The 102,203-nt window shown below is 70.9% G+C and carries 82 protein-coding genes and 1 pseudogene (1 of these 83 cut by a window edge); 35 read left to right on the top strand and 48 right to left on the bottom strand.

Annotated elements, in window-relative coordinates:
• The coding region (locus RCO28_RS22025) for an electron transfer flavoprotein subunit alpha/FixB family protein (protein ID WP_308942907.1) at positions 1–611 on the top strand (611 nt) is incomplete at its 5' end.
• Positions 612–868: 257 nt separating this feature from the next.
• Positions 869–1,759, top strand: a complete 891-nt coding sequence (locus RCO28_RS22020; RefSeq protein WP_308942906.1) for an LLM class flavin-dependent oxidoreductase — start codon at positions 869–871, stop codon at positions 1,757–1,759.
• 56 nt (positions 1,760–1,815) lie between these two features.
• Here the strand turns inward: RCO28_RS22020 and RCO28_RS22015 are convergent, their stop codons facing one another.
• Positions 1,816–2,799: an EamA family transporter gene (locus tag RCO28_RS22015; RefSeq protein WP_308942905.1), complete on the bottom strand. Its 984-nt coding sequence runs from the start codon at positions 2,797–2,799 to the stop codon at positions 1,816–1,818.
• Positions 2,800–2,901: 102 nt separating this feature from the next.
• A complete protein-coding gene (locus RCO28_RS22010) occupies positions 2,902–3,879 on the bottom strand; it encodes a zinc-binding dehydrogenase (RefSeq protein WP_308942904.1) in 978 nt (325 codons plus the stop codon).
• Positions 3,880–3,985: 106 nt separating this feature from the next.
• On the opposite strand from RCO28_RS22010, the gene RCO28_RS22005 reads away from it, so the two are divergent.
• Entirely contained in the window at positions 3,986–4,330 is a 345-nt protein-coding gene (locus tag RCO28_RS22005) for a helix-turn-helix transcriptional regulator (RefSeq protein ID WP_308942903.1), read from the top strand.
• A 24-nt stretch (positions 4,331–4,354) separates the two neighbouring features.
• On the opposite strand, the gene RCO28_RS22000 is transcribed toward RCO28_RS22005, so the two are convergent.
• Complete coding sequence (locus RCO28_RS22000) at positions 4,355–6,016, bottom strand: choline dehydrogenase (protein ID WP_308942902.1); 1,662 nt, start codon at positions 6,014–6,016, stop codon at positions 4,355–4,357.
• A gap of 196 nt (positions 6,017–6,212) precedes the next feature.
• The gene (locus RCO28_RS21995; RefSeq protein ID WP_308942901.1) at positions 6,213–7,241 is read right to left on the bottom strand and encodes a helix-turn-helix domain-containing protein; all 1,029 of its coding nucleotides are present in this window, start codon (positions 7,239–7,241) and stop codon (positions 6,213–6,215) included.
• 224 nt (positions 7,242–7,465) lie between these two features.
• On the opposite strand from RCO28_RS21995, the gene pruA reads away from it, so the two are divergent.
• Entirely contained in the window at positions 7,466–9,049 is a 1,584-nt protein-coding gene (gene pruA, locus RCO28_RS21990) for an L-glutamate gamma-semialdehyde dehydrogenase (protein WP_308942900.1), read from the top strand.
• A gap of 68 nt (positions 9,050–9,117) precedes the next feature.
• Here the strand turns inward: pruA and RCO28_RS21985 are convergent, their stop codons facing one another.
• A complete protein-coding gene (locus tag RCO28_RS21985; RefSeq protein ID WP_308942899.1) occupies positions 9,118–11,013 on the bottom strand; it encodes an APC family permease in 1,896 nt (631 codons plus the stop codon).
• Between the two features lie 206 nt (positions 11,014–11,219).
• The gene (locus tag RCO28_RS21980) at positions 11,220–12,941 is read right to left on the bottom strand and encodes a GntR family transcriptional regulator (RefSeq protein WP_308942898.1); all 1,722 of its coding nucleotides are present in this window, start codon (positions 12,939–12,941) and stop codon (positions 11,220–11,222) included.
• A 229-nt stretch (positions 12,942–13,170) separates the two neighbouring features.
• Here RCO28_RS21980 and RCO28_RS21975 point away from each other — a divergent pair, with 229 nt between their 5' ends.
• The 4 genes from RCO28_RS21975 to RCO28_RS21960 all read left to right on the top strand — a co-directional run bounded on the left by RCO28_RS21975 (position 13,171) and on the right by RCO28_RS21960 (position 18,460).
• Positions 13,171–15,222, top strand: coding sequence for an FAD-dependent oxidoreductase (locus RCO28_RS21975; protein ID WP_308942897.1), 2,052 nt, complete (start codon positions 13,171–13,173; stop codon positions 15,220–15,222).
• 51 nt (positions 15,223–15,273) lie between these two features.
• The gene (locus RCO28_RS21970; RefSeq protein WP_308942896.1) at positions 15,274–16,629 is read left to right on the top strand and encodes an MFS transporter; all 1,356 of its coding nucleotides are present in this window, start codon (positions 15,274–15,276) and stop codon (positions 16,627–16,629) included.
• Positions 16,630–16,742: 113 nt separating this feature from the next.
• Positions 16,743–17,831 (top strand): S-(hydroxymethyl)mycothiol dehydrogenase, encoded by a 1,089-nt coding sequence (locus RCO28_RS21965; protein ID WP_308942895.1) that lies wholly within the window; start codon positions 16,743–16,745, stop codon positions 17,829–17,831.
• An 11-nt stretch (positions 17,832–17,842) separates the two neighbouring features.
• Positions 17,843–18,460 carry an MBL fold metallo-hydrolase gene (locus RCO28_RS21960; protein ID WP_308942894.1) on the top strand — a complete coding sequence of 206 codons (618 nt, stop codon included), beginning with the start codon at positions 17,843–17,845 and terminating at the stop codon, positions 18,458–18,460.
• A gap of 48 nt (positions 18,461–18,508) precedes the next feature.
• Here RCO28_RS21960 and RCO28_RS21955 read toward each other — a convergent pair whose 3' ends face one another.
• Positions 18,509–19,498: a LysR family transcriptional regulator gene (locus tag RCO28_RS21955; protein ID WP_308942893.1), complete on the bottom strand. Its 990-nt coding sequence runs from the start codon at positions 19,496–19,498 to the stop codon at positions 18,509–18,511.
• A gap of 127 nt (positions 19,499–19,625) precedes the next feature.
• Between RCO28_RS21955 and RCO28_RS21950 the strand changes: the two genes are divergently transcribed.
• Together RCO28_RS21950 and RCO28_RS21945 are read left to right on the top strand one after the other, a co-directional pair.
• On the top strand, positions 19,626–20,768 hold the full coding sequence (locus RCO28_RS21950; protein ID WP_308942892.1) for a PrpF domain-containing protein: 1,143 nt from the start codon (positions 19,626–19,628) through the stop codon (positions 20,766–20,768).
• Between the two features lie 152 nt (positions 20,769–20,920).
• Positions 20,921–22,177 (top strand): SLC13 family permease, encoded by a 1,257-nt coding sequence (locus RCO28_RS21945; protein ID WP_308942891.1) that lies wholly within the window; start codon positions 20,921–20,923, stop codon positions 22,175–22,177.
• An 87-nt stretch (positions 22,178–22,264) separates the two neighbouring features.
• On the opposite strand, the gene RCO28_RS21940 is transcribed toward RCO28_RS21945, so the two are convergent.
• Together RCO28_RS21940 and RCO28_RS21935 are read right to left on the bottom strand one after the other, a co-directional pair.
• Positions 22,265–22,996, bottom strand: a complete 732-nt coding sequence (locus tag RCO28_RS21940; RefSeq protein ID WP_374991215.1) for an MFS transporter — start codon at positions 22,994–22,996, stop codon at positions 22,265–22,267.
• Positions 22,993–23,616: an MFS transporter gene (locus tag RCO28_RS21935; RefSeq protein WP_308942890.1), complete on the bottom strand. Its 624-nt coding sequence runs from the start codon at positions 23,614–23,616 to the stop codon at positions 22,993–22,995. Before RCO28_RS21935 ends, RCO28_RS21940 begins: the two co-directional genes overlap by 4 nt.
• Before the next feature lie 210 nt (positions 23,617–23,826).
• Between RCO28_RS21935 and RCO28_RS21930 the strand changes: the two genes are divergently transcribed.
• From RCO28_RS21930 to RCO28_RS21920, 3 genes are all read left to right on the top strand, one after another.
• Positions 23,827–24,777, top strand: a complete 951-nt coding sequence (locus tag RCO28_RS21930) for an ornithine cyclodeaminase family protein (RefSeq protein WP_308942889.1) — start codon at positions 23,827–23,829, stop codon at positions 24,775–24,777.
• A 743-nt stretch (positions 24,778–25,520) separates the two neighbouring features.
• Positions 25,521–27,350: a hypothetical protein gene (locus RCO28_RS21925; RefSeq protein ID WP_308942888.1), complete on the top strand. Its 1,830-nt coding sequence runs from the start codon at positions 25,521–25,523 to the stop codon at positions 27,348–27,350.
• The gene (locus RCO28_RS21920; protein ID WP_308942887.1) at positions 27,347–28,180 is read left to right on the top strand and encodes a hypothetical protein; all 834 of its coding nucleotides are present in this window, start codon (positions 27,347–27,349) and stop codon (positions 28,178–28,180) included. The genes RCO28_RS21925 and RCO28_RS21920 overlap by 4 nt, the downstream gene beginning before the upstream one ends.
• A gap of 1,237 nt (positions 28,181–29,417) precedes the next feature.
• Here RCO28_RS21920 and RCO28_RS21915 read toward each other — a convergent pair.
• The 10 genes from RCO28_RS21915 to RCO28_RS21870 form a co-directional block, all read right to left on the bottom strand.
• Entirely contained in the window at positions 29,418–30,383 is a 966-nt protein-coding gene (locus tag RCO28_RS21915) for a pirin family protein (protein WP_308942886.1), read from the bottom strand.
• A 115-nt stretch (positions 30,384–30,498) separates the two neighbouring features.
• On the bottom strand, positions 30,499–31,713 hold the full coding sequence (locus tag RCO28_RS21910) for a DUF418 domain-containing protein (RefSeq protein WP_308942885.1): 1,215 nt from the start codon (positions 31,711–31,713) through the stop codon (positions 30,499–30,501).
• 208 nt (positions 31,714–31,921) lie between these two features.
• Positions 31,922–32,725, bottom strand: a complete 804-nt coding sequence (locus RCO28_RS21905) for a VOC family protein (protein ID WP_308942884.1) — start codon at positions 32,723–32,725, stop codon at positions 31,922–31,924.
• A gap of 250 nt (positions 32,726–32,975) precedes the next feature.
• Positions 32,976–33,473 (bottom strand): nucleoside deaminase, encoded by a 498-nt coding sequence (locus tag RCO28_RS21900; RefSeq protein ID WP_308942883.1) that lies wholly within the window; start codon positions 33,471–33,473, stop codon positions 32,976–32,978.
• Between the two features lie 59 nt (positions 33,474–33,532).
• Positions 33,533–34,423, bottom strand: a complete 891-nt coding sequence (locus RCO28_RS21895; RefSeq protein ID WP_308942882.1) for an ATP-binding cassette domain-containing protein — start codon at positions 34,421–34,423, stop codon at positions 33,533–33,535.
• The gene (locus tag RCO28_RS21890; protein WP_308942881.1) at positions 34,420–35,469 is read right to left on the bottom strand and encodes an ABC transporter ATP-binding protein; all 1,050 of its coding nucleotides are present in this window, start codon (positions 35,467–35,469) and stop codon (positions 34,420–34,422) included. The genes RCO28_RS21895 and RCO28_RS21890 overlap by 4 nt, the downstream gene beginning before the upstream one ends.
• Complete coding sequence (locus RCO28_RS21885) at positions 35,469–36,311, bottom strand: ABC transporter permease (RefSeq protein WP_308942880.1); 843 nt, start codon at positions 36,309–36,311, stop codon at positions 35,469–35,471. The genes RCO28_RS21890 and RCO28_RS21885 overlap by 1 nt, the downstream gene beginning before the upstream one ends.
• Positions 36,308–37,288, bottom strand: a complete 981-nt coding sequence (locus RCO28_RS21880) for an ABC transporter permease (protein ID WP_308942879.1) — start codon at positions 37,286–37,288, stop codon at positions 36,308–36,310. The genes RCO28_RS21885 and RCO28_RS21880 overlap by 4 nt, the downstream gene beginning before the upstream one ends.
• Positions 37,285–38,928, bottom strand: coding sequence for an ABC transporter substrate-binding protein (locus RCO28_RS21875; protein ID WP_308942878.1), 1,644 nt, complete (start codon positions 38,926–38,928; stop codon positions 37,285–37,287). Before RCO28_RS21875 ends, RCO28_RS21880 begins: the two co-directional genes overlap by 4 nt.
• Positions 38,925–40,088: a C45 family peptidase gene (locus RCO28_RS21870; protein WP_308942877.1), complete on the bottom strand. Its 1,164-nt coding sequence runs from the start codon at positions 40,086–40,088 to the stop codon at positions 38,925–38,927. Before RCO28_RS21870 ends, RCO28_RS21875 begins: the two co-directional genes overlap by 4 nt.
• A gap of 130 nt (positions 40,089–40,218) precedes the next feature.
• Between RCO28_RS21870 and RCO28_RS21865 the strand changes: the two genes are divergently transcribed.
• Positions 40,219–41,196, top strand: a complete 978-nt coding sequence (locus RCO28_RS21865; RefSeq protein WP_308942876.1) for a MurR/RpiR family transcriptional regulator — start codon at positions 40,219–40,221, stop codon at positions 41,194–41,196.
• 117 nt (positions 41,197–41,313) lie between these two features.
• Positions 41,314–41,883 carry a hypothetical protein gene (locus RCO28_RS21860; RefSeq protein WP_308942875.1) on the top strand — a complete coding sequence of 190 codons (570 nt, stop codon included), beginning with the start codon at positions 41,314–41,316 and terminating at the stop codon, positions 41,881–41,883.
• 86 nt (positions 41,884–41,969) lie between these two features.
• On the opposite strand, the gene RCO28_RS21855 is transcribed toward RCO28_RS21860, so the two are convergent.
• The 4 genes from RCO28_RS21855 to RCO28_RS21840 form a co-directional block, all read right to left on the bottom strand.
• A complete protein-coding gene (locus RCO28_RS21855; RefSeq protein ID WP_308942874.1) occupies positions 41,970–42,377 on the bottom strand; it encodes a VOC family protein in 408 nt (135 codons plus the stop codon).
• 134 nt (positions 42,378–42,511) lie between these two features.
• Positions 42,512–43,921: a CapA family protein gene (locus RCO28_RS21850; RefSeq protein ID WP_308942873.1), complete on the bottom strand. Its 1,410-nt coding sequence runs from the start codon at positions 43,919–43,921 to the stop codon at positions 42,512–42,514.
• A gap of 58 nt (positions 43,922–43,979) precedes the next feature.
• Entirely contained in the window at positions 43,980–45,266 is a 1,287-nt protein-coding gene (locus RCO28_RS21845; RefSeq protein ID WP_308942872.1) for an amidohydrolase, read from the bottom strand.
• Complete coding sequence (locus tag RCO28_RS21840; RefSeq protein ID WP_308942871.1) at positions 45,263–46,567, bottom strand: MFS transporter; 1,305 nt, start codon at positions 46,565–46,567, stop codon at positions 45,263–45,265. The genes RCO28_RS21845 and RCO28_RS21840 overlap by 4 nt, the downstream gene beginning before the upstream one ends.
• A 160-nt stretch (positions 46,568–46,727) precedes the next feature.
• Here RCO28_RS21840 and RCO28_RS21835 point away from each other — a divergent pair, with 160 nt between their 5' ends.
• From RCO28_RS21835 to lysA, 4 genes are all read left to right on the top strand, one after another.
• A complete protein-coding gene (locus RCO28_RS21835) occupies positions 46,728–47,789 on the top strand; it encodes an AsnC family transcriptional regulator (RefSeq protein ID WP_308942870.1) in 1,062 nt (353 codons plus the stop codon).
• 282 nt (positions 47,790–48,071) lie between these two features.
• A complete protein-coding gene (locus RCO28_RS21830) occupies positions 48,072–48,548 on the top strand; it encodes a hypothetical protein (protein WP_308942869.1) in 477 nt (158 codons plus the stop codon).
• A 173-nt stretch (positions 48,549–48,721) separates the two neighbouring features.
• Positions 48,722–49,138, top strand: coding sequence for an SAV_915 family protein (locus tag RCO28_RS21825; protein WP_308942868.1), 417 nt, complete (start codon positions 48,722–48,724; stop codon positions 49,136–49,138).
• Positions 49,139–49,151: 13 nt separating this feature from the next.
• Positions 49,152–50,489, top strand: a complete 1,338-nt coding sequence (lysA, locus tag RCO28_RS21820) for a diaminopimelate decarboxylase (RefSeq protein WP_308942867.1) — start codon at positions 49,152–49,154, stop codon at positions 50,487–50,489.
• A gap of 75 nt (positions 50,490–50,564) precedes the next feature.
• Here the strand turns inward: lysA and RCO28_RS21815 are convergent, their stop codons facing one another.
• From RCO28_RS21815 to RCO28_RS21780, 8 genes are all read right to left on the bottom strand, one after another.
• Positions 50,565–53,111: a sensor histidine kinase KdpD gene (locus RCO28_RS21815; protein WP_308942866.1), complete on the bottom strand. Its 2,547-nt coding sequence runs from the start codon at positions 53,109–53,111 to the stop codon at positions 50,565–50,567.
• A gap of 54 nt (positions 53,112–53,165) precedes the next feature.
• A complete protein-coding gene (locus RCO28_RS21810) occupies positions 53,166–53,831 on the bottom strand; it encodes a response regulator (protein WP_308942865.1) in 666 nt (221 codons plus the stop codon).
• Between the two features lie 323 nt (positions 53,832–54,154).
• Entirely contained in the window at positions 54,155–54,826 is a 672-nt protein-coding gene (locus RCO28_RS21805) for a potassium-transporting ATPase subunit C (RefSeq protein ID WP_308942864.1), read from the bottom strand.
• A 7-nt stretch (positions 54,827–54,833) separates the two neighbouring features.
• Entirely contained in the window at positions 54,834–56,942 is a 2,109-nt protein-coding gene (kdpB, locus tag RCO28_RS21800) for a potassium-transporting ATPase subunit KdpB (protein ID WP_308942922.1), read from the bottom strand.
• Positions 56,943–57,082: 140 nt separating this feature from the next.
• Positions 57,083–58,747 carry a potassium-transporting ATPase subunit KdpA gene (kdpA, locus tag RCO28_RS21795; protein ID WP_308942863.1) on the bottom strand — a complete coding sequence of 555 codons (1,665 nt, stop codon included), beginning with the start codon at positions 58,745–58,747 and terminating at the stop codon, positions 57,083–57,085.
• Positions 58,748–58,755: 8 nt separating this feature from the next.
• Positions 58,756–58,845 (bottom strand): K(+)-transporting ATPase subunit F, encoded by a 90-nt coding sequence (gene kdpF, locus RCO28_RS21790; protein ID WP_308942862.1) that lies wholly within the window; start codon positions 58,843–58,845, stop codon positions 58,756–58,758.
• Positions 58,842–59,081, bottom strand: a complete 240-nt coding sequence (locus tag RCO28_RS21785; RefSeq protein WP_308942861.1) for a hypothetical protein — start codon at positions 59,079–59,081, stop codon at positions 58,842–58,844. The genes kdpF and RCO28_RS21785 overlap by 4 nt, the downstream gene beginning before the upstream one ends.
• A 176-nt stretch (positions 59,082–59,257) precedes the next feature.
• Positions 59,258–61,087, bottom strand: a complete 1,830-nt coding sequence (locus RCO28_RS21780) for an APC family permease (protein WP_308942860.1) — start codon at positions 61,085–61,087, stop codon at positions 59,258–59,260.
• Between the two features lie 231 nt (positions 61,088–61,318).
• Here RCO28_RS21780 and RCO28_RS21775 point away from each other — a divergent pair, with 231 nt between their 5' ends.
• Positions 61,319–61,864 carry a hypothetical protein gene (locus RCO28_RS21775; protein WP_308942859.1) on the top strand — a complete coding sequence of 182 codons (546 nt, stop codon included), beginning with the start codon at positions 61,319–61,321 and terminating at the stop codon, positions 61,862–61,864.
• A gap of 102 nt (positions 61,865–61,966) precedes the next feature.
• On the opposite strand, the gene RCO28_RS21770 is transcribed toward RCO28_RS21775, so the two are convergent.
• From RCO28_RS21770 to RCO28_RS21745, 6 genes are all read right to left on the bottom strand, one after another.
• Positions 61,967–63,427, bottom strand: coding sequence for an amino acid permease (locus RCO28_RS21770; RefSeq protein WP_308942858.1), 1,461 nt, complete (start codon positions 63,425–63,427; stop codon positions 61,967–61,969).
• Between the two features lie 534 nt (positions 63,428–63,961).
• Entirely contained in the window at positions 63,962–64,894 is a 933-nt protein-coding gene (locus RCO28_RS21765) for an amino acid ABC transporter permease (protein WP_308942857.1), read from the bottom strand.
• Positions 64,891–65,556 (bottom strand): amino acid ABC transporter permease, encoded by a 666-nt coding sequence (locus tag RCO28_RS21760; protein ID WP_308942856.1) that lies wholly within the window; start codon positions 65,554–65,556, stop codon positions 64,891–64,893. Before RCO28_RS21760 ends, RCO28_RS21765 begins: the two co-directional genes overlap by 4 nt.
• 70 nt (positions 65,557–65,626) lie before the next feature.
• The gene (locus RCO28_RS21755; protein WP_308942855.1) at positions 65,627–66,463 is read right to left on the bottom strand and encodes a glutamate ABC transporter substrate-binding protein; all 837 of its coding nucleotides are present in this window, start codon (positions 66,461–66,463) and stop codon (positions 65,627–65,629) included.
• A 32-nt stretch (positions 66,464–66,495) separates the two neighbouring features.
• Positions 66,496–67,275, bottom strand: coding sequence for an amino acid ABC transporter ATP-binding protein (locus RCO28_RS21750; protein ID WP_308942921.1), 780 nt, complete (start codon positions 67,273–67,275; stop codon positions 66,496–66,498).
• Positions 67,276–67,364: 89 nt separating this feature from the next.
• Positions 67,365–68,804 carry an NAD(P)/FAD-dependent oxidoreductase gene (locus RCO28_RS21745; protein ID WP_308942854.1) on the bottom strand — a complete coding sequence of 480 codons (1,440 nt, stop codon included), beginning with the start codon at positions 68,802–68,804 and terminating at the stop codon, positions 67,365–67,367.
• Between the two features lie 156 nt (positions 68,805–68,960).
• Between RCO28_RS21745 and RCO28_RS21740 the strand changes: the two genes are divergently transcribed.
• Positions 68,961–69,365, top strand: coding sequence for a thioredoxin family protein (locus tag RCO28_RS21740; protein ID WP_308942853.1), 405 nt, complete (start codon positions 68,961–68,963; stop codon positions 69,363–69,365).
• Positions 69,366–69,468: 103 nt separating this feature from the next.
• Here RCO28_RS21740 and RCO28_RS21735 read toward each other — a convergent pair whose 3' ends face one another.
• From RCO28_RS21735 to RCO28_RS21725, 3 genes are all read right to left on the bottom strand, one after another.
• Complete coding sequence (locus tag RCO28_RS21735; protein WP_308942852.1) at positions 69,469–70,905, bottom strand: benzaldehyde dehydrogenase; 1,437 nt, start codon at positions 70,903–70,905, stop codon at positions 69,469–69,471.
• Between the two features lie 208 nt (positions 70,906–71,113).
• On the bottom strand, positions 71,114–72,310 hold the full coding sequence (locus tag RCO28_RS21730; protein ID WP_308942851.1) for a thiolase family protein: 1,197 nt from the start codon (positions 72,308–72,310) through the stop codon (positions 71,114–71,116).
• Positions 72,311–72,374: 64 nt separating this feature from the next.
• Positions 72,375–73,460: a LacI family DNA-binding transcriptional regulator gene (locus RCO28_RS21725; protein ID WP_308942850.1), complete on the bottom strand. Its 1,086-nt coding sequence runs from the start codon at positions 73,458–73,460 to the stop codon at positions 72,375–72,377.
• A gap of 235 nt (positions 73,461–73,695) precedes the next feature.
• On the opposite strand from RCO28_RS21725, the gene RCO28_RS21720 reads away from it, so the two are divergent.
• The gene (locus RCO28_RS21720; RefSeq protein ID WP_308942849.1) at positions 73,696–75,111 is read left to right on the top strand and encodes an amidase; all 1,416 of its coding nucleotides are present in this window, start codon (positions 73,696–73,698) and stop codon (positions 75,109–75,111) included.
• Between the two features lie 236 nt (positions 75,112–75,347).
• Here RCO28_RS21720 and RCO28_RS21715 read toward each other — a convergent pair whose 3' ends face one another.
• Positions 75,348–77,732 carry an excinuclease ABC subunit UvrA gene (locus RCO28_RS21715; RefSeq protein ID WP_308942848.1) on the bottom strand — a complete coding sequence of 795 codons (2,385 nt, stop codon included), beginning with the start codon at positions 77,730–77,732 and terminating at the stop codon, positions 75,348–75,350.
• A 138-nt stretch (positions 77,733–77,870) separates the two neighbouring features.
• On the opposite strand from RCO28_RS21715, the pseudogene RCO28_RS21710 reads away from it, so the two are divergent.
• Positions 77,871–78,050, top strand: a pseudogene (locus RCO28_RS21710) (type II toxin-antitoxin system PemK/MazF family toxin); the annotation flags it as partial.
• Positions 78,051–78,088: 38 nt separating this feature from the next.
• Here RCO28_RS21710 and RCO28_RS21705 read toward each other — a convergent pair.
• On the bottom strand, positions 78,089–79,711 hold the full coding sequence (locus tag RCO28_RS21705; RefSeq protein ID WP_308942920.1) for a PQQ-binding-like beta-propeller repeat protein: 1,623 nt from the start codon (positions 79,709–79,711) through the stop codon (positions 78,089–78,091).
• Positions 79,699–80,820: a hypothetical protein gene (locus RCO28_RS21700; protein WP_308942847.1), complete on the bottom strand. Its 1,122-nt coding sequence runs from the start codon at positions 80,818–80,820 to the stop codon at positions 79,699–79,701. The genes RCO28_RS21705 and RCO28_RS21700 overlap by 13 nt, the downstream gene beginning before the upstream one ends.
• A 245-nt stretch (positions 80,821–81,065) precedes the next feature.
• Here RCO28_RS21700 and RCO28_RS21695 point away from each other — a divergent pair, with 245 nt between their 5' ends.
• Positions 81,066–82,934, top strand: coding sequence for a protein kinase (locus RCO28_RS21695; protein WP_308942846.1), 1,869 nt, complete (start codon positions 81,066–81,068; stop codon positions 82,932–82,934).
• A 77-nt stretch (positions 82,935–83,011) separates the two neighbouring features.
• Here the strand turns inward: RCO28_RS21695 and RCO28_RS21690 are convergent, their stop codons facing one another.
• Positions 83,012–86,041, bottom strand: coding sequence for a family 16 glycoside hydrolase (locus RCO28_RS21690; protein WP_308942845.1), 3,030 nt, complete (start codon positions 86,039–86,041; stop codon positions 83,012–83,014).
• 359 nt (positions 86,042–86,400) lie between these two features.
• Here RCO28_RS21690 and egtA point away from each other — a divergent pair, with 359 nt between their 5' ends.
• Genes egtA through RCO28_RS21665 form a run of 5 tightly spaced genes read left to right on the top strand, consistent with a single transcriptional unit; the run spans position 86,401 to position 91,150 of the window.
• A complete protein-coding gene (egtA, locus tag RCO28_RS21685) occupies positions 86,401–87,690 on the top strand; it encodes an ergothioneine biosynthesis glutamate--cysteine ligase EgtA (protein WP_308942844.1) in 1,290 nt (429 codons plus the stop codon).
• Positions 87,687–89,039, top strand: a complete 1,353-nt coding sequence (gene egtB, locus RCO28_RS21680) for an ergothioneine biosynthesis protein EgtB (protein WP_308942843.1) — start codon at positions 87,687–87,689, stop codon at positions 89,037–89,039. The genes egtA and egtB overlap by 4 nt, the downstream gene beginning before the upstream one ends.
• Positions 89,039–89,806: an ergothioneine biosynthesis protein EgtC gene (gene egtC, locus RCO28_RS21675; protein ID WP_308942842.1), complete on the top strand. Its 768-nt coding sequence runs from the start codon at positions 89,039–89,041 to the stop codon at positions 89,804–89,806. Before egtB ends, egtC begins: the two co-directional genes overlap by 1 nt.
• Positions 89,803–90,765 (top strand): L-histidine N(alpha)-methyltransferase, encoded by a 963-nt coding sequence (egtD, locus tag RCO28_RS21670; RefSeq protein WP_308942841.1) that lies wholly within the window; start codon positions 89,803–89,805, stop codon positions 90,763–90,765. Before egtC ends, egtD begins: the two co-directional genes overlap by 4 nt.
• Before the next feature lie 37 nt (positions 90,766–90,802).
• Positions 90,803–91,150: a PAS domain S-box protein gene (locus RCO28_RS21665; protein ID WP_308942840.1), complete on the top strand. Its 348-nt coding sequence runs from the start codon at positions 90,803–90,805 to the stop codon at positions 91,148–91,150.
• Positions 91,151–91,177: 27 nt separating this feature from the next.
• Here RCO28_RS21665 and RCO28_RS21660 read toward each other — a convergent pair whose 3' ends face one another.
• Entirely contained in the window at positions 91,178–92,431 is a 1,254-nt protein-coding gene (locus RCO28_RS21660; RefSeq protein ID WP_374991211.1) for an extracellular solute-binding protein, read from the bottom strand.
• 240 nt (positions 92,432–92,671) lie between these two features.
• Here RCO28_RS21660 and RCO28_RS21655 point away from each other — a divergent pair, with 240 nt between their 5' ends.
• Complete coding sequence (locus RCO28_RS21655; RefSeq protein ID WP_308942839.1) at positions 92,672–92,890, top strand: dodecin; 219 nt, start codon at positions 92,672–92,674, stop codon at positions 92,888–92,890.
• Between the two features lie 271 nt (positions 92,891–93,161).
• Here the strand turns inward: RCO28_RS21655 and RCO28_RS21650 are convergent, their stop codons facing one another.
• A complete protein-coding gene (locus RCO28_RS21650; RefSeq protein WP_308942838.1) occupies positions 93,162–93,650 on the bottom strand; it encodes a hypothetical protein in 489 nt (162 codons plus the stop codon).
• Positions 93,651–93,707: 57 nt separating this feature from the next.
• Between RCO28_RS21650 and RCO28_RS21645 the strand changes: the two genes are divergently transcribed.
• The 4 genes from RCO28_RS21645 to RCO28_RS21630 all read left to right on the top strand — a co-directional run bounded on the left by RCO28_RS21645 (position 93,708) and on the right by RCO28_RS21630 (position 100,405).
• A complete protein-coding gene (locus RCO28_RS21645) occupies positions 93,708–94,775 on the top strand; it encodes an LLM class flavin-dependent oxidoreductase (protein ID WP_308942837.1) in 1,068 nt (355 codons plus the stop codon).
• A 184-nt stretch (positions 94,776–94,959) separates the two neighbouring features.
• Entirely contained in the window at positions 94,960–96,627 is a 1,668-nt protein-coding gene (locus tag RCO28_RS21640; protein WP_308942836.1) for an SPFH domain-containing protein, read from the top strand.
• Positions 96,624–97,955: an SPFH domain-containing protein gene (locus RCO28_RS21635; RefSeq protein ID WP_308942835.1), complete on the top strand. Its 1,332-nt coding sequence runs from the start codon at positions 96,624–96,626 to the stop codon at positions 97,953–97,955. Before RCO28_RS21640 ends, RCO28_RS21635 begins: the two co-directional genes overlap by 4 nt.
• 83 nt (positions 97,956–98,038) lie before the next feature.
• A complete protein-coding gene (locus RCO28_RS21630; RefSeq protein WP_308942834.1) occupies positions 98,039–100,405 on the top strand; it encodes an excinuclease ABC subunit UvrA in 2,367 nt (788 codons plus the stop codon).
• On the opposite strand, the gene RCO28_RS21625 is transcribed toward RCO28_RS21630, so the two are convergent.
• Positions 100,372–100,953: a YceI family protein gene (locus RCO28_RS21625; protein ID WP_308942833.1), complete on the bottom strand. Its 582-nt coding sequence runs from the start codon at positions 100,951–100,953 to the stop codon at positions 100,372–100,374. The two genes, RCO28_RS21630 and RCO28_RS21625, sit on opposite strands and share 34 nt — an antisense overlap.
• Positions 100,954–101,069: 116 nt before the next feature.
• Here RCO28_RS21625 and RCO28_RS21620 point away from each other — a divergent pair, with 116 nt between their 5' ends.
• Positions 101,070–101,927 (top strand): helix-turn-helix transcriptional regulator, encoded by an 858-nt coding sequence (locus RCO28_RS21620; protein WP_308942832.1) that lies wholly within the window; start codon positions 101,070–101,072, stop codon positions 101,925–101,927.
• Between the two features lie 22 nt (positions 101,928–101,949).
• Here the strand turns inward: RCO28_RS21620 and RCO28_RS21615 are convergent, their stop codons facing one another.
• Positions 101,950–102,203, bottom strand: the 3' portion of a protein-coding gene (locus RCO28_RS21615; RefSeq protein WP_308942831.1) for a protease inhibitor I42 family protein. 223 nt of this gene lie beyond the right edge of the window; 254 of the gene's 477 nt are visible here — the last part of the coding sequence; its start codon lies beyond the right edge, outside the window — the gene reads right to left on this strand; it ends in the stop codon at positions 101,950–101,952.

Here is a 102,203-nt window from a genome sequence, read left to right as displayed (position 1 = left end):
AACTCTCCGAGACGGGGCCGGTCGCCACGCAGTCGGTGTTCGCCGCCTCGTACACCACCAAGTCCCGTGTCACCCACGGCATTCCGGTGGTCACGGTCAAGCCCAACGCCGTGCCGGCCGCGACAGCACCGGTCCCCGCGCTGGCCGTCGTCGAACTGGCGGTGCACTTCTCGGAGCTCACCACGGGCACGCAAGTGGTCTCCCGTACGCCTCGGCAGTCCAGCGGCAGGCCCGAGCTGACCGAGGCGGCGGTCGTCGTCGCGGGCGGCCGGGGCGTGGGCGGCGCGGACGAGTTCGCGCTCGTCGAATCGCTGGCGGACGTGCTCGGCGGGGCAGTGGGTGCCTCGAGGGCGGCGGTGGACGCGGGCTGGTACCCGCACTCCCACCAGGTCGGCCAGACCGGCAAGAGCGTCTCGCCGCAGCTGTACATCGCGGCGGGCATCTCCGGCGCGATCCAGCACCGGGCCGGCATGCAGAGCGCGAAGACGATCGTGGCAGTCAACAAGGACGAGGAGGCACCGATCTTCGAACTCGCCGACTACGGCCTCGTCGGCGACCTCTTCGAGGTACTTCCCCAGCTCATCGACGAGATCAAGGCCGGCAAGGGCTGATCTCTCCTGATGCGCAGCGGGCCTTTGATCCGGCCCGGCCGGTGCGCGGCGGCCCCACTGTCGACGACACCCGCTCGGTTCCAAGCGCCGTTGCCCGAGCGGGCACCCGCCCCGGTCGCCCACCATCCCAAGGCCGACCGGGGTGCAGCCGTGTCCGTACGAACTCAGCGGTTGGGCTCCCGGCTTGCGCTGCGCGACTGACACATCCGACCAACTCCCCCTGGCCCCGCCGCCTTTCTTGAGGAGCTGACGACTCGATGATCCGTATTGGCGTCATCATCCTGCCCGAGCAGGACTGGGACACCGACCGCGAGCGCTGGGAACGAGCCGATGCCTACGGGTTCGACCACGCGTGGACGTACGACCACCTGGCCTGGCGGACCCTCGCCGACGGGCCGTGGCATGCGACGATACCCACGCTTGTCGCCGCGGCTCTCACCACCAGCCGCATCCGTCTGGGCACCTTGGTGACCACGCCGAACTTCCGGCATCCGGTGCCGCTGGCGAAGGACTTGATGACCGTGGACGTGATGTCCCACGGCCGGCTCACCATCGCGCTCGGTGCGGGGGCACCGGGATTCGACTCTGCAGTGCTCGGCGGGGAGGAGTTGTCCCCGGCGCAACGGTTCGATCGGTTCGTCGAGTTCCGCGATGTTCTCGACAGGCTGCTCTCCGAGAGGGTGACCGACTGGTCCGGTGAGTGGTACTCGGCGGTGGACGCACGGATGATCCCCGGTCCGGCGCAGCGGCCCCGGCCTCCGTTCCTCATCGCCGCCGACGGGCCGCGCGGCATGCGGCTCGCCGCTTCCACCGCCCGTCGACCTGGTGACGGCTGGGTGACGATGGGCACGCGTAGGCGCGGGCTCGACGAGGACACCTGGTGGGCAGAAGTCGCCCGGACGGTACGGAGGATGGACGAAACGCTCGACGGCCCCTGGCCGCAGGTGCGGATGCTGAACATGGAGTCCGGCACCGCCCACGTCTCCTCGGTGGAACACCTGCGAGACCGCCTGGGCCGTGCCTCCGAACTGGGCTTCACCGATGTCACGATCGCGTGGCCGCGCAGGGACGAACCGTTCCGCGGCGACGAAGCAACCCTCGACGCCATCGCAGCCGACCTGTCCGCGCTGCGGCGCGTCAACGACTGAGCCGGACGTGTGCCAGAGGCAGTCCTGCTGCCTCTGGCACCGTCCGGCTCCCGAGCTCACTGTCGGATCGTGACCGGCTCGGCCTCGACGGCGTCCCGGGCGCCGTCCTGCGCAGCCGATGTGCTGTTCGTTGCATGGACACGCGACTTCCGTCGCTCGCCGGGCCGCAGGCTTGTGGCGGCGACGGATGCGCAGGCGACCGCTGCGATGCCGATCCACTGGGATACACCGAGGTGCTGCCCCAGGATGAGCAGGCCGAAGAGCGCGCCGGCCGCCGGTTCGAGGCTCGTTAGAACGCCGAAGACGCGGGGCGGGATTCGGCGCAGCGCCTCCAGGTTGAGCGAGTACGGCAGCACGCTGGAGGCCACCGCAACGACGGCCGCCACACCCAGCACCTGCGGGTCGAGCAGTGCGCCGCCGGCGTAGCCGATGCCGTACGGGGCGCTCAGTACCGCGGCCCAGATGATGGCCAGGGTGAGTCCCTGGCCACCGCCGAAGCGGGTGGCCATCCGGGCCGAAACGAGGATGTAGCCGGCCCAGCAGCATGCCGCGACGGCGGCCAGGGCGAGTCCACCCGGATGCAAGGGCGCCCCGCCCGGGTCGCTCAACAGCAGAACGCCGCTGACGGCCAGGAACGCGGGCAGCAGGTCGATGACCCGGCGGGAGCCCAGCAGGGCGATGGTGAACGGGCCGAGGAACTCGATCGTGGCGACGATGCCGAGTGGGACGTGGTTGACCGCTTCGAAGAACGCGATGTGGTGCCCGGCCAGCAGGGTCCCTGCTCCGAGCAGCGTCGCCCAGGAGGACTTAAGGCCCGCGAATGCCTTCCGTCCAGGGCGCCAGAGCGCGTACAGCAGTACGCCCGCGATTAGCAGCCGGAGGAACACGACGCCCGCGGCGCCCACTTGAGCGTAGGCACTGGCGGCGAAGGCGGCACCGAACTGCATGCCGCACACACCGGCCAGGACGAGCCCCGGCGCGGGCACCCTATCGGTGACGGTGGCAAGCCCTCGGGCCATGGCGTTCTGCTGCATTCTCATCCGTGCTTCTCAGGCCCTGGGCACGCGGATACCGCGGCCCGGGCGGGATTCGTCAAGTGGCCCATGGCGACGGCGAGTTACCCGCCGTGCCCGTCGGCGTGGTCAGTCGGCCACGCGCAGCAGGAGCTTGCCCGTGGACGAGCGCCCGCCCATGAGCCGATGGGCCTCGGCCACTTCCGCCAAGGGGAATTCAGCGGTGACGGGAAGGGTCACAGTCCCTTCGGACACCGCGAGCAGGGCGCGTTCGGTCAGTTCACGCACGGCCTGAGGTGCGGTCTGGGCGAACGCCAGGATGGAGAAGCCTCCGACGGTGCGACCCTGTGCGTACAGCTCCGGCTGCCCGACCTGCCACGGCTCGGCGCCGCTCGCGTTGCCGAAGGAGACCAGGCGCCCGAAGACCGCGAGTGTGTCGAGGCCCCGGCGCAGCGTGTCGCCGCCGACCGGGTCGAGGACCAGGTCGACGCCCCTTCGGCCAGTGGCCTGGAGGACATCCTCGGTGAAGCGGTCGGGCCGGAACACTGCGTCGTAGCCGTGCTCAAGGGCGTAGGCGGCCTTCGCGTCGGTGGAGGCCACGCCGTACACGACGCCGGCGCCGGCGGCCCGCGCGAGCTGCACTGCCACGGTCCCGATCCCTCCTGCCGCACCGTGCACCAGTACGCTCTCGCCGGCCCGCAGCCGCCCGACCTCGTGGATCAGAGCGTGGGCGGTCGGGAGCACAGTGGGCAGGGTGGCTGCCGTCCGCAGGTCGAGGCCGGCGGGGAGGGGGAAGACGGTGGCCGCCCGGGCGAGCGCCACCTCGGCGTATCCGCCGCTGTCGACGAGCGCGGCAACCTCCTGGCCGGGGCTGAGTCCGTCGACTCCCGCGCCGACGGCCCGGACCCGTCCGGAGACTTCGAGGCCCGGCCGGTGCGGCAGTGCGTCGACCCGGTAGCCCTCGGCGCGCGCCTTGACGTCCGCGAAGTTCACGCCCGCCCAGGCGACGTCGATCGTCACCTGGCCGGGTCCCGGCTCGGGCGTCTCAGCCTGCACCAGCCGCAGGACCGCGGGATCACCGTACTCATGGAACTCGACGGCCTGCATACGCGACCACCTCCCTAAGTGTTCAATCGATGTCGAACACTAGCACTGTACGATGACAGGCGAACACTACGGCGGCAGCAGTGTCTCGACGAAGGGCTGAAGAGCGATGTCAGATCAGGCCGAAGGATCGGGCCACCGTGCGGCACCCGTGCACACGGACCCCGAGCAGGTGGCCCTGTTGACCGCCCTGTCCGCGCTCGCGGACCCCGTGCGCATCCAGCTGATCCGCGAGCTGGCAGCGCACCCCGACTGGACGCTGAGCTGCAGCAACTTCGACGTTCCTGTCGGCAGGGCGGCCAAGAGCCATCACTTCACCGTCCTGCGCGCTGCCGGTCTCGTCGAGCAGCGCGACCAGGGACCCAAGCGGCTGAACCGCCTGCGCCGCGAGGAGTTCGACGCCCGCTTCCCCGGTCTGCTCGACCTGACCCTCCGCCTCGACGACGTCCACTGATCGCGGCCGGCGCGCGGCCAGGCCTCATCCAGCGGCCGCGGCCGACCCCGCCGAAAGCCGCCGGTAGTAGCCCGCGTCGGATGGCGCCAGCGACTCCCGGCCGCGGATCCGGTCGGCGAGCTTCTCGGCCATCATCATGACCGGCGCGTTGAGGTTGCCGGTGATGACCTTCGGCATGATCGACGCATCGACGATCCGCAGGTCGCGTACGGCGTTCATACGCCCCTCGGCGTCGACCACGGCCTCCGCGTCCACGCCCATCCGGCAGGTGCCCGAGGGGTGGTAGGAGGTGCCGGTTGCCCTGCGAACGAAGGCTTCGAGGTCGGCGTCGGAGGTGATCTCCGGTCCCGGGGTGATGAGTTGGGGCCGGTAGCGCTGCCAGGCGGACTGCCGGACCATCTCCTGCGTCATGCGGACGCCGTCGATCATGTCCTGGAGGTCCTGGCGTTCGGCGTACGTGTTGAAGACGACGGACGGCGGCGCGGACGGGTCGGCCGAGTTCAGCGTGACCTCGCCTCGGCTGAGCGGGCGGGAGAGGTCCATCCAGAACTGGAAGCCGGGCACCGGCACCAGCTTGTTGCCCCTCAACTGCCGGGTGATCGGCAGGAATTCCCACTGCATGTTGGGGAAGTCGACGTCGTAGCGGGTACGCAGGAAGGCGCCCGCCTCGAAGAAGTTGGTGGTGCCTAGGCCCTTGCGGCGCAGCATCCAGTCCGCGCCCAGTTTCGCCCGTCCCACAAGGCCGATCTGCGAGGTGAGGGAGTCCTCGTGGCGGGTGCCGAACTGCAGGTCCACTCCCGGGTGGTTCTGCAGGTTGCGGCCCACCTCGCGGGCCTCGGCGACGACGTCGATGCCGTGTCGGCGCAGTTCGTCGCCGGGGCCGATGCCGGAGAGCATGAGCAGCTTGGGGGTGTTCATGGCACCTGCGGCGAGGATCACCTCGCGCTCGCAGCGCACTCGGCGCGGACCGTCGGGGCCCTGCACCTCGATGCCGACGGCGGCGCCGTCCTCGACGAGTACGCGGTTGACGACCGTCTTGGGCAGCACCTTCAGGTTCGGCCGCTCAAAGGCAGGGCGCAGATAGGCCTTGGTGGCGCTCCAGCGGACCCCGTCGTGGATGAAGGACTGCGCGATGTGCAGGCCTTCCTGCCGCTGCCCGTTGTGGTCCGGCGTGATCTCGAAGCCTGCCTGTTCCCCGGCGCGCAGGAACGTCTCGTACATCTTGTGCTGGGCGCGGGCGCGGCTGATGCGCAGCGGGCCGCTGCCGCCGCGCCAGGCGTCGGGGCCATCCTCGAAGCTCTCCATCTTCCGGAAGTACGGCAGGCAGTGGGCGAAGTCCCAGTCCTTGAGGCCGCCTTCGGCCCAGCCGTCGTAGTCCATCGGGTTGCCCCGGTTGAAGATCATGGCGTTGATGGACGAGCCGCCGCCGAGGACCTTTCCGGCCTTCTCGTCGATGGTCCTGCCGTGCAGATGCGGCTCCGGGCCCGACTGGATGCCCCAGCCGATCTTCTTGTTCTGGTAGACGAACGGCAGGCCGCCGGGCATGGCGATGAACATGTTGGTGCGGTCCGTGCGCCCGGCCTCGACGAGGAGCACCCGCACATCGGGGTCCTCGGTGAGCCGGGTGGCGACGATGCATCCGGACGAGCCGGCTCCGACGACGATGTAGTCGAATTTCTGGGCCATCGGACGACTCCTTCAAATGTTCCGGGTACGTGGATGACTCGTTCCGAGTGCGTGGGTGACTCGTGCTGCGAGTACGTAAGTGACTCGAACGTAGGGTCAGTCGCCTACGCCGGACATCAGCGCCGGGAAGGAGAGTTGGGCCGCGCTTTCAACAACTGTCGAAGGGTGTCCGCGCAGCAGGTGAGAGGACGTGTTTTCAGCGCTCGGCGGCCGCGCGGTACGCCGCCAGCCACAGGGCGAGCTGCAGGTTGGTGCGGGACGGGCCGGAGCGCAGGTCGACACCGGTGAGTTCGGTGATGCGGTCCAGGCGGTAGTAGAGCGTGGTGCGGTGGACGTGCAACTCCTTGGCCGCCGTCGCCACTTCGCCGCCGTGGTCGAGGACGACGCGCGCCGTCGTCATCAGCGTGTCGTTGGACCCCTCGGCCAAGATCACCGCTCCTGCATGTAGGTCCCCCGGTTCGAGGGACTCGGGCGCCTCGACAATCAGCCGCCAGGCGCCGAGCGCGTCCCAGTTCTCGGGATCAAGCTGGGCCCCGGCGGCGACCGCCCTGCGAACGGCGGATGCTCGCCGTACCGCCTCGGTCAGTTGCACCACTGGCAGGGGTGCGCCGCTTGTCGCAGGGCGCGCGCCCACCCGCGCGACGTGCACGCTCATCCCGTCGGCAAGGGCCCAGCCACCGGGTCGGGCCGGGACCTCCACCTGTACGCGGGCGTCGAGGGGCAGGTTTTCCAGCTGAGAGAGTTCGCGGGCCGCTTCCTCGTCGGGACCGAGGAGGAGTCGCTCCAGGAGGGCCTCGCGCCTCCGGTGCCGGCGTTCCTCGGACTCCTCGCTGCCCGCCAGGGCCTCGGCGGCGAGCTCCGCGCACTCCAGGAGCCGTGGCAGCGCGGCCTCGTCCAGGTCACCGTCCGGGTCGAGCACCCACAGCAGGCCGAGGGTGCGGTCGCCACAGCGCACGGGCATGCACCAGCGCGCCCACATGGATGCCTCGGGCACGGCCGGTACGCGGACGGGTTCGGTCGCCTCCAGGAGGTGGAAGCGCTGGACAACCGAGGCCACGACCGGGGTCACGTGCCGGTCGAGGATGGTCTGGGCGCGGGCGCCGTCCACCGCGCCCTGGGTGTTCCACCACACCGGTCGCTGTGCGCGGTCCTCGATCAGGACCGACAGTCCGATCTCCGCAGCGAGGCTGTCGACCTCCGCCTGTACGTCCACCTGATCCACCACGAGGTGTGTTCCTCCGTACCTCTGGACCGCTCTCGCCTGCTCCGGGCCGTGGCACTGGATGGGGCGTCGTCTTGCGGCCATGCTGCCTCTACCGGGCGTTTTCGACAAGTGTCGGATGCCCGGGGGAACTTTCCGTCCGCGCTCCGAAGCGCCGGCTCCGGCCCGCCGCCTAGCGTCGGAGCGAACGCACCGTACCTCTTTCTCCTCTGCCACGGAGCCGCCCCATGACCGCATCGTCCGTACCCCACCCGCCGGGTCTCGCCGCCGGGCTCGCCGAGGTCCGCGCCGGCGACTACGACATCCCGCTCGTGATCGGCGGCCGGGAGGTGCGCACCGGGAAAACCCGGACCGTCGTGACACCGCACGCCCACGCAGTCCGCCTCGGACAGGCCCATCACGCCGGTGCCGCCGAGGTGTTGCAGGCCGTCGACGCCGCCCGGAATGCATCCCGCGACTGGGGCACGGCGACTCCGCAGGAGCGTGCGAAGCCCTTCCTGCGGGCGGCCGAGTTGCTGGAGTCCGGGCCGTGGCGGGAGCGGATGAACGCGGCAGCGATGCTGGAGCTGTCCAAGACGCGCGACCAGGCCGAGGGCGACGCCTCGGGCGAGACCGTCGAGTTCATCCGCGCCAACGTGGCGAACATGGCGGCGATGGCCGAGATGCAGCCGTACTCCCCCGAGGGGGTGCGCAACCACGTCGAGTACCGCCCCCTGGAAGGCTTCGTCTTCGCGGTCTCCCCGTTCAACTTCGTCTCGACGAACAACCTCGCCTTTGCGCCCGCGTTGCTCGGCAACACCGTTCTGTGGAAGCCGCATCAGAGCTCCTCGCTGGTCGCCCACCTGTCGATGCAGCTCCTGCGGGAGGCTGGGCTGCCCGACGGGGTCATCAACCTGGTGCACGGCAGCGGCGCCGAGATCGGTGAAACCGCCCTTATCCACCGGGAGTTGGCGGCCGTGCACTTCACCGGCTCCACCGGCACCTTCCAGCACATCTGGAACACGGTGGGCCGGAACATCGGCGGCTACCGGGACTTCCCGCGCCTGGTCGGCGAGACCGGCGGCAAGGACTTCATCGTCGCCCACCCGTCGGCCGACATCGAAGCCCTCGCGGTGGCCTGCGTGCGCGGAGCATACGAGTACCAGGGACAGAAGTGTGCGGCCCCGTCCCGGATCTACATTCCGCGCAGCATCTGGCAGGCGCTCAAGGAGCGGCTGGTCGAGCTGACCCGCTCGGTCACCATGGGCGACCCGACCGCCCCCGGCACGCACATCGGCGCCGTCATCAGCGCCCGCCAACACGCCAAGCACGCCGAGGCTCTGGCCAAGGCGCGCGCCGAGGGCGTCGTGGTGACGGGCGGCGGCACGGACGACTCCACCGGCTGGTTTGTCGAGCCCACCCTGCTCGAAGTCACCGACCCGCACTCGGCGTTCATGACCGAGGAGCTGTTCGCGCCGGTCGTCGCGGCGTACGTCTACGAAGACGATGGGCATGCAGCCTGGCAGGAAACGCTGCGTCTGGTCGACGAGTCCACCGTGTACGCCCTGACCGGCGCCGTGTTCGCCGAGGACGAGGCAGCGATCACCGAGGCGTCCTCAGTGCTGCGGTACACGGCGGGCAACTTCTACATCAACGACAAGCCGAGCGGCGCGGTCGTCGGGCAGCAGCCGTTCGGCGGTGCCCGCGCCTCGGGCACCAACGACAAGGTGGGGACGGTCTGGAACCTGATCCGCTTCGCCAGCCCGCTCAGCGTGAAGCGCAACGAGAACCCTCCTCGCACGTCGGGCAACGACGCTTGGGCAGCCCAGTAGCCGCACAGGGCAAAGGCCGAGGCCGTCCGGGTATGAGCACACTCCCCGGACGGCCTCTCGCGTTGCTGCTACTTCGCCGCAGTGACGGCCGTTCCCTCGCCCGCCGTTGCCTGCTGCGCCTCCACTTCCGCGCGATGGATCTCCAGCGCGACGGCCTCCTTGAGCTCCTCGGTGGCGAAGCCGACGGCCACGGCCCAGTAGTAGACCGCCAGGGCGAGGGCCGTCTCCAGGAGCGTGCCGACGGGGAACGCCCACGCCGCGCCGGGGCCGAACTCCCCGTAGTACGACAGTGGGAGCGTGCCGAGCAGCAGCACGACCAGCCAGAGTCCGCTGCCCAGGTGCCTGCGGCCCTCGCCGTTGCTGAGCAGCCAGAGCACTCCGTAGTACGCGACGATCAGGACACTGCTCACCGCGCAGTACAAAGGGAAGGTCCAACTACCCTCAGCCGCCTGGTCGTTAGTCGCGAGGAACCAGCCGCCGCGCGCGGTCACCCAGCACCAGGCCACGAAGTAGACGAGGCTGACGCCGACCCCGGCCCCGCGACCGGTCCAGCCACGGAACGGGCCGTAGTGCGCGCCGTACACGACCAGGCCGCCGAAGACCAGGACAGTGATGTTGACCAGCGTCTCGAAGCCCGCCCAGTAGATCAGCGCGGCAGCAGCGCAGAAGCCCGCCGGCGCCCAGAACCCGGCCTGCCGCAGCACGAACGGGCGCTGCAGGTCGGGAGCGTACCGCCGCATGACCGGCAGACACACCGCAGCCATCAGGGCGCTCAACACCATGGCCGTGCTGATGAACCCGGCGAGCCGCGCCCAACTCGGGGAAGGTGCGAAGAACAGGCAGCCCATGACGAACGAGACGACGGTGGAGACCCACGGCACGCCGTGCTTGTTGGTCTTCTGGAAGGCCTTGGGAAAGTAGCCGTGGATGCTCAGGCCGAAACCGACCCGGGCCGTGACGCCGAGGAACACATAGCCGGACGCGCCGGGCGAGACGACCGCGTCGATCAGCAGGACAGTAGCGAAGGCGCCGAGCGCCCCGATCGACGCGGCCCGCAGGGCGTGGACCAGCGGCCCGTCCGCCCAGGAACTACCGGCGAGCGCCGCCCAGTCACCGACACCGACACCGGCGTCCGACCAGCTCACAGCGCCGATGAAGGCGACCTGAAGCAGTACGTAGATGGCGAGCGGGATGAGGATGCAGCCGATCGTGCCGAGCGGGATCGTGCGCTTCGGGTTGACGACCTCACCGCTGAAGTCGAGCACGCCGCGGAAGCTGGTGAGGGTGAACGCGATGCCGGAAATGGCGACCGTCTCGAAGACGGAGCCGCCGCCCATCGGGAAGAGGCCCGTCGCGGTGAAGTTGGACGAGTTGAACGTGAAGAACAGCAGCAGGAACGTGGCGATCGGCACGAGGATCTTCCACCAGGTCACCCACCGGTTGGCCTCGCTCAGGAGCCGTACGCCGAAGATGTTCACGAGGTAGAAGAACGCCATCAGTGCGATGCCCGCGAGGATGCCGTTCGGCCAGGCGAGGACGGATACGCCGTCCTTGACCTCCAGGAGCCCCAACTCCGGGAACGAGCCGCTGAGATAGGTGAGGACGGCAAGCGCCTCGATCGCGGGCAGGGAAAGATTCGCGATCCAGTAGGTGAAGCCCATGATCCAGCCGGTCAGGCCGCCGTGGGTGAGGTACGGGTAGCGCACGATGGCCCCCGAGCGCGGCAGCGCCGCCCCGACCTCCATCCACGCGAGCGCGATCAGGGTGATGATCGCGCCGCCGATCACCCAGGACAGGATCGCAGCTGGCCCCGACACACCAGCAGCGGTCAGCACTGCGAAGAGCCAGCCCGAGCCGATCTGGCCACTGATGGCCAGGAACAGGACCTGCTGCAGGGTCATGGTGCGGCGCAGTTTGCCGTCCGCGCCCTCGTCGGGCAGCGCCGGCTTGAGCGGCTGCGTCATGAGGTGGTGCTCCTTCTTTCGGGCGCGGGCCCGAGTGCTGGAAGGAGTGGCCACCGGTGTGCATTTTTCCCTCGCCGTCAGGCCCGGCTGTGTGGTTCCGACCATGTTGGGGCAGGTCACGGCGCGTTGTGCCGCCACTGTTGTCGGAGATACGGAGCGGGATTCCGGCAGTTGTAGGAGATCGCGAAGCGACCGGTCTGGGCCCGCTACTGCCCCGGCCCGGGGCGGTGCCCGGCGATGGTCAGCCAGAGCCGGGCGTCGAAGTCCTCCTGCGGCAGCTGGGCTGCCATGTACCGCACCATGTACTCGATCTTCGCCCGCCAGTGCCGTACGGCGTCGTTCCCAGAGCGGTTGTGCAGCGCGTCCAGGATCGCCGCGTCCTGACGTACGACCCGCTCGCCGGCGTCCGCGTAGTCGAGGCCCAGGATCGAGACGAACATCCTCAGCTGCATGCTGAGATTGCGGAAGTGCAGGGCGGTGCGCGGCAGTTGGGCGGCGTCCGCGAACGCGTCCTGGAACACGGTGTCCGCCTCGACCATGACCTGCGCGTCCCCCAGCCGCACGGCCGTTCTCGCCTCGTCGAGCGCGGCGCTGACAGGTTTCAGGGCCGCAGGCTCCAAGGTCACCAGGCGCCGTAGCAGTACGTCGCCGAGGGCAGCGCGCGATGCATAGGTCTCCAGGACGTCGGCGGCGTGGATGGTGGGGATCAGTGCGCCCTTGTTCGGTAGAAGTTCGAGCAGTCCGGCCTCGGCGAGGGTGCGCAGCGCGTCCCGGACCGGACCACGGCTGACGCCGAGGCGGGCGGCCAGCGGGGCTTCGGTGATCCGCTCACCCGCCGCGAACTGTCCGGCGGCAATCGCCTCCTTCAGCGCGTAGACGACCTGGTCGGCAAGGCGTGGTGTGCCGTCCGACGCCCCGGCCGCGCCACCTCGGAACGCGACCTGCCCGACCACGGGTGTTGTATGTGCTCGTGAGTCGTTTTTCATTCCGCTTTTGGCCGGAGAGGGCGCGGGGAGGTCCTCGCGGACCCAGGTGAACTCCCGCTCGTTTGCCGCAGGCCATCTGTGGACCTGCTCCGCGACCTCCGCCAGGCCGATCACATTGCGGGCGCGGGCCTGCCAGGCAGCGCGCGTCGAGGTGTACTCCACGGAGAAGCGGTGCTGTCGGCGCCACCCGGCGAGCGGGCCCGCTCCGAGACCCGCTCCCCTACCCAACTCCTCTGCATCGACAATGAGTTGGACATCCACCGGCGCGGGCACCTTGCCGTCGAGGAGGGCCAGGAACGCACGCAGAGAGGCAGCGGCCGCTGCAATGTCGACTCTGATCGCGTTCCCCTCCGCCTCCCCGGCGGGGGCAGCTCGGCGGCAGTGTTCAGCCGCGGCGAGGACGGTGGGCAACCCGTTGCGGGGCGCCCGGGCGACAGAGTCGACCGGCCGGCGCAGGGCGAGGACACGCAGAGCGGGGCCGAAGTGGACACCGAGCAATTCGTGCGCCGGTGAGTCGGCGGCCGTCGGGCTCGGCCACCAGGTGCGCCAGATCCTGCTGACGGTCGTCTGGCTCAGACCGGTGGCCGCGGCCACCGAGCGTGTGGACCAGGAGGCGCGGCCATGGAGCGGGCGCTGCAGCATCGTATGCAGGATCTCGTCGGCGGCGGTCTCCGGAACGGCCTTCGGCCTGCCCGGACGCGGCTGGTCGCACAGCCCGTCGAGCCGCTCGGCGAGGAACCTGGACCGCCACAGGGCGACCGTGTCCCTAGAGACGCCCAGCTCCGCTGCGACGCCGATGCTGGTGGGCAGTCGCTCGCAGGCGAGCACGATGCGGGCCCGTAGCGCCTGCGCCTGGGTGGAGCTGGGGCTCTCGGCCCAGCGCCGGAGCGTGCCCCGCTCGGTGTCGGTGAGTGTCAGGGAATCGCGCGGACGGCCGACCATCACACCATCGTAGGTGAACTTCCGACTCAGGGAGAGAGAGATGCCCCAGTTGGGTCTCCTGCTCTTGTCAACAACATGACCAGGCTCACATACTCCCTCGCAATTAGCTCGAAGGACGTACGAGGGCCGCTCCGCCCGCCGGGTCCGGCGTCCGCACCGCCGCCCACCTCGGACGACGAGCACATCAGAACCGTACGGAGATGATCCGACCCACCGAGAGGGTGCGCAGATGACATCCGCCAACGTCGACCCGCTGCTCCAGCCGTTCCAGCTCGGGAGCCTGCGGTTGCGCAACCGCATCGTCAGCACCAGCCATGAGCCGGCGTACGCCGAGGACGGCATGCCCAAGCTCCGCTACCAGCGCTACCACGAGGAGAAGGCCAAGGGCGGCCTGGCGCTCACCATGATCGGCGGCTCCGCGAACGTCGCGATCGACTCCCCGTCCACGTTCGGCCAGCTCGACCTGGGCACCGACGAGATCGTGCCGTACCTGCGCGAGACCGCAGACCGTGTGCACGCCCACGGCGCCGCCATCATGTGCCAGATCACGCACATGGGCCGCCGCATCGACTGGGACACCGCCGACTGGCTGCCCGCGCTCTCCTCGTCCCCACTGCGCGAACCGGCGCACCGCAGCTTCCCCAAGGAGATGGAGGACTTCGACATCCGCCGGGTCGTACGGGCCTTCGGCGCGGCCGCGCTGCGCTGCAAGGAGGCCGGGCTCGACGGTGTCGAGGTGAGCGGGCACGGCGGTCACCTCATCGAGCAGTTCTGGTCGCCGCGGATGAACCAGCGCACCGACCTCTACGGCGGCAGCTTCGAGAACCTGCTGCGGTTCGTCCTCGAAGTGCTGGAAGAGGTCCGGGCGCAGGTCGGCAAGGAGTACGTGGTCGGGATCCGGATGAGCGCCACCGAGCTGGCCGAGGGTGGGCTCACCCCGGAGGACTCGATCGCCATCGGGCAGCGCCTCGCGGAGTCAGGGCTCGTCGACTTCATCTCCCTGACGGCGGGTTCCGCCACGACCGACGCCGAACTCGCCCAGATGATCGCGCCGTTGGGTGCTCCGCTCGGCGGGCACCTGGGCCTCGTCAAGGCGTTCAAGGACAAGGTCGACCTCCCGCTGATCCACGCCGGCCGCATCGCCGACCTGCCCACGGCACGGCACGCCCTGAAGGAGGCGGGCGTCGACCTGGTGGGCATGGTGCGCGCCCACATGGCCGACCCGCACATCGTGAAGAAGCTGGAGGCCGGCGAGGAGGACCGGATCCGCCCGTGCGTGGGCGCCTCGTACTGTCTCAACCGGATCTACGTCGGGCTCGACGCGCTCTGCGTGCACAACCCGGCGACGGGGCGCGAGCACCTGATCCCGCAGATCGCCCCCGCTGCTCCGCGCCGCAAACACCTGGTCGTCGTCGGCGGCGGCCCCGCCGGCCTTGAGGCGGCACGGGCAGGCGCCGAGCGCGGACACAAGGTCACCCTCCTTGAGGCTGCGAGCAAGCTCGGCGGCCAGATCCAGCTCGCCACCCGCGCCAACGAACGCCAGAAGGAACTGCTCAGCATCGTCAACTGGCTGGAGGCGGAGGCCCGGAGGCTCGGCGTCACCGTACGGCTCAACACCTACGCCGAGGCGAAGGACGTCCTGGCGCTCGATCCGGACATCGTGGTGGTCGCCACGGGTGGTCTGCCCGCCTCGCCGCAGCACGTCACGGGCGTGGACCATGCGGTCACCACCTGGGACATCCTGAGCTGCGACGTGGCACCCGGGCGCCGCGTCCTGGTCTTCGACGACCACGGCGGCGACCAGGCGCTCTCCACCGCGGAGCGGCTCGCCGAGGCGGGCTCGGAGGTCGAGATCGTCTCTCCCGACCGCATGGTGGGCCACGACGTGCAGGGCACCCTGTATCCGGCGTACCTGGAGAACTTCTACCGGGCGGGCGTCCGGCTCACCCCCGACCACCACCTGCGGGAGATCCGCAAGGCCGACGGAGCTCTCGTGGCCGTCCTGCGGAACGCGTACACCGGCAGCGAGGAGGAGCGGGCCGTCGACCAGGTCGTGGTCGAGCACGGCACGGTGCCGAACGACGACCTGTACCTGGAGCTCAAGGACGCCTCCGCCAACCTCGGCGAGCTCGACCTCGACGCGTTCGCCTCCGTCGCGCCGCAGAACCTCACCACCAACCCCAAAGGGCGATTCGCGCTGTACCGCATCGGCGATGCCGTGGCCTCCCGCAACATCCACGCCGCGATGTACGACGCGCGCCGACTCGCCCTGTCCGTGTAAACCGCCCCTGCCCGTGTGAAGCATCCCCTCTCCCTCATCCCGGAGGCCGCAATGACGGCACACGTCCTGGACGACGCACCCCTCTCCCGTTTCCACAAGAAGCTCGCGCTGTACTCGGCGGGCGGCCCGTTCCTCGACGGCTACGTCCTCAGCGTCATCGGCGTCGCCATGGTGCAGATCACGCCGCAGCAAAACCTGTCCGACTCAGCCCAGGGCCTGATCGGCGCATCCGCGCTGATCGGCATCTTTCTCGGCGCCTTCGCCGGCGGCTGGCTCACCGACAAGTTCGGCCGCCAGACCCTCTACACCATCGACTTGATCGCCCTCATCGTCTGCTCCGTCGCCCAGTTCTGGGCCACCGACCCGGTCTGGCTGTTCGTCCTGCGACTGCTCATCGGCATGGCCGTCGGCGCGGACTATCCCATCGCCACGTCCCTGCTCGCCGAGTTCACCCCGCGCCGCTACCGCGGGCCGATGCTCGGCGGTCTGACCGTGATGTGGTTCGTCGGCGCCGCCGCGGCCTACATCGTCGGCGAGATGCTGCTGAACGTCGGCGACGACGGCTGGCGCTGGATGCTCGCGAGCGCCGCGCTCCCCGCCACGATCATCGTGATGCTGCGGCTCGGTACGCCGGAAAGCCCACGCTGGCTGGTCAAGAAGGGCCGCGTGCAGGAGGCCGAGGCGGTGCTGAAGCAGGTGTACGGCCCTACCGCGAGCATCGCGGACCTGCCGGAGGAGGAGAGCGAGAACATCGACTTCAAGGCCATCCTGCGGTCCGGATACGGCAAGCGGATGCTCTACATCTCGGTGTTCTGGACCTGTTCCGTCGTACCGCTCTTCGCGATCTACGCCTTCGGCCCGACCATCATGGACGCGCTCAACCTGGAGGACGGACTCGCCAACATCGGCGAGGCGCTGATCACCGTGATGTTCCTGCTTGGCTGCGTGGTCGCTCTGCTGACCGTGAACCGCATGGGCCGCCGCCCTCTGGTCATTCACAGCTTCGTCTGGTCCGGCCTGGCGCTGCTCGTCCTCGGCATCTTCCCCGACGCCCCGGACGCCGTGATCATGACGCTGTTCGCCGCGTACGCGATCATCATCGGCGGCACGCAGATCCTGCAGTGGATCTACCCGAACGAACTGTTCCCGACGGAAGTACGCGGTTCGGCGGTCGGCGTCGCCTCGTCCCTCAGCCGGATCGGGGCCGCGGTCGGTACGTATCTCGTGCCGGTGGCCCTCAGCAGCTGGGGCATCGGCGGCACCATGCTGGCCGCCGCCGCCATCAGCCTGATCGGCGCCGTCGTCTCCGTCGTCTGGGCCCCGGAGACCCGCGGCATGGCCCTGCACGAGAGCGCGTCGCTCGACGCCACTCCCCCGCAGACGAAGCCGATACCCAGCGAGGCCTGACTTCCGCTCACGCCCCATTGGGCACAAGAAGCCTTCAACATCCACTGACCACATTCCAGTTGACCGGAGTCGGCGCACCCCGCCACTCGCACCCCACGCAAGGAGCACCACAGATGTCGCAGGAAGTACGTGCCGTCGTCGCGCACTCCGTGAAGGAGCCCGTGAAGGTGGAACGCATTCTCGTACCCGATCCCGGTCCGGGCGAGGCCGTCGTGCAGGTACAGGCGTGCGGGGTGTGCCACACCGACCTGCACTATCGCGAGGGCGGCATCAACGACGAGTTCCCGTTCCTGCTCGGGCACGAGGCGGCGGGTGTCGTCGAGTCGGTCGGCGAGGGTGTCACCGAGGTCGCACCGGGCGACTACGTCGTCCTCAACTGGCGTGCGGTGTGCGGCCAGTGCCGTGCCTGTCGCCGGGGCAGGCCGCAGTACTGCTTCGATACGCACACGGCGACGCAGAAGATGACGCTACTCTCCGGGCAGGAGCTCACTCCGGCGCTCGGCATTGGGGCCTTCGCTGAGAAAACCCTGGTGGCCGCAGGCCAGTGCACCAAGGTCGACCCGGCGGTGTCCCCGCAGGTCGCCGGCCTGCTCGGCTGCGGTGTGATGGCCGGAATCGGCGCCGCGATCAACACCGGCAACGTCGGCCGCGGCGACTCGGTCGCAGTGATCGGCTGCGGTGGTGTGGGTGACGCGGCGATCGCAGGCGCTCAGCTCGCGGGAGCGGGGACGATCATCGCCGTGGACCGCGACCCCCGAAAGCTCGAACTGGCCAAGGAGTTCGGCGCCACCCGCACCGTCGACGCCACCGCGGTGGACCCGGTGGAGGCCATCCGTAAGGCCACGGGCGGCTTCGGCGCGGATGTGGTGATCGATGCGGTGGGCCGTCCCGAGACCTGGAAGCAGGCCTTCTACAGCCGTGACCTCGCCGGAACGGTCGTCCTCGTCGGCGTCCCCACTCCCGACATGGCCGCCCCGGAGATCCCTCTGCTCGACTACTTCGGCCGCGGCGGAGCCCTCAAGTCCTCCTGGTACGGGGACTGCCTGCCGTCCCGCGACTTCCCCACGCTGGTCGATCTGCACCTGCAGGGCCGCCTGCCGCTGGACAAGTTCGTCACCGAGGAGATTGGCATCGACGGCGTCGAAGAGGCCTTCGAGAAGATGCACCGCGGCGGCGTCCTGCGATCCGTGGTCGTGCTGTGACCGGCGAAGCGATGCACAGCGTGCGTATCGAGAACGTCGTCACCTCGGGCACGTTCAGCCTGGACGGCGGCAGTTGGGAGGTCGACAACAACGTCTGGCTCGTCGGCGACGACGAGGAGGTGATCGTGATCGACGCCGCCCACGACGCGGTGAAGATCACCGAGGCGGTCGCCGGGCGCCGGGTCACGGCCGTCGTGTGCACCCACGCCCACAACGACCACATCAACGCGGCCCCGGCCCTGGCCGACCGGACGGGCGCACCGATCCTCCTCCACCTCGACGACCACTTCCTGTGGCAGACGGTTCACAAGGACCGCAAGCCGGACGGCCATCTCTCCCACGGCCGCCAACTCGCAGTGGCAGGCACAGAGTTGAGAGTCCTTCACACCCCCGGACACACCCCGGGAGCGATCAGCCTGTACGCCCCCGGCCTGGGCACCGTCTTCACCGGTGACACCTTGTTCAAGGGCGGCCCCGGCGCCACGGGCCGGTCGTTCTCGGACTTCCCCACCATCATCCGCTCGATCCGCGACCGGCTCCTGGGCCTGCCCCCGGACACGGTCGTACGCCCGGGGCATGGGGAGTCCACGACGGTGCGGACCGAATCTGCGGACCTTCAGAAGCGGTGAGAAACGGAGTTGCGCGTTCCCTGATGGTCAAGTGGCGCTCATGATGCGTCAGCGCGCCCGCACCGCGCCCAGCTGAGAGCGGTCCAATCCAGGGTCGGTGAAGCCCCTTGCCACGGTGTGCAACACACGGGCCATCGCCTGCACCGCAGGCGTGGCGACGCGCTGGGCCGGCCTGGCCAGCAGAATGCGACGAATCGGGGCGACCTCACTGACCGTCTGCTCCTGCGCCGACTGCGCAGTGGGCTCAGGAGACACCGGAAGCAGGCGTACGTCGCTGCGCCGGTTGGTCAGGGCGAGGCGGGGAGCGAGGGCCAGGCCGAGGCCGGCGGCAACCATGGCCTGGGCCTCCTGGTAGTCGTGGGAGGCGTAGGCGATACGTGGCTCGAAGCCCGCCCGACGGCAGGCGCGGCGCAGCACGTCCGCGACCGGATGGTTCTCAGCGCGGATGATCCATTCCTGGTCGGCAAGGTCGGAAAGTCGTACGCGGCCGGAGGCGACCAACGGGGAACTGGCGGGCACGACCAGCACCGTCGGGTCCTCGAGGAGCGGCGTGAGGATCAACTGATCGTCGTCGACACGGTTCCAGTCGTAGTCCCACAGCAGTGACAGCTCCACCTCGCCGGTGTGCAGCATCTCGCGCAGCTGGGCAAGGACTCCGGCGCGTACGACCGTGCGCACCTGTGGGTGTGCCCGGCGAAAGCGGGTCAGAGCCAGCGGGAGCAGCGAGGCACTGGCTGTCGGGAAGGAGCCGAGCGTCACCACTCCGCGGTCCAGGTGCCCGAAGGCCTCCAAGTCGGCTTCCGCAGCCTGGAGTTCACGGCGGATGGCGTGGCCCCGCTCGGCCAGCGCAGCGCCCGCGGCGGTGGTGCGCACGCCACGAGGCAGCCGCTCGATCAGCGGCTGTCCGGCCTCGCGCTCAAGCTGAGACATCTGTTGGGAGGCAGCCGAGGTCGTCATGGACAGCACTTCGGCGGCGGCGGTCAGCGAGCCGCGATCGGCGACCTCGGCGAGCAGCAGCAGGCGGCGAACATTGAGCATGCTGCGAGTTTAGTTCAGCTAAAGCCCACTCAAGAAGAGAGACATTGTGCTCAAGCCAACGGCTCTGCGAGAGTCTGCGCAACGCAGCGGCCCCGCACCCGTTGTGCTGAGAGAAAGACACTCTGACATGCACGTTCCCGCAACCCTGGTACGAGGTGGAACCAGCAAGTGCTGGCTCTTCCCCCAGGTGCACATGCCAGCCGACCGCGACCGGATCGAGCGCGTACTTGTCGACGCCTATGGCGCAGCGGACCCCGTTCAGCTGGACGGCGTCGGAGGCGCCACCCCCACCACATCGAAGGCGGCTGTGGTCGGAGCAAGTGCTCACGACGGCGTCGCCATCGACTACCTCTTCGCCCAGGTCGGCATCGGAACCGGCACCGTCGAATGGGGCAGCAACTGCGGCAACTGCGCGACGGCCATTGCCCTTTACGCCGTGGCCGAGGGCCTGGTGCCGCTCAAGGGTGACCGCACCCCCGTGGTCATGCGCAACATCAACACGGGCGCCGTACTGGAGGCAGAGGTGGCCACTCCAGGCGGCCGGGTCCAGGAATTCGGGGACCGTACGGTCCCCGGCACCCTGGCCGGTGGCGTTCCGGTCGGACTCACCTTCCGCGACCCGGCGGGTGCGACAACCGGCCACCTGCTGCCCACGGGCCTGCCCGCCCAGGAACTGCGGCTCGGTGAGTTGGCGGGCGGCGCAAGCATCCCAGCCTCCACGGCGCCGCCGAAGGTGAGCATGGTGGACGCCGGAGCACCGGTCGTCCTGGTGGACGCTCTACGGGCCGGCCGGACCGGAGCCGAGACGCTGGACGAGATGCGCGTCGAAGTGCCCTGGTTGCGCGCGACGCGCCATACCGCCGCCGTCCTCATGGGGCTGGCCGAGGCGGGCGCCGAGCCCGGCGACGCGGTCCCCAAGGCGGGGCTCGTCGGCCCTCCCGTCGCCTACACGACGACCCTGGGCGAGCATGTGGCCGCGGACGAGTACGACGTGTCCGTACGCATGCTGTCCATGAACTCCCCCCACCCGGCCATCGGCCTCACCTCCGCGGTCGCCTTGGCCGCCGCCAACATCGTCGAGGGCACCGTGGTGGCCAACGCCTCCACCGCGCCCGGCCGCCGCGTCCTGCGCATCGGCACCCCTGCGGGCGTCCTGGCGGTCGAATCCTCGGGCGCCGGGCCCGACCGGGTCACCGTCGCCCGAGCCGCCCGTATCCTGTGCCGGGCCCGCATCCTCGTACGCGACCAGGCTCTCCCGGCAGCCGCCTGACCCCTGCCCCCCGGTGAGCCGCATACACCGGCGCCTGCAGTGTCCCTTCGGGACTGTTCTTCCCCTTGTTCGTCGTGCTTTCCTCTCTGGCACGCCTCCGGCCGATCCGGCCCCCTGCCCATCTCCCCCTCCGCAGGTTGAAGAGGACAATTATGTCTCCTGAGCTGGTATCCGTCGGCGCGCTTCTGGTGATGTTCGTCGTCGGCACCATCCTGCCGATCAACATCGGCATCCTGGCCTTCGTCGCATCGTTCGCGGTCGGGACGACCGCGCTGAACATGACCGAGGACCAGATATTCGAGGGCTTCCCCGTGGAGCTCTTCCTCACCATCGTCGGCGTCACCTATCTGTTCGCGGTGGCCCGCCGTAACGGCACGGTCGATCTGCTGGTCACCGCCGGAGTCCGCCTGGTGAGGGGCCGGACCGCGCTGATCCCCTGGGTGCTCTTCGCCTTGGCCGGGGTGCTGACCTCGTTGGGCACCTTCACCCCCGCCGCCGTGGCGATCCTCGTGCCCATCGCGATGAACTTCGCCTTCCGCTACCACATCAACCCGCTCATGACCGGGATGATGGTGATCAGCGGGGCCCATGCCGGGGCCTTCTCCCCCATGGCTGTCTCGGGCGCGCTGGTGCTCGGCATGGTCGAGGACACCGACCTGTCCGTCGCACCGGCGACCCTGTTCTTCGCCAGCTTCGCCGTCAACCTCTTGCTGTCCCTGCTCACCTTCGCGGCCCTGCGTCGCCGTACGACGGCGGCAGACCCGTCCGCGCAGACCGAGCAGAAGGCGATGGTCGGCGACGCAAGCACGGAGCGGGCCACCTGGCACCAGGGGGCCACGCTTGCCACCCTCGCCGCACTGGTGGTGTGTGCGCTCGGATTCCAGATGCAGATCGGTGTCCTCGCCCTGGCCGCCGGTGCGCTGTTGGCCCTCCTGGACATGAAGCGCCAGGAGAAGGCGGTGGACGGCATCAGCTGGCACACCCTGCTGCTGGTCGGCGGCATGATGACGTATATCGCGATGCTGGAGCACGCCGGGGTCATCGAGAAGATCTCCGAGCACGCAGCCGGTTTCGGGACCCCGCTCGTCGTGGCTCTCCTGCTCTGTTTCACGGTCTCCGTCACCTCCGCCTTCGCCTCCTCGACGGCGATCCTCACCGCCATCATCCCGATCGCCGTTCCCTTGCTGCTGTCCAGCCACCTCAGCTCGACCGGTCTGATAGCCGCGCTCGCCGTGTCCACCACGATCGTCGACGTCTCGCCGTTCTCCACCAACGGGGCGCTGGTGCTGAGCAACGCCCGGGGCGTGGAGCGGCGCGGCTTCTACCGTCAGGTCCTCGGCTACACCTGCGGCATCGTCGCCGCGGGGCCCGTTGTGGCCTGGGGGGCACTCGTCCTGCCCTGGTCCTGAGGCCAATAGCCCATTGGCACAAGCGAGTTGAGGCCACGGTCGGTCCGGGGAGCTTTACCCCGGACCGACCTCCGTGTTTCCGTGCGGCTACTCGGCGGCCGCGGGCACCTTGGCTCTGGGTTCGCCCACCGGCTCCTCCTTGTCGGCCAACCGGCCCGCGGCCGCAACACTGGCGATGGACACCACCGCGAGCAGCGCGAGGTAGAGCGCGATGGGCAGCCAGTGGTCGTCGAACTCCGCCATCAGGAACGTGGCCAGGAGCGGCGCCGTGCCACCAGCGAGTGCGGCGCCGATCTGATAGCCGAGGGTGATGCCGGTGTAGCGGACCCGGGTGGAGAAGATCTCCGAGGCCATGGTGGGCAGGGTCGCGGTGACCGCAGGCCACACCAGGCCTATGGAAAGGACGGCGGCCAGGACGAGCGCACCTCCTGTGTCGGCCTGCAGCAGCAGGAAGTAGGGGAATCCGACGGCGCCGAGGAGGACCGCTCCCACCACGAAGACCGGGCGTCTGCCGAGGCGGTCGGACAGCCAACCCATGACGGGGATCATCACGGTTCCGACTGCGGCGCCGATGCTCACCGCGATCAGTGCGGAGTTCTCGGGCCGGTCCAGGACATCGGTGGCGTAGCCGACGCTGAACGTCCCGAAGATGTAGAACGGCGCAGTCTCCACGACCTTGGCACCGATCGCGACGAGGACGGAGCGCCAGTGGCCGCGGACGGTCTCCACGAGCGGGAGCTTCGCGATCTCGTTCCGTTCCTGCGCGCGACGGAAGGCCGGCGTCTCGTCGAGGCGGCCGCGGATCCACAGACCGATCAGGACCAGGACGATGCTGGCGACGAAGGGGATCCGCCACCCCAGGACAGGAACTGCTCCTCGGGCAATTGGTTGACCGCGGACATCGCCGCCGTGGCCATCAGCAGACCGATGGTGGCACCCGTCGCGGGGACGCTGCCGAACAGCCCGCGGCGATGCTTCGGCGCGTACTCGTAGGCCAGCAGAATCGCTCCACCCCATTCCCCGCCGATGGCGACACCCTGGACCAGACGCATGGTGACCAGCAGAACGGGTGCCCAGATCCCGATCACTGCGTAGGTCGGGATGAGACCGATGGCGACGGTCGCGCCGCCCATCAGGGACAGGGTCAGGACGAGCGTCTTCTTCCGGCCGACGCGGTCGCCGATGTGCGCGAACAGGGCACCGCCCAAGGGGCGTACGAAGAAGGTGAGGGCGAGGGCGGCGTACGAGAGCATCAGCGAAACCGTCGCGTTGCTCGTGGGGAAGTAGAGCTTGTCGAAGACCAGGGGCGTGGTGGTCGCGTAGAGGAAGAAGTCGAACCACTCGATCGAGCTTCCGCTCATACTGCCGAGCAGAACCCGGATCTTGGTGGCTCTGTCGAGTTCGGGCACGGTGGCGCCGTCGGGCTGCGTGCTGGTCACGTGGGCTGCTCGCGGAGGACGAGCGATGGGAACCGGGGGGTGTTGTCGTCAGAGTGTTGGGGACACGGACGCCGGGGCTGTACGACACGAGTCGAAGATTCCCGGGTGCTGTCGCGACAGATGTGGGATGCGTCCTGCGTCGATATCGACGATGCTGGCGGCTCCGTGGGCCCCAACTGCGGGGCTCGGCACGCGAACAGGGAGCGCACGTTGGCACAGGTCATGGCCATCGACTACATCGGCGCCGAGGAGCTGCCGAAGCTGCTGCCGCCGCGGGAGGCGGTGGCCGCGATCCGGGCGGCGCTGGCCGGAGGGCTCGACCCGGCGGCGGATCCACCGCGCTCCATCCTTGAACTACCGCGTGGCAAGGGGCAGTTGCTGTCCATGCCGGCCGCATCAGAGTTCGGCGTGGGAGTGAAGGCGATCTCCGCCGTGCCCGGCAACACCGAACGCGGTCTGCCCCGTATCCAGGGCGTCCACTTGGTCTTCCGGCCCCCGTCACTCACTCCCGTCGCAGTCGTCGACGGTGCCGCGCTCACAACGCTGCGAACACCCGCGGTGACGGTCGCCGCAGTACTGCCGTTCCTGACCCGGCCGGGACACCGCTGGAACAGCGTCGTCTTCGGCGCTGGCCCCCAGGGCACGGGGCACGTGCGGACACTGCGGGACGTCGGCGTCGACCTCGCAGAGGTGACGTACATCGTACGCGACCCGGCACGAGTGGACCAGGCTCTGGTCGGGGACGACCAGGTGGTCGCGGCGGAGAACAGCGAGGCATTCCTGCGCCACGCCGACCTCATCGTGTGCGCGACGCCCGCCGCCGAACCGCTCTTCGACTCGACTCAACTCCCAGACGTAGGAGTTGTGTTGGCGGTGGGCTCACACGGTCCGGACGCCCGCGAGGTGGACTCGGCCTTCGCAGCTCGCGCCCAGGTCGTCGTGGAAGACCCCACTACGGCGCTGCGGGAATGCGGGGACATCGTCCTGCCAGTGGCGGAGGGCGTCCTGTCGGCCTCGCGGCTGCTGCCCATGGCCGAGGTGGTGCGCGGCGACCTCGAACTCGACGCCACACAGCCGGTGTTGTTCAAGGGGTCCGGGATGGCGTGGCAAGACGCGGTCGTTGCGGACGCCGCCGCCCGCAACGTTCACCGAGGTTCGTGATCGCCGCCTCCACTTGACCAACCAGTCAGGCAGCAGCACGCGAACTCCCTCTGGACCTCAGTCAGTTCACATGGTCCGGTGGGCGGATCCTTGCTGTAGCTGTCCGACCAGGTGGAAGCCCCTCACGGGACGCACAAGTGCTGCTGCAATGGGCCATTCGCGCCGAGTCTTGCCCTCCTGATCCAGCGTTCATCACGGTCGGGCAGACGGGCCCATCCGCAGGCTCCTGAACACCATGCGCTGCAGCACTTCGCCATCGGAACCCGCTGCCCGTGCTCGAGCTGGGCGGTTTCGCCGCTCCGCAGAACGCCGCGGAGGCGACCGTCGATGAGATCATGCGCCGCCGGATCAATGTCGAGCCTCCCCTCATGAGACCCAGCAGTTCGTCAAGCCGTGAAGTCGTTCGAGACATGTGCCGCTCGAGCATCTCCTGGCCAGCGGAGATGCACTGGCGTTCGTGTCAGAGTCCGTCCATCGCCGCTACCTGGGTGCATTCTGTATGAAGTCCAGTACGGAAGAGGACGTGCGCTCCCGGGAGGGGCGCCCGCTGGAGCCCAGCTGGCCTCGAACAGTCCCAGGCCACTGCCCTGAAGAAGCCGTCAATCACGACGTCAGCCCGGATCGCAAGGTCGTCGCTCGATGGATGGAAGGCCCAGGTCACCCAGCATCCCCGAACCCACGGTTGCGTTGAGGCGGTTCGACGGCCCCAGCAGGGGACGGCTCGCGTGAATGATGGGGATGGCATGCCCGGCACGTTCGTGTTCCTAAAGGAAGAGTTCCAGATCGACGGGGTCTGGGGCGGCATTGATCTGGATGCGTCCCTGAGGCAGCTGCGGGCCGGCATCGGGTCCGGGGGCAGCACGGCGTCGGAAGCGGCGTTCGCGGCGTTGGGTGCCACAACGGTGGAGCTGTCGCCGGTCATCGTGGAGCAGTGCGAGGCCGTCCGGACCGTCGTGCGGACCGACACCGGGGTGTGGACGGCGACCCTCGACCTCACCTCCCGGGAAGTGATCTTCCTCAACGAGGACACCGGGGAGTTCGAGACCCGGGCCGTGCGGCCAGAGGCCGGCGAGGAGCCTGCGGGCTCGTTCTCCCTGGAGCTGATGGGTATCCCGCCGGTGGAAACTCCGCGCGGCAACGTGACCATCGAAAGCGTGCTGGTGCTGCTGTACCTGCAGCAGCACCAGGCGGGCCGCGAGCTGTTCGGCTCGGTGAAAAACCAGGACCTACAGGTCACATTGGAGGTCTGCTTCGGTGTGCTCGATGAGGAAGCCGCCCGACTCAAGGCCGAGACGAAGGCTGCCGCAAGCAAGGAGACACGGACCAAGACCGCGCTGCGTAAGGCGATCGAGCAGCGCCTCGAATACGAGCTTCCCACCCCGTTCGACCTCGACATGCAGCAGGAGACGTACGCCAAGACCGCCGACCACTGGGCGGATGAGCGCCTGTACCTCGCCGACGCGATCAGCCACCACCGCGGGGTGCTGACGCTCCGCGAGAAGGAGGCTGCCGCCGGGAGGAAGACGGTAGCCGACGCCGGCGGCGCGGCGGACCGGGCCCAGCGGGCGCTCGCGCCGGTCTACGAGCGACGCGCGCTGGCCAACCGCGCTCAGGCCGAGGCCGAGGTGGCAGCCCGGGGCCGGACACACTGCCCAGACTGCGAGCAACTGCTGCGCGACTTGTCCGGGGCGGGCCCGCTGTGCCCGCTCTGCCGACAGCCGGATCCCGGCCTTCCCACCCGCCAGGCTGCGCGAGACGAGCAACTGAGGAAGGCCAAGGCCGCCTCGGTGGCCGCGGAGAAGGACCTGCGTGACCTGCAGGAGGCAGCGCAGAAGGGCATCGAGGCGCGGAGAAAGGCAGAGGGTGAGTCCGAGCGGCTGGCTGGCCGGGCCGAGGCGTACCGCGCGAAGGAGATCACTCCGCGTGAGAAGGCTCTGGCCCAGGCGGCCGCCGCCGAGACCGAGGCGCGCGCCCGGTTGGCCGAAGTGAAAGACCGGCGCAAGGAGCTGGTCCGGATCGGCGAACTCGAAAAGCTCGCCGGCTCCTTGTCGAAGCGGGCGGACGAGGCGGCAAAGGAGTGGGCGGCCGCGGAGGGAGATTCCCAGGAACACCGTCGGCAGACTGCGAAGTGGCTGTCGCAGATCTTCGCCGACCTGTTGATTCCGATGGCGCCCGACAAAATCCGCACTGCTGTGATCGAACCGAAGACCTTCGCCCCCAAGATCAATAACCGGTCGATGAAGCAACTCGCCCGTTCCGCGGGCCTGGTGAGTCTGGCCCACACGGCCTACCACCTCATGTGCCTCGAAGCCGCCCGTACCATGCCACTCGTCCGCCTGCCTGCCACCCAGTGGCTCGACGCCCCCTTCGACGGCCTCGGCGGCGGCCCCGAAGGCGATCGCCTCGCCAACGCCGCATTGAAGGTCTGCGCAGCAACCGCGGGTGACGACGCCCAGATCATCCTCACGACCCCCCAGGTGCTTCCGGCTTCCACGACCGGGCTGCTCGTCACCGAGCATGAGAGCACCCGGCCGCTGATCCCTCACGCTCGCCCTGAGAGCGAGGAGTCGTGAACGACGTCCGCATCCCGCCACCCGCCCAGGCTCCGCCGGCCGAGCACCAGGCCACCCCCTGCATGCGTGTGCAGGCGGTGGGCATCGACGACATCATCCTGAGCTACTCAAGCGAACACTGGCTCGGACCTTGGCACGACGACAGCGTCCAGCGCTGGGACATCGGCATGCACTTCAATGACGAAGGCCCCGGCCCCTGCTTCGGGACGATCGAGCTGTACGTCGTCGACCACTGGCGCTCGCCGAACATCGTCGAGAGCCTCGATGCCCTCAGCGTCGATCTCTGCGAGATCGGGACCGCCCTGTACGACCCCGAGCAGGGGCACCTCCGGAACGAGTTGTACGAGCACCTAGCGCTCCCGGGCAAGACCACGATCGTTGACCGCGTCAGGATGGACCGGCGCTTTCGTGGACAGGGGCTCGGCATTTACCTCACCGGACTGGCCCTGGACTACCTCAGCCACGGAGCTGGGGTGTTCGCCTTGTTCCCCGGCCCCCTGGAAGACGACGACGCACCTGTGCCCCCGCCGGGATCCTGGGAGAAAGCGGACGAGGCGGCCCTCACCACTGCTCGCACTCGCCTTGGCCTTGCGTGGTCACGTCTCGGGTTCAAGCACTACCGGAAAGGGACTTGGATCCTCGACCCTGGCATGCGGACGCTTCATGACGCGCTCCGCCGCGAACAGCAGCGTCTACACGGCCACAGTTGGAACGTGACCTTCAGCGATGTGGCAACCAGTGGGGCGGTCGTCTCTGCGGGGATCGAAAAGGTCACCATGGCGAAGTCAGCCCCGCATCCTCTTCGCTCTGGCGGAATCGAAGGCTCGTAGTGTCCTGAACGGTGCCGTCCGGGCATCCGAAGTGAGCCTCTCAGCCGTACAGCGAGGCCGCGGTCCGGAGCAAGGACGGCAGCCGCGCTGGGCTCCCCCGCTCCAACATCGACATCGTCCGCCTGGAGAACGAGCTGCAACCACTACTCGTCCCAGGGGTCGTCCGGGTCGGTGATGCGTACGTCCGCGGTGGTGTCGGGGCCGCCAACCTCCGCGCACAGAGACCAGCCGGCGGGGGCCTCAGCAACCATCACGTGTCAGGCGACTTTCACCAACACGGCCGACACACCTGGACCACGAAGGCCCCGCCTGCGTGAACGGCAGCGAGCCGGACCGCGTAGACGCCAGAAGACGATTTCTACGACATGTACCAAGTGGGGCCGTCAGCCTGGGGCGGGCGGCTAGGGCCAAACCGACAGAGCCGCCGCCTCAAGGCCTGGATCACTAAACATTCGGACCCTCCTGGGCCAGCAGTCCCTGCGATTCCTGGGGCAGTTCCTGGGGAGATCGGCCCTCGCCGGGGGAGGCTGTGGGGAGTTCCGGCCGCATAAAGGCGAACGACTGCGAAAGCTCCTGAAAGACGCATCGCTGCAGTTCAGGCGCCCGACTGCAGTCAGAACCGCAGCTCAGGGCGCCCGACCAGTGAACTTCATGACGTACGTCCCGATGTCGTTGTCGAGGACCGCTCCGGGGAACCAGTCCGCGTGGAACTCCGGCCAAGCTGAGGCTGGAACTGAGTCGCCAGCGCCACCGGAACCCGGCCACCGCAGTGCTGGCCTCGACGGGCGGACGACCGTACCGGATGCCACTGAGCGCAACGGCCGTGTGAAGCGGTGCAGTTGCGAAGGCGCAGCCATTTCCAGTTCTTGTTCACTCTCTACAACACCAAGATCACGGCTTCGATCGGCTCTCCCACCCCTTCACCCCCTCCCCTTCGCCCCCTCTCGGCGATCCGAACACCATCGGCAACGAAGCGCCGACAGCAATGGGGAGACCTCGCGCACACAGGGAGACGACATCCACACCGCACACTCGCAAGAGCTGATTACGTGTCAGTAGAGTCAGCATTGGGTCAGCATTAGGTTTGCCTTACCCGGTCATACAAGGGTTCACCTTGTCACGCCCGACCCTCCCCCGACCCAGCTCGAAACCATGATGGAGAAGCACGACGCGACCATCAATCTGCGCAGCTCGCACCATGGGCCAGAACTCGTCCCGCCCACGATGAAACCCCAGCTCAGCGCACACGCCCCCGCGGCTTAAGCGGCACAGCGGGCAGCTCAGGAGCAGGCAGCGGGTCCCCCTCGTACCCCTTCACCTCACCGAACCTGTCACCACTCATCCAGTCCGAACGGGCTTGTGCGATATCCTCGTTGGAGCGCCCGATGAAGTTCCACCACATCACGATCTCCTCCGCGAACGGCTCGCCGCCGAGGAGCATCAGGCCCGCGTTCGACTCCGCGCGCAGGGGGAGTTCCGTGCGGCCGCAGCCGAGGTAGAGCATCGAGCCGGGGAGGACCGGGACGTCGTCCACGTGGACCTCGCCGGACATCGACAGGATCGCGTACTCGAAGTCGGGTTCCAGGGGGAGTTGGACGTGCGCGCCTGCCGTGAGGGCGAGGTCGGCGCCGACGATCGGGGTGTACGTCGTGCCGGGGGACGTCGAGCCGTCGATCGAGCCGAGGATCACCGTGGCCGTGAGGCCGGGCGCCGTCGCCTGGGGCAGGGTGGCGTGGTGTTCGAAGTGGGCGTCGACGTGGCGGTGGGTGTCCGGCAGTGCGACCCAGAGCTGGGCGCCGTGCAGGTAGCGGGGGTGGGGCACCGGGGACTGTTCGGAGTGGCTGATGGCGCTGCCGGAGGTCATGAGGCCCAGCTCGCGCGGGCGCACCGTCGCGCGGCTGCCGAGGGAGTCCTGGTGCAGGACCTCGCCCTCGTGCAGCCAGCTGACGGTCTGCAGGCCCTGGTGCGGGTGGGGTGGGACCTGCATGCCGGGTTCGGAGGCGATGTCGTCGGGGCCGTAGTGGTCGACGAAGCACCAGGCGCCGACCATGCGGCGGCCCAAGTTGGGGAGCAGTCGGCGGACTTCGGTGGACTCGCCGAGCTGGACGTGGCGCGGGTTGAGGAGTTCACGTACCGGCTCGGCGACGACGAAGCCTCGCCCACCGCAGACGGACAGGGAGGCCTGACGGTCTAGGTTGCTCATGCCGGACAACCTAGCTGAGACGGGGACAACCAGACATGGCTCGACGGGGCCCCGTACCCCGCTCGGGGGTGCGTACGCCGACACCTGCGGCAGGCACGTACGGCACCTCGTGCGGTCAGCGGCTGAGGGCTCGCTTCTGGAGTGTCTCCAACGGGCCCTGCCGGAAGCGGCGCAGCCAGAGCGCCGCACCGGCCATGAGGGTGAGCGAGACCGCCGCCCACAGGCCCATCACCCACCAGGGGCCGGTATCCGCGAGGCGGGTGGCGAGGCCGAGGCCGAAGCCGTACGCGAGGAGGACGCAGAGGACGTTCTGCAGTACGTAGCCGGAGAGGGCGCAGCGGCCGAGGGCGGTGAGGCCGTGGGTGAGGGGGCCGGGGTGGCGGACGCGGTCGAAGAAGGCGCCGATCAGGCCGATGTAGCCGATCGCGACGACGGGGGCGGCGACGTAGCGGCCGATCAGGAACCAGTCCGGTCCCGCGAGGGACACGGCCGCGTTCAGGGGCAGTCCGATCGTCAGGCCCCAGGTGGCCATGCGGGTGCGCAGGGTCCGGCCGGTGGTGTTCTGGGCGAAGGCGCCGGCGCGGTGGAGGCGGGCGCCGAGGAGGAACAGGAACACCAACAGGCCGAAGGAGAGCACCGGTTCGATGCGCAGGGCGGCCATGTTGCGCAGGCGGAACAGGACTTGGTCGAGGTAGCTGCCGTCCGCGTAGAGGGCGATCGCGTCGTCGGCGCCGCTTCCGTCGGCCTCGGGGGCGGCGGCGAGGACGAACGTGAGCAGACCGATCACGGTGAGGTGGAGGCCGGCGGCCGTCCACATCACGCCGCGCCGGAAGCGGTCGCTTCGGTTCAGCAGCCGGGCTACGAGGAACGCGGTCACCGCGTACCCCATGAGTACGTCCCAGGCGAAGATGAGGATGAAGTGCAGCAGTCCCTCGGCGAAGAGGAACAGGGCTCGGCGGTCGTAGCGGCCCGGCCACTTCAGGCCCTTGCGCAACGCCGAGTCGTACTGGATGGCCAGGCCGACGCCGAAGAGGACGGTCAGCAGGGACAGGAATTTGCCGTCGGCCAGGAAGCGGAAGGCGCTCTCCGCGGCGTTGCCCGGTGTCGGGTCGTCGAGCAGGGTGTGCAGGCTCGCCCCGGCGGCCCCGTTGAGGAAGCCGACCTCGGCACCCGGACCGGTGAAGATCCAGACGTTGGTCATCAGGGTGCCGATGATCGCCACGCCGCGCAGCACGTCGAGGAGGGGGAGGCGGCCCCTTGCGGCGGGTGGCGGGGTGAGGGGCGTCGCCGCCGCCGACGGGCTCGTCGTGTCTTGCTGGACGTGCGGCATCAGCGTCTCCTCGACGGCTCGGTTTCCCTGCGGTTCTCCCATCGTGGCCGTTGGGGGCGGCGGGATCGTCGTGAGCAGTGAGGAGAGCTGGGGTGTGCGCGGTACATCCTTCGATGTAGCCGGGCCTGGCCCGAGGGGGGACGGCGGTCGGGGTGTCACTCACGGCTGTGTGAGTGACACCCCGATGTGCTGCCGGTTCAGTGAGACGTCAGCTCGGCGGCTCGGCCAGCTCCGGCATGTCGCCTTCCGTCGTCGTCGGGTCGATCACGGCGAAGGCCGCGCCCTGCTGGTCGGCGACCGCGGCGAAGCGGCCGAAGGGCGTGGTCATCGGGCCGAAGAACGCCTGGCCGCCGAGGCGTTGGATGGTGGCGACGGCCTCATCGCAGTCCTCCACACCGAAGTACACGCTGATGTACGGCGGTACGTCGGCCGGAATGTCATCGCCCATCTTGAAGCGGCCGATCACCGGCTGCCCGGCGACCTCCCAGAGCCGGAAGTCCATCTGCTCGTCGACGATCTGCTTCTCGCCGAAGCCGAAGACCGCCGGGAAGAACGCGTCCGCCTTGGCCACGTCGCGGGTGTTGACCTCGGCCCAGCAGACGGAGCCGGGCTCGCCCGCCTTCGCGAAGCCTTCGTGGTTGCCCGCCTGCCACACGCTGAAGTGCACCCCGCTGGGGTCCTGGGCGGTGACCATCGTGCCGAAGTCGCCCACGGCCATCGGCTGCATCACCAGCTTGCCGCCGTTGGCGGTGATCTTCTCCGCCGTCGCGGCCACGTCGGAGGAGGCGAAGTAGAAGTTCCAGGCGGCGGGCTGCCCGGCCATCTCGGGCAGCTGCGGTACGACGGCGGCGACCGCCTTGCCGTCCGCGTACGCCTGGGTGTATCCGCCGAACTCGGGCGAGCTCTCGTCGAAGGTCCAGCCGAGCAGCTCGCCGTAGAACTCCTGGGCGGCGCCGACGTCGGGAAACATGGCATCCACCCAGCAGGGTGTGCCGTCCGCGAATGCGGTCATGGTGGTCCAGCCCTTTCCGGCCCCCGGCCTTGTGTACCTGTCCCTGTCACGGTAGGCGGCGTGGGGGCGGGGCGCACGGTGGATGGGGATGCCCGTGCCGGTGGCCTCCCGGGTGGGGCGGTTGGGCTGTGGCGGTCAGCCGCTGGTGGTCGGCGCTGGTGGCGGTCAGCCGGTGGCCTCCCGGGCTGTAGCGGTCAGCATGCGCGGGTCGCCCGGTGGCCTCCCTGGCTGTGGCGGTCAGCCGGGGCCGTCAGCCGGTGCCGGTCGTTCCTGCCGCACCGGTGTGCAGGCGGCGGTGCAGTTCCCTGACCTCCTCCACCAGCTCGGGGACCGGGCCCTCGACCCGTACGTTCGGGGCGATGTCGTTGATGGGCAGAGGCCGTACGGGCGCGGGCGGCACCCCCAACTCGGCCAGCCAGTCGACGAGTTGGGCGGAGGAGGCGACGTACACGATGCGGCCCAGGCCGACCCAGGCGTGTGCGGCGGAGCACATCGGGCAGTGCTCGCCGGAGGTGTACACGGTGGCGGCGGCGCGCTCCTGCGGGCTCAGGTGTCCGGCGGCCCAGCGCGCGAGGGCGAACTCGGGGTGCTGGGTGTGGTCGCCGCCCGCCACGCGGTTGTGGTCCTCGGCGAGGATCTTGCCCTCGGTGTTCACGAGCACGGAGCCGAAGGGCTCGTCCCCGGCGTCGAGCGCTTCTGCGGCCAGCTCCACGCAGCGGCGCAGATACGGCAGTTCGGCGGCTTCCATCCTTCGTCCTTCCTACGCTGGTCGGGCCGTTGGCCTCGTGGTGAGCGTAACGCCAAGCTCTACGAGCGGCCCTCCGAGTCCGCCGCTGCCGCCGGGTCCCAGCCCTCGCGGGGTGCGGAGGCGAGGAGGCGGCGGGTGTACGGGTCCTCCGGGGCGCTGAGGACGCGGGCTGTCGGGCCGTGCTCCACCGCCTTGCCGTGGCGCATCACCAGGACGTCGTCCGTGACGTGCCGGACCACGGCGAGGTCGTGGCTGACGAAGACCAGGGCGACGCCCGTGTCCCGGCGGATGTCGGCGAGCAGGCGGAGGATCTGGGCCTGGATGGACACGTCGAGCGCGGCGACCGCCTCGTCCAGGACCAGGATGCTCGGGTCGACGGCCAACGCCCTTGCTGTCGCGAGGCGTTGGCGCTGTCCGCCGGAGAGGACGCCGGGCCGGGCGTCGGCCTCGCGGCTGCCCAAGCCGACCTGGTCGAGGAGTTCGGCGGCGAGCGACTCGTCCCTGCCGTGCAGTCGGAGTGCGGTGCGCAGGCACTGGGTGGAGGTGAGGCGCGGGTCCAGGGAGAGATAGGGGTCCTGGAAGACCATCTGGATCTCGCGGGCGCGGGCCAGTCTGCGGGCCCGGCCGCGGGGCGGGCGGGTGCCGCGCGGCCGGCCGGAGACCGTGACGGTCCCCCGGTCGGGGGCGACGAGGCCGACGAGCATCCGGGCGACCGTGGTCTTGCCCGAACCGGACTCTCCGACGATGCCGAGGGCACCGCCCGGCGCCACCGTGAACGAGACTCCGTCGACGGCCTGGTGGCGGCCTCCGCCGGGCAGCGGGTAGCTCTTGCCGAGGGCGTCGGCGGCGAGCAGGGGGACATCGGTGGCTGCTCGCCCGCCTTCCGGGCGGGCGTCCTTGGCGCCCTCTCGCACCGATGCCGTCGGGTCCTTGGGCAGGGGTGTGGTCATGGCTGGTTCACCTCGGGGTGGGCGAGGGGCGGTACGTCGCCGGGGGTCGCTCTCGTGCCGGACGGGTGCGGGATGTGGACGCAGGAGGCGGAGCCGCCGTCGGGCAGCGGGCGCGGGGCCGGGTGCCAGGTCGGGCAGGCGTCCTCTGCGGCGTCGCAGCGCGAGACGAACGGGCAGCCGGTGAACGTGTCCGCGAGGGACGGCGGGCGGCCCGGGATGGGGGCGAGCTCCTGGGTGTCGTCCCCGAGGGAAGGGGAGCAGGCGAGGAGGCCGCGCGTGTACGGGTGGGCGGGGGTGCCGAACAGGGCGTCGGCCGTGCGGTGTTCGACGACATGGCCCGCGTACATGACGTGGACGCGGTCGCAGTACGCGGCGGCCAGGTGCAGGTCGTGGGTGATGAAGAGCATGCCGAGGTCGCGGTCGGCGCGCAGGGTGCGGAGCAGGGCGAGGATCTCGGCCTGGGTGGTGACGTCGAGGGCGCTGGTGGCCTCGTCGGCGAGGAGCAGCCGGGGTTCCGCGGCGAGGGCTCCGGCGATGACGACGCGCTGCAGCATGCCGCCGGACAGTTCGTGCGGGCGCTGGCGCAGGCGGCGCTCCGGGTCCGACAGGCCTACGTCGGCGAGGAGTTGGACGGCGCGTTCTCTGCTCGCGCCGCGTTCGCGCAGGAAGTCGCCGATGCGGCGGACCGGGTTGAGGGCGGCGCGCGGGTCCTGGTGGACCATGGCGACGGGTCCGGCACGGTGGGCGCGCAGTCCGGCGTCGTCGAGTGCGAGGACGTCGGTGCCGTCGAAGCGGACCCGGCCGGTGGCGGTGGCGCCGGGAGGCAGGACGCCGAGCGCGGCCTTGGCGGTGGTGGACTTGCCCGAGCCGGACTCGCCGACGAGGGCGACGACCTCCCCGGGCTCGACGGTCAGCGACACGGAGTCGAGGAGCGGCCGGGCGGCGCCCGGGAGCCTCAGGGCCAGGTCGGCGATCTCGAGCAGCGGTGCAGCCGGAGCGGTTCCCGGCGAGGACCCGCCCTGTGACGGGTTTGTCAGCAACGGCATCACTGCCTCCCCAGCCGGTCGGCGGCCCAGACCCCGACCACGTTGAAGGACACCACGACCAGGGCGATGGCGGTGCCGGGTACGAGTGCGGGCAGAAGGGCGCCCTGGACGACGGCTGCCTGCCCCTCCTGCACCATCAACCCCCAGTCGGACGACGGCGGTTGGGCGCCGAAGCCGAGGTAGGAGAGCGTGGCCAGAGACATCAGGGCCTCGCCGAACAGCACCACGAGGTAGCCGAGGACGGCGCGGCCCAGGTTGGGCACCAGGTGCGCGGCGCATATCCGGGTGCCGCCCATCCCGAGGACGCGGTACGCGTCGACGTACGGTTTGCGGGCCTCGGCCAGGGCCAGGGAGCGGGTGTATTTGGCGATGGTCGGGGTGAAGGCGAGGCCGAGCGCGAGCACGGACGTGGTCATCCCGGCACCGAAGACGGCGATGATCAGGACGGTGAACAGCAGCCCCGGAAAGGCGTACATCACGTCGGTGAGGCGGGAGACGAGGGTGTCGACCCAGCCGCCGCGCCAGGCCGCGAGCACCCCGAGCGTCACGCCGAGCACGGCGGCGACGGCGAGCAGCAGGAGGGGCGCGATCAGGCTGGACCGGGCGCCGTACAGCGCGCGGGAGAGCAGGTCCTGACCGGAGGAGTCGGTGCCGAGGAGGTGTTCGCCGCCGGTGCCCACGAGGGAGGCGGAGAGGTCGACGGCGTCGGGGGCGTACGGGGCGAGCAGCGGCGCGAGGGCGGCGGCGAGCACGACGAGGGCCAGGAAGGCGGCCGCGATCGTGACGCCGAGCGGGCGGCGTGCGCGGGCCGCCACGACCGGGGTGAGCGTCAGGGCGGTCATCGGGAACTCCCTTGCGCGACGCGGGCGACGCGCGGGTCGAGGAGTGGATGGACGGCGTCGACCAGGGTGGTCACCACGATGTAGCCGGTGACCATGAGGAGCAGGACGGCCTGGGCCACCGGGAAGTCATGGGTGTTGATGGCGCCGACGAGCAGCGAGCCGATGCCGCTGATGCCGAAGGCGGTCTCCACGACGACGGTGCCGGCGAGCATGCCCGCCATGACGAGGCCGCACATGGTGACGACGGGGCCGAGGGCGTTGCGCAGGATGTGGCGGCGGACGATGTCGCGTTCCGGTACGCCGGAGATCCGGGCGGCCTCGACGTGGTCGGACGCGGCGGCGTCGGCCATGGACTGGCGGGTGACGCGGCTGACGATGGCGAGCGCGCCGAGCGCCAACGACACGGCGGGCAGGGTGAGATGGCGGATCGTGCCGCCGAGGCCCTCGCCGCTGCCGGTGACCGGGAACCAGCCGAGCTGGACGCCGAAGAGCGAGACCAGGGCGATGGCGGCGACGAAGGACGGCACGGACGCGGCGAGTGTGGTGCCGCCGACGACGGCGGAGTCCACCCACGTGGACCGCTTCACGGCGGCGAGCACTCCGGCGCCGACGCCGAGGACCACGAACAACAGGGTGGCGTACGCCACGAGTTGGAGCGTCGTCGGGAAGCGGGCGGCCACCAGGTCGGCCACCTGGTCGCTGTACTTGAAGGAGCGGCCGAGATCGAAGTGGAGGCAGTCCCAGAGCCAGCGGGCGTACTGCACGACGAGGGGTTCGTCGAGGTGGTACTCGGCGCGCACCTGCGCGAGCCGTTCCGGTGTGAGCTTGTCGCGCCCGCCCGCGAGGAACACGGCGGGGTCGCCGGGGGCGGCGTACACGGCGGAGAAGATGACGAAGGACGCGGCGAGGAGCGTGGCGAGCACCCCGGCCAGTCGGTGCACGAGGCGTCCCGCGATACGGATCGGCACGGGGCTCACCCGCCCTTCTTGGCGCCGAGGTGGGCGGCCCACGGGTAGTACAAGTACGCCTGGGAGGCGGGCGGGCCGGTGAGGCGGTCGCTGAGGATCAGGGCGGAGGGCACCTGGGCGACGGGGATCCACACGGCCTCGGACACGAACTGCCGCTGTACGTCCATGGCGAGTTCGGCGCGCTCGCCGTCGTCGAGGGTGGCGAGGGCGCGCTGGACGGTCCGGTCGTAGTCCTTGCTCGCGAAGCCCACCCAGTTGTTGGGCGAGTCGGCGAGGCCGTTGTCGTAGAAGCCCATGGGGTCGGCCTTCGAGATGTACCAGTCCCCCACCAGGACGTCGATGTCGGCGCGGGCCTGCGGGTCGCTGTAGAACTCCTCGAACTGCGCGGTCGGCACGGTCTTGATCCGGCCCTTGATGCCGATGCGCTGGAGTGCGGCGCGGACGGCGTTGGCGACGACCGTGCGGCCCTGGCTGCTGTCCGTGCCGATGACGACGGGGTCGGTCGGGGTGCCCGCGGCCTTCACGAGCCGTTTGGCCTCGGTGAGGTCGTCGGCGTCGGGCGTGGCGGGCGCGTACCGGTCCAACTTCTTCTGCGCCGCGGCGAACGCACCCTTCTCGTACCCCCAGGCGCCGGAGCCGACGGGGGCCGCCCAGGGCTGGACGAGGCCGCCGTATCCGGAGTCGGCGATGCCCTTGCGATCGAGGGCGAGGGACAGGGCGCGGCGCACCTGCGGGTCCTTGAGGCCGCCGCGGGCGGTGGGGATGAGGACGAGGGCGGCGGTGGAGGGGCCGTAGTGCTGGTCGAGGCCCTTGGCGGTGCGCAGGGCGGCGGCGGTGTTGGGCGATTCGGCGTAGGCGCCGTCGGCGGCGCCGGTCTTCAGGGCGTTGACGAGGGCGCTGTCGGCGGCCCAGCGGAAGACGACCTGCCGGGTCCTGGGCTGCTCGCCCCAGTAGTCGTCGTACGCCTCGATGGTGAGGGAGTCGCCGGACTTCCAACTCTTCAGGGCGTACGGGCCCGAGCAGGCGTCGGGCTGTCCCGGGGTCCCGAACTCCTTGCCCGCCTCCGTAACCCGCTCCTTGTTCCAGACGATGCCGGCGTCTCCCGCGAGGGCCTTGGTGAAGAGGGCGTCGGGCTCCTTGAAGCGGACCGTGATCTCGCGCGGGCCGGTCTTCCTCATCGACGCGACGTTGCCGAATTCGTCGGACTGCTCCATGTCCGGGTCGGCGTGCCGCTCCAGGCTCCACAGGACGTCGTCGGCGGTGAGCGGGGAGCCGTCGTGGAAGGTGACGCCGTCGCGCACGGTGAGGACGAGGGTGGTGTCGTCGGGGTTGTCGGCCTTCTCGGCGAGGAACGGCTCGATGGTCATGTCGGGCTGCAGTTGGTAGAGCCGCTCGCAGACGTTGGTGAGGACGACGCGGCCCGCACTGGTGCCCTGCGTGTCGAGGTCGAGGGAGTCCGGCTCGTCCTCCAACAGCCAGTCGGCGCTTGCCAGTTCGCCCTTGGCCGCCGGGGTGGTGGCGGTGAGGCGGAGCTTCGCGGCGTCGGCGGGCTGCCCGCCGAGCGCGGTGTTGTCGGCGCCCGCGCAGGCCGAGCAGGCGAGCAGGGCTCCGAGCGCGGCGAGGGCGGCCGCGGTGCGCTTGGTGGTCATCTGGTGTCTCCGTACGGGCCGTCGTAGAGGTTCCAGGGCAGGTGTTGGTAGTCGCGGTCGCAGGGGGTGCCCGCCGTCGCGTGGTAGTCGCCGGTGGTGAGGTCGACGCAGGAGGAGACCAGCGTCATCCAGTGCTTGACGGTGGGGCGGCGCGGGTCGGGATGGGTGCACAGCGACTCGGGGTGGCCGAGGTGGTCGGACATCGCCTGCTTGACGACCTTGCGGGACTCGTCGGGCCCGGTGGCTTCACGCAGGGCGCGCAGGCCCTGTTCGGCGCGGGGGACGCGGACCAGCGAGTCCGAGGACATCGGGCGGTAGCCGGCGGCGAGGGGCGCCGGTATCCCGGCCTGGTAGTGGTTGCCGTGCACGAGCAGTCCATCCGTGGGGTACATCCAGCCGATGCCGGCCGGTGTCGTCTCCAGGTCCACCGCGAAGCCCTCGCGGCAGGTGAGCAGGGCGTTGGAGGCGATGTGGGCGCGGGTGCGGCAGAGCACGTCCAGGGCGTCGGTGACGGTGTGCTGGTCGAGGACGCTGCGCCGGACGACGGTCTGCGGCAGTCCGATCGCGTCGCTGAAACGGCCTCCGAGGCCGTTGGCGTTGAGCGCGATCCCGGCCGAGTTGGCGCCCTGGCGGCCGATCTGTCCGGCCTCGACCTGCATGATCAGGGTGGGTTTGGGCGGCTGCACGATACGCAGCAGGACGACGGTGTCGGCGACGCCCGCCCGCCAGTCCCAGTTCTGCCCGGCCCATACGTGGCCGTCGCCGCTGGCCTCGCCGTACGCCGCGAAGGAGGTGCAGCCCTCGGCGGGTTCCTCGTCCTGGGGCTCGGCGGGGCCGTGGGCCATGGTGGCGAAGGATCTGTCGTAGATGACCTCGCCGCGGGCGTTGAGCGCGAGGACGTCGAGCAGGCCTACCCCGGCGCCGTCGGCGATGCCGCGCATCTCCTCGACCAGCTCGGGGGCGTAGGCACGCACCGGGTCGAGCCAGCGGGTGGCGCGGGCGGTGACCTGGTCCCAGGTGAGGCCCGAGGACTGGCCGAAGGCGTCTTCGTAATAGGCGCGCGCGGCGTGCAGTTGGGGCCGGACCGCTTCGCCGTACTGCCGGCCGCGGTCGCGGGGAGTGCCGGAGATCTCGATCTCGGGGAGCGTACGGGGTGCCATTCTTCTCCTCGCGGGTGGAGAGAGGCGACGACGCCCACAGGCGTGCTGTAACGTCGGTTACTAACTTCTCTCCTCTTGGAATGCCTTGTTCAGGAGAGTAACGTCGATCACACGGAAGTCAAGAGCTGTAATGACGATTTCAGAGCAAGGATCGGGGAACGGACCGGACGACGACGCGGACCCGGCCGCCATCGGGGACCCGGCCGCCGCCGGGGGCTCCCTGAGTGAGCCCGAGGCCGCCGCGGCGCGGCTGCGCACCGCCGTGCGCGCGCAGTGGGACGTCCTGTCCGCGTCCGAGCGCGCGGTCGCCCGCCATCTCGCGAGCGCCCCCGCCGAGTCCCTGCTCTTCGCCTCGGCGCAGGAGCTGGGCACGGCGAGCGGCACGAGCAACGCCACGGTCGTACGGGCGCTGCAGCGCCTCGGCTATGCCGGACTGCCCGCGCTCAAGCGGGAGTTGGCCGTCGACTTCACCGCGGCCGTCGCGCCGGAGGTACGCCTCAAGCAGCGCATCGACCACGTCGGGCGCGACCTGGACGCGATCTGGGGGGACGTCTTCGACGAGGCACAGGAGCGCATCGAGCACGCCCGCCGGCTCACACCCGGCGCGGCACTCAGTGACGCGGTGGGGATCCTGGCGGAGGCGAAGGAGATCCACTGCTACGGCATCGCCGCGTCCGAACTCGCCGCGCGCCACCTGGCGTTGGCGCTCGGCCGGATCGGCCGCCGCTCCCGCTGTGCGGGCGCCACCGGCTTCGCCCTCGCCGACCAGCTGCTCGCGATCCGGCACGGCGACGCGGTGGTGATCTTCCAGCCGGGCCGTGACCTGGCCGAGCTCTCGGTCCTCGTGGACCGCGCGCAGGCGGTCGGCGCGCGCGTCGTCCTGGTCACGGACGAGCTCGCGGAGACGTACGGCCCCCGGGTCGACGCGGTCCTCACCGCCCCGCACACCCCGACGGGCATCACGACGGAGGCCCTCACCGCCCTGGTGGTCGCGGACGCGCTCCTCCTCGCCCTCACCACGCTGGACGAGACCCGCGCGGTGGAGACGTCCCACCAACTGACAGCGCTGCGCGAGCAGTTGCTGGGGAGGAGGGAGCGGAGGAGGTGAGGCGTCCAGCCCGGAGGACCGGGGCCAGACCCGGCAGCCCGGGGTCGCCGAGGTGCACGAACGCCCCTGCGGGAGGAGTCTGAGTGCATCAGCCCCGCACCGCACCCGGGGGGCGTCATGCCGAACTGGAACTCCCCACCCCCACCCCCGGACCGGGGCACGCCCCGCGGTGGACCGCGGTGGGGTCAGCCGCCCCCGCCGAAGCGTTCCGGTACGGGGCGGGTCCGGGCCCTGCTTCGCGTACTGCTCCGCGTCCTGCTCGGTATCGCAGCCGTGGTGATCGCCATCGGGGTGATCGCGGTCGTCACCGGCGACGGAGGCGGTGACGAACCGCCCCGCACCCCACCCCGACAGGAACAACAGACTCCCCCGGTCACCGGCCCGCGCGCCGATGTGGAGATCACGAGCTGCACCGTCCCCCACAGCACGCGCCGGCCCACCGCCGAGCTGCGGATCACGAACCACAGCTCGAAACCGTCCGACTACGTCATCGGCATCGAGTTCGTGGACGCCGGGGACGCCGGGGACGCCGGGGACGCCCGCGGAGAACGCGTCGCCGAGGGCTTCGTCACGACGCACCACCTCGCCCCCGGCCAGGTCGCCCGCAAGTCCGCCACGGGCTTCGAGGAGGCCGACGGCCCGGTGAAGTGCCGGATCACGGACGTCTCACGGCACGCGTCGAACTAGGGGGCGAACCAGGGGGGCACCGGGGGGACCAGGGACGGGCGCACCAGGGGGCCGAAGCCCCGCCCGGCGCGGGCGGGCGGTCGCCGTCAGCCCTCCACAGCGGCCGGGTCCATCCACACGACCTCCCACGTGTGCCCGTCCAGGTCGTCGAAGGCCCGGCCGTACATGAAGCCGTGGTCCTGGGTCTCGCCCGTGACCTGGCCGCCTGCCGCGACGGCCTTCTCGACCAGTTCGTCGACCTTCTCGCGGGTCTCGGCGCTCAGGGCGAGCAGCACTTCGCTGGAGGTGGTCGAGTCCACGATCTGCTTCTTGGTGAACTCGGCGTACTTCTCCGGCGTGTGGAGCATGACCACGATCGTGTCGCCGAGCGGGATCGAGGCGGTGGTCTCGTCGCTGAACTGGGCATTGATCTCGTAGCCCAGGGCGGTGAAGAACTTCCTGGCGGCGCCGAGGTCGCCGGTGGCCAGATTCACGAAGATCATCTGCTGGTACATGACGGGGTCTCCCTCGCAGTCAACGGTTTCAGGACGGTAGACCCGGATCCCGGACCAAACTCATCGGCGCCCGCCCGACGTTTCCCCGGCCGAGCATGGGCTACCCGTTCCTCCGCGACTACGCGCCTACGCGCCTACGCGCTGAGCACAAGCCGTGCCGAGGCCCCGTCCGCCGCGATCTCGAACGACGTGCCGTACGGGGCCGACCGCTCGGCGAGTTCGGTCAGCAGGCGGCGGCCTTCCGCACCGCCAGCCGGGGCCGGGAAGCCCTTGCGGGACACGGGCAGGTCGCGGCCCAAGTCCAGCGCGTGGACGGTGAGTTCGGCGAGGGTGCCGTCCGGGCGCTGCTTCCAGACGGGCAGGATGCCGTGCATCGCGTCCCAGCTGTTCGACAGCCAGTGCTCGCCCGCGGCGGCGGCCAGCTTGTGCATGCCCTCCTGGAGGGTGACCCCGTCGGTCTCCTCGCCGGGCGCGCCGGAGAAGCGGACGCGCCGGCCCGACTCCTCGTCGACGTAACCGTGTTCGTCGTACCACTCCTGCGGGAGGGCCTGGAGGGTCTCGTCCTGGAAGACGAAGTCGCCCGTGCTGTAGCAGATGAGGCGGCCGGAGTAGAGCTCGATGCCGCGGACGACGTGCGGGCCGTGGCCGATGACCGCGTGGGCTCCGGCGTCGATGAACGCTCGGGCCGCGGTGTGCACGAAGTCCGCGGGCGCGGTCTTGTCGTCGCCCTTCATCTCGTGGGCGTGGAAGTTCACGATCACGGAGTCGGCCTGGAGGGCGGCGTCACGGATGGTCCGGGTGAGGCGGGCCATGTCGTCGGGGTGCGGGTGGGTGGTCAGGCCGAGCCGCTCGTCCGCCGCAGCTGCGTGGTAGATCTGCGGGTAGCCGTACAGGTCGTTCCCGAAGGGGATGTGACCGGGCGGCAGCGGGGGGACGAAGCCCTCCCGGATCTGCATGTCGACCATGTTGTTGGTCTCGGTCAGGGCGGCGATCTCCGTCAGCGCCCGGACCTGATCCGCCGTGACGGCCAGGGACTTGACGTGCCGCAGCCCGTTCACGCCCGGGCGCCCGGCCAGGTCGCCGCGCTGCCGGCTCGCATGCCAGGTGCGGTGGGCCGTGGACACGACGGAGACGAGGGCGACGCGGCCGTTCGGGCTGTCATGGAACACGGCGCGGGACGCCTCGGCGAGCTGTGCACCGGTGCCGCTCGCGCTGATCCCGGCCGTCCGCAGGTGGCGGTGGTGCGCTTCGAGGCCGTCGATGCCGTAGTCCAGTACGTGGTTGTTGGCGGTGCCGACCAGGTGGAAGCCGTAGGCCTTGAGGTCGTCGAGACGGTCCGGGGCGGTGCGCAGATGGGTGCCGCCGGAGAGGGCGCCCGCTGTGCCTTCGCCGTCGTCCAGGATGGTCATCTCCAGGTTGGTGACCGCGCAGTCGGCCTCCCGGAGGATCGCCCGGACCTGCTCGAAGCCCTGGTGTCCTGCGGGTAGGCGCAACGTGGCGAGGTAGTCGCCGGTGGCGGCGAGGGTCAGGGTCGGGTCGGTCATGCGGGGGCGGCCTCTCGTACGGGGCGGGGTGGCGTGACAGGGGGTGGTCTGGGTCTGGCTACTGCGCCTCGGGGGCCAGCCAGGCGGACGCCGCGGTGAGCAGGAGCGTGACGCCGTGCTCGATGGTCGGCTCCGGTACGGGGGCGTAGTACGGGGAGTGGTTGATGGGGATGTCGGCGGGAAAGCCGTCCTCCAGCACCGCGGCCAGGTCCGTGCCCGCGAAGGCGTCCGGGTCGGCGCCGCCGAAGTGCCAGTAGACCGAGGGTGCGCCGAGCGCCTCGGCGAAGACGTTGAAGTCCTCGCTGCCGTTGAGCGGTCGCGCCATGACGTGCATCCGCTCGCCGATACGGGCGGCAAGCGCGGCCCGCACCTTCTCCGTCGCCTCGGGGTCGTTCACGGTGAGCGGAAGGCGGTGCAGCATCTCGAAATCCGGTTCCCGGGGGGCGCCCGAGGCCGCGGCCTCGGCGAGCGTCACGCGCCGGATCGCCGCGAGCACCCGGTCGCGCACCTTCGGGTCGGAGGTGCGCAGGCCGAGCTTGAGCTCGGCGGTGTCCGGGATGATGTTCTCCTTCGTACCGGCGTTGATCGAGCCGACCGTGAGCACCGCGGTCTGATGGGCGGCCACCTCGCGGGCGACGACGGTCTGCAGGCGCAGCACGACGGCCGCGGCCATCACCACCGGGTCGACGGCCGCCTCCGGCATGGAGCCGTGGCCGCCCTTGCCGTACAGCGTGACGCGCAGGCTGTCGGAGGCGCACATCACCGGTCCCGGCCGGGTCGCGGCGAGGCCCGCCGGCACCGGCGCCACGTGCTGGGCGAGGCACACGTCGGCGCGCGGGAAGCGGTCGGCGAAGCCGTCGTCGATCAACTTCGGTGCGCCGCCGATCTCTTCGGCGGGCTGGAAGAGCGCGACGACGGTGCCGTTCCAGGCGTCCTGGTGGGCGGCGAGCTGCGTGGTGGCGCCGAGCAGGCATGTGGTGTGCATGTCGTGGCCGCAGGCGTGCATCACGGGGACCGTCTCGCCGTCCGCGTTCTCGGCGGTGACGGTCGAGGCGTACGGCAGGCCCGTCCGTTCAGCGACGGGCAGGGCGTCCATGTCGGCGCGGAGCAGGACGACGGGGCCGTCACCGGAGCGCAGCACGCCGACCACTCCGGTGCCGCCGACGCCCTCGGTGACGTCCCAGCCCTGGGCGCGCAGCCGTTCGGCCACTATCGCGGCGGTTCGGTGTTCCTGGAAGGAGAGTTCGGGGTGGGCGTGCAGGTCCTCGTACAGGGCGCGCAGGTCCTTCAGGCGGGAGTCGAGACCGGTGAGGAGGGCAGGGGTGGAAGCCGCCGGTGTGGTCATGAAGCACGCTCCGTTTCAGGGGTTTCAGGGGTTTCAGGGGTTTCGGGAGTCCTGGAGGTCTCAGGGGTGCCAGGGGTTTCAGGGGTGAGGCGCGGCAGGTGGGCGCATACGGCCTTCTGGAAGGCGGGTGTGTCCTGGGGCGTGCAGAGCGACATGACGGCGCTGAGGACCGCGCCGAGTACGAGGCAGGCGAAGCCCGCCTCGAAGGAGAAGGCGTCGGCGATGAAGCCGAGCGCGGCGGGGGCGACCATCCCGGCCACCTGCCCACCGAAGATGATCATGCCGGAGGCCACGCCCACGTACGCCGAGGGCAGGCTGCGCAGCGGCACGGTCTGGAACGAGATGAAGCCGATGGAGGCGCCGGAGACGGCGAGCGTGGCGAAGACGATGAATCCGGTCAGGGTGGGCCACAGGACCATGCACACCAAGGACACCGCGGCCACCGTCATGCCGGGCACGACCACCTTGCGCTGGTGGCCGCCCAGACGGTCGGCGATGCGGCCGCCGAACGCGGTGCAGGCCGCCGCCGCCAGCGCCGGGATCGCGATGAGCGCCCCGGACTGTGCGAGGGAGACGTCGTGCTCCTCGTGCAGGTACGTGGGGATCCAGGTGTTGAGGCCCCACAGGATCAGGCTGTAGCCGAAGGTCATCAGGGAGAAGCGCCACATCACCCACCGCCCGAGCAGCGCCTTCACGGCAGGCCCGGCCGGTGGGACGGCGGCCTCGGTGGGCCCGTCCTGCTGTCGGCTGCCGGGCAGCCAGAGGCGTACGGCGACGAACACGAGGATCCCGACCGCGGCCATCGAGTAGAACGCCGAGCGCCAGCCGAAGACCGCGACGAGCGGGGCCACGGCGAGCGGGCCGACGGCGGCCGCCAGGGCGTTGGAGCTGAGCACCAGGCCCTGGGCCTTCATCCGGTTGTCCACATGGGTCCGCTCGACCAGGAGTTTCGTCGAGGCGGCCGGGAAGACGCCCTCAGCGACACCGAAGAGGAAGCGGAGGATCAGCAGGACGGCGAACGACCACGCGGCGCCGGTCAGGGCGGTGAAGGCGGACCAGATGAGGATCGCGGCGAGAGTGACCCGCTTGGCGCCGAAGCGGTCGGCGAGGAAGCCGCCGGGTATCTGGCAGAGCGCGTACGCGGCGAAGAAGACGGAGACGAGCAGGCCCAACTGTCCGTGGTCCAGGTCGAATTCGTCGCCGATGTCGGGCAGTACGAAGTTGATCACGAGCCGATCGGCGTAGTCGATCAGCCAGGCGACGAACAGCAGGCCCACGGTGATCCGCGCCGTGCGGTCCATCGGTCGGGCCCTTGGCGTCGGGGCGGACGGAGCGGTCACGACACTCCTCTCTCAACTGCTGCCGGATAGCCGACGCGGTGCGCGGCCGGACAGGGAAACCTTCGGATCGCCGCACGATCGGTCCATAGAATTGCCGGAAAGCATCTGGACAGGAGCATCTGTGCCCGATTCCCGCATGCCGTTCTCCGAGCTCGACCTCGCCCTCGTGCACGCCCTGCAGGAGGCGCCGCGCGCCCCCTGGTCCGAGATCGGGCGCGCCCTCGACGTCGACGCCAGGACCGCGGCACGCCGCTGGTCCCAGCTCACCGACGCCGGGCTCGCCTGGCTGACCGGGTACCAGTCCCCGAAGACGGTGACCGTCGCCCATATCGAGGTGACCTGTCGTCCCGGCCAGGTGAGCCTGGTCGCCGCCGCGATGGCCGCGCAGGAGTGCGTGTTCGGGATCGACCGCACCGCCGGTGACTTCGACCTGTTCCTGTCCGTGGTCAGCGACGGTCTGCCCGCGCTCGGCCAGTGGGTGAACGACGTACTCGGCGCCCTGCCCGGCGTCCAGTCGTCCCGCACCCGCCCGTGCCTGCGGCTCTACGGAGAGGGCAGCGACTGGACCGTGGGCGCCCTGGAGCCCGCGGGCCGGGCCCGGCTGACGTCGGGGCGCACGCCGCATCTGCCGTCCGACACGGCCGACTCCGTGCGGTACTTGCCACCGGAGGACCAGGCGCTGATCGGCGCACTCGGTGCCGACGGGCGGCTCGCGTACACCGAGCTCGGCGCTCGCACGGGCCTCAGCGAACACACCGCCCGGCGGCGGCTGCAGCGGCTGATGCGGGACGGCGACATCGCGTTCCGCTGCGACTTCGCCCGCCCTCTCGGCGGCTATCCGGCGGCGGCGATCTACCACGCCGCCGTGCCGCACGCGCAGTTGGAGGCGACCGGGATCGCGCTCTCCCAACTGGCGCCGGTGCGGCTCTCCGCGTCGATCAGCGGCCCGCACAACCTCCTCTTCGTCATCTGGCTGCCGTCGATGAGCGGTGCGAGCGCCCTGGAGGCACTCCTCGCCGACCGGTTCCCGGCACTGCAGGTCCGGAACCGTTCCGTGATCCTGGAGACCCCGAAGCGCATGGGACACCTGCTCGACCACCACGGCCGCACCCGCGGACGTCTCTCACCTGCACCGTTCCGCGCACGGTTTCCTGACGAGGACGGGTTCTCGGGGCGTCTGTGAGGGTTTCGTTGGGCGGGCCGGTGGGCCGACCGGTGGGCTGGGCCGGGCGGTCGAACGGGGCCTGACGTGGGAGTCGCCGAGAGGCAGTTCCTGCCGGAGGTCGCGTACGACATGGTCCACGGGAACTGAGCCGATCGGACCCGGAGTTGGGGCTCCGCAGCCCGTCGACGCGTTCCGTATCCGCCCCCTACACTGCGGTGCGTCCCCCGCCGGGGCTCCTGGAGTACGGCGCGGGGCGGGCGGCGCCACCCGCGGTGGGCGATGGCGTGGGCAGGGGGGCCGATGGAAGATCTGCAGGACAGTCTCCGCAACGGCCTCTACTGGTGTCTGGCGTTCTCGGTGATCCTGCTGCCGGTGGGATTCGCGAGCGGGTTGTGGGTCTGGGTCACCCTCGCCTACGCGGCGATCATCTTCGTCAGCGTGCTCGTGGGCGTGGTGCTCGCCCTCGACGGCCGGGTCCTGACGGTGGCGGTCTTCCTGCTGTGTCTGCTCGTGCTGGGAGTCGGTGTGAGCCTGGTCGCCTTCGGGGTGCACGCCATCGTGACGTTCGAGCCGTACTGCACTCCGTCCGAGACGACCGACTGCCGCCTGCTCCTGAACGGGCAGGACGTGGGCGAGGCGAGCGTGGCCGACCAGCGCAGGAGCATGGTCATGGACTCGTTGCTGCCGATCGGGGGCGGGGCGGTGCTCGCGATCGGCGCGCTGGTCTTCGGCGTCACGCGCCTGCGCGAACGCGCCTCACAGCGTGGGTATTTCTAGGGGGCGTCACCATCGCGTCAGCGTCTTTGCCCTGCGCGTCAGGGTCCCGTCAGTGACGGTTCCCGGGACCGGGGGTGGCGGGCATAGCGTCCTGGGCATGGCGTCGAGGCACGGGGGCGGGCCGTTGCCCGCTCCGAACCGCCTCGGCACCTCCAGACCTCCAGGAGACACCGATGACAACGCTGCTGAGCGACGAAGACCCGGAACCCTCCGAACGGTTCCCGGCCGGACCGCTCTACGTCCCCGTCCGGCCGGGCCCGACCGGGCACACCGTCCGGCTGTTCCGCACCCCGCTCGGCGAGCGCACCGCGGTCGGCTTCACCTCCGAGCACGCGCTGACCGCCACGCTCGGCACGGGCCAGTCGTGGACCCGGCTCGCCGCGCCCGCTCTGCGCACGATCGTCGCGCCGCTCGGGTCGGTCACCGTCACGATCGATCCGCTGCTCACCGCCCCGGCGCCCCGCCACGGGAGCGAGTCGCGCCCCGACTCCCCCTCGTACCAAGGCACTTGGGGTCCGCAAGCCGTCGGCGCACTGCGGGTGACCGGTGCCGCCGCGCTCGTCACCGCCCTTTCGTACTGGATCGGCTGAGGTGAGCGCCCCGATGACCACCGTTCACGAACCCGCCGCCGCCCTCACCGACGCCGAGGGACTCGCGGTCTGGCCGGCCTCCACCGCCGAGCCCCGGCCCGGCGAGCTGTCCGTCGGCGGTGTGCGGCTGACCGAGATCGCCGAGCGCTTCGGGACCCCGGCGTACGTCCTCGACGAGGACGAGGTGCGCCGCCGCTGCCGCACGTACCGGGACACGTTCCCGGAGGCCGAGATCCACTACGCCGCGAAGGCGTTCCTGTGCCGGGCCATGGCGGGCTGGGTGCGCGAGGAAGGCCTCGGCCTCGACGTCTGCTCCGCGGGCGAACTCCAACTCGCGCTCTCCGCCGGGTTCCCGGCCGACCGGATCGTCCTGCACGGCAACGCCAAGACGCCGGACGACCTCGGGCAGGCCCTGCGGTACGGCGTCGGCCGCATCGTCATCGACAGCCCCTCCGAGATCGCCCGCCTCGCCGCGGCGGTCGGTCCTGACGGGCACCAGAAGGTAATGGTCCGTGTCGTGCCCGGCATCAGCGCGGGCGGCCACGAGAAGATCCGCACCGGCACCGCCGACCAGAAGTTCGGCCTGTCCATCTCCGACGGCTACGCCCAGCACGCGATCGCCCGCATCCTCGACCAGCCGCAGCTCGAACTGACGGGCCTGCACTGCCACTTGGGCTCACAGATCACCGCCGTCAAACCGTACGTCGCGGCCGTACGGCGCATGGTGGGCCTGATGGCCCGGCTGCACGACCAACACGGCCTCGTACTGCCGGAGTTGGACCTCGGCGGCGGTCACGGCATCGCCTACCGCCCCGGCGAACGGGCCCTGGACCTGCCCCTCCTGGCCCGAAAGGTCCGGGCCGAGCTGATCGAGGCGTGCGCGGCGGCCGGACTCCCCGTGCCGCGTCTGATCCTCGAACCCGGCCGCGCCGTCGCGGGCCCCGCCGGGGTGGCGCTGTACCGCGTCGTGACCGTCAAGCACACCGGTGGCCGCACGTTCGTCGCGGTGGACGGCGGGATGAGCGACAACCCGCGGCCCGCGCTGTACGGCGTGCGCTACGCACCCCGCCTGGTGGGCCGGCGCGTCAGCACCACCCTCGCGCCGGTGACCGTGGTGGGCCGGCACTGCGAGGCCGGGGACGTGGTCGCCGCGGACGTCCCCCTTCCCGACGACGTACGTCCCGGGGACCTGGTCGCCCTGCCGGTCGCCGGGGCGTACCACCTGTCGATGGCCTCCGGCTACAACCTCGTCGGCCGCCCCCCGGTGGCCGCCGTACGCGACGGCCGCGCCCGCCTCCTCGTACGCCGCGAGTCCGCGGAGGACCTCCACAGCCGGGACGTGGGCCTGTGATGCGTGCGTAAGTCCCCAGTGGTCATGCCCCCGCTGCGGCGGGGGCGTTGGCCGCCAGGGACGTGCGGACGCGGCCTACGTCGTAACGGTCGGCGGAAGGTCCGCGCTCGTTCCCGTACGGCTCGGGCCGGCGCGCAGGGTGAGGACCATCGTCAGGCCCCCGCCAGGCGTGTCCTCGGCCGTCAGCGTGCCGCCCATCGCTTCGGTGAAGCCGCGGGCGACCGCGAGGCCGAGGCCTACCCCGGCGCCGCGCGGCACGTCGCCGTAGCGCTGGAACGGCTCGAAGATGCGGTCCTTGGCGTCGTCGGGGACGCCGGGGCCGCGGTCCACGACGCGCACCTCGACCCGGTCGGCCATCGTGCTGGCGGAGACCAGGACGGCCCGGCCCTCGGGGCTGTACTTGACCGCGTTCTCGACGACGTTGGCGACGGCGCGTTCGAGCAGGCCCCGGTCCGCCGAGATCATGGGGAGGGTCTCGGGGATGTCGAGGTGCACGCTGTCCTCGGGTACGCCGCCGAGCGCCATCGGCACCACCTCGTCGAGGTCGGTCTCACGGATCAGGGGCGTGACGGTGCCGGTCTGCAGGCGGGACATGTCGAGGAGGTTGCCGACCAGGTGGTCGAGGCGGTCGGCGCCGTCCTCGATCCCTTCGAGCAGCTCGGCGCGGTCCTCCTCGGACCACTCCACGTCGTCCGAACGCAGCGAGGACACGGAGGCCTTGATGCCGGCGAGCGGCGTCCGCAGGTCGTGTGACACGGCGGCGAGCAGCGCGGTGCGGATGCGGTTGTCCACGGCCATGGTGCGGGCCTGTTCGGCCTGGTCCTTCAGGCGGCGGCGGTCGAGGACCACGGCTGCCTGGGCGGCGAACGCGGCGAGGACGCGGCGGTCCTCGGCGGGGAGCACCCTGCCGGTGAGGGCCAGGGACAGGTCGTCGCCGACGGGGACGTCCACATCGGCGTCCTCGGGCCGGGCGGGCGGCTCGCCGCTGCCGACGCGGGCCGTGCACGTCCACGGGTCGACGTCGCTGGCGCGTTCCAGGAGCGCGGCGGACTCCATGCTGAACGTCTCGCGGACGCGTTCCAGCAGGGCCTCGAGGCCGGTGTCGCCGCGCAGGACGCTGCCGGCCAGGAAGGAGAGGATCTCCGACTCGGCGCGCAGCCGGGCCGCCTCCTTGGTGCGGCGGGCGGCACGGTCGACGACCGAGGCGACCGCGACGGCGACGCCCACGAAGATGGCGATGGCGACGACGTTCTGCGCGTCCGAGATGGTCAGCGTGTGCACCGGCGGGGTGAAGTACCAGTTGATCAGCAGGGAGCTGACCACCGCGCACCCGAGGGCCGGCCACCGGCCGCCGAGCAGGGCGGCGCCGACCGTCAGGCCGAGGAACAGCAGCATGTCGTTGGCCAGGCCCACGTCCGGAAGGACGCTGGTCAGCAGGTAGGCGAGCAGGGCCGGGCCGGCGACTCCGGTCAGCCAGCCGGCCAGGATCCGGCCCCGGCCGAGCCGCGCCGAGCGGGCCACCGGAAGGGCGCGGCCCTGGCCCATGGCGTCGTGGGTGACCAGGTGGACATCGAGGTCGGGGCCCGAGTCGAGGGCCACGGTCGCGCTGACGCCGGGGCCGAAGACGTACTGCCAGGGCTTGCGGCGGGAGACGCCGAGGACGATCTGGGTGGCGTTGACGCCGCGGGCGAACTCCAGGAGTGCCGTGGGGATGTCGTCGCCGATGACGTGGTGGAAGGTGCCGCCGAGGTCGTCGGTCAGGGTGCGCTGGACGACGAGTTCCTTCGGCGACGCGTTGGACAGGCCGTCGCTGCGGGCGATGTACACGGCGAGCAGCTCGCCCCCTGCGCCCTTCTCGGCGAGCCGGGCCGCGCGGCGGATGAGCGTACGGCCCTCCGGGCCACCGGTGAGGCCGACGACGATGCGTTCGCGGGAGCCCCAGATGGTGGAGACGCTGTGCTCGGAGCGGTACTGGTTGAGGTATTCGTCCACCCGGTCGGCGGTCCAGAGCAGCGCCAACTCCCGCAGGGCGGTGAGGTTTCCGGGCCGGAAGTAGTTGGACAGGGCCGCGTCGATCTTGTCGGGCTTGTAGATGTTGCCGTGGGCCATGCGGCGGCGCAGGGCCTGCGGTGACATGTCGACGAGTTCGATCTGGTCCGCGCGGCGTACGACCTCGTCGGGGACGGTCTCCCGCTGCCGGATCCCGGTGATCGACTCGACGACGTCGCCCAGTGATTCGAGGTGCTGGATGTTGACCGTCGAGACGACGTCGATGCCCGCGGCCAGGAGCTCCTCGACGTCCTGCCAGCGCTTGGCGTTGCGGGAGCCGGGGACGTTGGTGTGCGCCAGTTCGTCGACGAGGGCGACCGCGGGACCGCGCTCCAGTACGGCGTCCACGTCCATCTCCGTGAACACCGAGCCCCGGTAGTCCAGTTCGCTGTGCGCGACCTGTTCGAGGCCGTGCAGCATCACCTCGGTGCGCGGCCGGTCGTGGGTCGCCACGAAGGCGACCACGCAGTCCGTGCCGCGCTCGACGCGGCGGTGCCCCTCGGACAGCATCGCGTAGGTCTTGCCGACGCCCGGCGCCGCGCCGAGGTAGATCCTGAACTTGCCGCGTCCCATGGCTCCGGTTCCTCTTGCCCTCGTCCTTGTCGTCTTCGTACGCGTCGTCCTCGTCTACTGCTCGAAGCGGTACCCCATGCCCGGTTCCGTGATCAAGTAGCGGGGGTGGGAGGGGTCGGCTTCCAGTTTGCGCCGCAGCTGGGCCATGTAGACGCGGAGATAGTTGGTCTTGTTGCTCTGGGAGACCCCCCAGACCTCGTGCAGCAGGTGGCGCTGCGTGATGAGCTTCCCGGGGTTGCTGATCAGGATCTCCAGGAGGTGCCATTCGGTCGGGGTCAGACGTATGTCGCGGCCGGCCCGGCTGACCCTCTTCGCGGCCAGGTCGACGGTGAACTCGGCGGTGGTGACCCTCACCTGCTCCCGTACGGGCGCGGAGTCGGCACGCCGTTCCGCGGCCCGGAGCCGGGCCAGGAGCTCGTTCATGCTGAACGGTTTGGTCATGTAGTCGTCCGCACCGGCGTCGAGGGCCTCGACCTTCTCGTCGGAGGAGCGGCGTGCGGTGAGCACCAGGATCGGCGCTCTGGTCAAGCCGCGCAGCACTTTGATCACCTGGATGCCGTCCAGGTCCGGCAGGCCCAGGTCGAGGACGATGACGTCCGGTCCGCGCACCGCGGCGAGCCGCAGCGCGGTCGTCGCGTCGGGGGCGGCGTCCACCTCGTACGAACGTGCCTGAAGGTTGATCACCAGTGCCCGTACGAGCTGCGGATCGTCCTCCACCACTAGGGCCCGCCTCCCCGATCTTTGCGGATCAGCCCGCGGCGTCTGGTGCGGTGCATCGGCGTGCGCCCGGATCTCCCTCGTACTGGACGTACTTGGGTGATTCGGGCGTGCGGCGAGGTGCCGTGCCAGGCGTCGCGGGCCCGCAAAGATCGGGGAGACGGGCCCTAGCACCCGCGTCATCGGTGCGGCCTTCCTTGTCGTCGCTGCGATCGGTGCGGTGCCTGGTTCGCGGCAGCGGGAGGCGGCGGGCCCGGGCCTTGTCCGGCCCAGGGTGGTCCGGACGCCTTGGGCCCGCCCGCTCCCGCTGCTCGCGCCCGTTTCCATCAGCTCTTCGCCGTCAGTTCCTTGAGCGCGATGTTGAGCTGGAGGACGTTGACGCGGGGCTCGCCCATGAAGCCGAGGGTCCGCCCCTCGGTGTGCTGGTCGACCAGTTTCCGGACCTGCTGGATGCCCAGGTGGTTCCGCTCCGCGATGCGGTGCACCTGGAGGTCGGCGTACCGCGGGGAGATGTGCGGGTCGAGGCCGGAGCCGGAGGAGGTGACCGCGTCGGCGGGCACGTCGGAGGGCTTGACCGTGAAGTCGTCGGTGGAGTTGTCCTGCACGACGGCCGCCTTGGCGTCCTTCACCCACTGGAGCAGTTCGTCGTTGTCGCCCGCGCGGTTGGTGGCGCCGGACAGGATCAGCTTGTACTGGGTGTTGACGCTGTTCTCGCCCAGGCCGTTGGAGGGGCGCGGCTGGAACCACCTGAGGTCGGGGGCGGGGGTCTCCTGACCCTTCTTCAGGGGCAGGTCGTAGCGCTGGCCGATGAGTTCGGAGCCGACGACCCGGCCGGTGGAGTCCTTGACCTCGGAGCCGTTGGCCCGGTCGGGGAACAGGGCCTGGGCGACGCCGGTCACCGCGAGCGGGTAGAGGACACCGCACAGCACGGTGAGGACGATCAGGGCGCGCAGCCCTGCCCCGATCAACCGGGCGGTGTTCACTGCGGAGTTGTTCATGACCAGGTCACCCAATGCCGGGGAGGAGGGAGAGGAGTACGTCGATGATCTTGATGCCGATGAACGGGGCGACGAGCCCGCCGAGTCCGTAGACGCCGAGGTTGCGCCGCAGCATCCGGTCCGCGCTCATCGGCCGGTACCGCACGCCCTTCAGCGCGAGGGGCACCAGGGCGACGATGACGAGCGCGTTGAACACGACCGCGGAGAGGATCGCGGACTCGGGCGAGGACAGGCCCATGATGTTGAGCTTGTCGAGCGAGGGGTAGGCCACCGCGAACATCGCCGGGATGATCGCGAAGTACTTCGCCACGTCGTTGGCGATGGAGAAGGTCGTCAACGCGCCCCGGGTGATGAGGAGTTGCTTGCCGATCTCGACGATCTCGATGAGCTTGGTCGGGTTGGAGTCGAGGTCGACCATGTTGCCGGCCTCCTTCGCGGCCGACGTACCGGTGTTCATGGCCACGCCGACGTCCGCCTGCGCGAGCGCGGGGGCGTCGTTCGTGCCGTCGCCGGTCATCGCGACGAGCTTGCCGCCCGCCTGCTCGCGTCGGATCAGCGCCATCTTGTCCTCGGGGGTGGCCTCCGCGAGGAAGTCGTCGACGCCCGCCTCCTCGGCGATCGCCTTGGCGGTCAGCGGGTTGTCGCCGGTGATCATGACGGTCTTGATGCCCATGCGGCGCAGCTCCTCGAACCGCTCCCGCATGCCGTCCTTGACGACGTCCTTGAGGTGGATGACGCCCAGCACCCGCGCACCGTCGGCGTCGTCGACCGCGACGAGCAGCGGCGTGCCGCCGGCCTGCGCGATCGTGTCGGTGAGCCGCCGTGCCTCGTCCGAGGCGTTGCCGCCGCGTTCCTCGACCCAGGCGACGATCGAGCCGGTCGCGCCCTTGCGGATCATGCGGCCGTCCACGTCCACGCCCGACATCCGCGTCTGGGCGGTGAACTCGATCCAGCCGGCGTGCTCCAGTTCGCCCTGTCGGCGCTCGCGAAGGCCGTACTTCTCCTTGGCGAGTACGACGACGGAGCGGCCCTCGGGGGTCTCGTCCGCGAGGGAGGAGAGCTGGGCGGCGTCCGCGAGTTCGGCGGCCGGCACTCCGCGTACGGGGACGAACTCGGCGGCCTGGCGGTTGCCGAGGGTGATGGTGCCGGTCTTGTCGAGCAGCAGTGTGGATACGTCCCCGGCGGCCTCGACGGCGCGTCCGGACATGGCCAGGACGTTCCGCTGGACCAGGCGGTCCATGCCCGCGATGCCGATCGCCGAGAGCAGCGCACCGATCGTCGTCGGGATCAGGCAGACAAGGAGGGCCGTGAGGACGATGAGCGAGGTCTGGCCGTCGGCGCCCGCGTAGATCGCGAACGGCTTCAGGGTGACGACGGCGAGCAGGAAGACGATCGTCAGGGACGCCAGGAGGATGTTCAGGGCGATCTCGTTGGGTGTCTTCTGCCGGGCCGCGCCCTCGACCAGGTTGATCATGCGGTCGATGAAGGTCTCCCCCGGCTTCGTCGTGATCTTGACGACGATCCGGTCCGAGAGCACCTTCGTACCGCCGGTGACCGCGGACCGGTCGCCGCCGGACTCGCGGATGACGGGCGCCGACTCACCGGTGATGGCGGACTCGTCGACGGAGGCCACGCCCTCGACGACATCACCGTCGCCGGGGATGACGTCGCCCGCCTCGCAGACGACGAGGTCGCCGATGCGCAGGTCGGTGCCGGGGACGCGTTCCTCGTTCGGGCCGATTACGCGGCGGGCCACCGTGTCGGTCTTGGCCTTGCGCAGGGTGTCGGCCTGGGCCTTGCCGCGGCCCTCGGCCACCGCCTCCGCCAGATTCGCGAAGAGCGTGGTGAGCCACAGCCACGCGGTGATGGCCCAGCCGAACCAGTCGCCCGGATCCAGGACGGCAAGGACGGTGGTGACGGCCGAGCCCACCAGGACCACGAACATCACGGGCGACTTGACCATGACCCGCGGGTCCAGCTTGCGGATCGCGTCGGGCAGCGACCTGACGAGCTGGGACGGATCGAAGAGCCCCGCCCCCACCTTGCCGGCGGCCTGCTGATGACCGGTGGGCACATCGCTGTGCGGGGACCGGATCGGGGTGGTGGCTGCGGGCATGGCGTCCTGCTCGGTCGGATCCTGCTTCTTGACGGGGGTGGTGGGGGTGGTTGAGGTGGTGGGAGTGGCGGGGGTGGTACGGGTGCCGGGAGTGGTGGAGGTGGCGGGGGTGGTTGAGGTCGTGGGGGTGCCGGACGTGGTCATGCCGCCAGTCCTTCCGCGAGCGGGCCGAGGGCCAGTGCCGGGAAGTACGTGAGGCCGGTGACGATCAGGATGGTGCCCGCCACGAGGCCGGTGAACAGCGGCTTTTCCGTACGCAGGGTGCCCGCGGTGGCCGGGATCGGGCGCTGCTCGGCCAGCGAACCGGCCAGGGCGAGCACGAACACCATCGGCAGGAAGCGGCCGAGCAGCATCGCGATACCGATGGTGCTGTTGAACCACTGCGTGTCTGCGTTCAGGCCGGCGAAGGCGGAGCCGTTGTTGTTGGCGCCCGAGGTGTAGGCGTACAGGATCTCGGAGAAGCCGTGCGCGCCCGAGTTGGTCATCGAGTCGGCCGGGGTGTCCAGGGCCATCGCGGCAGCGGTGAACCCGAGGACGAGCGCCGGGGTGATCAGGATGTAGCAGGCGGCGAACTTGATCTCGCGGGTGCCGATCTTCTTGCCCAGGTACTCCGGCGTACGCCCGACCATCAGTCCGGCGATGAACACCGCCACGATCGCCATGATCAGCATGCCGTAGAGGCCGGAGCCGACCCCGCCGGGCGCGATCTCGCCGAGCTGCATGCCGAGCAGGTTGAGGCCGCCGCCGAAGCCGGTGTTGGAGGAGTGGAAGGAGTTGACCGCACCGGTCGAGGTGAGCGTGGTCGCCACCGAGAAGATCGCCGAGGCGCCGATGCCGAAGCGGGTCTCCTTGCCCTCCATGGCGCCGCCCGCGGCCTCGAACGCCGGTCCCCTGCCCGCGAATTCGGTCCACAGCATCAGGGCGGTGAAGACGATCCAGATGACGGCCATCGTGCCGAGGATCGCGTAGCCCTGCTTGACCGAGCCGACCATCCTGCCGAAGGTCCGGGTCAGCGCGAACGGGATCAGCAGGATCAGGAAGACCTCGAAGAGGTTGGAGAACGGGTTCGGGTTCTCGAAGGGGTGCGCGGAGTTGGCGTTGAAGTAGCCGCCGCCGTTCGTCCCCAGCTCCTTGATGACCTCCTGCGAGGCGACCGCCCCGCCGTTCCACTGCTGCGTACCGCCCAAGAACTGACCGACCTCGTGGATGCCGGCGAAGTTCTGGATGGCCCCGCAGGCGACGAGGACGAGCGCGCCGAGCACCGCGATGGGGACCAGGATCCGTACGACGCCCCGCACCAAGTCGGCCCAGAAGTTGCCGAGTTCACCGGTGCGAGTCCGGGCGAAGCCGCGTACGAGGGCGACCGCGACCGCCATGCCGACGGCGGCGGAGACGAAGTTCTGCACCGCGAGGCCGCCGGTCTGCACGACATGGCCCATGGCCTGCTCGCCGTAGTACGACTGCCAGTTGGTGTTGGCGACGAAGGAGGCGGCGGTGTTGAAGGCCTGGTCCGGGTCGATCGACGCGAAGCCGAGCGAGCCCGGCAGGGAGCCCTGCAGCCGCTGCAGCAGGTAGAGGAACAGAACGCCGACGCCGGAGAAGGCGAGGACGCCGCGCAGGTACGCGGGCCAGCGCATCTCGGCGCTCGGGTTGGCGCCGATGGCCTTGTAGATCCACTTCTCGACCCGCAGGTGCCGGTCGGAGGAGTAGACCCTGGCCATGTGGTCGCCGAGGGGGCGGTAGGCGAGCGCCAGGGCCGCGATGAGCGCGAGCAGCTGGAGCACGCCGGCAAGTTCGGGACTCATGTCCGGCGTCAGAACCTCTCCGGATCGATGAGGGCGAGTACGAGGTAGCCGAGCAGGGAGACGGCCACGATGAGGCCGACGATGTTTTCGGCGGTCACAGCTTTGCCACCCCCTTGGCGACAAGGGCCACCAGCGCGAACACCGCGACCGTGGTGACGACGAAGGCCACGTCGGCCATCGCAACTCCTGAGGTGAAGTGAAGGGATGAACGGGTCGCTCCGGCGAGCGGCTCCTTCGACGGGCCTGCCGACGACCGTTTCGACGAGCCGTTCCGGCGGGCCCTGTCGACGAGTCGTTCGACGAGCTCCGTCGAGTAGAGGAAACCTCCTCCCACAGGCCCGGACGACCCCCGTTGACGCCTCCCATACGGCTCGGCGCCCCCTCTTGACGAGGCTCATACGACCCGTCGTCGGCCCTTGACGCCGCCCATACGCCGCCGTGTCCAATCCGTTGCTGACCTGCACAAAGGCCAGGGAACCAGGGGAAGTCGCGGGGACGCCGCGGGGAGCGTCAGGCAAGCCGGAAGCGGAGGCGGCAGATCGCCGCGTCCGTCTCCCGCCGCACGGCGTGGGCGACGACCGCGCCCCGCTGGTTCTGCAGGATCCGCTGCCAGAGGTGGGCGGGCTCCGCCTCCGGGATGAGCACGGTGACCCGGGTGCCCGGGTGGTGGGCGTGCACCTCCCGCACGTACGCGGCCACGGGACGCCCCACGGTGCGGTGCGCCGACCTGAGCTCCACCAGGTCGACGCCCGGGTTCCACAGCTCCCAGTCGCGGAGCAGCGCGGCCGCGGCCTCCCGGTCCTCGGGCTCGTCGTACGTCACGGTCACAGCGCGCACCTCGTCCCCGAGCGAGACCGCCGCGTTCAGCGCCTCACGGGTCAGCTTCGACAGGCCACCCACCGGCACGATCACCAACGAGCGGTCGCCGTACGGGAGTTCGGGCACGCGGCCGATGCCGAGCCGCTCACCGATGTTCGCGTAGGCGCGGTGCACGGTCTCGAAGGCGAGCACGAGCAGCGGCAGCGCGACCACGATCAGCCAGGCGCCGTCGTGGAACTTGGTCGCGGTCACGACGATCGCGCTGACGCCGGTGAGCAGGGCGCCGAGGCCGTTGAGCACGGCCTTGGCCGCCCACCGCGGGCCGCGCTCGCGGTGCCAGTGCAGCACCATGCCGGTCTGGGCGAGGGTGAAGCCGACGAAGACGCCGATCGCGAAGAGCGGCACGAGGGTGTTGGTGTCGCCACCGGAGAACACCAGCAGTGCGGCCGACACGACGGCGAGCGCGAGCACACCGTGCCGGTGCACCTGCCGGTCGGCCTTGAGGGCGAAGACGTGCGGCAGGTAGTTGTCCCTGGCGAGCAGCTTGAGCAGCACCGGAAGGCCACCGAAGGACGTGTTCGCGGACAGCGCGAGCAGGGTCATCGTCGCGAACTGCACCACGTAGAAGGCCCAGTTGTGGCCGAGCGAGGCGTCCGCGAGCTGAGCGAGGACGGTGACGCCCTCGACCGGCCGCAGGCCGAAGCGGGAGATCAGCACCGACAGGCCGATCAGCATCAGGCCGAGCAGCACACCGAGCGCGATCTCCGCGTCCTTGGCGCGCCGGGCACGCGGCTGCCGGAACTGGGGCACGGCGTTCGCGATGGCCTCGACACCGGTCAGCGCGGAGCAGCCGGACGCGAACGCCTTCAGCAGGAGCAGCGCACCCACCGTCGTGGCGTTGTCGGCCTGGCCCTCCGCGGCCGCCGTCGACACCGGGCCGTCCCGGAACAGGCCGACGGCGACAAGCGCGAAGATCGCGACGACGAACACGGCGGTGGGAGCGATGAACACCTTCGCGGACTGGAGGATGCCGCGCAGGTTCACCGCGGTGACGAGCACGAGAACACCGAGGCAGAGGACCAGCCGGTCGCCGTACAGCTCAGGGAAGGCGGAGGTCAGCGCGGCGACTCCCGCGGTGACGGCGACCGCGACGTTCAGGACGTAGTCCAGTACGAGCGAGGCGGCGGCGACCAGGCTCGTGCGCCGCCCCAGGTGCCGCTTCGCCACGGCGTAGGAGCCTCCGCCGTCCGGGAACGCGGCGATGACCTGGCGGTAGGAGGCGACCAGGACGGCCAGCAGACCGGCGATGGCGAGCGTCACGGGAAGCGTGAAGCCGACGCCGGCCCCGCCCGCCGCGGCGAGCACGAGCACGATCGCCTCCGGCCCGTACGCCACGGACGCCATCGCGTCGAGGGAGAGAGCGGCGAGACCGGTCAGGGCGGTCAGCCGGTGCCGTTCGCCGCTGTCCGGTGGTTCCTCCGCCGCGGGGGTGGTGCCGGACTGGGCAGTCAGGACGGACATCTGGCGCACTCCTTCAACCGCCCACCAGGGGCGTTCATGATCGGGTGCGCTCAGGTTCCGCCGGTCCCGGCCACCGGAGCAGGCCCCTTACGGGTCCTTCATGGCGCGGTCCTGATTTCTTACGTGCCCCTGACGGGGGCGGGCGGGGAGCCGTCAGAGTCCTGTCGGTACGGCGTCAGCGAGCCGCCAAAGGTGTCGGCGGCGACCGACCCTCTCCCTAGCCTCGGTTCCATGGGACGCCGCACCGAAGAGTCCACGGACCACCCGCCCACCGCCAACCACCGTGTCCACGACCGCCATTGGGCCGCCGAACTCCGCGACGCCGCTTTCTGCGCCGGCGTACTGCTGGCCGTGCTGGCGGTCGTCGACACGGCCGCCGGACGGCTCACACTCCCCCGGACCGCGCTGTGGACCGGCCTCAGCCTGCTGCTCTTCGTCGTACTGCTGCCGCCCCGGGTCACGGCGGGGCCGGGCTGGGTGGCCACCCGCGGCCTGCTGCGGAAGCGCGTGGTGCGCACCGACGCCCTGGTCTCCGTCCGCTGGGTGGACGGCGTCTCGCGCCGGCTGCTGCTCCGTGACACGCACGGCGCCCGGCTGGAACTCGACCCGGACGTGCTGATCCGCGACCCCGAACTCTGGCGCCTCTTCGAACAGGGCACCCGCCTCTCCACCGACCGGGGCCTGCTGCTCTGCGGCAGGACGGCGGTGGGGCAGCTGTCCCGGCGGATCGATGGGGAGACGGTGCGGACGGTGTTCAGGATCTCCGGGCTGCGGTAGGCGGGGCAGGGGGGCGCAGGGTATGGCATCACCCGCTGTACGACAGCGCCCCCTTCGGTGGTGGTCACCGAGGGGGGCGCTGAAACGGGGGTGTGGGGTGGGTCAGGCGTCGAGTTCGGTGTTCAGGTCGGTGCCGGTGGTGGCGCGGGTGCGGCCGCGTTCGCGCAGGACGGCGATGGTGATGACGAGGGCGGCGACGAGGAGGGAGAGGAGTACCTGTTCGCGGCCGGTGTCGTCGAAGAGCATGTAGACCAGGACGAAGGAGATCATGCCGATGGTCGCCCAGGTCAGATACGGGAAGGCCCACATCTTGACGACGAGGCGTTCGGGCATCTCGCGCAGGATGATGCCGCGCATCTTGAGCTGGGTGAAGCAGATCACCAGCCAGACGAACAGGGCGACGGCACCGGAGGAGTTGAGCAGGAACGCGAAGACGGTGTCGGGCCACTTGTAGTTGAAGAACACCGCGACGAAGCCGAAGACGACCGAGCCGAGGATCGCGGCCCGCGGCACCCCGCTGGACGTGGTCTTGGCGAAGGCCTTGGGGGCGTCGCCGCGCTTGCCGAGGGAGAAGGCCATGCGGGAGGCGGTGTAGAGGCCGGAGTTGAGGCAGGACAGCACCGCGGTCAGCACGATGACGTTCATGACCTGGCCGGCGTGCGGGATGCCGATGGAGTTCAGGGCGGCGACGTAGGAGCCGTCCTTCACGATCGCCGAGGCGTTCCACGGCAGCAGGGTGATGACGACGAAGATCGAGCCGAGGTAGAAGACCGCGATACGCCAGATCACGCTGTTGGTCGCCTTGGTCACCGCGCGCTGCGGATTCTCCGACTCACCGGCGGCCAGCGTGACGATCTCGCTGCCCATGAAGGAGAAGACCACCATCAGCACACCGGTCAGGATCGCGCCCGCTCCCTTGGGGAAGAATCCGCCCGCGTCGGTGAGGTGCGCGAATCCCGCGCCGGGGTTGTCCGAGCCGGGCAGCACACCGAACACGGCCAGCATGCCGATCGCGACGAACGCGCCGATCGCGACGACCTTGATCCCGGCGAACCAGAATTCGAACTCACCGTAGGAGCCCACAGAGACGAGGTTGGTGGCGGTCAGCACCACCATCACGATCAGCGCCCAGGCCCACTGCGGCACGGACGGTATCCAGCCCTCCAGGATCACCGCGCCCGCGGTCGCCTCGACGGCGAGGACGACGACCCAGAAGAACCAGTACAGCCAGCCGATGGAGAACCCGGCCCACCGGCCCAGCGCGCGGTCGGCGTACTCGGAGAACGAGCCCGACGTCGGATTCGCCGCGGCCATCTCGCCCAGCATCCGCATCACGAGCACGACCATCACGCCGACGAGCGCGTACGAGATGAGGATGGCGGGACCGGCCGCCGCGATACCGGCACTGGAACCGACGAAGAGGCCGGCTCCGATCACACCACCGATAGCGATCATGGAAAGGTGGCGGTTCTTGAGCCCCGCCTTCAGGCCGTCGGGCGAAGGGCTCTGCTCGGCGGGGCCGGACGGTGTGGCCACCTTGGTGGTCGTCGACTGCTCGCTCATGGGTTCCTCGGAGTTCGAAGGAGTGCGGGCCGTGCTTCAGCAGGGAATTGAGGGGAGTTGAGGCAGTGGGTAGGCACAGACGGACCCGGGCACGGTGCGGCGAGCTCAGGTCCGGTTTCGGGAGTGCTGTACGCGAGGGTGCGGCGAGGTGCACCGTGTGGCCGGGTGGGCCTTGCGTACGGACAATTCCGCACTGTTTCCAGTGGGCGCCGATTCTGGCGGCTGAGGGGACGTTCGTTCAGCAGACCGACACCGATGCGGTGCCCGAGTGTCCCTTCAGGGCCAAGACCGTAGGCCATGAAGGGGGAATTGCAAACTGCCTGTTCTGGAAGAACGGGGGTTTGAGCATTTGTATGAATCGGGCGGCTCAGGACTCTTGCATCTGTCCATGGCGCGGGCGAGCGGCCGATCCTACGGTCGCTGTACGCGGGAAATCCGCCGGGTGACCCCCGGCGCTCCCCTTGAGTCAGGGGGCCTCATCGGGCCCGGCGAGACCTGGCGCTCCCTCTGCCCCTCATCGATTGCGGCCGGTCGTCATTTGCTGGAGGTGCCGCCCGCTCCGCCGAGATCGTCATGACTCACCCGCTCGCCCGGTGTCGCCAGCTGGTCGACCGCGTCCGCGCCGACCACCGCACCGGTAGACCTCTTACCGCGCCTCAGCCTGCCTTCCAACCAGCTCGCGAAGGACGTGAGCGCGAAGTTCAGTACGACGAAGACCACCGCGACCACGGTGAAGCTGGCGATGGTGTTCGCACCGTAATTCGCGCTCATCGGGCGTACCGACGCCAGGAGTTCGGAGAAACCGAGCAGTGCGCCGCCCAGGGCGGTGTCCTTCACGATGACCACGAGCTGGCTGACGATCGCCGGGAGCATCGCGGTGACCGACTGCGGCAGCAGCACGTGCCGCATGACCTGGCTCTTGCGCATGCCGATCGCCTTGGCCGCGTCGGTCTGGCCGCTGGGGAGGGACAGGATTCCGGCTCGTACGATCTCCGCGAGTACGGAGGCGTTGTAGAGGACGAGACCGGTGACCACCGCGTACAGCGGCCGGCTGTCCGGGCTGATGTCGGTGAACTCGGAGTACGCGGCGTTCGCGAAGAGCATCAGGATCAGCACCGGGATGGCGCGGAAGAACTCCACGACGGTCCCGGCCGTACCCCGCACCCACCAGTGCTCGGAGAGCCGGGCGATACCGAACAGAGCCCCGAGCGGCAGCGCGATGACCATGGCCAGGGAAGCGGCGATGAGCGTGTTCTCGAGCCCCGGCAGGAGGTACGTGGACCAGGCGCGGGAATCCGTGAAGAAGGGCCTCCACTTGACCCACTCGAGCTGGTTCTTGTCGGCGAGGCTCTGCGCCACCCACCAGACCAGAGCGGCGAGTGCGACCAGGAACAGCCCCGTGAGCAGCACATTGCGCCTTCTGGCACGCGGCCCCGGGACGTCGTACAGAACGGACCGGGAGCTCATCGCCGCACCGACGCCTTCTTGCTCACCCAGCCGAGGAACAGTCCGGTCGGGAGGGTGAGGCAGATGAATCCGAACGCGAAAAGGGCGGAGATGAGGATGAGTTGGGCCTCGTTCTCGATCATGACCCGCATCAGCGCCGCGGCCTCGGCCACACCGATCGCGGCGGCCACGGTGGTGTTCTTGGTCAGGGCGATCAGCACGCTCGCCAGCGGCCCCACCACGGAACGGAATGCCTGGGGAAGGACGATGAGCCTCAGCACCTGGGGGAAGTTCAGGCCGATGGCACGCGCCGCCTCGGTCTGGCCGAGGGGCACCGTGTTGATTCCGGACCGCAGCGCCTCACAGACGAACGACGAGGTGTAGGCCGTCAGACCGAGCACGGCGAGCCGGAAGTTGATCGTCGTGAAGTCGTCGGCGCCGAGCGTGACGCCGAGCGTCTGGAACAGGCCGAGCGAGGTGAAGACGATGACCACGGTGAGCGGGATGTTCCGGACCACGTTGACATAGGCGGTGCCGAAGCCCCGCATCAGGGGCACGGGGCTGACGCGCATGGCGGCAAGGACCGTTCCCCAGATCAGGGAGCCGACAGCGGCGTAGAAGGTGAGCTGCACGGTCACCCAGAAGGCAGCAAGGAGGTCGTAACCCTTGAGAAAGTCGAACACGGCCCGCCTTCCGCGTGAGTGAAGAGCGAGGCGCGCCGCTTACCGGGCGGCGCGCCGTGGGGTATCCGCTTCAGTCGACGATGGTGCCGATCTTCGGTGCGGGCTCGTTCTTGTAATTGGCCGGGCCGAAGTTCTTCTCCACGGCCGCGTCCCAGGAGCCGTCCTCGACCATCTTCTCCAGGGCGGTGTTGATCTGCGCCTTGAGTTCGCTGCCCTTCTGGACGCCGATTCCGTAGTTCTCATTGCTCAGCTTGAATCCGCCGAGCTTGAACTTGCCCTTGAACTCGGACTGCGCCGCATAACCGGCGAGAATCGAGTCATCGGTCGTCAGGGCGTCGATGACCTTGTTCTCCAGACCGGTCAGGCACTCCGAGTACCCGCCGTACTCCTGCAGTTGAGCCTTGGGCGCGATCTCGTCCTTGACGTTCTGCGCCGAGGTGGAGCCGGTGACCGAGCAGAGTTTCTTGTTGTTGAGGTCCGCGGGCTTCTTGATGGTGTTGTCGTCCGCCCGGATCAGGACGTCCTGGTGTGCCAGGAGGTAGGGGCCGGCGAAGTCGACCTTCTGCTCGCGCTCGGGGGTGATCGAGTACGAGGCGGCGATGAAGTCGACATCGCCGCGCTGGAGCAGCGTCTCGCGGTCGGCGCTCTTGGCTTCCTTCCACTCGATGTCGCCGGGCTCATGTCCGAGCTCCTTGGCGACGTACGTGGCCACGTCGACGTCGAAGCCCGTGTACTTGCCGTCCGGGGTCTTCAGACCGACGCCCGGCTGGTCGAACTTGATTCCGATGGTGATCTTCTCGTCGCCCGAGCTCGTGTCGGCGGCGTCTTCCGAGCCACAGCCGGCGGCGGCCAGGGACAGCACGAACGCGGCGGCGGCCGCCGCGGCTGTGACCTTATGAGGCTTCATGGTGACCATTCCTAGTGCTCAAGGCCCCCGGATCAGTGGTGCAGGATTTTCGAGAGGAAGTCTTTGGCGCGCTCGCTGCTCGGATTACTGAAGAACTGAGCGGGCGTTGTCTCCTCCACGATCCGGCCGTCCGACATGAACACCACGCGGTTGGCGGCCGAACGGGCGAATCCCATTTCGTGGGTGACGACGACCATGGTCATCCCGTCAAGGGCGAGCTGCCGCATCACCTCAAGAACCTCGTTGATCATCTCGGGGTCGAGTGCGGAGGTCGGCTCGTCGAAGAGCATGATCTTCGGGTCCATGGCAAGGGCGCGGGCGATCGCGACGCGTTGCTGCTGGCCACCGGAGAGCTGCGCGGGGTATTTCTCCGCCTGGGAGGCGACACCCACCCGGTCGAGAAGCCGGCGCGCCCGGTCGTCGGCGGCCTTCTTGTCCTTCCTGCGTACCTTGACCTGGCCGAGCGTCACGTTGTGCAGCACGGTTTTGTGGGCGAAGAGGTTGAAGGACTGGAAAACCATGCCCACATCGGCCCGCAATGCGGCCAGCTCGCGGCCTTCGGCGGGCAGGGGCTTTCCGTCGATGACGATCTCACCGGAATCGATGGTCTCCAGGCGGTTGATGGCGCGGCACAGCGTGGACTTCCCGCCGCCGGACGGCCCGATGACGACGACGACTTCACCCCGGGCAATCCTCAGGTCGATGTTCTGGAGAACATGGAGCTCGCCGAAGTGCTTGTTGACGTTGCTCAGCACGACCAGATCGCCCGTGGCCGGGGCTGGGATTTCCTTGGTCACGGCTACTCCGCTCATCGCTTTCATAGTCCGTCTTCCACATGGAAGCCGCACGCCGAGAGCGGGGCGGAATGCCTGGCCGCGCCTGGAAACCCCCTCGGACTTGCCTAGCCCCGATAACCCTCCAGCAACCGCAACCACACCTCACTGATCGTCGGGTACGCCGGCACCGCGTGCCACAGCCGCTCGATCGGGACCTCCCCGGCCACCGCGACCGTCGCCGCCTGCAGCAGTTCGCCCGCGCCCGGGCCCACGAAGGTCGCGCCGAGGAGGGTCTCGCGGTCCAGGTCGACGACCAGGCGGGCGCGGCCCGTGTAGCCGTCGGCGTAGAGGCCGGCGCCCGCGACCGCGGACATGTCCTGGTCGACCGCGCGGACCCGGTGGCCCATCGCCTCGGCCTCGGCGGCGGAGAGGCCGACGGCGGCCACCTCCGGGTCGGTGAAGACGACCTGCGGTACGGCGGCGTGGTCGGCGGTGGCCGCGTGGGCGCCCCAGCGGTCCGTCTCCAGGATCGGCGTGCCGGCCGCGCGGGCGGCGATCGCGGCGCCGGCGATACGGGCCTGGTACTTGCCCTGGTGGGTGAGGAGCGCGCGGTGGTTGACGTCGCCGACCCCGTACAGCCAGCGGCTGCCCTCCACCCGGCAGCTGTCGTCGACGCTCAGCCACGAGCCGTCCGCCAGGCCCACCGACGGGAGGCCGATGCCGTCGGTGCGGGGGGCGCGGCCGGTGGCGAAGAGGACCTCGTCGGCTTCGACCATCGCGCCGTCCTGGAGGGTGAGCGTGACGGTGTCGCCGTCTCGGACGACCGAGGTGACGGTGACGCCGGTGCGGACCTCGGCGCCCGCCTCGCGCAGGGCGTCGGCGACCAGCTCGCCCGCGAACGGCTCCATCCTGGGCAGCAGCCCCTCGCCGCGTACGAGCATCGTGACCTGGGCGCCGAGGCCCTGCCAGGCCGTGGCCATCTCGGTGCCGACGACTCCGCCGCCGACCACCGCGAGGCGGCCCGGCACGGCGTGCGCGCTCGTCGCCTCCCGACTGGTCCAGGCGCGGGCGCCGGGAAGGCCCGGCAGGTCGGGCAGGACGGCGCGGCTGCCGGTGCAGACGACGACCGCGTGCCGGGCCTTCAGGGTGTGGTGCTCGCCCTCGGGCGAGGTGACCTTGAGCTGCTTCGGCCCGTCGAGGCGGCCCTGGCCGCGGTAGAGGCGCACGCCGATGGAGTCGAGCCAGTCCACCTGGCCGTCGTCCTTCCAGTTGCTCGTGTACGCGTCCCGGTGGGCCAGGACCGCGGACGCGTCGAGGGGGCCCTGCACCGCCTGGCGCAGGCCCGGCACGCGGCGGGAGTCCGCTCGCGCGATAACGGGGCGCAGCAGTGCCTTGCTCGGCATGCACGCCCAGTAGGAGCATTCGCCGCCGACGAGTTCGCTCTCCACGATCGCGGTGCTGAGGCCCGCCGCGCGGGTGCGCTCGGCGACGTTCTCGCCGACCGGGCCCGCACCCAGGACGACGACGTCGTACTCGGTCGCTGCTGTTGCGTGTGGCTGTCCCATACTCGCCAGTCTTCCCGTATGTGTGCGCGCGGGCCACAGGGGCAGGGGCATCGGTGTCCTGAAGTTCCGGGGGCCTGGAGGCACCGGAATAGGGAGCTGATCCGTGCCGTTGTGCGGGGCAGTACGACGCATCCGACCGCGAAGAGGTAGGTCAACTTGAGCACCCAGGAACTCACCAAGGAGAACTTCGACGAGATTGTGAGTGAGAACGATTTCGTCCTCATCGACTTCTGGGCGTCCTGGTGCGGCCCTTGCCGCCAGTTCGGCCCGGTCTACGAGGGTGCGTCCGAGCGTCACCCCGACCTCGTCTTCGGCAAGATCGACACCGAGGCGCAGCCGGAGCTTGCGCAGGCCTTCGGCATCCAGTCGATCCCGACGCTGGCGATCATCCGCGACAAGGTCGCGATCTTCGCGCAGCCCGGTGCGCTGCCCGAGGACGCTCTGGAGGACGTGATCGGCCAGGCCAGGAACGTCGACATGGTCGAGGTGCGCAAGCAGATCGCCCAGGAGCAGGCGCAGCAGGGCCAGCAGGGCCAAGAGGCGCAGCAGCCCGAGGCGTGATCCGTCGTACGAGTGCCGGGTGCGGAGGAAGTCTCCGGACCCGGCACTCGTGCATTGCGTAGGGCACCCCACTCACTCGTGGGGCACCCGACGAAGGGGCGGCTCAGAACGGGTACGTCGCCGCGTCCCCGCGTACCGTCGTCCAGCGCAGCTCGGTGAACGCCTCCAGGTTGGCCTCGCCGCCGAACCGCGCGCCGGTCCCGGACGCCGCGATGCCGCCGAAGGGCGCGACGGCCTCGTCGTTGACCGTCTGGTCGTTGATGTGCGCGATGCCGGTGGGGATGCGCTCGGCGAGGGCGAGGCCGCGCGCGGTGTCGCGGGTGACGATGCCGAGGGAGAGTCCGTACGGGCTCGCGGCGGCGAGGGCGGCGGCCTCGTCCTCGGTGCGGAAGGCGCGTACGGGCGCGACGGGGCCGAAGACCTCCTCGCGGTACGCGGGGGTGTCGTCGTCGACGTCCGCGAGCACCGTCGGCCGGTAGCAGAGGCCCACGTGGCTGCCGCCCGCGGCGAGGCGGGCGCCTGCGGCCGTGGAGGACTCCACCAGGCCGTGCACCTTGGCGAGTTGGCCCGCGTCGATGAGCGGGCCGAGGTGCACGGGCTCGCGGTGCGGGTCGCCGACGGCGAGCGAGTCGGCCTTGGCGGCGAGGCGCTCCACGTACGCGTCGTAGAGCGAGGCGTGCACGAGGTGGCGGCCGGTCGTCATGCAGATCTGGCCCTGGTGGAAGAAGGAGCCCCAGGCGGCGGTGGAGATGACCGCGTCGAGGTCGGCGTCCTGGAGGACGAGCAGGGCCGAGTTGCCGCCCAACTCCAGGTGCGCGCGCTTGAGATGGCGCCCCGCGGCCTCCCCGACGGCACGGCCCGCCGCGGTCGAACCGGTGAAGGAGATGACGGGCACGAGCGGGTCGGCGACCAGCGCCTGCCCGGTCGCGGCGCCGCCGGGCAGGATGTGCAGCAGCCCCTCCGGCAGGCCCGCCTCGGCGAACACGGCACCGAGCGCGAGGCCGCCGCAGACCGCGGTGCGCGGGTCGGGCTTCAGGAGGACGGCGTTGCCGAGGGCCAGGGCGGGGGCGACGGAGCGGATGGAGAGGATCAGCGGGGCGTTGAACGGGGCGATCACGCCGGTCACGCCGACCGGTACGCGCCGCGTGTACGAGAGCCGGGGCGCCTCGCTGGGCAGCACCTGACCGGCGGGGCGGGAGGCGAGGGCGGCGGCCTCGTAGCACTCCTGGGCGGCGACGTGCAGCTCGAAGTCGGCCTTGCCGGGGACGGATCCGGACTCGCGGACCAGCCAGTCACGCAGCTCGTCGGCGTGCGCGGTGAACAGGTCGCCGGCCCGGCGCAGTACGGCGGCCCGCTCGAAGTGCGGCGTGGCCGCCCAGGCCCGCTGTGCCGCCTGCGCGGCCCGGGCCGCCGCCGTGACGTCGTCGCCGTCGGCGAGGTCGAGCGTCCCGAGTTCCTCGCCCGTCGCCGGTTCGGTGACGGTGTGCGCACCGCCGAGCAGCGTGTGGGGCTGCCAGGTCTTCGGGTCGAGCAGGGGCATGCCGGTCTCCGTTTCGACGTCGACGTTCTAGATCTAGTTCTAGTTCTAGTTCTAGTTCTAGTTCTACGCTCTACGTTCAACGAGTTAGTTCAGGATGCAACATCCTAACCATGGGGTACGGGAGTCAAGCCCTGCGGCACGCGCCGCAAGCAGAGCTCAACTCCCGTACGAGTCAACGCAGTTACCGCAGTTACCGCAGTTACCGCAGTTACCGCTCAAGCACCAGCGCGATCCCCTGCCCCACACCGATGCACAGGGCCGCGAGGCCCGTGCCCGAGCCCGCCGCGGCGAGCTGGTGGGCCACCGAGCCGGCGAGCCGCGCGCCGGACGCGCCGAGCGGGTGGCCGATGGCGATGGCGCCGCCGCGCGGGTTGACCTTCTGCGGGTCGAGCTCCGGCCACTCGGCGAGGCAGCCGAGGGCCTGCGCGGCGAACGCCTCGTTCAGCTCGAAGGTGGTGAGGTCGGCGAAGCCGCGCCCCGCCCTGTCCAGGGCCCGCCACACCGCCTCGACCGGGCCGAGCCCGAAGAGCTGCGGCTCGATACCGGTGACGGCCGATGCGCCGATCCGGGCGAGGGGTTCACGGCCGGTGGCGCGCAGCCCCTCCTCGTCGACCAGGAGCAGCGCCGCAGCACCGTCGTTGAGCGGGGAGGCGTTGCCCGGAGTGACCGTGCCGCCGTCCTTGCGGAAGGACGGCTTCAGCTTGGCGAGGGCGTCCAGGGAGGTGGCGTCGCGGATGCACTCGTCGCGGTCCAGGTCGACGCCCGCGTACGGGACGACCTCGCCGTCGTAGCGCCCCTCGGCCCAGGCCTTGGCGGCCTTCTGGTGGCTGGCGAGGGCGAAGGCGTCCTGCTGTTCGCGGTCGATCTTGTGCTTGTCCGCGACGAGTTCGGCGCCCTCGCCGAGGCCGACGGTCCACTCGGCGGGCATCTCCGGGTTGGTCATCCGCCAGCCGAGGGTGGTGGAGTGCAGCTGCTGATGGCCCGCGGGGAAGGCGCGTTCGGGCTTCTGCAGGACCCAGGGGGCGCGGGACATCGACTCGACGCCGCCCGCGATCGCCACGGACGCGTCCCCGAGCGCGATCGCGCGGGCCGCCTGCACGACGGCTTCGAGGCCGGAGCCGCACAGCCGGTTGACGGTCACGCCCGGCACGCTCACCGGGAGCCCGGCCAGCAGCACCGCCATGCGGGCCACGTCCCGGTTGTCCTCGCCCGCGCCGTTGGCGTCGCCGAACACCACGTCGTCGATGCGCGCCGGGTCCAGGTCCGGGGTGCGCTCGACGAGGGAGCGCACCACGTGCGCGGCCAGGTCGTCCGGGCGTACGGACGCGAGGGCGCCGCCGAACTTTCCGATGGGGGTGCGGACGGCGTCGACGACATAGACGTCGCGCACTACGGGCCTGCTCATCCCTGCTCCTTACGTTCCGTTCGTACGTTCCGTTCGTACGTCGCGTGCGCCGCCGGGGCGCGGCTCACGTGGAGTCTCTCGCGACGGCCTCGACGCCGAGGAGCGGGTGCACCTCCGAGGTGCCCGCGGGGTCGCGGACCACCCGGTCCACCAGTTCCGCGAGCCGCTGCCCCGTGGGCAGTTCCATGCGGACGGTGCTCAGGCTGGGGCGCAGGAGGCGGCCGAGCAGCAGGTCGTCGGCGCCCATGACGGCCGTCTCGCCGGGCACGTCGACGCCCGCGTCCTGCAAGGCACGCAGGAGCAGCATCGCGTACTCGTCGTTGTAGGCGAAGGCCGCGTCGAGGCCCAACTCCCGCCAGCGCGCGGCGAGTTGGTTCGCCGACTGCTCGTCGTAGCCGAGTTCGAGCGGGACGACGCGGGCGTTCGCGCAGGCCTCGGCGGCGGTACGGACGCCCGCGAGCCGGGGCGCGGAGAACGTCTCGTAGCCCGGCTCGCGCGGCACGACCACGCCGATGCGGGTGCGCCCGCGGCCGATGAGGTGCGCGCCCGCGCAGTGGCCGACGGCGCGCTGGTCCATGAGCAGCGCGTGCGCCCCCTGCACGCGCTGCGGGCCGAGGGTCACGACGGCCTTCGCGCCGGAGCGCTTGAGCACATGCACGCCGCGCGGGGTCAGCGTGCCGTCGCCGGGCGCGAGGACGGCGACGGGGCGTAGCTCGGCCCAGGCGCGGGCCGCGTCGTCACCGCTCATGCCGAGGCTGCCGAACTGCACGACGGTGTAGTCGAGTCGGCGCAGCGCCCACTGGAGTTCGTTGAACAGATGGGTGTAGAGCAGGCCCACGGGCATGGCCGGCGCGGGCATCAGGACCATCCGGCTGTGCCCGGCGCGCAGACTGCGGGCGGCGGCGTGCGGCACGTACCCCAGTTCGTCGGCCGCCTCCTGCACGCGCTGCCGGGTCGGCTCGCTGATCCGTACGGCGGTGGCGTTGTTCAGGACGTACGAGACGGTGGCTCGCGAGACGCCGGCGAGGCGGGCCACGTCCGCGCTGGTCGGCACGGGCGCGGCGGGCCGCTCTCCTGCCCCGGCGCGCGCGCCCTCCGGCGCGCGCCTCGCGTCCCGCTGGGCTGACTGCTGCTCCGGTATGTGCCCCATGACGTCCGCATCCTTGCAGACGCCCGCCGGGACGGCACGAGCCGGTGCCCGTACCGCGGACCACCCCGCCACGACCTGCGCCAACTCCCCTACGCACATATCCATTTCGGCCGCGCGCCGCTAACGTTCGCGCATACGAACCAGTAACAACCTCGGTAACAACCCCAGTAACAACCCCTAGTAAGCACCACGAGTAACCACCAGGCATGACCGAGTCCCGTCGAGAGGTGCCCCCATGACCCCCGACCGCTCCGCAGGTCTCGCGCGCACGGCGCGGGCGCTCGCCGACGGCGACGTGTCGTCGCGGGAGCTCGTCGCGCGCACGCTGGCCCGGATCGAGGCCGCACAGCCGACGCTCAACGCGTTCCGGCTGCTGCGCTCCGAGGCCGCGCTCGAAGAGGCCGAGGCCGCCGACGCCCGGCTCGCCGCGGGCGAACGGCTGCCGCTGCTCGGCGTGCCCGTCGCCGTCAAGGACGACATGGACGTGGCGGGCACGCCGACGGCCTTCGGCTGCGGCGGCGACTTCCCGGTGAAGACGGCGGATGCGGAGGCGGTACGGCGGTTGCGCGCCGCCGGTGCGGTCGTCGTTGGCAAGACCAACACCTGCGAGTTGGGGCAGTGGCCGTTCGTCGAGGGGGCGGCCTTCGGCGACACCCGCAACCCGTGGAACACCCGGCACACGCCCGGCGGTTCGTCCGGCGGTTCGGCGGCCGCGGTCGCCGCGGGGCTCGTTCCGGCGGCGCTCGGCTCGGACGGCGCGGGCTCGGTGCGGATCCCGGCGGCCTGGACGCATCTGGTCGGCATCAAGCCGCAGCGCGGCCGGATCTCCACCTGGCCGGACCCGGAGGCGTTCCAGGGCATCACCGTCAACGGCCCGCTGGCCAGGACCGTCGCGGACGCGGCGCTGCTGCTGGACTGCGCGAGCGGCAGCCACCCCGGCGATCTGCACCGGCCGCCCGCGTTCCGCCTCGGTGACGCGGTCGGCCGCGACCCCGGCAGGCTGCGGATCGCCCTGTCGACCCGGATGCCGTTCACGGGCACCCCGAAGAAGCTGGAGCCGGTGGTGCGGGCGGCGCTGTACGCGCTGGCCGACCGCCTCGCCGCCCTCGGGCACGAGGTCGAGGAGGCGGACCCCGCGTACGGCCCGGTCGGGCTCACCTTCGTGCCGCGCGCGACGGCCGGGATCGCCGAGTGGGCCGACCGCGTGCCGGACCCCGCGCTGCTCGACCCGCGCACCCGGGACGCGGCCCGACTGGGCCGCGCGCTCGGCGGTGCGCCCCTGCGCTGGGCGCGCCGCGCGGAGGTGGCGCTGCACCGCCGGGTGGGGGCGGTCTTCCGCCGCTACGACGTGGTGCTCGCCCCGACCACGGCCACGCCCCCGCCGCGCATCGGCACCCTCGCGAAGATGAGCGGGGTGGCCACGGACCGGGCGATGATCGCGGCGTGCCCGTACGCCTGGCCCTGGAACGTCCTCGGCTGGCCCGGCGTCAACATCCCCGCGGGCTTCGCCCCCGGCCGGCTCCCGCTGGGCGCGCAGCTGCTTGGTCCGGCGAACAGTGAGGCGTTGCTGGTCTCTCTTGCCTCCCAACTGGAGGCGGACCAGGGGTGGTTCGAGCGGTGGCCGGGGGTGGGGGCTGAGGCGGGCGGCTGAATTTTCCCCTACCCGCCCCTTCCCGAAATCCTGCGGAGCTTCGGGGGCCAGCCCCCGGACCCCCTCCCCCAAGCTCTCGGCTTCGCTCGAGCAGGGGGGACCCCCATCTCAAACGCCGGAGAGGCTGAACTTTTTGGGGGCGCGGGGAACTGCACGAGAGACCGAGCCGGGGCCGGGGCGCAGCCCCGAAGCTGCTGCAAGCTTTCGGGAAGGGGCGGGTAGGGGAAAAAAACCCGTTACCGGGACCCCACGTACTCCCCCAACGCCTCCCCCGTAAGCGTGGACCCGTCCGCGACCAGTTCCGCGGGCGTGCCCTCGAAGACCACCTTGCCGCCGTCGTGGCCCGCGCCCGGGCCGAGGTCGATGATCCAGTCGGCGTGGGCCATGACCGCCGGGTGGTGCTCAATGACGATGACGGACTTGCCCGAGTCGACCAACCGGTCGAGGAGCGCGAGGAGTTGCTCGACGTCCGCCAGGTGGAGGCCGGTCGTCGGCTCGTCCAGGACGTACACGCCGCCCTTGTCGCCCATGTGCGTGGCCAGCTTGAGGCGCTGACGCTCGCCGCCGGAGAGCGTGGTGAGGGGCTGGCCGAGGGTGAGGTAGCCGAGGCCGACGTCGGCGAGGCGCTCCAGGATCTTGTGCGCGGCGGGGATGCGGGCCTCGCCGGAGGCGAAGAACTCCTCGGCCTGGGCCACCGACATCGCGAGCACCTCGCTGATGTCGCGCCCGCCGAAGCGGTACTCGAGCACCGAGGCCTGGAACCGCTTGCCCTCGCACTCCTCGCAGGGCGTCGACACCCCGGCCATCATCGCCAGGTCGGTGTAGATCACGCCCGCGCCGTTGCAAGTGGGGCAGGCACCCTCGGAGTTGGCGCTGAACAACGCCGGCTTCACTCCGTTGGCCTTGGCGAAGGCCTTGCGGATGGGCTCGAGGAGACCCGTGTACGTCGCCGGATTGCTGCGCCGCGAGCCACGGATCGGCGTCTGGTCGACGGACACGACGTTCGCGGAGGCCGGTACGGAGCCGTGGATCAGCGAGCTCTTGCCGGAACCGGCGACTCCGGTGACGACGCAGAGCACGCCGAGCGGCACGTCCACGTTGACCTTGCGCAGGTTGTGCTCGGTGGCCCCGCGGATCTCCAGGGCGTCGTCGGCCTTGCGCACCGTGTCCTTGACCGCCGCACGGTCGTCGAGGTGGCGCCCGGTGACGGTGTCGCTGCCGCGCAGGCCGTCCACGGTGCCCTCGAAGCAGACGGTGCCGCCCTCCGTCCCGGCGCCGGGGCCGAGGTCGACCACGTGGTCGGCGATGGCGATGGTCTGCGGCTTGTGCTCGACGACGAGGACCGTGTTGCCCTTGTCCCGCAGGCGAAGGAGCAGGTCGTTCATGCGCCGGATGTCGTGCGGGTGCAGTCCGGTGGTGGGCTCGTCGAAGACGTACGTGACGTCGGTGAGCGAGGAGCCGAGGTGGCGGATCATCTTGACGCGCTGCGCCTCGCCGCCGGACAGGGTGCCGGAGGGCCGGTCCAGGGAGAGGTAGCCGAGGCCGATCTCCACGAACGAGTCGAGGTTCTGCTGCAGCGCGGTGAGCAGCGGCGCGACGGAGGGCTCCTTGATGCCGCGGACCCACTCGGCCAGGTCGCGGATCTCCATCCGGCAGGCGTCGGCGATGCTCTTCCGCTTGTACTTGGAGGCGCGGACGGCCTCGCTGAGCCGGGTGCCGTCGCACTCGGGGCAGGTGGTGAAGGTGACCGCGCGCTCCACGAAGGCCCGGATGTGCGGCTGCATCGACTCCTTGTCCTTGGACAGGAACGACTTCTGGATCTTGGGGATCAGGCCTTCGTAGGTGAGGTTGACGCCGTTGACCTTCACCTTGGTCGGTTCGCGGTAGAGGAAGTCCTGCATCTCCTTCTTCGTGAACTTCGCGATCGGCTTGTTGGGGTCGAGGAACCCGGACTCCGCGTAGATGCCGACCGTCCACACGTTGTCCGACTTCCAGCCGGGGATCGTGAACGCGCCCTCCGCGATCGACTTGGAGTCGTCGTAGAGCTGGCTGAGGTCGATGTCGGAGACCGAGCCGCGGCCCTCGCAGTGCGTGCACATGCCGCCGGTACGGCTGAAGGTGACCTTCTCCGTCCTGGTCCTGGCCGCGCCCTTGTCCACCCGGAAACCGCCGCTGGCCTGGATCGACGCGGTGTTGAAGGAGTACGCGCCGGGCGGGCCGACGTGCGGCTTGGCGAGGCGGCTGAAGAGGATGCGGAGCATCGCGTTGGCGTCGGTGGCGGTGCCGACGGTGGAGCGCGGGTCAGAGCCCATGCGCTGCTGGTCGACGATGATCGCGGTGGTCAGGCCGTCGAGGACGTCCACCTCGGGCCGTGCGAGCGTCGGCATGAAGCCCTGCACGAAGCTGCTGTACGTCTCGTTGATCAGCCGCTGGGACTCGGCGGCGATGGTGTCGAAGACGAGGGAGCTCTTGCCCGAGCCGGAGACGCCCGTGAACACCGTGAGGCGGCGCTTGGGGATCTCGATGCTGACGTCCTTGAGGTTGTTCTCGCGCGCGCCGTGCACCCGGATCAGGTCGTGGCTGTCGGCCGCGTGCGGCTCGCTCTTGGCCATGGTTCTCATGTCTCCGTCCGTCTGCGGCGCCGCCTGCGCGGCCCGGCTGCTCGTGCCAGCCACATTAGAGGCGGGGCTCGGCCCGTGCTTCTCCATTCCTGACCGGAGGAATTCCCTCCGCCGAGCACCCCCTGGCCTGACCCGCGTGACGACCTACGGCGATGGGTGCCGCTGGGCAGCGGGCCGTGGGACACGTCGGGGCGGGACTCGTGGGTGGGCCTGGACCGGGTGGTGCGGGTGCACGAGCAGGGCATGCGCCGCGAGGCGTGCGCACTCGACCGGATGCGCTTCGACCTGGTGGTGGAGCGGCTGCGGGAGCGGCACGGCGGCGGTGAGGCCGGGTCGTACGCGGGACGGGGCGGGGCCTATGAGGGTGGAGCGGTCTCGTTGTAACGGGACAGGTGCAGCGCCACGCGCCGTATCAGCTCCCTCGCCCGCGGGGTGTCGGTGCCCGAGCTGACGCCGAAGACATGGCGGCCGGAGACGACGGTCGCGTGGGCGACGGCCTTCGCTTCCAGGCCCGTTCGGTAGGTGTAGAGCGCGACACCGCCGCGCGGCCGGTCGATCTCGGCGGTCACGCACCCGCCCAGGCCGGGGCTGCAGCCCCAGGGGAGGGCGTTCGCGGCGTACGTCCGGGCGGCCTTCGCGTCGGGCGCCACCCAGCGCACGGTGACGGAGAAGATGTCGTCGTCGTCGGAGCCGGAGCCGGAGCCGGAGGCGGTGGCGAAGCGGCACACGCTGGGGTGCGGCAGTGCGGTGCCGAGTACCTTGCGGCTCGACTTCACCGGGACGTCGACGAAGTCCCGGCCGAGCTGCGCGAGCAGTCGGTCGCCGAGGAGGCCGCAGGCGTCGGGCCAGTCCTTGCGCGCCACTCCCCCGAGCGCGGCCGGCCGCTCCGCGTCCACGGCACGGTGGCCGGGGCGGAGCGCCGTGTAGCGGGTGCCGTCCTTCTCGTCACTGCGGACGACGAGCAGCTGCCCGCTCACGCCCACGAACGTGCCGGAAACGGGCCAGGGCACACGGCTGGTCCGCCTGCCGTCGAGGTCGGTCAGGCTGCTCGCGCCCGGACCCTGGAGGCGCGCGTCGCCGGGCGCCCACCGCTGGTCACCGCTGTAGGCGCCCTCGGCGTCCGAACCGCTGACGACGACGTCACCGCTCACGTCCCGGAAACCGCCGTAGGACCCCTCGGGCCGGGTCCACAGGGTCTTCCCGGTGTCCGCTCGTACGGCGTGCAGGGTGGACACCCCCTCGCTGATGCGCCGCTCGGAGAGGTACAGCACGCCCCGGTGCTCTCCCGAGAGGAACAGTTCGGAGCCCCGGTCCGCCGTGCGCCGCAGGAGCTCCCGGCCCGACGCGGAGTAGACCAGGAGCTGGTCGTCGAGGGTCACGCCGATCGTCTCGCGGCGCGTCTGGAGCCGGATGTTCTCGAGCCAGCGCCCGACCTTCTTCCGGACGAGCCGGCCGTCCGCCGCGTCGAAAAGGTGCAGTTCCGCGGTCTCGCGCGGGCAGTGCCGGAGCAGCACCAGGCGGTCGGCCGTCGCGCCTCCGGCGGGCGAACGGGGCACCTGGGGATCGTCGGAGCGGGGTGGCGGGCAGACGGTCAACGCGGTCGGCTCCTCGCTCCAGCGCACCGCTCCGGTACGCGGGGCCAGTCCCGCCACCCAACCGGGGGCCGCGTCGACCACGGGCCCGGGATCCGTCAGGATGGGCGCGACCCGCAGCCAGTCGCGGTCCGCTCCGTCCCGCGCGAGGGGGCTCTTCGTCCGCTGCCAGAGCTTGCGGCCGGTGGCGGTGTCGTACGCCGTCAGGGAATTCCGGCGGTTGCGCTGTTCCACGGCGAACAGCACGCCGCCGGAGAGCCCGACCGGCGTGAACTCGTCCGCGGAGCCGCCCGGTTGGGAGAGCAGTCGGCCGTCGCGCGTGTCGACGACGCTCACTTTTCGGCCGTGCGGGATCACCAGCAGGGAGTCGTCGATCAGCGCGGGCATGTCGGCGACGTCCAGTGCTCTTCCCTCGGTACGGAAGGACCAGGCCACGTCCAGCGTGTTGGGGCGTTCAAGGGGTTTCTCCGACGTGCTGCCGTCACCGGCCAGCACCGCCAGGACGCCGAGCGTGAGCAGAATTCCGCATCCCGTGCGCCAGGCCCTGCCCACACGCTGTGCCACCATGCCGCTCCCCGTTCTCCGAGTCGGATCAGCAAGCCCGGGCGTTCCGTCAGCAGCCCGGTGCGTCGGGGCCGGACCGGGCAGGGGCGGGGGTCCTCGACCCGGCGGTAGCCGTCGCCCGACCCCTGGTAGACGGCCCCGTAGCGCTCGGCGAAGCCGGTCACCGCGTAGCGCCCGCCCTGTGGTGCGGGAACCTTCCGGGTGTGCTCCTTGCCGTTCTGTACGTAGTGGACGACGAGCCCGAAGGCGCGCGAGCCCTTCTCGGCCTTGAAGGTCGCGGAGAGGTTGACCTGCTCGCCCGGCGCGAGCGTGACGACCTTGTCCTCGAAGTACGTCCGGGTGGAGTCCTCACCGGTGACGAAGGCGGGCTCGGGGCTGTCCAGGTCGGCGAAGAGCTGGATCTTCGGCTCTCCCCCGGCGCCCTCCTCGCAGAGCAGCGTGCCGTCGAACGGCGCGGCCGCACGCGGCGTCTTCGGCTCGATCTCGATCGACGTGACGGTCAGCGAGGCGGGGCCGCCTTCGAGGGTGAGGCCGATCTTCAACTCGCCGGTCCGCGCACCGTCGTTGCGCCGGATCACGGCGTCCACGTCGCCGCCGGCCACCAGTTCCGCCCGGTCCTCCGGTGCCGAGACCTGACGCGGCAGCGCCGTACAGCCCGCCTCGTTCTCGGATCGGGCGGTCACCGCGAACGGCGCGGACGAAGCGCTCTGCGACGGGTCGCCGGACCCGGCACCCGGCCCGGTACCGGACTCGTCGGCGGACTCGGACTCACCGCTCAGGCCGACCAGTTGAAGCACCACCGCGGTCAGCACCGCGGCGATCACGGGGATGCCCGCGCCCAGCCAGAGCACCCGTCCATGCCGCTTCCACCACGGCTCGGGGGTGTCCTGCGGCGGCGCCGGACTCGTGCGGGAACGGCTCTTCGCACGCAATGTGGTCCGGTTCCTCATCGCACCCCCCGTGCAGGGCGGCCTGCCAGGCAGTACCCGCCGTACCCGCCGCCCCCGGTGATCCCTGGTGGACTATCGTAACCACCGCTCACCGCAGGTGAGTTGGGCAGAAACCGGCCAGCCGCGGTGCGTCATGACCTTCGACCGGCGCGCGGCTCGCGCGGCGGTGCGCAGGGAGTGACTCTCCGGCCGGACGGGCCGGACGGAAACCGGGGGACCAGACCACGATGACACGTGTGACCGGGGGCGGCGGCGAGGACTACGTGGAGGGCGGGATCAAGCGGCTCACCGCGTCCGACCCCACGCTGATCGGCCCCTATCTGCTGCTCGGCCGGCTCGGCGCGGGCGGGATGGGGCGGGTCTACCTCGCCCGGTCCGAGAGCGGGCGCACCGCCGCGGTGAAGGTGGTGCACGAGGAGCATGTCTCGGACAGCCAGTTCCGGGCCCGGTTCCGGCGGGAGATCGGCGCCGCGCGCAAGGTCGACCAGCGGTACACGGCGCCCGTCCTGGACGCCGACCCGGACGCCGAGTTCCCCTGGGTCGCCACCGGGTACGTGCCCGGGCTCTCCCTGGAGCAGGTCGTACGCGGCCACGGACCGCTGCCCGCCGAGGCCGTGCACGCGCTCACCGAGGGCCTGTTGCGTGCCCTGCACGACATCCACGGCGCCGGGATCGTCCACCGCGACCTCAAGCCGTCCAACGTGATGCTCACGGTCGACGGGCCGCGCATCATCGACTTCGGTATCGCCCGTGCCGTGCAGACCTCCGTCGAGTCGATGCTGACCAGCACCGGCATGGTCGTCGGCTCGCCGGGGTTCATGGCGCCCGAACAGATCCTCGGCGAGGCCAGCGGCCCCAAGTGCGATGTGTTCGCGCTCGGTTGCCTGATCGTGTACGCGGCGACCGGACAGCTGCCGTTCGGCCACGCGGCGAGCAACCAGCACGCGGTGATGTACCGCATCGTCGAGGGCGAGCCCGACCTCGACGGGCTGCGGGACGAGGAGCTGCGGGCCCTCGCCGCCCGCTGCCTCACCAAGGACGTCGGCGCACGCCCGGGCGTTAACGACCTCCTTGCGGACCCGCAGCGGACCGCCGCCCTCCCGTCGGCGGACTCGGCGCACCTGCCCGCCCCCGTCGTGACGCACCTGGCGCAACAGGCGGCCCGGCTCCTGGACGCCGAGGCGGCCACCCCCGTACGGGAGGAGGAACCGTCGGCCGTACGGGAGGAGCCCGGCCCAGCCGCCGGGCCGCCCGCCGACCGGGACACGGCGAAGCTCCGCCCGGCCGCGGCGGCCACCGTCCCTCCGGGCGGGTCCGCCGCGCGGGAGCGGGATTCCGCCCGGCACCGCCGCTGGTGGTCGTACGCGCTGCCGGTCGTCGCCGTGCTCGCCCTGGGCGGCGGCACGATCGCCCTGCTGGGGCCGTTCGGCGGGAACGGCGAGGACGAGGAGGCGCCGCCCGCGGACGGAGGCTCCACCGCGACGGCCGGGCCCGGCTCGCCCGCGTCCCCGAGCGGTTCGCCCTCCGGGAAGGGCAAGGAGAAGCCGGACGGCAAGGAGAAGGATGAGGACGGCCAGAAGGACGACGGCAAGGGCGGGGCCGGTACCGGCGACGGCGAGGACGGCGACAGCGCCGACGGGGGCGGCTCGGCGGCCGACAAGGGCGGCAGCACCGACGCGTCCGGCGGCGGCTCGGGCTCCGGGAGCGGCTCGGGCTCCGGGAGCGGCTCGTCCGAAGGCGGCTCGGGCTCCACGGGCGGAGGGAGCGCGGGGGCGGTCCCGTCGTACTTCGTCGACAGCTGGGCGTACGCCGACCAGTACAACATCGGCCAGCCCGGGACCATCACCGTCTCCGGCGGCGGCACGGTCCGCCTGGTCGTCAAGGGGAACGGCATCGACTGCACGTACTCGGCCAAGGTCACCTCGACGGCGAACGAGGGCAGCCGGATCGACCTGGGCACCCAGACCCTCTCGGCGGGCACGCCCGGGCCGTGCCACGCGACGAAGGACCCCTCGTACCTCACGATCAGCGGGGGCGGGGTCCGGTACGTGCCCGGCCCGTCGCACGGCGACGGCTACCGCTACACGCGCGGCTGAACCGGGCGCCCTGCCCGCGCGGGCAGGGCGCCCGACGGCCCCGGCAGGGACCGTCACGGTCAGGTCGGTCAGGTCGGTCAGGTCAGCGGCTCCACCCACACATCCCGGAACCGCACCTTGTTGCCGTGGTCCTGGAGCCGGATCGCCCCCGCGGCGGCGGACTCCGGGGCGCCCGCGCCGGTGGGGCCGTCCACGGCCACGTCGTCGTGCACCTTCTCGCCGTTCCAGACGACGGTGATCCGGGCGTCCTCGGTCTTCTTCCCGTCGTCGTCGAAGCGCGCCGCGCGGAACTTGATGTCGTACGTCTGCCAGGTCTCCGGCGGCTTCGCCATGTTCCGGTCGGCGGCCTTCTTCAGATAGATCGCCGCGGCTTCGTTGTTCGCGAGCTCCCGCACCCCGTACGAGTCGAGGATCTGCACCTCGTAGCGCTCCTGCAGGTAGACGCCGCTGTTGCCGCGGTCCTGGCCGGTGACGTCGTCGGGGAGTTTCGGCACCCGGAACTCGACGTGCAGTCGGAAGTCCCGGAAGTGCTGTTTCGTGCGCAGGTCGCCGCAGCAGACCTCCATGGACCGCTCGGCGGTGTGCGGCCACTCGGCGCTGCGGCCGTCGGTGTGCTGCCATGCCGTGGAGATGCTGCCGCCGGAGAACAGGTCGATCCGCTCGCCCGGGCGCCGCACCTCGAGGGCGTCGAGGTTCACGTGCCCGGTGTCGCCCCCGCCGACCGCGTACGTGATCGTGTTGCGGCCCTTGCGCAGGTCGAGGCGTTCGGTCGCGGTCGACCAGCGGTTCCACTCGCCGGTGGAGGGCAGGCGGGTCCGGCGCGGCTCGCCGCCGTTGACGCTGACGCCGAGCGTCTTGGTTCCGGCCTCGGGATACGGGCCGTTGGCGTAGCGCAGGCCCACGTCGTAGCTGCCCGCCTTGTCCACGTGCACGTCGAAGCGCACCTTCGCGCCCTGCTCGCCGAGGCCGTCGACGAAACCGCCGCCGGTGTACCCGCCGTGCTCGGTGTCGATGGCCGCGCCGCCGGACAGCGCCGCCGACTCGGCGTCGTACGTGGTGACGGGCTCCTCGGGTCCCGGTTTGGCGTTGAGGGTGTACCAGGCCTCCGTGGACCAGAGCTGCTCCCCGCCCTCGGCCGAGAACGGGCGCGGCGAACGGACATGCACGACGCGGTCGCTCTTCAGGCCCGGGATGGCCAGCGTGACCTTGCGGCGGTCATCGGAGAGCTTCGCCGAGGTGACCGGCAGCGACTCCTCGTCGACCTTGGGTCCGCCGTAGGCGGGGGTCGGCACGTACCGCCACTGGGCGACGGAGTACGCGCCCTCGGTGAGCTCGGCCGCGGTCTCGTCCGACAGGGGCTTGGTGTAGGTGAGTTCGAAGCCGTCCCGCGTCGCGCGCATGGTCTTGATGTCGAAGGCGGTCTTGCCGTTCGGGGTGAGTTTCTGCAGGCCGAAGCGGAGCTTGCCCGCCTGGCCCCAGTTGCCGTCGGCGCCCAGGCCGCCGGTGTAGAGCGCGCCGTCGGGCCCGGTGCTGATCCGGCTGGCGCCCGCCTCCAGGCCCTGGGTGTGCCGGAACACCGCGCCCTGGTACTCGCCGTCGACCTTCTCCAGGTCGGCGCGCTGCAGTCCGCCGTACGTCACGTCGCCGAAGACCATCTGCCCGGCGAACGGGCCCTCCTTCAACTGCATCGGTGTACTGGGCGAGTTGGCGATCTCGTTCTGCGGCAGCCACAGCACCGGCTTGGTGACGGGCTTGTCGTCGAACGGTCCCGGAGGGTTGGTGCGGTGGTTGAAGAAGCGGTCCTGCTTGAGGTGCATCAGCTTGGACGCGGGCAGCCAGCCGCCCTGGTTGTCCGTGACGAACAGCTCGTCGTCGGGGCCGCGCCCGATGCCGTTCGGGGTGCGCAGGCCGCCGGCCAGGTAGCTGACCTTGCCGGAGTCCTTGTCGACCTTGATGGTGGTGCCGCGGTTCCTCGCGGGCTGCGGGTCGGTCGTCGCACCGCCGTAGTCGATGGCCACGGAGAGGTTCAGGTAGAAGGAGCCCTTGTCGTAGAGGAGGCCGAAGGCGAACTCGTGGAAGTTCCCGCCGTACGGCCACTCGGCGACCTTGCGCCGCTCGTCCACGACGTCGTCGCCGTCCGTGTCGGCCAGCTCGGTCAGCTGGTGCTTCTCGGACACGTACAGCTTGCCGTCCACGTGCACGATGCCCATGGGCTCCTTGAGCCCGTCGGCGATCTTCTTGTACGTGACCTTCTCGGGGCCGGTGTCGCCGGTGACATGGTCGAGGAGGTACACCTCGCCCTTCGTCTGCTCGCTGCCGCCCCAGGTGGTGATCGCGAGCCGGTCGTCGGGGAGCCAGTCCATCGCGGAGACCTGCGGTTCGAAGCCCTCGGGGCGCAGATCGGTGCGGGTGTAGCCGGGGTTGACCTCGGTCAGCGGCAGCCCGTCGCCGGGGGTGTCGGTGCCGCCCTCGCACTCCTTGCGGCCGGGTGCGGTGACGCGTACGACGTCGGCGTCGGTGCTGAGCACGGACTCCGGTACGGCCGTGAAGGCGGCGGCGCCCGGCGGCTTCCACTCCAGGGTGACCCGCTGGTCGCCGCCCGCGTCGAAGTGGTCGATCCGCAGCGACCGGTAGCCGGCGTCGAGCGTGATCTCGCCGTCCTTGGGCTCGGCCCCGTGCACCCCGTCGTGGTCGATCACCTGCTGGCCGCCGAGCAGCAGGCGGGAGCCGTCGTCGCTGGTCAGCCGGAATCCGTAGGTGCCGGCCTCGGGCACGTTCAGGTTGCCGCTGAGCTGGGAGACGAAGTGGTCGCTGAACCCGAAGCCCTCGGTGGAGTTCCAGTCGGCCGCGGGGACCAGCTTGTCGACGTTCGGGGTCTGCGCGGGCTTGAGGGCGCAGAGCTCGGTGAGCGGGGTCTGGATGTCGAACACGCGAAGGGTGAGGCCGGGCTCCTGCGGGGGCAGGTCGGCGAAGGGGCGCGGGGGATCGTCGGCGGCGGCCGCCGGTCCGGCCAGGCAGGCGCCGAAAAGCGCGGTGAGCAGCAGTCCGGTAGCTTGTAAAGACGTACGGCGTCTGTGGCGTAAGGGCAGCGCGGGGCGTGGCTTCACTCGTCCTCCTGCGTGATTCCGCTGGGGCGAAGCAGACTTCTGCTGGGGTTGCGCAGATTTTCCGCGGCAGAGCGACGCTCAGCGTAGGGACGCCTGCGAGGCCCGTCCATGCCTTTGTCCTCAAAAAGGAGAAAGCGACAGGGAGTTGATGAAGAGCCGCTCCCCCCGCTCCCCCGACCGCCCGACGTTCCTGAGCCCGACGCTCTCGAGCCAGACGTTCCTGAGCCAGACGTTCCCGACGTTCATCCGCGGTCCGGTGGGGCGGTCTTGTGCGGACGGCGGCGACGGTCTTGGGTTGATGGCTGTGAACGCGCCGCCCACGCTTCGCGGGTGACGCCCTTCGACAGAAGGATCGACCAATGAGTGAGGCCGACTGTGCGGAGCACGACGCTCCGGTCACCGAGGACGAGGTGGAGGCGCTCGTCCACGGCATCTGCTTCAAGACCGGTCCGCCCGCCGCCGTGGGCGTGGAACTCGAGTGGCTCGTCCACGAGTTGCGCGCCCCCCGACTGCCCGTGACCCCCGAACGGCGCGCGGCGGCGACCGCCGCACTGCGTGCCCTGCCCCTGAGTTCGGCCCTGACGGTCGAACCCGGCGGCCAGCTGGAGCTGAGCTCGCTGCCCGCCGCGTCCCTGGCGGAGTGCGTCACCTCCGTCTCCGCCGACCTCCGGCTCGCCCGCCGCACCCTGGGCGCTCTGGGGCTCGGCCTCTCCGGGCTCGGCCAGGACCCCTGGCACCCGCCGCGCCGCCTCCTCGACGATGAGCGGTACGTCGCCATGGAGCGGTACTTCGACCGCACCGGGCCCGCCGGGCGCGCCATGATGTGCTCCACCGCGTCGGTGCAGATCTGCCTCGACGCCGGGTACGAGGAGCCGGGCCCGCTCGGGCACGGGCGGCGCTGGCACCTGGCCCATCTGCTCGGCGCCGTCCTGGTCGCCGCGTTCGCCAACTCCCCGCTCGACCGGGGCCGTCCGACAGGCTGGCGCTCCACCCGGCAGGCGGTGTGGGCGGCGATCGAGCCGGGCCGCAGTGCCGCTCCCCCGGAGTCCGCCGAGCCCCGGGACGCGTGGGCGCGGCACGTCCTGGACGCACCGGTGATGTGTGTCCGTACGCCCGAGGGGCCGTGGCTGGTGCCGGAGCGGGTCAGCTTCCGGGACTGGCTGCGCGGCGGTGCGCTGCCCCGGCCGCCCACCCGCGCGGACGTGGACTACCACCTGACGACGCTGTTCCCGCCCGTGCGGCCGCGCGGCCATCTGGAGCTGCGCATGATCGACGCGCAGCCGGGCCGGGACGGCTGGCTCGTGCCGCTCGCCGTGACCGAGGCGCTGTTCGAGGACCCGCAGGCCGCGGAGCGGGCGTACCGCACCGTGAAGCCGCTGGCCGAGCGGGCGGCGGGCGAGGACGGCCAGGTCAGGCCCGCGCCCCGCAACCCGCTCTGGCTGGACGCGGCACGCCACGGCCTGGCCGACCCGGAGCTGCGCGAGGCCGCCGCGGACTGTTTCACCGCCGCCCTGGAGGCGCTGCCGCGGCGTGGCGCGCCGGCGGCGGTCGTGGACGCCGTCGGCGCGTTCGCGGAGCGCCATGTCGCGCGGGGCCGCTGCCCCGCCGACGACCTGCTCGACGAAGTGAACGGGAGGACGACCACGTGAACGGCACCCCCATCGACGCCCGGGACGAGGACGCGCTGCGCACCGCCGCGCGCGCCGCCCTGACCGCCGCGCGGGACCGCACCCGGCTGCTCACGACCTGCGTGGACGAGGCCGAACTGACCGCGCAGCACTCGCCGTTGATGTCCCCGCTGGTGTGGGACCTCGCGCATATCGGCAACCAGGAGGAGCAGTGGCTCCTGCGCGCCGTGGCGGGGCGCGAACCGATGCGTCCCGAGATCGACTCGGTGTACGACGCGTTCGAGCACCCGCGCGCGGAGCGCCCCTCGCTGCCGCTGCTGCCGCCGGACGAGGCGCACCGGTACGCGGCGGAGGTGCGGGGCCGGGCCCTGGACGTCCTGGACACGAGCGTGCTGCGCGGATCGGCCCTGGTGGACGCGGCGTTCGCGTTCGGCATGATCGCGCAGCACGAGCAGCAGCACGACGAGACGATGCTGATCACCCACCAGCTCCGCAAGGGCCCGGCCGCGCTCACGGCCCCCGACCCCGAGCCGGTGGGACAACCCCCCGTGGCACGTGAAGTCCTGGTCCCCGGCGGCCCGTTCACCATGGGCACGTCGACCGAGCCCTGGTCCCTGGACAACGAGCGCCCGGCGCACCGCCGCGACGTGGCGGCGTACTGGATCGACACGACCCCGGTGACATGCGGCGCGTATCTGGAGTTCATGGCCGACGGCGGCTACGACGAGCCGCGCTGGTGGGACCCGGCCGGTTGGGCGCATGTGCGCGAGCACGGCCTCGTGGCGCCGCTGTTCTGGCGCCGTGAGGGCGGGCAGTGGCTGCGTCGCCGCTTCGGGGTGACGGAGCCGATTCCGCTCGACGAGCCGGTCCTGCACGTGAGTTGGTACGAGGCGGACGCCTACGCCCGCTGGGCCGGGCGCCGGCTGCCGACCGAGGCCGAGTGGGAGAAGGCCGCCCGGCACGACCCGGCCGCCGACCGCTCGCGCCGCTACCCGTGGGGCGACGCCGATCCCACCCCGGACCGCGCCAACCTCGGCCAGCGCCACCTCCGCCCGGCCGCCGCAGGAGCTTACGAGGCGGGCCAATCCCCCTTGGGCGTACGGCAGTTGATCGGTGACGTGTGGGAGTGGACGTCGAGCGGCTTCCTGCCCTACCCGGGGTTCGTGGCGTTCCCGTACCGCGAGTACTCGGAGGTGTTCTTCGGCGGCGACTACAAGGTGCTGCGCGGCGGTTCGTTCGCCGTGGACCAGGTGGCCTGCCGGGGCACGTTCCGCAACTGGGACCACCCGGTGCGGCGGCAGATCTTCTCCGGCTTCCGTACCGCGCGGGACGCGAGCGGGGACGAGGCGGCCGGGGCGGTGGTGCACTGATGTGCCGCCACCTCGCCTATCTGGGCTCGCCGGAACCCCTCGGCGACCTCCTCGTCCGCCCGCCGCACAGCCTGTTCGTCCAGTCCTGGGCGCCGCGCCGGCAGCGGCACGGGACGGTCAACGCCGACGGGTTCGGCGTGGGCTGGTACGCGGACGGCGATCCGGTGCCCGCCCGCTACCGGCGCGCCGGGCCCGTCTGGGGCGACCTGTCCTTCGCCGATCTGGCACGGGTGGTACGCAGCGGCGCGTTCCTCGCGGCGGTGCGGGACGCGACACGCGCGGACGCGGACGGGGAAGCCGCGGCGGCCCCGTTCACGTACGGGCCGTGGCTGTTCAGCCACAACGGGATGGTGGCGGGTTGGCCCAACTCCCTTGCTGCGCTTGCCCGTTCGCTGCCCGTCGACGCACTCCTCTCCCTGGAGGCGCGCTGCGACTCGGCGCTCGTGTGGGCGCTGCTCCTGCACCGGCTGCGGTCCGGGGACGAGCTGCCGCAGGCGCTCGCCGACACGGTCACGGAGGTCGCGGCCGCCGCACCGCGCTCGCGCCTCAACCTCCTCGTCACGGACGGCACGCAGCTCGCGGCGACGGCCTGGGGCGACAGCCTCTGGTACCTGGCGGGGGGCGGGCGCACAGTCGTCGCCTCCGAGCCGTACGACGACGCCCCCGAGTGGCGCGAGGTACCCGACCGGACGCTGCTGATCGCGAGCCGCACCGAAGTGCTGCTGACCCCGTTGAAGGACCCTGAGCTGAAGGAGCCGATGGCGTGAGCACGTTGCAGTTCACCCGCACCCTGCCCGAGGACGCGACCGGCGCCGCCCTGCGCGCCGACGTCCGCACCGGCCTGACCGCCTCGCCCAAGACGCTGCCGCCGAAGTGGTTCTACGACGCGCGCGGCAGCGAACTCTTCGACGAGATCACCACGCTGCCCGAGTACTACCCGACCCGGGCCGAGCGGGAGATCCTGCTGACCCGCGCCGGGGAGATCGCGGCGGCGACCGGGGCCCGAACGCTGATCGAGCTGGGCTCGGGCTCGTCGGACAAGACCCGCCATCTCCTCGACGCCTTCGGCGAGTTGGCGATGTACGTTCCGGTCGACGTCAGCGAGAGCGCGCTGCGGCAGGCCGGTGAGGCGTTGCGCGCGGAGCACCCCGCGCTCGACGTGCACGCCCTGATCGCCGACTTCACCGCCCCGCTCACGCTGCCCGGCACGCCCGGCCCGCGCCTGGTGGCGTTCCTCGGCGGCACGCTCGGCAACCTGCTGCCCGCGGAGCGCGCCGCGTTCCTCGCCTCGGTGCGCGCGCTGCTCTCACCGGGCGACGCGCTGCTGCTCGGCACGGACCTGGTCAAGGACGAGGGGACGCTGGTGGCGGCGTACGACGACGCGGCCGGGGTGACGGCCGAGTTCAACAAGAACGTCCTGAACGTCATCAACCGCGAGCTGGGCGCTGACTTCGACCCGGACGCGTTCACGCACGTGGCCCGCTGGGACCGGGAGCGGGAGTGGATCGAGATGCGGCTGCGGGCCCGCACGGACATGTCGGTGAAGATCCCCGAACTCGAACTGGCGGTGGACTTCGCGGCGGGCGAGGAGCTGCGTACGGAGATCTCGGCGAAGTTCCGCGAGGAGGGCGTACGCGCCGAGCTCACCGCGGCCGGTCTGACGCCGACGCACTGGTGGACGGACGCGGAGGGACGGTTCGCGCTGTCCCTGTCGCGGGTGGCGTGAGGGCGCGGCGCCGGCCTGCGCGTGCTGCACTGGACGTATGACGTATCACGCGATCGTCGTCGCCGATACGCACGGGACGATCACACAGTGGAACGACGGCGCGGAGCGGCTGTTCGGCCACTCCGCGCCGGAGGCCGTGGGCCGGAAGCTGGACCTCCTTGTCCCCGAGCGGTTGCGCGAGGCGCACTGGGCGGGGTTCGGGCGTGCGATGGCCCACCCGAAGATCAAGGACCTCGCGGCGGACCTGCCGGTCCTGTGCGCGGACGGCACGGAACGCCTGTACGCGGGGCGCCTGTTGGTGCTGTGCGACGGCCTGGGCGCGCCACTCGGCGCAATGGCGATCTACGCGAGCGAGGGGAGCACGGGGGTGCGGCCGTTCGGCTGAGACAGGCTGAATCACGTGTCCGCAGCCCTACTCCTCCAACGCCTCCGTGATCTCCGCGGAAGCGTTCCGTGCCGCGCGAGACGGGTCCTCGCCGGTCAGGACCGCCGTCATGTACCGCTTGATCGGGTTGTCCGCCTCGACCGCCGCCCAGCGCGGCGACGCCGGGGTCGCGCGGCCGCGGGCCGCGCCCTCGGCCATCGCGGCGACCCCCGGCACGTCCCGTACCGCGTCCGCGAGCTTCGCCTTGTTGGGGACGTGGTGCATGGTGCGGGCCAGCTCCGTCTGCCACTTGCGCCCGGCCAGCGCGTCGACGACGGCGACAGCGCCCCGCTGAACGTCGCTGCGTTCGGGCACGATCAGGTCCGAGCCGCCGGTGAAGACGGCCGCGGGCTGCCCGGACCGGCGCCCCGGAATGGGGAAGAACCCCAGCTTTCCCTTCAGTTCGGGGTTCTGCTCCTCGATCGCCTCGGCCGCACCCGGCACGGACACGATCTGCGCGACGTCCCCGAGCGCGAACACCTCGGCCTGCGGCGGCGTCTCCTCGTCGGCGTCCTTGGGGCCCCCGCCGAGCTCCTGGAGGCGGCGGTAGAAGTCCATGCCGCGCAGCGCGGCCGGGCTGTGCAGCGTGCCGCGCCAGCGCCCCGCCTTCTCCTCGGCGAGCTCGCCGCCCTCGTCCCAGACGAACCCGGCGAGCGTGTACCAGTCCTGCCCGGCCAGGTAGATCCCTTGGTTTCCGGCGGAGTTGAGGCGCTTCGTGTACGTCAGCCACTCGTCGCGCGTGGCCGGCGGGCGGCTCAGGCCCGCGTCGCGGAACAGGTCCTTGCGGTAGACGACGACACGGTTGGCGGCGTACCAGGGGATGCCGTACTGCGCGCCCCGGTGGTTGCCGGGTTCGGCGAGGCCGGGCAGCCAGTCGTCCATGCCCCAGTCGCGCATGGACTCCAGGGACAGATCGAGCAGTTCGGCCTCGTCCACGTACTGCGCGACCTGCGTGTTGCCGACCTCGATCACGTCCGGCGCGTCGGCGGAGCCGCTGCGCAGCGCGGCGGTCACCTTCGCGCCGACACCGGTCCAGTCCTGTACCTGTACGTCGAGTTCGAGCCCGGTGTGCTCGCGCTCGAACTCGGCCTTGAAGCGGCGGACGAACGCGTCGGAGGCGCTGCCCTTCATCAGCCACACCGTCACGGTGTCGGGTTCCTCCCCGCCGGGGAGCAGTCCGCAGCCGCCCAGCGGCAGGATGGCGGCCAGGGCCAGACAGGTCGCGACAAGGCGTTGCTTCACGTGGGTCACCTTCGGTGTGCGGACACGGGAGGATCGCCCGACGTGGGGGGTAAGCGGGAGGGACGGTACGGGGGACGGCCGCCCGGCCGCTTGCACGGGTATGGCTGGGGATTTTGGTATAGACCAACGGAAGGGTCAAGGTCCCGGCCCTGGGCACCTCGACGACCGCCGGTCGCCTCGCGCCCGCCCGCACCCTGGGGCACGGTGGTGGAGTCATCACGCGAAAGGAGTGCGGCCGCCATGTCCGACCACACCTACCGGGTCTCCGAGATCGTCGGCACCTCGCAAGAGGGCGTCGACCAGGCCATCCGCAACGGCATCGCCCGCGCCGCCCAGAGGGTGCGCGGCCTCGACTGGTTCGAGGTGACCCAGGTCCGCGGCCATATCGTCGACGGGCAGATCGAGCACTACCAGGTCGGCCTCAAGGTCGGCTTCCGCATGGAGGAGGCGGAGGGCTGAGGGTCCCTCCGGGGGCTCCGCCCCCGGACCCCGTATCGCGCTGAGGCGCTCGTCCTCAAACTCCCCCAGCCTTCGGCCGGGAGGTGCCCCCAGACGGGCTGGATTTGATAGGGGCGCGGGGCTGTCACATTTGCGGCTCCGCCGCGGGGCGCGACAAGCCACGACTCAGCGGGCAGCCGAACGACGGCGAAATCAGCCCGTCCGGCGCTTGAGGACGAGCCCGGAGGGCGATCGACGGTGCCCGAGCCAACGGTGCCGCATACGTGTCCGCTCAGGTGCGCCCCTCCCGCTCCTGCGCATCCCTCAGCTCGGCCGACGCGTCCGCCCAAGCGGCCCGTACGACCGTGAATCCCGCCTGGCGTGCGGCCTGGCAGACCAGTTCGTCGTCGTCCACGACGACGCGGACCTCGCGGGCGCGGGCCAGTCGGCGCAGCACGTCCAGCTTGGTGTGCCGGGCGGGCCTGCGATCGCTGTCGCGCCGCATCCAGATCCGCCCGGCGGGCAGCCCGTACCGCGCGAGCCAGGCCTCCGTGTCGGCGCGGCAGCGCTCGGGCCTGCCGGTGAGGTACTGGATCTCGCACTCGTCGGCGTGCGTGTGGACCAGGGCGAGCCCCTCGGCGAGCGGAGGGTCGTCGGGCGCAGCGGCGAAGAAGCCGTTCCAGTCGCGCGGCCTGCCCTCCAGGAAATGCTGGCGGTGCGCGGTGTCGGCGAGGGTGTTGTCCAGGTCGAACACGGCGACCGGGCGGGGTGCGTGGTCCATCCGGCCAGCCTAACGAGCCCCGGGAAGCAGGCGCAGACCTCCCGCGTTGTACGGACCGTGACCTCACCGACCTCACCGACCTCGCCGACCGCACCGCCCGCACCGCCCACGGCACTCGCGGCACTCGCCAAGACCCGGTTCTCCGTGCTCGACCGCTCCCGCACCCTGCAAGGCCAGGACGCGCCCTCCGCGCTCCGCGCCACCGTGGCGTTCGCGCAGCAGGTGGAGGCGCTCGGCTACCACCGGTTCTGGGTCTCCGAGCACCACAGCGTGCCCGGCGTCGCGGGGTCCGCGCCGACCGTGCTCGCGGCGGCGGTGGCCGGGGCGACGCGCACGATCCGGGTCGGCACCGGCGGGGTGATGCTGCCGAACCATCAACCCCTGGTCGTGGCCGAGCAGTTCGGCGTCCTGGAGTCGCTGTTCCCCGGCCGGGTCGACATGGGCCTCGGCCGTTCCGTGGGCTTCACGGGCGGGGTGCGCAAGGCCCTCGGCCGGGACAAGGACGACGCCCGCGACTTCGGCACCCAGCTGGACTCCCTGCTCGGCTTCCTCACCGGCGACCAGACCGACCACCCGCAGGTGCACGCGCACCCGGCGGAGGGGCTGCGCATCCCGCCGTACGTCCTGGCGATGGGTGAGGGCGCCGATATCGCCGCGGCGGCCGGGCTGCCGCTGGTGATCGGCGATCTGCGCGGCCGCGGCCGCATGCTGAAGGCGATCGACCGCTACCGCGAAGGCTTCAAGCCGTCCGTCTGGGCCGACGAGCCGTACGTGATCATCTCCGGCACCGTGGCCGTGGCCCCCGACAAGGCGGCGGCGGGGCGGCTCCTGATCCCCGAGGCCTGGGCGATGGCGTACTCCCGCACCCACGGCGTCTTCCCGCCGCTCGCCCCGGCCGAGGAGATCGAGGCGCGCGAAATGACGCCCAGGGAGCGGGAGTTCTACGAGCAGGGCCTCGCCGGACACGTGCACGGCACGGAGGACGAGGTGGCCGCCGCCCTGGCGGACCTTGTCGTGGCGAGCGGTGCGGACGAGGTTCTGGTGACGACGTCGACGTACGACCGCGAAGCGCTGCTCGACTCGTATCGGGGGCTTGCCCGGCTTGCCGGTCTGAGCGCGGCCTGAGCTCGCCGTAGAACTCCAGGCCTGCGTGGAACCGTCCCGTCCCGTCCCTCGTCCTCGGTGGCGAGCGGCTGCCCGGTCCGGGCCCGCTTCCGTGGGCGTACCCCCGGATGGTGTGGGATGGGCGGCGGCCGACGCGCTCATCGGCGTCTGCGGAGATGTGAAAGCAACAGAAGTGGGGGGAATCGTGGCACGAGCACGGGCACAGAGAGTGCGCGGCGTGGCTCAGGCCCTGGCGTCAGGCAGCGATCCTCGGCAGCTCGCCGAGAACGAACTGCGGCGGCGGGCCGGGGTGTCCGGCGGCGGGCAGGACGGCGCGGACCTGCGGCACGAGGCCGAGCAAGACGGCATGGACCCGGCGGACTTCCCCGCCGCCCGCGAGCAGGGCGGCTCCATCGACACCGTGATGGTGCAGAAGACGGTGTCGCTCGACGACGCCGGGGAGGCCCTCAACCGCAGCGAGCAGCAGCGGGACGGCCTGGAGAAGGTGCATGCCATCTGCCCGATGGTGCTGCCCAAGGGGCGTTCGCTCCTGAGCATGCTGCCGGTTCTGATGCTGCCCGTGGCCGGTGTCGTCGGGACCGTCGTCGTCTCGGCGACGGACGACTCGCCTCTCACCAACCCGCTGTTCGGCATCCACTACTGGATCATCTCGGTGCTCGCCGTGGCCTTCGTGTGGTGGCGCCAGGGCATGGTGATGGTGCCGGACGGCTGCCACGCCCTGATCACCCGCTTCGGCAAGCTGGAGAAGGTGGTCGGCCCCGGCCGGGTGGTGCTGCTCAGCCCGTGGAAGCGGGTGTCGTACATCGTCAACACGACGCGTGAGTACCCGTTCAACGCCCCCGTGCGCGAGGCTCCGACCAAGGGCGGCGTCAAGGCGTCGATCGATCTGTTCATCCAGTTCCGGATCAGCGACCCGACCGAGTTCGTGTACACCCTCGGCGCGGTGCGCGGCTTCGAGGAGAAGCTCAACAACGCGGTCAGCGAGACCATCCGCTCCCTCATCTACGAGCAGGAGGCCGCCGGGATCTACGACATGGTCGGCGAGGACACCGGACGGCTCCTGGAGCAGCTGAACCAGCAGTTCCGTCCCGCCGTCGAGCTGACCAACGCCAACATCACGCACGCCGAGCCCTCCGACCGCAACTACCGCATGGACCTGGCGGCCCCGGAGATGGTGCGCGTCGCCAAGGAGGCGTACACCCACGAGTACGCGCTGCAGTTGCGCAAGGAGCAGGACGAGGGCGATCTGACCAAGGAGCTGGCCACCAGCCAGGAGACGCTCTCCGCGATCCAGGCGGACATCGCGCAGTACCAGGCGCAGATGGACACCGCGGTGGAGCGCGAGACCAACCGCGCCCAGGCCCTGGCGCGCCAGCGCTACGTCCAGGCGGAGTCCGAGGCCAAGGCCAACGCCGCGCTCCTGGAGGCGCAGGCGCTCGACATCCGCGCGGTCACGGCGGCCGAGGCCCCGGAGATCCTGGAGTACCGCTACCAGCAGCAGGTCTTCGACACCCTCGAACAGGTCGCCGACCATCTGCCGCGCCTCGTCCGCATCGGCGGTTCGGCGGACGGCGACGGCGCGGCCGGGGTCGACTTCCTGCAGCTGGCCCGCGAGCTGGTGGGCGAGCGCGGCACGGAGCTGTTCTCGGACGACGACATGGCGGCTGTACGGGCGCGGCTCGGCGAGGTCGCCGAGCGGATCGCCGGACGCCAGACGGAGATCGACGCGCTGCTGCAGGCCGTCGAGACGGAGCGTCCCACCGTGCCCGCGGCACGCACCGAGGTCGTGGCCACCACAGGCACGGACCTGGACATCGAGGCGGACGGCGTGATCGAGGAGGCCGGCGAATGAGCGGCGCACGTACCAAGGAGAGGTCGGTCATCTCCGAGACCGTGGCCTCCTGGAGCAATATCGCCCAGCTCCTGCGCGGCGGCGAGGCGGGCACCCTGATCCCCGTGATCATCCCCCGGCACCAGCGCAAGCTGTGGTGGATGCTGCCGCTCTGGGTCGGGCTCTTCGCGCTGGTCAGCGGTGTGATGCTGGGCCTGCGCGCGGGCGACGAGGGCAGCGTCTCGGACGTCGCGTACGGCACGCTGTCCACGCTCGCGTACATCGCCGGGGCGGTGCTGCTCCTGATCGGCGGGCTCTGGTGGTGGCGGTCCTCGATCGTCGAGATCGAGCAGGGCACCCACGGTGTGCTGACCCGGTACGGCGCGGTCACCCGCACCCTGGACGCGGGTCGGCACTACCTGTGGCACCCGTGGTCGCGGGTGGACTTCGTGGTCGACGTCGCCACCGAGATCCCCTACTCCGCGCCGGTGATGGCCTGCCCCACGCGGGAGAACGTGCCGCTGCGGTCGATCGAGTTCTTCCTGAAGTTCCGCATCACGGACGCCGTGCACTTCGTCCGCACCATCGGCGCGGGCAACTTCGACCTGGTCCTTTCCAGCGCCGTCCAGGACGCGATCCGGCAGCGGGCCCGCCTCATCCAGACCGAGCGGGCGTACGACCTGCGCGGCTCGGACGTGGCGGACATGCAGGAGCTGCTGAACAACCAGCTCTCCCGCTACGGCGTGCGGATCACCGGCTCCAACATCCCGGACGTCCAGCTGCCCGCGCAGTACCAGCAGCACCTGGCGACCCGTGAGCAGGTCGCCAAGGAGCGCACGGCCTACGAGCAGGAGTGGGGCCTGACCCGTAAGCGCCGTATCGACCAGCTCGGTATGGACATCGAGCGGGCCAAGAAGGTGCGCGACGCCCGCATCGTCGAGGTGAAGGCTGCGCTGAACAAGGCCCGTGAGGAGGTCGCGCAGCTCCTGGAGGAGCAGGAGACCAACGCCCAGCGGGTGCGGTTCGAGATCGAGACGCGCGGCCGCAGCGGCCTGATCTCCGCGGAGAACGAGTCCCGTGCGCAGCGCGCGCTGGCCAAGGCCTACCGCGACAACCGGGCGGTGCTGCAGTACGAACTGGCCCGCCGCCGCCTCGAAGTGGGCGCCGAGCTGGCCTCGCGGGCGCCGCAGCCGGTGGTGGTCCGCACGGACGGCGCCGGTGACACCTCGGCCCTGTCGACGCTGCTCGCGGCGCAGCTGCTGCCGCGCCTCACGTCGACGCCGACCGCGTTGCCCGCGCTCGACACCCGGCTCCTGGGGCAGGACGAGGAGTACGACGCCGAGGACTGAGTGACGGCACAGTGACGGCACGGGGCGCGCGCGGGCGACCTAGAATCGTGGGGTTTGCCCCCTCCACCCCCGCGGAGCGCCCCGTGTCGATCAGCCCCCATGAGCACGACCCGTACGTCCGCGTCCGCGGTGCCCGTGAGCACAACCTGCGGGGGGTCGACGTGGACGTGCCGCGGAACGTGCTCGTGGCGTTCACCGGGGTGTCCGGCTCGGGGAAGTCCTCGCTCGCGTTCGGGACGATCTACGCGGAGGCGCAGCGGCGGTACTTCGAGTCGGTGGCGCCGTACGCACGCCGCCTGATCCACCAGGTGGGGGCGCCGAAGGTGGGCGAGATCAGCGGGCTGCCGCCGGCGGTCTCCCTGGAGCAGCGGCGCTCCGCGCCCACCTCGCGCTCCTCGGTGGGCACGGTGACGACGCTCTCCAACTCGCTGCGGATGCTGTTCTCCCGCGCGGGCGACTACCCGAAGGGCGCCGAGCGCCTCGATTCCGACGCGTTCTCGCCGAACACGGCCGCGGGCGCCTGCCCGGACTGCCACGGCCTGGGCCTGGTGCACCGTACGACGGAGGCGCTGCTCGTCCCCGACCCGGCGCTCTCGATCCGGGAGGGCGCGATCGCGGCGTGGCCGGGCGCGTGGCAGGGCAAGAACCTGCGGGACGTCCTGGACGCGCTCGGGTACGACGTGGACCGGCCCTGGCGCGAACTGCCGCGGCAGGACCGGGAGTGGATCCTGTTCACCGACGAGCAACCGGTCGTCACGGTGCACCCGGTGCGGGACGCGGGCCGTATCCACCGCCCGTACCAGGGCACGTACATGAGCGCCCGGCGGTACGTCCTGAAGACCTTCGCGGACTCCAAGAGCCAGACGCTGCGCACCAAGGCCGAGCGGTTCCTGCAGAGTGCTCCGTGCCCGGCGTGCGCGGGGCGGCGGCTGCGGCCCGAGGCGCTCGCGGTCACGTTCGCGGGCCGCACGATCGCGGAGTTGGCGGCCCTCCCGCTGACCGCCCTGGCGTCCCTGCTGCGTGCGGCCGACGGCGACGAGACGGCCCGCGTACTCACCGCCGACCTGCTCGCCCGGATCGAGGTCATCACCGAACTCGGCCTGGGCTACCTGGGCTTGGACCGCTCGACGCCCACGCTCTCGGCGGGCGAACTCCAACGCCTGCGCCTGGCAACGCAGTTGCGCTCGGGCCTCTTCGGTGTGGTGTACGTCCTGGACGAGCCGTCGGCGGGCCTGCACCCGGCGGACACGGAGGCGCTGCTCACGGTCCTGGACCGGCTGAAGGCGGCGGGCAACTCGGTGTTCGTGGTCGAGCACCACCTCGATGTCGTACGCCGCGCCGACTGGCTGGTCGACGTGGGCCCGCGCGCCGGCGAGCACGGCGGGCAGGTGCTGCACAGCGGGCCGGTGGCGTCGCTCGCGGACGTCGCGGAGTCGGCGACCCGGCGCTTCCTGTTCGAGCCGCCGCGAGCCGGTACGCGTACGGTGCGCGAGCCGGACGGCTGGCTGAAGCTGGCCGGGGTGACACGGCACAACCTGCGGGGCGTCGACGCGGAGTTCCCGCTCGGCACGTTCACCGCGGTCACGGGCGTCTCGGGCTCGGGCAAGTCGACCCTGGTCGGACAGGAACTCCCCCTGGTGGCCGAGGAGTTGACCTCCGTGAGCCGTGTGGTCCAGGTCGACCAGCGGCCGATCGGCCGTACGCCGCGCTCCAACCTCGCGACGTACACGGGCCTCTTCGACGTGGTCCGCAAGGTGTTCGCCGAGACGGACGAGGCGCGGGCGCGCGGCTACCGCGTCGGCCGGTTCTCCTTCAACGTGACCGGTGGCCGCTGCGAGACCTGCCAGGGCGAGGGCTTCGTCTCGGTGGAGCTGCTGTTCCTGCCCAGTACGTACGCGCCGTGCCCGGACTGCGCAGGCGCCCGCTACAACCCCGAGACCCTGGAGGTCACGTACCGCGGGCGGACCATCGCCGAGGTGCTCGACCTGACCGTGGAGGCGGCCGCCGCGTTCTTCGCGGACGTACCGGCGGCGGCCCGCAGCCTGGCCGCCCTGCTCGACGTGGGCCTCGGCTATCTGCGGCTCGGCCAGCCCGCGACGGAGCTGTCGGGCGGCGAGGCACAGCGCATCAAGCTGGCCAGTGAACTCCAGCGGGCGCAGCGCGGCCACACCCTGTACGTGCTCGACGAGCCGACGACCGGTCTGCACCCGGCCGACGCGGAGGTCCTGATGCGGCAGTTGCACGGCCTGGTGGACGCGGGCAACACGGTCGTGGTCGTCGAGCACGACATGGCCGTGGTGGCGGACGCGGACTGGGTGATCGACCTCGGGCCCGGCGGGGGCGACGAGGGCGGCCGAATCGTCGCGGCGGGGCCGCCCGCGCAGGTCGCGCGGGCGGCGGGGAGCCGGACGGGGCCCTACTTGGCGGCGGCGCTGTCCGCGGAGGCCTGAGCGTCCGACGGCGCGACGAACTGCACGTCCAAGGTGATCTTCACGACCTCCCCGAGCAGCCCCGGCGCGAAGTCCAGGCCGTACTCGCTGCGCCGCAGCTCCCCCGTGGCCTCGAAGCCGGCGTGCGTGGAGCCGTCGAGCGGTGACTCGACCAGGCCGCCGAACTCCACGGCGAAGCTGATGGGCCGGGTCACGTCGCCGATGGCGAGGTCGCCGGCGAGCGTCCAGTTCTCGCCCGCGCCCTCGATCCGGTTCGAACGGAACGTCATCGTGGGCCGCTTGGCGACGTCGAGCAGGTCGGAGGCGCGGACGTGCGCGTCCCGGTCGGCGTTGCCGGTGTCGACGGAGTCGAGCGCGACGGTCGCCGTGACGGAGCTGTCGGCCAGGGTCTCGCCGACGACGAGCGAGGCGTCCAGCTGGTTGAACCTGCCGCGGACCTTGGCGATGCCGAGATGGCGGATGGTGAAGCCTACGGCGGAGTGGAACGGGTCGAAGGCCCAGTTCCCGGCGGGCAGGGGCAGTACGTGAGCAGTGGTCTGCGAAGTCATGCGGCCAGCCTGCGGCGCTGCTGGGTGCGGGAGGAAGGCCGGGCCGAGACGGGTAGGGCGGAGGCTGGTAGTGACAGGGCCACCCTGCGCGCGCGGCGCGACCGTACGATCGACGGGTGAGCGACAACAAACTCGGCGCGTATCTGCGCAGCTGCCGCGAGTCCGTGACGCCCGCCGACGTGGGCCTGCCCGCCGGGCCGCGCCGCCGCACGCCGGGCCTGCGCCGCGCGGAGCTGGCGATGCTGGCCGGGATCAGCGTCGAGTACCTGGCCCGCCTGGAGCAGGGCCGCGACCGCCACCCCTCGGCGCAGGTGCTTGCCGCGCTCTGCGACGCCCTGCAGCTGCCGCTGGAGGCCCGCGCCCAGCTGCGGCACCTCCTGAAGGCCGAGGAGGGTCACTACATGTGCGGGGCCGCGCCGATGCCGGCCCGCGAGGTGCGGCCCACGGTGCGCGCGCTCCTCGACCGCCTCGAACCCACACCGGCCGTCGTGCAGAACCTCCTCGGCGAGGCCGTGGCGTACACGGAGGCGTACGCGCGCCTGGTCGGCCCGGTCGGCGCCCTGGACGAGGACCCGCCGAGCCTCCTCCGCTACCTCTTCACGGACCCGCGCGCCCGGGAGGCCTACCCGGACTGGGACCACGTCGCCGACGAGCAAGTGGCCGCGCTGCACTACGACTTGAGCCGCAAGGACCCGTATGTCGCGGAGCTGGTCAAGGAGTTGACGATCACCGCGGGCGCCCCCTTCGCCGACCGCATCGCCGCCCCGCCCCACCTCCCTTCCGCCACGGGCGTGACCCGCTTCGTCCACCCGGAGGTCGGCGAACTCCGCCTGGCCTACGAGACGCTGTCCCTCCCGGAGCCGGACGGCCAACACGTACTGATCCACTTGCCCGCGGACGCGGCGACGGGGCGGGCGCTTGATCGGTTGCAGGGGTTGCGGCCGGGCGGGTTGCGGGCGGTGTCCGGGGACTGAGCGGGACCGAGGCCGGCGCCGCTCAGCTGACGGTGACGTGGAAGACGTAGTACGCGGGATCGCTGCCGGGCGTCGAGGTGGCGGTCGGCAGGGAGGAGCCGGAGGGCGGGGGCTCGCCTATGCCGTCTCCTCCGCAGTCGGCGTTGACGCAGTACAGGAACCTCATCTTCGCGATGCCGGGCTCCACCCCGCGGAACGTGAAGTGCTGGGTGCTGTCGTCCCCTCCGTCGTTGTCCCCGCTGTCCCCGTACTCCTTGTCCGCGCCGACGAGGCGGA

Source organism: Streptomyces sp. LHD-70 (assembly GCF_031157275.1).
Taxonomy (GTDB): domain Bacteria; phylum Actinomycetota; class Actinomycetes; order Streptomycetales; family Streptomycetaceae; genus Streptomyces.
Note: the sequence above shows the minus strand (reverse complement) of the source record. Positions and strands in the feature narration are given on the sequence as shown.

Excerpts from the sequence above, each read along its gene's own strand:
- RCO28_RS21950 (WP_308942892.1), top strand. The coding sequence starts at position 19,626 with ATGCACGTTCCCGCAACCCTGGTACGAGGTGGAACCAGCAAGTGCTGG.
- RCO28_RS21715 (WP_308942848.1), bottom strand. The coding sequence starts at position 77,732 with ATGAGAACCATGGCCAAGAGCGAGCCGCACGCGGCCGACAGCCACGAC.
- RCO28_RS21815 (WP_308942866.1), bottom strand. The coding sequence starts at position 53,111 with ATGGGACGCGGCAAGTTCAGGATCTACCTCGGCGCGGCGCCGGGCGTC.
- RCO28_RS21850 (WP_308942873.1), bottom strand. The coding sequence starts at position 43,921 with ATGACCGACCCGACCCTGACCCTCGCCGCCACCGGCGACTACCTCGCC.
- RCO28_RS21945 (WP_308942891.1), top strand. The coding sequence starts at position 20,921 with ATGTCTCCTGAGCTGGTATCCGTCGGCGCGCTTCTGGTGATGTTCGTC.
- RCO28_RS21895 (WP_308942882.1), bottom strand. The coding sequence starts at position 34,423 with ATGACCACACCCCTGCCCAAGGACCCGACGGCATCGGTGCGAGAGGGC.
- RCO28_RS21905 (WP_308942884.1), bottom strand. The coding sequence starts at position 32,725 with ATGACCGCATTCGCGGACGGCACACCCTGCTGGGTGGATGCCATGTTT.
- RCO28_RS21650 (WP_308942838.1), bottom strand. The coding sequence starts at position 93,650 with ATGGACCACGCACCCCGCCCGGTCGCCGTGTTCGACCTGGACAACACC.
- RCO28_RS21915 (WP_308942886.1), bottom strand. The coding sequence starts at position 30,383 with ATGAGCAACCTAGACCGTCAGGCCTCCCTGTCCGTCTGCGGTGGGCGA.
- RCO28_RS21985 (WP_308942899.1), bottom strand. The coding sequence starts at position 11,013 with ATGACGCAGCCGCTCAAGCCGGCGCTGCCCGACGAGGGCGCGGACGGC.
- RCO28_RS21825 (WP_308942868.1), top strand. The coding sequence starts at position 48,722 with ATGACAACGCTGCTGAGCGACGAAGACCCGGAACCCTCCGAACGGTTC.
- RCO28_RS21860 (WP_308942875.1), top strand. The coding sequence starts at position 41,314 with ATGCCGAACTGGAACTCCCCACCCCCACCCCCGGACCGGGGCACGCCC.
- RCO28_RS21730 (WP_308942851.1), bottom strand. The coding sequence starts at position 72,310 with ATGAGCAGGCCCGTAGTGCGCGACGTCTATGTCGTCGACGCCGTCCGC.
- RCO28_RS21885 (WP_308942880.1), bottom strand. The coding sequence starts at position 36,311 with ATGACCGCCCTGACGCTCACCCCGGTCGTGGCGGCCCGCGCACGCCGC.
- RCO28_RS21745 (WP_308942854.1), bottom strand. The coding sequence starts at position 68,804 with ATGGGACAGCCACACGCAACAGCAGCGACCGAGTACGACGTCGTCGTC.
- RCO28_RS21750 (WP_308942921.1), bottom strand. The coding sequence starts at position 67,275 with ATGAGCGGAGTAGCCGTGACCAAGGAAATCCCAGCCCCGGCCACGGGC.
- egtC (WP_308942842.1), top strand. The coding sequence starts at position 89,039 with ATGTGCCGCCACCTCGCCTATCTGGGCTCGCCGGAACCCCTCGGCGAC.
- RCO28_RS21770 (WP_308942858.1), bottom strand. The coding sequence starts at position 63,427 with ATGAGCGAGCAGTCGACGACCACCAAGGTGGCCACACCGTCCGGCCCC.
- RCO28_RS21635 (WP_308942835.1), top strand. The coding sequence starts at position 96,624 with ATGAGCGGCGCACGTACCAAGGAGAGGTCGGTCATCTCCGAGACCGTG.
- RCO28_RS21970 (WP_308942896.1), top strand. The coding sequence starts at position 15,274 with ATGACGGCACACGTCCTGGACGACGCACCCCTCTCCCGTTTCCACAAG.
- RCO28_RS21960 (WP_308942894.1), top strand. The coding sequence starts at position 17,843 with ATGCACAGCGTGCGTATCGAGAACGTCGTCACCTCGGGCACGTTCAGC.
- RCO28_RS21975 (WP_308942897.1), top strand. The coding sequence starts at position 13,171 with ATGACATCCGCCAACGTCGACCCGCTGCTCCAGCCGTTCCAGCTCGGG.
- RCO28_RS22000 (WP_308942902.1), bottom strand. The coding sequence starts at position 6,016 with ATGGCCCAGAAATTCGACTACATCGTCGTCGGAGCCGGCTCGTCCGGA.
- kdpB (WP_308942922.1), bottom strand. The coding sequence starts at position 56,942 with ATGCCCGCAGCCACCACCCCGATCCGGTCCCCGCACAGCGATGTGCCC.
- RCO28_RS21705 (WP_308942920.1), bottom strand. The coding sequence starts at position 79,711 with ATGCCCGCGCTGATCGACGACTCCCTGCTGGTGATCCCGCACGGCCGA.
- egtA (WP_308942844.1), top strand. The coding sequence starts at position 86,401 with ATGAGTGAGGCCGACTGTGCGGAGCACGACGCTCCGGTCACCGAGGAC.
- RCO28_RS21775 (WP_308942859.1), top strand. The coding sequence starts at position 61,319 with ATGGGACGCCGCACCGAAGAGTCCACGGACCACCCGCCCACCGCCAAC.
- kdpA (WP_308942863.1), bottom strand. The coding sequence starts at position 58,747 with ATGAGTCCCGAACTTGCCGGCGTGCTCCAGCTGCTCGCGCTCATCGCG.
- RCO28_RS21965 (WP_308942895.1), top strand. The coding sequence starts at position 16,743 with ATGTCGCAGGAAGTACGTGCCGTCGTCGCGCACTCCGTGAAGGAGCCC.
- RCO28_RS21755 (WP_308942855.1), bottom strand. The coding sequence starts at position 66,463 with ATGAAGCCTCATAAGGTCACAGCCGCGGCGGCCGCCGCCGCGTTCGTG.
- RCO28_RS22015 (WP_308942905.1), bottom strand. The coding sequence starts at position 2,799 with ATGAGAATGCAGCAGAACGCCATGGCCCGAGGGCTTGCCACCGTCACC.
- RCO28_RS21845 (WP_308942872.1), bottom strand. The coding sequence starts at position 45,266 with ATGACCACACCGGCGGCTTCCACCCCTGCCCTCCTCACCGGTCTCGAC.
- RCO28_RS22020 (WP_308942906.1), top strand. The coding sequence starts at position 869 with ATGATCCGTATTGGCGTCATCATCCTGCCCGAGCAGGACTGGGACACC.
- RCO28_RS22005 (WP_308942903.1), top strand. The coding sequence starts at position 3,986 with ATGTCAGATCAGGCCGAAGGATCGGGCCACCGTGCGGCACCCGTGCAC.
- RCO28_RS21865 (WP_308942876.1), top strand. The coding sequence starts at position 40,219 with ATGACGATTTCAGAGCAAGGATCGGGGAACGGACCGGACGACGACGCG.
- RCO28_RS21805 (WP_308942864.1), bottom strand. The coding sequence starts at position 54,826 with ATGAACAACTCCGCAGTGAACACCGCCCGGTTGATCGGGGCAGGGCTG.
- RCO28_RS21735 (WP_308942852.1), bottom strand. The coding sequence starts at position 70,905 with ATGCCCCTGCTCGACCCGAAGACCTGGCAGCCCCACACGCTGCTCGGC.
- RCO28_RS21875 (WP_308942878.1), bottom strand. The coding sequence starts at position 38,928 with ATGACCACCAAGCGCACCGCGGCCGCCCTCGCCGCGCTCGGAGCCCTG.
- RCO28_RS21655 (WP_308942839.1), top strand. The coding sequence starts at position 92,672 with ATGTCCGACCACACCTACCGGGTCTCCGAGATCGTCGGCACCTCGCAA.
- pruA (WP_308942900.1), top strand. The coding sequence starts at position 7,466 with ATGACCGCATCGTCCGTACCCCACCCGCCGGGTCTCGCCGCCGGGCTC.
- RCO28_RS21910 (WP_308942885.1), bottom strand. The coding sequence starts at position 31,713 with ATGCCGCACGTCCAGCAAGACACGACGAGCCCGTCGGCGGCGGCGACG.
- RCO28_RS21980 (WP_308942898.1), bottom strand. The coding sequence starts at position 12,941 with ATGGTCGGCCGTCCGCGCGATTCCCTGACACTCACCGACACCGAGCGG.
- RCO28_RS21870 (WP_308942877.1), bottom strand. The coding sequence starts at position 40,088 with ATGGCACCCCGTACGCTCCCCGAGATCGAGATCTCCGGCACTCCCCGC.
- RCO28_RS21625 (WP_308942833.1), bottom strand. The coding sequence starts at position 100,953 with ATGACTTCGCAGACCACTGCTCACGTACTGCCCCTGCCCGCCGGGAAC.
- RCO28_RS22010 (WP_308942904.1), bottom strand. The coding sequence starts at position 3,879 with ATGCAGGCCGTCGAGTTCCATGAGTACGGTGATCCCGCGGTCCTGCGG.
- lysA (WP_308942867.1), top strand. The coding sequence starts at position 49,152 with ATGACCACCGTTCACGAACCCGCCGCCGCCCTCACCGACGCCGAGGGA.
- RCO28_RS21855 (WP_308942874.1), bottom strand. The coding sequence starts at position 42,377 with ATGTACCAGCAGATGATCTTCGTGAATCTGGCCACCGGCGACCTCGGC.
- RCO28_RS21955 (WP_308942893.1), bottom strand. The coding sequence starts at position 19,498 with ATGCTCAATGTTCGCCGCCTGCTGCTGCTCGCCGAGGTCGCCGATCGC.
- RCO28_RS21665 (WP_308942840.1), top strand. The coding sequence starts at position 90,803 with ATGACGTATCACGCGATCGTCGTCGCCGATACGCACGGGACGATCACA.
- RCO28_RS21765 (WP_308942857.1), bottom strand. The coding sequence starts at position 64,894 with ATGAGCTCCCGGTCCGTTCTGTACGACGTCCCGGGGCCGCGTGCCAGA.
- RCO28_RS21925 (WP_308942888.1), top strand. The coding sequence starts at position 25,521 with ATGCCCGGCACGTTCGTGTTCCTAAAGGAAGAGTTCCAGATCGACGGG.
- RCO28_RS21695 (WP_308942846.1), top strand. The coding sequence starts at position 81,066 with ATGACACGTGTGACCGGGGGCGGCGGCGAGGACTACGTGGAGGGCGGG.
- RCO28_RS21890 (WP_308942881.1), bottom strand. The coding sequence starts at position 35,469 with ATGCCGTTGCTGACAAACCCGTCACAGGGCGGGTCCTCGCCGGGAACC.
- RCO28_RS21720 (WP_308942849.1), top strand. The coding sequence starts at position 73,696 with ATGACCCCCGACCGCTCCGCAGGTCTCGCGCGCACGGCGCGGGCGCTC.
- RCO28_RS21900 (WP_308942883.1), bottom strand. The coding sequence starts at position 33,473 with ATGGAAGCCGCCGAACTGCCGTATCTGCGCCGCTGCGTGGAGCTGGCC.
- RCO28_RS21780 (WP_308942860.1), bottom strand. The coding sequence starts at position 61,087 with ATGTCCGTCCTGACTGCCCAGTCCGGCACCACCCCCGCGGCGGAGGAA.
- RCO28_RS21840 (WP_308942871.1), bottom strand. The coding sequence starts at position 46,567 with ATGGACCGCACGGCGCGGATCACCGTGGGCCTGCTGTTCGTCGCCTGG.
- RCO28_RS21725 (WP_308942850.1), bottom strand. The coding sequence starts at position 73,460 with ATGGGGCACATACCGGAGCAGCAGTCAGCCCAGCGGGACGCGAGGCGC.
- RCO28_RS21830 (WP_308942869.1), top strand. The coding sequence starts at position 48,072 with ATGGAAGATCTGCAGGACAGTCTCCGCAACGGCCTCTACTGGTGTCTG.